Annotated in this window: 98 protein-coding genes and 1 pseudogene (1 of these 99 cut by a window edge); 30 read left to right on the top strand and 69 right to left on the bottom strand. The window is 63.1% G+C overall.

The window, feature by feature from the left end:
- The 27 genes and pseudogenes from LPW11_RS09810 to LPW11_RS09680 form a co-directional block, all read right to left on the bottom strand.
- A protein-coding gene (locus LPW11_RS09810) for a hypothetical protein (protein ID WP_230997941.1) crosses the window boundary here: on the bottom strand, positions 1-872 show its 5' end (the start). 949 nt of this gene lie to the left of the window's left edge; 872 of the gene's 1,821 nt are visible here — the first part of the coding sequence; it begins with the start codon at positions 870-872; its stop codon lies beyond the left edge, outside the window.
- A 725-nt stretch (positions 873-1,597) separates the two neighbouring features.
- Complete coding sequence (locus LPW11_RS09805; RefSeq protein ID WP_230997940.1) at positions 1,598-5,215, bottom strand: hypothetical protein; 3,618 nt, start codon at positions 5,213-5,215, stop codon at positions 1,598-1,600.
- Positions 5,216-5,614, bottom strand: coding sequence for a hypothetical protein (locus LPW11_RS09800; RefSeq protein WP_230997939.1), 399 nt, complete (start codon positions 5,612-5,614; stop codon positions 5,216-5,218).
- A gap of 346 nt (positions 5,615-5,960) precedes the next feature.
- Positions 5,961-6,905 (bottom strand): annotated as a pseudogene (locus tag LPW11_RS09795) (RecQ family ATP-dependent DNA helicase); the annotation flags it as partial.
- Positions 6,906-7,069: 164 nt separating this feature from the next.
- On the bottom strand, positions 7,070-7,732 hold the full coding sequence (locus LPW11_RS09790; RefSeq protein WP_230997938.1) for a TIGR04282 family arsenosugar biosynthesis glycosyltransferase: 663 nt from the start codon (positions 7,730-7,732) through the stop codon (positions 7,070-7,072).
- A 63-nt stretch (positions 7,733-7,795) separates the two neighbouring features.
- The gene (folE2, locus tag LPW11_RS09785) at positions 7,796-8,668 is read right to left on the bottom strand and encodes a GTP cyclohydrolase FolE2 (protein ID WP_230997937.1); all 873 of its coding nucleotides are present in this window, start codon (positions 8,666-8,668) and stop codon (positions 7,796-7,798) included.
- 3 nt (positions 8,669-8,671) lie between these two features.
- Positions 8,672-9,358 (bottom strand): 7-cyano-7-deazaguanine synthase QueC, encoded by a 687-nt coding sequence (queC, locus tag LPW11_RS09780; protein WP_230997936.1) that lies wholly within the window; start codon positions 9,356-9,358, stop codon positions 8,672-8,674.
- Positions 9,359-9,479: 121 nt separating this feature from the next.
- Positions 9,480-11,204, bottom strand: coding sequence for an RNA polymerase sigma factor RpoD (gene rpoD, locus LPW11_RS09775; RefSeq protein ID WP_230997935.1), 1,725 nt, complete (start codon positions 11,202-11,204; stop codon positions 9,480-9,482).
- A 49-nt stretch (positions 11,205-11,253) separates the two neighbouring features.
- On the bottom strand, positions 11,254-13,017 hold the full coding sequence (dnaG, locus tag LPW11_RS09770) for a DNA primase (protein ID WP_230997934.1): 1,764 nt from the start codon (positions 13,015-13,017) through the stop codon (positions 11,254-11,256).
- A 12-nt stretch (positions 13,018-13,029) separates the two neighbouring features.
- Complete coding sequence (locus LPW11_RS09765) at positions 13,030-13,539, bottom strand: CvpA family protein (RefSeq protein ID WP_230997933.1); 510 nt, start codon at positions 13,537-13,539, stop codon at positions 13,030-13,032.
- 122 nt (positions 13,540-13,661) lie between these two features.
- A complete protein-coding gene (locus LPW11_RS09760; RefSeq protein ID WP_230997932.1) occupies positions 13,662-14,105 on the bottom strand; it encodes a GatB/YqeY domain-containing protein in 444 nt (147 codons plus the stop codon).
- Positions 14,106-14,113: 8 nt separating this feature from the next.
- Positions 14,114-14,311, bottom strand: a complete 198-nt coding sequence (gene rpsU, locus LPW11_RS09755) for a 30S ribosomal protein S21 (RefSeq protein WP_183349251.1) — start codon at positions 14,309-14,311, stop codon at positions 14,114-14,116.
- A gap of 142 nt (positions 14,312-14,453) precedes the next feature.
- Positions 14,454-14,780 (bottom strand): phosphoribosyl-ATP diphosphatase, encoded by a 327-nt coding sequence (locus LPW11_RS09750; RefSeq protein ID WP_230997931.1) that lies wholly within the window; start codon positions 14,778-14,780, stop codon positions 14,454-14,456.
- 9 nt (positions 14,781-14,789) lie between these two features.
- Positions 14,790-15,548, bottom strand: a complete 759-nt coding sequence (gene hisF / locus LPW11_RS09745; RefSeq protein WP_230997930.1) for an imidazole glycerol phosphate synthase subunit HisF — start codon at positions 15,546-15,548, stop codon at positions 14,790-14,792.
- 266 nt (positions 15,549-15,814) lie between these two features.
- On the bottom strand, positions 15,815-16,546 hold the full coding sequence (gene hisA / locus LPW11_RS09740) for a 1-(5-phosphoribosyl)-5-[(5-phosphoribosylamino)methylideneamino]imidazole-4-carboxamide isomerase (protein WP_230997929.1): 732 nt from the start codon (positions 16,544-16,546) through the stop codon (positions 15,815-15,817).
- Positions 16,547-16,592: 46 nt separating this feature from the next.
- A complete protein-coding gene (gene hisH, locus LPW11_RS09735) occupies positions 16,593-17,216 on the bottom strand; it encodes an imidazole glycerol phosphate synthase subunit HisH (protein ID WP_230997928.1) in 624 nt (207 codons plus the stop codon).
- 164 nt (positions 17,217-17,380) lie between these two features.
- A complete protein-coding gene (hisB, locus tag LPW11_RS09730) occupies positions 17,381-17,968 on the bottom strand; it encodes an imidazoleglycerol-phosphate dehydratase HisB (RefSeq protein ID WP_230997927.1) in 588 nt (195 codons plus the stop codon).
- 90 nt (positions 17,969-18,058) lie between these two features.
- A complete protein-coding gene (gene hisD, locus LPW11_RS09725) occupies positions 18,059-19,348 on the bottom strand; it encodes a histidinol dehydrogenase (protein WP_230997926.1) in 1,290 nt (429 codons plus the stop codon).
- 133 nt (positions 19,349-19,481) lie between these two features.
- On the bottom strand, positions 19,482-20,120 hold the full coding sequence (gene hisG / locus LPW11_RS09720; RefSeq protein ID WP_230997925.1) for an ATP phosphoribosyltransferase: 639 nt from the start codon (positions 20,118-20,120) through the stop codon (positions 19,482-19,484).
- Between the two features lie 12 nt (positions 20,121-20,132).
- Positions 20,133-21,392, bottom strand: coding sequence for a UDP-N-acetylglucosamine 1-carboxyvinyltransferase (gene murA, locus LPW11_RS09715; protein ID WP_230997924.1), 1,260 nt, complete (start codon positions 21,390-21,392; stop codon positions 20,133-20,135).
- Between the two features lie 112 nt (positions 21,393-21,504).
- Complete coding sequence (prmC, locus tag LPW11_RS09710; protein ID WP_230997923.1) at positions 21,505-22,359, bottom strand: peptide chain release factor N(5)-glutamine methyltransferase; 855 nt, start codon at positions 22,357-22,359, stop codon at positions 21,505-21,507.
- A 122-nt stretch (positions 22,360-22,481) separates the two neighbouring features.
- Positions 22,482-23,552: a peptide chain release factor 1 gene (gene prfA / locus LPW11_RS09705; protein ID WP_230997922.1), complete on the bottom strand. Its 1,071-nt coding sequence runs from the start codon at positions 23,550-23,552 to the stop codon at positions 22,482-22,484.
- A gap of 115 nt (positions 23,553-23,667) precedes the next feature.
- Positions 23,668-24,573, bottom strand: a complete 906-nt coding sequence (locus LPW11_RS09700) for a DUF1385 domain-containing protein (RefSeq protein ID WP_230997921.1) — start codon at positions 24,571-24,573, stop codon at positions 23,668-23,670.
- Positions 24,574-24,691: 118 nt separating this feature from the next.
- On the bottom strand, positions 24,692-25,390 hold the full coding sequence (gene thyX, locus LPW11_RS09695) for an FAD-dependent thymidylate synthase (protein ID WP_230997920.1): 699 nt from the start codon (positions 25,388-25,390) through the stop codon (positions 24,692-24,694).
- A gap of 97 nt (positions 25,391-25,487) precedes the next feature.
- On the bottom strand, positions 25,488-25,691 hold the full coding sequence (gene rpmE / locus LPW11_RS09690) for a 50S ribosomal protein L31 (protein ID WP_230997919.1): 204 nt from the start codon (positions 25,689-25,691) through the stop codon (positions 25,488-25,490).
- A gap of 101 nt (positions 25,692-25,792) precedes the next feature.
- Positions 25,793-27,040, bottom strand: a complete 1,248-nt coding sequence (gene rho / locus LPW11_RS09685; RefSeq protein ID WP_230997918.1) for a transcription termination factor Rho — start codon at positions 27,038-27,040, stop codon at positions 25,793-25,795.
- Between the two features lie 462 nt (positions 27,041-27,502).
- Positions 27,503-27,898: a peptide chain release factor family protein gene (locus tag LPW11_RS09680; RefSeq protein WP_230997917.1), complete on the bottom strand. Its 396-nt coding sequence runs from the start codon at positions 27,896-27,898 to the stop codon at positions 27,503-27,505.
- Positions 27,899-28,085: 187 nt separating this feature from the next.
- Here LPW11_RS09680 and LPW11_RS09675 point away from each other — a divergent pair, with 187 nt between their 5' ends.
- Complete coding sequence (locus LPW11_RS09675) at positions 28,086-28,973, top strand: metallophosphoesterase (RefSeq protein WP_230997916.1); 888 nt, start codon at positions 28,086-28,088, stop codon at positions 28,971-28,973.
- Here LPW11_RS09675 and LPW11_RS09670 read toward each other — a convergent pair.
- Positions 28,970-29,461 (bottom strand): hypothetical protein, encoded by a 492-nt coding sequence (locus tag LPW11_RS09670; RefSeq protein WP_230997915.1) that lies wholly within the window; start codon positions 29,459-29,461, stop codon positions 28,970-28,972. The genes LPW11_RS09675 and LPW11_RS09670 overlap by 4 nt on opposite strands.
- Positions 29,462-29,484: 23 nt before the next feature.
- On the bottom strand, positions 29,485-30,177 hold the full coding sequence (locus tag LPW11_RS09665) for a cytidylate kinase-like family protein (protein ID WP_230997914.1): 693 nt from the start codon (positions 30,175-30,177) through the stop codon (positions 29,485-29,487).
- 658 nt (positions 30,178-30,835) lie between these two features.
- On the opposite strand from LPW11_RS09665, the gene LPW11_RS09660 reads away from it, so the two are divergent.
- From LPW11_RS09660 to LPW11_RS09565, 20 genes are all read left to right on the top strand, one after another.
- Positions 30,836-31,702 carry a DMT family transporter gene (locus LPW11_RS09660; protein ID WP_230997913.1) on the top strand — a complete coding sequence of 289 codons (867 nt, stop codon included), beginning with the start codon at positions 30,836-30,838 and terminating at the stop codon, positions 31,700-31,702.
- Between the two features lie 307 nt (positions 31,703-32,009).
- Positions 32,010-33,701, top strand: coding sequence for a tetratricopeptide repeat protein (locus LPW11_RS09655; protein ID WP_230997912.1), 1,692 nt, complete (start codon positions 32,010-32,012; stop codon positions 33,699-33,701).
- Between the two features lie 267 nt (positions 33,702-33,968).
- Positions 33,969-35,144, top strand: coding sequence for a tetratricopeptide repeat protein (locus LPW11_RS09650; RefSeq protein WP_230997911.1), 1,176 nt, complete (start codon positions 33,969-33,971; stop codon positions 35,142-35,144).
- 407 nt (positions 35,145-35,551) lie between these two features.
- Positions 35,552-36,073, top strand: coding sequence for an adenylyl-sulfate kinase (locus LPW11_RS09645; RefSeq protein ID WP_230997910.1), 522 nt, complete (start codon positions 35,552-35,554; stop codon positions 36,071-36,073).
- Positions 36,070-36,846, top strand: a complete 777-nt coding sequence (locus tag LPW11_RS09640) for a class I SAM-dependent methyltransferase (protein ID WP_230997909.1) — start codon at positions 36,070-36,072, stop codon at positions 36,844-36,846. Before LPW11_RS09645 ends, LPW11_RS09640 begins: the two co-directional genes overlap by 4 nt.
- Positions 36,847-36,850: 4 nt before the next feature.
- Positions 36,851-39,196 (top strand): PEP/pyruvate-binding domain-containing protein, encoded by a 2,346-nt coding sequence (locus LPW11_RS09635; RefSeq protein ID WP_230997908.1) that lies wholly within the window; start codon positions 36,851-36,853, stop codon positions 39,194-39,196.
- Complete coding sequence (locus tag LPW11_RS09630) at positions 39,193-39,834, top strand: gamma-glutamyl-gamma-aminobutyrate hydrolase family protein (RefSeq protein ID WP_230997907.1); 642 nt, start codon at positions 39,193-39,195, stop codon at positions 39,832-39,834. The genes LPW11_RS09635 and LPW11_RS09630 overlap by 4 nt, the downstream gene beginning before the upstream one ends.
- A complete protein-coding gene (locus tag LPW11_RS09625; RefSeq protein ID WP_269145403.1) occupies positions 39,835-40,569 on the top strand; it encodes a phosphocholine cytidylyltransferase family protein in 735 nt (244 codons plus the stop codon).
- A complete protein-coding gene (locus LPW11_RS09620; protein ID WP_230997906.1) occupies positions 40,557-41,615 on the top strand; it encodes a CDP-glycerol glycerophosphotransferase family protein in 1,059 nt (352 codons plus the stop codon). Before LPW11_RS09625 ends, LPW11_RS09620 begins: the two co-directional genes overlap by 13 nt.
- A 12-nt stretch (positions 41,616-41,627) precedes the next feature.
- The gene (locus tag LPW11_RS09615; protein ID WP_230997905.1) at positions 41,628-42,695 is read left to right on the top strand and encodes a Gfo/Idh/MocA family protein; all 1,068 of its coding nucleotides are present in this window, start codon (positions 41,628-41,630) and stop codon (positions 42,693-42,695) included.
- A 147-nt stretch (positions 42,696-42,842) separates the two neighbouring features.
- Positions 42,843-43,313, top strand: a complete 471-nt coding sequence (locus LPW11_RS09610; protein ID WP_230997904.1) for an acyltransferase — start codon at positions 42,843-42,845, stop codon at positions 43,311-43,313.
- A complete protein-coding gene (locus tag LPW11_RS09605) occupies positions 43,310-44,413 on the top strand; it encodes a DegT/DnrJ/EryC1/StrS family aminotransferase (RefSeq protein WP_230997903.1) in 1,104 nt (367 codons plus the stop codon). The genes LPW11_RS09610 and LPW11_RS09605 overlap by 4 nt, the downstream gene beginning before the upstream one ends.
- Positions 44,413-46,113 carry an asparagine synthase (glutamine-hydrolyzing) gene (gene asnB, locus LPW11_RS09600; protein ID WP_230997902.1) on the top strand — a complete coding sequence of 567 codons (1,701 nt, stop codon included), beginning with the start codon at positions 44,413-44,415 and terminating at the stop codon, positions 46,111-46,113. The genes LPW11_RS09605 and asnB overlap by 1 nt, the downstream gene beginning before the upstream one ends.
- 11 nt (positions 46,114-46,124) lie before the next feature.
- Complete coding sequence (locus LPW11_RS09595) at positions 46,125-48,020, top strand: glycosyltransferase family protein (RefSeq protein ID WP_230997901.1); 1,896 nt, start codon at positions 46,125-46,127, stop codon at positions 48,018-48,020.
- Positions 48,021-48,419: 399 nt separating this feature from the next.
- Entirely contained in the window at positions 48,420-49,157 is a 738-nt protein-coding gene (locus tag LPW11_RS09590) for a class I SAM-dependent methyltransferase (RefSeq protein ID WP_230997900.1), read from the top strand.
- A complete protein-coding gene (locus LPW11_RS09585; RefSeq protein WP_230997899.1) occupies positions 49,157-50,245 on the top strand; it encodes an NAD-dependent epimerase/dehydratase family protein in 1,089 nt (362 codons plus the stop codon). Before LPW11_RS09590 ends, LPW11_RS09585 begins: the two co-directional genes overlap by 1 nt.
- A 34-nt stretch (positions 50,246-50,279) precedes the next feature.
- Positions 50,280-52,097: a glycosyltransferase gene (locus LPW11_RS09580; protein ID WP_331001611.1), complete on the top strand. Its 1,818-nt coding sequence runs from the start codon at positions 50,280-50,282 to the stop codon at positions 52,095-52,097.
- The gene (locus LPW11_RS09575; RefSeq protein WP_230997898.1) at positions 52,097-56,740 is read left to right on the top strand and encodes a glycosyltransferase; all 4,644 of its coding nucleotides are present in this window, start codon (positions 52,097-52,099) and stop codon (positions 56,738-56,740) included. The genes LPW11_RS09580 and LPW11_RS09575 overlap by 1 nt, the downstream gene beginning before the upstream one ends.
- Positions 56,737-60,087: a tetratricopeptide repeat protein gene (locus tag LPW11_RS09570; protein ID WP_230997897.1), complete on the top strand. Its 3,351-nt coding sequence runs from the start codon at positions 56,737-56,739 to the stop codon at positions 60,085-60,087. Before LPW11_RS09575 ends, LPW11_RS09570 begins: the two co-directional genes overlap by 4 nt.
- Position 60,088: 1 nt before the next feature.
- The gene (locus LPW11_RS09565) at positions 60,089-61,906 is read left to right on the top strand and encodes an O-linked N-acetylglucosamine transferase, SPINDLY family protein (RefSeq protein ID WP_230997896.1); all 1,818 of its coding nucleotides are present in this window, start codon (positions 60,089-60,091) and stop codon (positions 61,904-61,906) included.
- Here LPW11_RS09565 and LPW11_RS09560 read toward each other — a convergent pair.
- From LPW11_RS09560 to flhA, 27 genes are all read right to left on the bottom strand, one after another.
- Positions 61,888-62,610, bottom strand: coding sequence for a hypothetical protein (locus tag LPW11_RS09560; protein WP_230997895.1), 723 nt, complete (start codon positions 62,608-62,610; stop codon positions 61,888-61,890). The genes LPW11_RS09565 and LPW11_RS09560 overlap by 19 nt on opposite strands.
- Positions 62,611-62,930: 320 nt before the next feature.
- Positions 62,931-63,308, bottom strand: a complete 378-nt coding sequence (gene flaF / locus LPW11_RS09555; protein WP_230997894.1) for a flagellar biosynthesis regulator FlaF — start codon at positions 63,306-63,308, stop codon at positions 62,931-62,933.
- On the bottom strand, positions 63,295-63,687 hold the full coding sequence (locus tag LPW11_RS09550) for a flagellar biosynthesis repressor FlbT (protein WP_230997893.1): 393 nt from the start codon (positions 63,685-63,687) through the stop codon (positions 63,295-63,297). Before LPW11_RS09550 ends, flaF begins: the two co-directional genes overlap by 14 nt.
- A gap of 3 nt (positions 63,688-63,690) precedes the next feature.
- A complete protein-coding gene (locus LPW11_RS09545; protein ID WP_230997892.1) occupies positions 63,691-64,395 on the bottom strand; it encodes a hypothetical protein in 705 nt (234 codons plus the stop codon).
- Positions 64,396-64,478: 83 nt separating this feature from the next.
- Positions 64,479-65,297, bottom strand: a complete 819-nt coding sequence (locus LPW11_RS09540) for a flagellin N-terminal helical domain-containing protein (protein ID WP_230997891.1) — start codon at positions 65,295-65,297, stop codon at positions 64,479-64,481.
- 383 nt (positions 65,298-65,680) lie between these two features.
- On the bottom strand, positions 65,681-66,499 hold the full coding sequence (locus LPW11_RS09535; RefSeq protein ID WP_230997890.1) for a flagellin N-terminal helical domain-containing protein: 819 nt from the start codon (positions 66,497-66,499) through the stop codon (positions 65,681-65,683).
- A gap of 445 nt (positions 66,500-66,944) precedes the next feature.
- Entirely contained in the window at positions 66,945-67,763 is an 819-nt protein-coding gene (locus LPW11_RS09530) for a flagellin N-terminal helical domain-containing protein (protein ID WP_230997889.1), read from the bottom strand.
- A gap of 204 nt (positions 67,764-67,967) precedes the next feature.
- Positions 67,968-70,922, bottom strand: a complete 2,955-nt coding sequence (locus LPW11_RS09525) for a tetratricopeptide repeat protein (protein WP_230997888.1) — start codon at positions 70,920-70,922, stop codon at positions 67,968-67,970.
- Between the two features lie 2 nt (positions 70,923-70,924).
- Positions 70,925-75,319: a tetratricopeptide repeat protein gene (locus LPW11_RS09520; protein ID WP_230997887.1), complete on the bottom strand. Its 4,395-nt coding sequence runs from the start codon at positions 75,317-75,319 to the stop codon at positions 70,925-70,927.
- 2 nt (positions 75,320-75,321) lie between these two features.
- Complete coding sequence (locus LPW11_RS09515) at positions 75,322-76,374, bottom strand: glycosyltransferase family 4 protein (RefSeq protein ID WP_230997886.1); 1,053 nt, start codon at positions 76,372-76,374, stop codon at positions 75,322-75,324.
- 254 nt (positions 76,375-76,628) lie between these two features.
- Positions 76,629-77,453, bottom strand: a complete 825-nt coding sequence (locus tag LPW11_RS09510; protein ID WP_230997885.1) for an OmpA/MotB family protein — start codon at positions 77,451-77,453, stop codon at positions 76,629-76,631.
- Positions 77,454-78,224, bottom strand: coding sequence for a flagellar motor protein (locus LPW11_RS09505; protein WP_230997884.1), 771 nt, complete (start codon positions 78,222-78,224; stop codon positions 77,454-77,456).
- Between the two features lie 39 nt (positions 78,225-78,263).
- On the bottom strand, positions 78,264-78,521 hold the full coding sequence (locus tag LPW11_RS09500) for a flagellar FlbD family protein (protein ID WP_230997883.1): 258 nt from the start codon (positions 78,519-78,521) through the stop codon (positions 78,264-78,266).
- A 193-nt stretch (positions 78,522-78,714) separates the two neighbouring features.
- Complete coding sequence (locus tag LPW11_RS09495) at positions 78,715-79,635, bottom strand: flagellin N-terminal helical domain-containing protein (RefSeq protein ID WP_230997882.1); 921 nt, start codon at positions 79,633-79,635, stop codon at positions 78,715-78,717.
- Positions 79,636-79,647: 12 nt separating this feature from the next.
- Complete coding sequence (gene flgK, locus LPW11_RS09490) at positions 79,648-81,096, bottom strand: flagellar hook-associated protein FlgK (protein ID WP_230997881.1); 1,449 nt, start codon at positions 81,094-81,096, stop codon at positions 79,648-79,650.
- Position 81,097: 1 nt separating this feature from the next.
- Positions 81,098-81,595, bottom strand: a complete 498-nt coding sequence (locus tag LPW11_RS09485) for a flagellar protein FlgN (RefSeq protein WP_230997880.1) — start codon at positions 81,593-81,595, stop codon at positions 81,098-81,100.
- Positions 81,592-81,885 (bottom strand): flagellar biosynthesis anti-sigma factor FlgM, encoded by a 294-nt coding sequence (flgM, locus tag LPW11_RS09480; protein ID WP_230997879.1) that lies wholly within the window; start codon positions 81,883-81,885, stop codon positions 81,592-81,594. Before flgM ends, LPW11_RS09485 begins: the two co-directional genes overlap by 4 nt.
- Positions 81,872-82,231: a rod-binding protein gene (locus tag LPW11_RS09475; RefSeq protein ID WP_230997878.1), complete on the bottom strand. Its 360-nt coding sequence runs from the start codon at positions 82,229-82,231 to the stop codon at positions 81,872-81,874. Before LPW11_RS09475 ends, flgM begins: the two co-directional genes overlap by 14 nt.
- 112 nt (positions 82,232-82,343) lie before the next feature.
- Positions 82,344-83,435, bottom strand: a complete 1,092-nt coding sequence (locus LPW11_RS09470) for a flagellar basal body P-ring protein FlgI (protein WP_230997877.1) — start codon at positions 83,433-83,435, stop codon at positions 82,344-82,346.
- A 47-nt stretch (positions 83,436-83,482) separates the two neighbouring features.
- Positions 83,483-84,142, bottom strand: a complete 660-nt coding sequence (locus LPW11_RS09465; RefSeq protein ID WP_230998269.1) for a flagellar basal body L-ring protein FlgH — start codon at positions 84,140-84,142, stop codon at positions 83,483-83,485.
- Positions 84,143-84,177: 35 nt separating this feature from the next.
- Positions 84,178-84,882, bottom strand: a complete 705-nt coding sequence (flgA, locus tag LPW11_RS09460; RefSeq protein ID WP_230997876.1) for a flagellar basal body P-ring formation chaperone FlgA — start codon at positions 84,880-84,882, stop codon at positions 84,178-84,180.
- 5 nt (positions 84,883-84,887) lie between these two features.
- Entirely contained in the window at positions 84,888-85,676 is a 789-nt protein-coding gene (gene flgG / locus LPW11_RS09455) for a flagellar basal-body rod protein FlgG (RefSeq protein ID WP_230997875.1), read from the bottom strand.
- Positions 85,677-85,734: 58 nt separating this feature from the next.
- Complete coding sequence (gene flgF, locus LPW11_RS09450; protein WP_230997874.1) at positions 85,735-86,457, bottom strand: flagellar basal-body rod protein FlgF; 723 nt, start codon at positions 86,455-86,457, stop codon at positions 85,735-85,737.
- A gap of 11 nt (positions 86,458-86,468) precedes the next feature.
- The gene (locus LPW11_RS09445) at positions 86,469-87,221 is read right to left on the bottom strand and encodes a FliA/WhiG family RNA polymerase sigma factor (protein ID WP_230997873.1); all 753 of its coding nucleotides are present in this window, start codon (positions 87,219-87,221) and stop codon (positions 86,469-86,471) included.
- Positions 87,205-88,098 (bottom strand): AAA family ATPase, encoded by an 894-nt coding sequence (locus tag LPW11_RS09440; RefSeq protein WP_230997872.1) that lies wholly within the window; start codon positions 88,096-88,098, stop codon positions 87,205-87,207. Before LPW11_RS09440 ends, LPW11_RS09445 begins: the two co-directional genes overlap by 17 nt.
- Positions 88,098-90,062, bottom strand: coding sequence for a hypothetical protein (locus LPW11_RS09435; RefSeq protein WP_230997871.1), 1,965 nt, complete (start codon positions 90,060-90,062; stop codon positions 88,098-88,100). The genes LPW11_RS09440 and LPW11_RS09435 overlap by 1 nt, the downstream gene beginning before the upstream one ends.
- Positions 90,052-92,130 carry a flagellar biosynthesis protein FlhA gene (gene flhA / locus LPW11_RS09430; RefSeq protein WP_230997870.1) on the bottom strand — a complete coding sequence of 693 codons (2,079 nt, stop codon included), beginning with the start codon at positions 92,128-92,130 and terminating at the stop codon, positions 90,052-90,054. The genes LPW11_RS09435 and flhA overlap by 11 nt, the downstream gene beginning before the upstream one ends.
- Positions 92,131-92,555: 425 nt before the next feature.
- Here flhA and LPW11_RS09425 point away from each other — a divergent pair, with 425 nt between their 5' ends.
- Both LPW11_RS09425 and LPW11_RS09420 read left to right on the top strand, forming a co-directional pair.
- A complete protein-coding gene (locus LPW11_RS09425; protein ID WP_230997869.1) occupies positions 92,556-93,956 on the top strand; it encodes a sigma-54-dependent transcriptional regulator in 1,401 nt (466 codons plus the stop codon).
- Positions 93,957-94,084: 128 nt separating this feature from the next.
- Entirely contained in the window at positions 94,085-95,323 is a 1,239-nt protein-coding gene (locus LPW11_RS09420; RefSeq protein WP_230997868.1) for a BamA/TamA family outer membrane protein, read from the top strand.
- A 152-nt stretch (positions 95,324-95,475) separates the two neighbouring features.
- Here LPW11_RS09420 and LPW11_RS09415 read toward each other — a convergent pair whose 3' ends face one another.
- Complete coding sequence (locus tag LPW11_RS09415; protein WP_230997867.1) at positions 95,476-96,396, bottom strand: TIGR01212 family radical SAM protein; 921 nt, start codon at positions 96,394-96,396, stop codon at positions 95,476-95,478.
- Positions 96,397-96,497: 101 nt separating this feature from the next.
- On the opposite strand from LPW11_RS09415, the gene LPW11_RS09410 reads away from it, so the two are divergent.
- Positions 96,498-99,017: a helicase C-terminal domain-containing protein gene (locus LPW11_RS09410; RefSeq protein WP_230997866.1), complete on the top strand. Its 2,520-nt coding sequence runs from the start codon at positions 96,498-96,500 to the stop codon at positions 99,015-99,017.
- A gap of 406 nt (positions 99,018-99,423) precedes the next feature.
- Here the strand turns inward: LPW11_RS09410 and LPW11_RS09405 are convergent, their stop codons facing one another.
- From LPW11_RS09405 to proB, 9 genes are all read right to left on the bottom strand, one after another.
- The gene (locus LPW11_RS09405; RefSeq protein WP_230997865.1) at positions 99,424-100,146 is read right to left on the bottom strand and encodes a ComF family protein; all 723 of its coding nucleotides are present in this window, start codon (positions 100,144-100,146) and stop codon (positions 99,424-99,426) included.
- A 242-nt stretch (positions 100,147-100,388) separates the two neighbouring features.
- Positions 100,389-101,042 (bottom strand): lactate utilization protein, encoded by a 654-nt coding sequence (locus tag LPW11_RS09400; protein ID WP_230997864.1) that lies wholly within the window; start codon positions 101,040-101,042, stop codon positions 100,389-100,391.
- 86 nt (positions 101,043-101,128) lie between these two features.
- On the bottom strand, positions 101,129-101,791 hold the full coding sequence (locus LPW11_RS09395; protein WP_230997863.1) for a flavodoxin family protein: 663 nt from the start codon (positions 101,789-101,791) through the stop codon (positions 101,129-101,131).
- A gap of 48 nt (positions 101,792-101,839) precedes the next feature.
- On the bottom strand, positions 101,840-103,381 hold the full coding sequence (gpmI, locus tag LPW11_RS09390) for a 2,3-bisphosphoglycerate-independent phosphoglycerate mutase (RefSeq protein ID WP_230997862.1): 1,542 nt from the start codon (positions 103,379-103,381) through the stop codon (positions 101,840-101,842).
- Positions 103,382-103,491: 110 nt separating this feature from the next.
- Positions 103,492-103,953, bottom strand: coding sequence for a 23S rRNA (pseudouridine(1915)-N(3))-methyltransferase RlmH (locus tag LPW11_RS09385; protein WP_230997861.1), 462 nt, complete (start codon positions 103,951-103,953; stop codon positions 103,492-103,494).
- A gap of 3 nt (positions 103,954-103,956) precedes the next feature.
- Positions 103,957-104,337, bottom strand: a complete 381-nt coding sequence (gene rsfS / locus LPW11_RS09380) for a ribosome silencing factor (protein ID WP_230997860.1) — start codon at positions 104,335-104,337, stop codon at positions 103,957-103,959.
- Positions 104,327-104,977 carry a nicotinate-nucleotide adenylyltransferase gene (gene nadD, locus LPW11_RS09375; RefSeq protein ID WP_230997859.1) on the bottom strand — a complete coding sequence of 217 codons (651 nt, stop codon included), beginning with the start codon at positions 104,975-104,977 and terminating at the stop codon, positions 104,327-104,329. Before nadD ends, rsfS begins: the two co-directional genes overlap by 11 nt.
- A gap of 31 nt (positions 104,978-105,008) precedes the next feature.
- Positions 105,009-106,265, bottom strand: a complete 1,257-nt coding sequence (locus tag LPW11_RS09370; RefSeq protein WP_230997858.1) for a glutamate-5-semialdehyde dehydrogenase — start codon at positions 106,263-106,265, stop codon at positions 105,009-105,011.
- Positions 106,266-106,289: 24 nt separating this feature from the next.
- Positions 106,290-107,414, bottom strand: coding sequence for a glutamate 5-kinase (gene proB / locus LPW11_RS09365; protein WP_230997857.1), 1,125 nt, complete (start codon positions 107,412-107,414; stop codon positions 106,290-106,292).
- 152 nt (positions 107,415-107,566) lie between these two features.
- Here proB and LPW11_RS09360 point away from each other — a divergent pair, with 152 nt between their 5' ends.
- On the top strand, positions 107,567-108,049 hold the full coding sequence (locus LPW11_RS09360; protein ID WP_230997856.1) for a DUF2062 domain-containing protein: 483 nt from the start codon (positions 107,567-107,569) through the stop codon (positions 108,047-108,049).
- 262 nt (positions 108,050-108,311) lie between these two features.
- Here the strand turns inward: LPW11_RS09360 and LPW11_RS09355 are convergent, their stop codons facing one another.
- Together LPW11_RS09355 and LPW11_RS09350 are read right to left on the bottom strand one after the other, a co-directional pair.
- Entirely contained in the window at positions 108,312-109,313 is a 1,002-nt protein-coding gene (locus LPW11_RS09355; RefSeq protein WP_230997855.1) for an inorganic phosphate transporter, read from the bottom strand.
- Positions 109,306-109,923, bottom strand: a complete 618-nt coding sequence (locus LPW11_RS09350; RefSeq protein WP_230997854.1) for a DUF47 domain-containing protein — start codon at positions 109,921-109,923, stop codon at positions 109,306-109,308. Before LPW11_RS09350 ends, LPW11_RS09355 begins: the two co-directional genes overlap by 8 nt.
- A 274-nt stretch (positions 109,924-110,197) precedes the next feature.
- Here LPW11_RS09350 and LPW11_RS09345 point away from each other — a divergent pair, with 274 nt between their 5' ends.
- The 4 genes from LPW11_RS09345 (at position 110,198) to LPW11_RS09330 (ending at position 112,798) form a co-directional block, all read left to right on the top strand.
- A complete protein-coding gene (locus tag LPW11_RS09345; protein WP_230997853.1) occupies positions 110,198-110,962 on the top strand; it encodes an undecaprenyl-diphosphate phosphatase in 765 nt (254 codons plus the stop codon).
- 132 nt (positions 110,963-111,094) lie between these two features.
- Positions 111,095-111,787: a RadC family protein gene (gene radC, locus LPW11_RS09340; protein WP_230997852.1), complete on the top strand. Its 693-nt coding sequence runs from the start codon at positions 111,095-111,097 to the stop codon at positions 111,785-111,787.
- A gap of 37 nt (positions 111,788-111,824) precedes the next feature.
- Entirely contained in the window at positions 111,825-112,370 is a 546-nt protein-coding gene (locus LPW11_RS09335) for a cysteine hydrolase family protein (RefSeq protein WP_230997851.1), read from the top strand.
- Between the two features lie 47 nt (positions 112,371-112,417).
- Positions 112,418-112,798 (top strand): hypothetical protein, encoded by a 381-nt coding sequence (locus tag LPW11_RS09330; protein WP_230997850.1) that lies wholly within the window; start codon positions 112,418-112,420, stop codon positions 112,796-112,798.
- A gap of 122 nt (positions 112,799-112,920) precedes the next feature.
- Here LPW11_RS09330 and LPW11_RS09325 read toward each other — a convergent pair whose 3' ends face one another.
- The gene (locus tag LPW11_RS09325; RefSeq protein WP_230997849.1) at positions 112,921-114,198 is read right to left on the bottom strand and encodes an HDOD domain-containing protein; all 1,278 of its coding nucleotides are present in this window, start codon (positions 114,196-114,198) and stop codon (positions 112,921-112,923) included.
- 288 nt (positions 114,199-114,486) lie between these two features.
- Between LPW11_RS09325 and LPW11_RS09320 the strand changes: the two genes are divergently transcribed.
- Complete coding sequence (locus LPW11_RS09320; protein WP_230997848.1) at positions 114,487-115,161, top strand: CheR family methyltransferase; 675 nt, start codon at positions 114,487-114,489, stop codon at positions 115,159-115,161.
- The last annotated feature ends 182 nt before the right edge of the window (positions 115,162-115,343 follow it).

Below are 115,343 nucleotides of genomic sequence, written 5' to 3'. Positions count from 1 at the left end.
TCGATCACTTGCTCAAAGGACTCTTTCGCAATGATTGCTGCGGCCAGAGGATCAGCCCCCATGACCGTCGTTTGGGCTAGACAAGAAGCAGGTTTTGCCGAGGTGAACTTGGAGGGAGCATCCTTTAACTCAGCCTGCGCCATGAAGACGAAATCGCCAAAGCGGCCGAGTTTGACCAGATTTTTACTTCCCGTCAGCCGGAGGGTCACCTGGTACTCTACCGGGGCCTCAGACAACTTCCTCATCATGAAAGAAAGGTTCTCCTCAAAGGTATGAATTTCTCGGTTCTCCGCCTTCAGGAAGTTGTCATGCCAAGTGAAAAGGGATTCGATAGGCCACCCCCTGTCTACCAAGTCGGCTATGGCATGTGACGTTACTATCCGCATTGTGTCCTTGTTACCTGTCGCAACAACATGAGGCAGCGAGGAGGAGAGGAGTCGCCAGTAGTCCTTCTCCAAGGCAGCGTGAAGGTCATTCACGACGAACACGAATTCCTTTGTCCGCAACGCTGTCGCTTTTTGCTTCCTCTCATCAGGTTTCATTGCTTTGATGGGCACATGAGCCTGCAAAACCGGCTCTAACAATGTCCAGTGGCGCTCGAAGTGGGTGGCAATAACGGGGTCACAGCTCAGGCAACTAATAGTCTCGGCCGCCACGTCAGAAGCCTCACTGGGGTTTAGCCGACCGATAGCTAGTTCTTCCGCCCACTCACGGATCAGCATCCGGCTGTTCATGCACTTGACCCGGTATGAGTCCAGAGACTCTTGGTGCGTCATGCTGTACCACAACTCTACGAAAAACAGCTCGTTTGCGCCTAGAGGGTTGGTTCCCTCGATTGCCTCTGCTAACTGTTCCGGTTTAAAGATACGCATTGCATTTCCTATTCATTAGCTTGAATTACGTGCTTGCATTGCAGTTGCCATAATTATTTGTTTGACATTTAATGGCAGAATGGTTTACTAAAAAGAGGTAGCAGATGTGCCTGAAACGAAATAACGGGAGTTAAGGGCTGCGGGTAGAAACCGTGTGTTCCTCGCACCAAACACTCCCACCTTATAGCCAGGGCGGCAGTCACCAAGACTGCCGCCTTTTGTTTTACCCCTGCCCCAGCGCCCCCGATATGTCAGTAGGAAAACCCTTCCCCGCCGCTTTCTCGTGTGCGACTCTCGGTTATACACCAGAAGTTGCCAAATTCAAAGAAACTTAGACACCGTTCGGCATTGTCGACGTTTCGGTTTCTGGCTCTTCGGAGCCGTCACCGGATATCGATTCAGGCTGGTAACCTAGTGAAGGGATAGGGGAGGACAGGCGAGCGAGTAGGTGTGTGTGGAGCGGCAAACGTGGGTACGTCCCAGGCTGGGTAAGCAGGGTTGTAGCCTATGCCCCGTTACGGCATCTTTCGGATCTCAGGCTCGCGAGCATTCTGTGCGTGTATACCTACGGGAGGGGTAATGGAGGGATACCGATGTCTCGATTTTACCCCGCTGCTGTGCTACAAGCGCTCATGCGCCAAGTAGAGGAGATCCAGGTTGCGATAAGCGGAAGCGGCTATCACCTATCCTGGACCGTTGCCTTACGCGCAACACGACCATGTATTTTAGTACAGCTTAAGGAAGTGCACCATTCCTGCAAAATCACCTGCGACAAGAATTCCGTCGGGCAATGTCAAGAGAGTCATAATCATCGCATCTGACTTAAACTGTGCCAGTTGCTGACCACTGCGTAAGTCCCACACCCGCGCAGTATCGTCACTACCACCCGAAGCTATACGGCCGCCCGGTAGTACAGCAAGGCATTGTACCGAGCCCCTGTGCCCCTCCAACAGCATGGCATCTTGAATCCCTTGGGGGTCCCACACCCACAAGGTGCCGTCCTCACCGCCGGTGGCGATACGACCGTCCGGTAGCGCAGCAAAGCAGCAAACCGTGCTCGTATGCCTTTCGAACACCGTCGGTTCCTTGTTCCCCCAAGGATCCCAAACCCGCACTGTCTTGTCCTCGCTACCTGAGGAGGCGATCCGTCCATCAGGAAGCACGGCTAAAGAATCTATCAGATATGTATGCCCTTCAAACACCATTGTGTCCTGAATGCCTTCGGGGTCGAACACCCGCACGGTGTTGCCATCTGCCGAGGCGATTCGCCCATCTGCTAGCACGGCCAAGCATCCGACCGAGAATGAATGCCCCTCGCACAGCACCTGTTCCTGAATGCCCAGGGAATCCCAAATCCGCAAAGTCCTATCCAAGCCACCCGACACAATTCGTCCATCCGGAAACACGGCGAGGGAGGTTATCCACTCAGTGTGCCCCTCAAGGATTAACGACTCCTGAACGCCCTTGGGGTCCCACACTAGCGCAGTATTGTCGTTCGCACTTGAGGCGATTCGCCCATCCGGTAGCACTGTGTGGGACGACCCCAAACTAGTGTGACCCACAAATAGTGACGACTCTTTGTTTTCTTGGGGGTCCCACACCCGCACAGTGCCGTCATCGCTACCCGAGGCTACCCGCCCATCCGGAAGTCTGCCGAGGAATCTGATCGCCCTCGTGTGGCCTTCGCACACCAACGGCGCCTCGCCTCCTTGAGGGTCCCATACCCTCACCGTCTTGTCCCAACTGCCGGAGGCGAGCCGCCCATCCGGAAGTAGGGCTAGACAATTGACCACGTGCGTGTGCCCCTCCAATAGAAACGATTCCTGAATACCTTGGGGGTCCCACACCCGCAGACTCCCGTTGCAACAAGTAGAGATAACCCGCCCGTCGGGAAGAACAGCCATGTAGTAACCATCCCCCTCGAACAGTAGCGGCTCTTGAATTCCTCGAGGGTCCCACACCCGCACAGTCGTGTCCAAACTGCTCGAGACTAAACGCCCATCCGGAAGCACGGCAAGAGACGTCACAGGGGCCGTGTGCCCCTCGAACAGCAACGGTTCCTCAATTGCCTCGAAGTCCCACACCCGCACAGAGTTGTCGCGCCTCACCGCCGTGGCAAACCGTCCATCCGGAAGCACGACGAGCGATGTTACGTCGGCTTCCAGGAATTCCATGGACTCGCTGGTATGGGGATCCCACACCCGCCTGCCGGTAACAACCCGCCCGTCCGGAAGCACTGCCATATATCCATACTCCCCATCACCATCAAACACTAGCGGCGCCTGAATTCCTCGGGGGTCCCACACCCGCACAGCCCCGTCCAGACAAAACGAGGCGATCCTCCCATCAGGAAGCGACAGAGATTTCACCTCGTCCGTGTGCCCCTCGAACAGCAACGGCTCCTGAATACCTTGAGGATCCCACACCTGCACCACATTGTCCCAACCAAGCGAGGCGATTCGCCCATCCGGAAGTACGGCAAGACGTTCTGTATGCCCCTCAAACAGCAGCGGATCTTCAATTCCTTGGGGGTCCCACACCCGCACAGTGTAGTCGTCACCGCTAGAGGCAATTCGCCCGTCCCGAAGCACGGCTACACAGTTAACTGCACGCTCGTGCCCGGAAAAAGCAGCGAGACAATTCGTTGAAAATCTCAGGCTGCCACCGGTCGGAACAAGCAAGGAGGAAGTCGTCAAATCGGGCGGATGCTCAACCCAGTACTCTGTACTTTTTATCAGGGCAGCAATTGAATCCGACGGTTGCAGTAATGAACGTAATCGCCCAAGCACTTGCGCCGGAAGTTGCTCCGGCACCCTTCGTAAAACATGCATACTGCAGCGGAGCACCGCACGGAGCATCTTTGCATCGCTGCTCTCTCCCAATTGATCGCAATCCGCGATCAAGGTGTGTATGCCGGTCAAGCGGAGCCGAGCGGCAAGCCACTCAAAACTGGATAGCATCAAGTGAGTGAACACCCTTCGGCATTCTGCACCGTCCGGAACGTGCGAGGAGAGATGGCGCACCAAATATGCACTTTCATGTGCCGCCCCTTTCTTGACCGTCCTCAAAGCCCATTTGCGGAAGTGCTCGTTTGAGACACCGATATTGACCGAGTAATCACCGGCTCTTGCGAAGCCATCTTCAGTCGTGCCTGTCAGCCATTCGGAGAGAGAGAAGTGATCGAAAGCCCAGGCGCCGGCACGTAGCTTGATGAAGTCCGGCAAGCACCTGCGCACCGATAAGATTTCCTGTTCAGGCCTAGCAAGGATTTCAGCCAACACAGACGAGGGAAGCGGTTCTTTGGCAACTGCGAGCAGGCCAAGCACATCACGTGCGTCACTGTAATCGCGTCCTACGCGGGCAAAACGACGGTCGAAGGAATCAAGATAAAAGCTGTCCATTCCGGGAGGCAGGGAGGCGAGTTCAGCCAGCCCAATGCGGGCATCTTCGAGCTGGTCAAGGGCCCGGACGGCATAAAGGAACTTCCCGAGGCTTTTCTGCAGAAGCAGAGCAGCTGCAGACTCGCAGGAACAATGCTCCCTTCTCAGGTGTGACTCCAGCGGCTGCCGTGAGAGTCGCTGAAGGATAAAGGCGCGAAGGTCGGCCTCGTTGGAGACATTTTCCGCATTGACGTCCTTGATTCCGAATTTTCCGAGACGTCCGACAACATCAGGGTTATTGCGCGAGGTAACTATAATCCGCAGCCAGCGGGGAAAACGCATGGCCTTGTTAGCAAGTAGCTGGACAATGGTTCCATGACGACGCATTTCTGCACCGTCCAATTCTAGCCCTTCATCTAGAGCATCGATTAGGACGAGACGGGGTCCATCGGGTGCCTCGATGCGGGCAAGGGGGTTTATAACCGCCGACTCGAAGGCGCTGGCCGGGTCTTCCGCGGTTTTCTCCAGACGTCTCTGCAGAGAGTCATCCGAATCTATCAACGCACCAAATGCAGGGAGTGTGGTCTTAAACTGCGCGGCGAGGCTATTGACGAGGGTCGTAGGTTTCAGAGTTTCCTGTGTATCGTGCTGGCAGAAATGCCATCCTATGACGGCATCGGTCTTTCGAGCGATCAACTCGGCCAAAAAGGCCGACTTTCCGACACCGAAATCGCCACGGAGAAGGAGAGTCCTCGGTGTCGGCTGGGCAAGCCAATCATCAATTTCCTTAAAGAGCCAGTCTCGGCCAGTGAAGTTCTGCCTCTTTTCAGAGATAAAGGCTGAGAAATCCCATGCATCCGGCCAATGAAAGCAGGTCGAACGTTGCCCATGGTCATGAAAGTGGACCCCTCCCTCGATGTGGGCGTGATCTCCAACTATCCCCACCTGCCGCGGATGGTTCATTTATTTCGTTTCCCGAAAATGGATTCCGCCTTGGACTCTTGCATTATCGCCAATTACACCGACTTGTGCTCCCTTTGCATCTATGAGGAATTTGGCGACGACCTTGCGCCCTTCCTCCGTTTCCTTAATCGTTTCGATCAGTTTTCCTGCATATTCCTGAATCTCGGAATCCTCGACGGCTTTTTCCTTTGTCATCGTTTCAGCCAGCACCATCCGGCGACCCTCCGATTCAGGGTTGTCTTCTAGGGCTGCAATTGCTTCGGAGATGTCATTTTCTTGGCCTAGCTTTGCACTTATCAAAGCCTTCAGGTTTTCGTACGCATCTGCAATAGCTTTTTTTCCAACATCCGTAATACCAGCAGAAATTGCTCCAATTAGAGCAGTTGATATCGAATCCATCTGGACCCCCTCCTTTTTCGCAAGGTTTAGAATATTATATGGCTCGTCGTCAATAGCAAAAACGATGTATCCGCAGAAAACTGTGCGCCTACACGCGAGCTTGACTATCGGCGAAAAATCCTGAAGAAGTAGATCTAGATTATAATAGACGCCTTGGGACCAGCAGAGCCTGCTGCAGGGAGGCCAGGAAGGACCAGAGGACTGCCAGGAGCATGATTAGGTGCCAGAGCTCTCAACGGCTCTTGTCGCTGTGAAGCGGGTGTTAGTGATGGGGGGAGGAGGACGTACGACGTGTCCATACCCTGGACTATGACCGTTGCGCGTCCATACTATGCAACTCGCAGTTGTCCTGATAGTAGCTCTCGATGCTCTTCGGCATGTCGTAGTGCACCACGAAGCGCACGTTGGACTTGTCGATCCCCATGCCGAACGCGACAGTCGCCACTACCACCTTGATATCATCCCGAAGAAACGCCTCCTGGACCCGGTGCCGCTCCGTATCCGGAAGCCCCGCGTGGTAGGGCGCGGCATTCACCCCGTTGGCACAGAGCTTTTCCGCCACCTCGTCCACCCTCTTTCTGGACAGGGCATAGACTATCCCCGCCTCCTCCCGGCGCCCGGCGAGGAAGTCGGTGAGCTGCTTGAAGGGACGGTGCTTCTCCACGACGCTGTAGCGGATATTGGGGCGATCGAAGCCCGCGACGAAGCAGGTCGCCTCGGCAAGCCCGAGCCTGTGCATGATGTCGCCGCGCGTCTGGTGGTCCGCGGTCGCGGTGAGCGCGATCATCGGTATCTCCGGGAAGAGCTGCCGGAGCTTACCGAGCTGCGCGTACTCGGGGCGGAAGTCGTGCCCCCACTGCGATACGCAGTGAGCTTCATCGATGGCGAAGAGGGAAATGGGGAGGGTCCGGATGCGCTCGAGAAAGTTGTCGCTCAGGAGGCGCTCCGGCGCGACGTAGAGGAGCTTCAGGTCGCCGCCGTGGAGTTCCGCTAGGGTCCTCCTGGCCTGCTGCTCGGTAAGGGAGGAGTTGTAGCAGGAAGCGGCGACGCCATTCTCCCGCAGTGCGTCGACCTGGTCCTTCATAAGGGAGATGAGGGGAGAGACGACGAGCGCGGTGCCGGGAAGGCAGAGGGCCGGGATCTGGTAGCAGAGGGATTTCCCCCCGCCCGTCGGCATCAGTACGAAGGCGTCCTGCCCGGAGAGGACCGTCTCCACGATCTCGCGCTGCGCGGGGCGAAACGTCTTGAAGCCGAATACCTCGGTGAGAATGTGCGAGGGATCTGCTGCCATCTGGGACCTTTTCGTGAGAGGGGCCAGCTAAAAATCAATCATGGGTGCGGCGTCTGTCAAGTAGCAGGGGTCGGCAGTCGCGCCACGAGGTTTACCGGTGGAGCGGGTGAGACATGCCCGGTGCCGCCGGGAACGCTGCGCTTATCCCGGCCTACATCCACGCCCTACGCCCCTTCGCGTGGCACTATCCCGTGTTGCGTGAGAAAGGTCCTGGTAAGGGGAGCCTTGTTGTGTATGTCCAGAAGCCCGGGGCGCAGGAGGTCCTCGTAGCTGTCCACGTCGTACCAGAGAGGGAGCAGTCCGGCCTTCAGCGCCGCGGACTCCGCCCTCTTGAGGCTTTCGGCGAGGACACTGCTGGTGGACCAGCGGATTCCCTGGAAAATGGCCCGCTCCACCCTTTTGAGTCCCACCAGGTAGTACCCTCCATCGGCGGCAGGGCCGAAGACGACATCCGCGCCGGACTTCAAGAGGCGCACCCCTTCTTCAAGATAACTGAGCGGCAGGTCCGGAACGTCCGTCCCGATGACCATGCTCGCGCCATATCCGAGAGCCAGAGTGGACTCCACGGCCGCAGCCATCCTCTCCCCCAGCCCCGCCTCGACCTGTGGCAGGAGAGGGATCCCGGGACAGGCGCCCTCGAAAAAGGCGCGCTCTCCTTCATAGAAGATGAACGGATCCCATGGGAGGAGCGACACCCTCTGCACGGTGTCCAGGAGCATGCAGCGGTAGAGTTCGGCGCTCTCGCTGCTGGTCAGCTGCGGAGAGAGCCGCGTCTTCACCGCGCCCGGTACGGGAGCCTTTGCAAATACGGCGAGTGCGACTTTCATTAGAGGAGAGCGTCTTAAGAGGGTTAAATGAACGGGGTAAATTCAGGGTTGTCCACAGCTTTGCTACTTTTCAACAGAGTTATCCACAGTCAAAGGATTGACCGCACCACCAGCCGGCACCCTTTTGTCCCGCTCTATTGCCGCATATGCGGAGTGCTTGTGGATCGACTCAAAGTTCTCCGCCTCGACGGAAAACCAGGTGACGTTGTCCATCCCGAGCAGCCGCTGGGTCGCCTCGCGGACCATGTCCTCCACGAAACGCGGATTCTCGTAAGCGCGCTCCGTGACGTACTTTTCGTCCTCGCGCTTCAGAAGCGAGTAGACGGGGGAGGAGCCGCACTCCTCCATCACCTGCACCAGGTCCTCGATCCAGATGAACTCGTTGTAGCGCACCTGCACCGTCATCACGGAGCGCTGGTTGTGGGCGCCGTAGACGGAGAGCTCGCGGCTGCAGGGGCAAAGGGAGGTCACCGGCACCTTGACCGCAAGGATGAAGTCGAAGGTCTCTGCAAAGGAGGCGATGAAGGTGCAGTTGTACTCCATGAGGCTCTTCGCGCCGGAGACCGGTGCCGTCTTCTCGATGAAGTAGGGGAACTCGATCTCCACGTGGGCGTTGCTGGCGCCGAGCTTCTCCTTCATCTGCCCCAGCATCTCCTCCATCTTGTCGAGCGCGATCTTCTCCCGGTAGCTGTTCAGGATCTCCACGAAACGGCTCATGTGGGTCCCCTTGAAGTGGTGCGGCAGGTCGACGTACATGTTGATGCGCGCCACGGTGCTCTGGAACCCCTTGTTCTTGTCCATCACCACGATGGGGTAGGAGATGTCCTTCACCCCTACCTTGCCGATGGCGATATTGCGGGTGTCGCGGGAGAGCTGCACGTCGGAGAGGGGCGTCTTGCAGCTGCCACTATGGTGTTTCTCAGTGCCTTTTGACATTGGTTACCTTTGCACGGTGGCGTAGCGGACCGGATCGACAGCGCCCGCCTCGGCGAACCCCTTGAGCCTCAGCCGGCAGGAATCGCACAGGCCGCAGGCGGTGCCGTCTTCGGCGGGATCGTAGCAGGAGTGGGTGAGACCGTAGTCCACACCGAGCGAGAGCCCTTTCTGGATGATCTGCGCCTTCGTGAGAGAGATAAGGGGGGTGTGGATCTTCAGACGTCCCGCCCCTTCCACACCGGCCTTGGTGGCCAGGTTGGCCATCGCCTCGAAGGCTGCTATGAACTCGGGGCGGCAGTCGGGGTACCCCGAGTAGTCGAGGGCGTTCACGCCGATGAAGATATCGAAGGCGCCGAGGGTCTCGGCCCATCCGAGAGCGAAGGAGAGGAAGATGGTGTTGCGCGCGGGGACGTAGGTGACCGGGATCTCGTCGCCGACCCCTTCCTTCGGGACGTCGATGTCGGCGGTGAGGGCGCTCCCCCCCATCTTCCTGAGGTCGAAGTCCACGACGAGGTGATCGACCGCCCCGATCTCTCCGGCGTGACGCTTTGCGAGCTCCAGTTCAATGCTGTGCCTCTGGCCGTAGCTGAAGCTCATGGCGTAGGGGAGGAATCCTTCTGCCTTCGCGATCGCGAGACAGGTGGTGGAATCGAGCCCGCCGCTATAGAGAATCACCGCTTTCTTCTGCATCTCGTGGCACCTCTTTTCTCAAGTCCTGGGTGGACTTTGCTCCTTTGCGTCTTTGCGGTTCAACCGATTGCTTCTGCCTTTGAAAAAGGCCGCCCCGATTTGCATCAGGGCGGCCTCATGGCTACTCCACGAAACTCTTCAGCTTTTTCGCCCGGCTCGGGTGGCGCAGTTTCCTGAGCGCCTTCGCCTCGATCTGCCGGATACGCTCGCGGGTGACTTCGAAGTCCTGCCCGACCTCCTCGAGGGTGTGGTCGCTCTTCTCGCCGATGCCGAAGCGCATCCGCAGCACCTTCTCCTCGCGGGCGGTGAGGGTGGAAAGGACGCGCGAGGTCTGCTCGGAGAGGTTCGCCTTGATGACCGCCTCCAGCGGCGACACCACCCCTTTGTCCTCGATGAAGTCCCCAAGGTGCGAATCTTCCTCCTCCCCGATCGGGGTCTCGAGAGAGATCGGCTCCTTGGCGATCTTCAGGACCTTGCGCACCTTGTCCAGCGGGAGCTGCATGCGCTCCGCGATCTCTTCCGGGGAGGGCTCGCGCCCGATCTCCTGCACGAGCTGGCGGCTGGTGCGGATCAGCTTGTTGATCGTCTCGATCATGTGCACCGGGATGCGGATGGTGCGGGCCTGGTCCGCGATGGCGCGGGTGATCGCCTGGCGGATCCACCAGGTGGCGTAGGTGGAGAACTTGTAGCCGCGCTGGTATTCGAACTTGTCCACCGCCTTCATGAGGCCGATGTTCCCTTCCTGGATCAGGTCGAGGAACTGCAGGCCGCGGTTGGTGTATTTCTTGGCGATGGAAACGACGAGGCGCAGGTTCGCCTCCACCAGCTCGCTCTTGGCAAGCTTCGCCTTCCGCTCGCCGTGCTCGATCGCCTCCAGAGCGCTTGCCAGGTCGCGTGCGCGGAAGCCGGACTCGTGCTCGATCTTTCCGAGGTTCTTTTCCAGCGCGCGGTAGCGGATTTCCAGCTGCTGCGCTTCCTCAGCGGTCCGCCCGAGCACCTTCATGAACTCCTCGTCAGAGGCACCGTGGAGTTTCTCGAAGGCGGTGATGAACGGCTCGAGCTTCGTCTCGGTCTCGTTCTCCACGGCGGCGATCTCGCGCAGCACGGAGTCGACCTTCGTGGAGAGCTCCTTCAGCCGCTGGGCGATCTTCTCGATGTGCCGGTCCTTCAGGCGCAGGCTGCGCAGGAGCTCCGCCATCTTCGCCTTCAGCTCCTGCTGCTCGTCGCTGCCGGTGTCCCCCGCATTGCGCAACTCCTCCATGCGGCTGTAGAGCGCCTGGATTTCGTCGATGATGTTGAGAAGGCGCATAGCCTGGAGATCTTCCTCACCTTCCTCCAGTACCTCCTCCTCGACATCCTTGCTGATCTCTATCGCGGCGATCTGGAGCTTCCTGAGACGCTCCCCCAGGGAGATGACCTCCTTCACCGTGATCGGGGTGTTGAGGATGACGCTTGCCACGTCACGCTCGCCGACCTCGATGCGCTTGGCGATCTCCACCTCCCCTTCACGGGTGAGGAGCGATACGGAGCCCATCTCGCGCAGGTACATGCGGACCGGGTCGCTGGTGCGCCCGAGGGTTCCCGGCTCGAACTCGACTTCTTCCTGCTCCCCTTCGTGCTCGTCCTCCTCCTCGAGATCCATCTTTATCTTGGGGATCTTCACCTTCTGAGCGGAGTCCACGATCTCGATGTCCATGTCACCGAACATGCTCATGACGTCGTCGATCTGGGCGGAGTCCACGATATCGGGAGGAAGCAGGTCATTAACCTCCTCGTAGGTGAGGAAACCCTTTTCCTTCCCGAGGTCGATCAGCTGTTTCACTTCATCCATGCTTTTTTTGGCCATTTTTACGACACTCCGTTACAGCTACCCAAGCAGCAGCCAACCAACTGATCTATGGTAATTTTGATTTCTTGTTACGTAACAGGTCGATCTGGGCCAGAAGCTCCGCGTAGCGCGGCGACTCCGGCTCCACTGTCGCCAGTTCCCTGGCGAGCTCCTTCACCCCTTTCAGCGCGCCGCGCTGGAGAGCGAGACGGCACTCCTCAAAGGCCTTCAAGGGGTTGATCCCCTCCAGATGGGCATCCGCCACAAAAAGGGAGAAAAGCCGCGCCCGCTCCTGCGGGTTCGCGACCTTTTCCACCACCTGTGCCACGTCGATGCTCTCGTGGCCTCGTTGTGCAACGATGTCGCCGGCAAGCTCGGCATACGCGGGTGAAAAGAGGGTCTCCACACCCTGCTGCGCCACCCTCTCGGCGACCTCGGGGAACTTCACCATGAGGGAGAGGAGTGTCTCCTCGATCCCGCCCCCCGGCTTCTCCCGCACCGGCCGCGGTGCCGGCCTCACTGGCGCCCGCACCGGCTCCGGGGTCACCCCCATCCGCTTGTGCAGGGTGCGCAGGTCGATGCCGACTGCGCGACAGACCTCTTTCTCGTACAGGGAGCGCTCCACCGGGTTCGCCATCTTCATGAGCCGCGGCGCCACCTCGTCGATGAAGGCGACCTTCCCCTCCACCGTTTTTGCGTCGACCCTTTTCAGGAGGTCCCGGTAGTAGAACTCGAAGATCGGGAGCGCCCCGTCGAGAAGCTCGCCGAAGGCGTCGGCCCCGCGTTCCTTCACGAAGTCGTCGGGATCGTCCCCGTCCGGCACCTGCACCACCTTTGCCGGCATCCCGTCCTCCAGGAAGAGCTCCATGGAGCGAAAGGTCGCCTTGCGCCCGGCCTCGTCGCCGTCAAAGAGGGTGTACACCTTTTCGGCGTAGCGGCGCAGAACCTTCAGGTGCGGCGTGGTGAGGGCGGTGCCGCAGGTGGCGACCACGTTGGTGTATCCTGCCCTGTACAGCGCCAGGTGATCGAAGTACCCCTCGACGATGATCACGCTCCCCGTCTCCCGCACCCCCTTCTTGGCGAGGTCGAGTCCGAAGAGGACCTCGCTCTTGTGGTAGATCGGCGACTCCGGGGAGTTTATGTACTTGGGGAGGGAGTCGTCCATGACCCTTCCGCCAAAACCTATCGGGCGCCCGTGCAGGTCGGCGATGGTGAAAAGGAGGCGGTTTCGAAAGGTGTCGTAGTACTTCCCGCCGTCACTCTTGCGCACCAGCCCGAGTTTCTCCGCAAGGGGGAGCGCCACACCCTTGCGCTCCAGGAACTTCGTCAGCCCGTCCCACCCTGCGGGGGCGAACCCCATGCGATACGCTGCTGCGGTCTCCTTGTCCACCCCGCGACGCTCCAGGTAGCGTCTTCCCGCTTCCCCCGCCTCGTCGCTTTCCAGCACCCGCCGATAGAAGTGCGCCGCCATCTCGCTGATGCCGTAGAGGAGCTCCAGCTCGTCGACCTGGCGCTTCTCCTCCCGCGTCAGGGGGCGCTCCGGGATATCTACGCCGACCCTCTTTGCCAGGAAGCGGACCGCGCCGGGGAAGCTCATCCCCTCCATGCGCATGACGAAGCTGATAACGTTTCCACCGACGCCGCAGCCAAAGCAGTGGAAGATGCCGCGTGCCGGATTCACGTTGAAAGACGGGGTCTTCTCTCCGTGAAAGGGGCACAGCCCCTGGTAGTTGGCACCGGACTTCCTGAGGCTCATGTACTCGGAGATCACCTCAAGGATCGGCGCCCGTTCCCGCACCTCCCTGACTTTTTCTTCCGGTATCATCGACAACTTGAGCCGTCCTTATCGCTTTGCCGCACCGACCGGCTTCTGTCCCCTCGCCGCCTCCCACCCGGCGGCGATGCTCGCCCCGGTGCCGATGAAGGCCTGCGCCGTCCTCGAGCGCGAGAGCGCTCCCTTCACCTTTTCCGGCATCGGCCCCAGCGTCCCCACGTAGAGGAGCATGCAGAGCAGGAACCCCCCCTCCAGAAAACCGAAGGCGATCCCGCCGATCCGGTTGATACCCCCCAACAGCATGATCTTGAACACAACGGTAAGCAGATGGCCGAGGAAGTAGAAGAGGATGCCGAGCGTGAGGAAAATGAGGAGAAACGAGAGCGGCTGAGCGACCCCCTGGGGGAGCCGGATGAACACCCGCAGCGTGTCGGCCAGATGGGAATAGTATCTGAAGGCGGCCCAGCCGCCTGAAACGAGCCCGAGGAGTGAACATGCCTCCCTTACCAACCCTTTGCTGAAACCTTTTGCTACGAAGAAAAGGAGTACCGCCCAGATAAGGATATCAAGAAGGATCATGCATTACACCTTGCGGCAGCTACAAAGTAAAAGTAGGGGGAATCGCTAGATTCGCCCCCACTCGTGTCACGAAAGGTATTCGGCTGACCCCGGGAGGGTCGCTCCCGGGGCAAAAAAAAAGATCAGCCTAGTCTTTCCTTTACAACTTCGCTAACCAGCTTACCGTCTGCACGGCCGGAAACGGAGGGCATGAGGGCTTTCATTACCTTGCCCATGTCCTTCCCCCCCGCTGCGGATGTCTCCGCGATGGCCTTGTCTACCAGGGCCACCAATTCTTCCCGGCTCAACTGCTGAGGCAGGAATTCCAGAAGGACGGCGAGTTCCGCCTCCTCCTTATCCACCAGCTCCTGTCTGCCTGCTTCCTTAAAGAGCCGGATAGATTCCCTGCGTTGCTTGCACAGTGTGGAAAAGGTATCTGTGATCTCGGAGTCGCTGAGCTCGTGCTTTGCATCGATCTCGCGATTCTTTACCGAGGAAAGGGCCATGCGGATAGTAGAAAGCCGCAATGCATCGCGGCTTTTCATGGCTTGCTTCATCTCTGCAACCAATCTGTCACGCAACTGCATATGGCCTCTTAGTCCACCATCTTGCGCTGTTTTTTGAGTGCACGCTTGCGCGCTGCAATGGCCTTTTTCTTCTTCTTGATGCTCGGCTTTTCGTAGTGCTCTCTTTTGCGCACTTCGGAAAGGATCCCAGCTTTCTCGCACTGCTTCTTGAACTTCTTCAGTGCCAGCTCAAACGGCTCAGTTTCTTTTACCTTTACTCCCGGCATTCATATTCCCCCCCCTTCTGTATCTGGAATTTACTACTTTGTGGGTTTGTCGGGCCGGCAGACATTTTTCAAGGAAAAAGCATCATAACATGGGGGTAAGAAATGTCAACATGTTTGTCAGGTGCTTTACACTCCGACACTCCTAGGCGCCCCGCGATTCCTTCTCCTCGATCCCGGAGAGCCCGAAGCGGCGCCGCAGCTCCGCGTACACCTCTTCCGGGTCGATGTCGTAGTACCCGAGAAGGACCAGGTTGTGAAAGATGAGGTCGGCTGTCTCGTACACGATCTCTTCGCGCGACCCTCCCTTTCCGGCGATGACGACCTCCGTCGCCTCTTCCCCTACCTTCTTGAGGATCTTGTCGATCCCCTTCGCCATGAGGCTTGCGGTATACGACTTCTCCGTCGGGTTTGCCTTCCGCTCCTGGATGACGCGGTACACCGCGCTGATGATCTCGCTCGAATCGCTCACGCCGCCCTCCTAGAGCCGCACCGCGACGCCGCGGTCGCGCAGGTAGCTCTTCGCCTCTTCGATGGTGTGCTCCCGGTAGTGGAAGATGGAGGCCGCGAGGCACGCACTGGCCCCGCCGTCGGTGAAGCCGTCGTAGAGGTGGGAGAGGTTACCCACGCCGCCGGAGGCTATCACCGGGATGTTCACCGCATCGACCACCGCGCGGGTCAGGGGCAGATCGTAGCCGTCCTTCGTGCCGTCCCGGTCCATGCTGGTAAGAAGGATCTCTCCCGCGCCGAGTTGCTCCATGCGCACTGCCCACTCAACTGCGTCGAGGCCGGTCGGGTTGCGCCCGCCGTGGGTGTACACCTCCCAGCCACCCCCTGCCCTGCTCCTCGCGTCGATGGCGACGACGGTGCACTGCGACCCGAACTTCTCCGCCGCCTCGTTCACGAACTCCGGGCGATGCACCGCCGCGGTGTTGATCGAGACCTTGTCGGCGCCGGCGTTCAGAAGTCGCCGGATGTCCTCCACCACGCGCACGCCGCCACCGACCGTGAGCGGCATGAAGACGCGCTCGGCGGTGCGGCGCACCACGTCGATGATGATGTCCCGGGCATCGGAGGAAGCGGTGATGTCGAGGAAGGTGAGCTCGTCTGCGCCCTGGGCGTCGTACAGCTCGGCAATCTCTACCGGGTCACCGGCGTCCCTCAGCCCGAGGAACTGGACCCCTTTCACCACGCGCCCACCCTTCACATCGAGGCAGGGAATAATCCTTTTGGTCAGCATCTGCTACTCTCCTGTTGCTTCAATCTACGTTCTTCCCGCGAAACCATTCCGTTGCCACCACCGGTCCCCAGCTTCAACCCCATCCCCACCCTGTCCCTCCCCTTGAAAGGGAGGGGACGCAGGGGAAAATGTAGGCCGGGATAAGCCGCCAGGCGTTCCCGGCGGTCCACCACAGACGCAGCCGCAACCAGCAAATGCCGGAAACGCTTGCGCTTATTCCGGCCTACATGCCAGCGCGACTGAAGAATGGGGATGCCGTCTCCGTGCTACTTCTGCCCCTTCGTCAGCGCGATCGCCTCGGCGAGCTTGATGGCGCCGCTGTAGATCGCCTTTCCGGTGATGACGCCGGTGACGCCGTACTGCTCGATCGACATGAGGTTCTCGATGTCCTTCAGCGAGGAGAGGCCGCCGGAGGCGATGACCGGGATGCTGATCGCTTCCGCGAGCGCCCGCGTCGCCTGCAGGTTCGGCCCCTGCATCATGCCGTCGCGGCTGATGTCTGTATAGATGATGGCGCTCACGCCGTAACCCTCCAGCTGGCGCGCCAGATCGACGGCGGTAGTCCCGGTGACCTCGGCCCAACCCTGCACCGCGACCATGCCGTTCTTTGCGTCGATCCCCACCACGATCTGCCCCGGGAAGCGCTCGCACGCCTCCTTCACGAACTCGGGGTTTCTCTGTGCCGCCGTCCCGATGATGACCCGACTGATCCCGAGAGAGAGGTATGCCTCCACCGTGGCGATGTCCCTGATCCCGCCGCCGAGCTGGGTGGGAATGGTGACGGAGCTCACGATCGACTCGATGGCGCTGCGGTTGCGCGGCTCCCCTGCGAAGGCGCCGTCGAGGTCGACGATGTGCAGGAGCTCCCCCCCCTGACGCTGCCACTCGGCGGCCTGCGCGCCGGGGTTGTCGTTAAAGACGGTGTCCTTCTCCATGAGCCCCTGCTCCAGCCGGACGCACTGGCCACCCTTCAGATCTATTGCGGGAATTACGATCATGTCATCTCCACTTCTAAAAATTCGGCGCGACCTGTCGGGCCGGGTCCTACTTCATCTGGGCAAAATTCCTCAGCATCGCCAGACCCATCTCCTGCGACTTCTCCGGGTGGAACTGTGTGGCCATGACGTTGTCGCGCCAGATGGCGGAGCAAAACTCGACGCCATAGGTGGTCGTCGCCGCCACCACATTCTCGTCCTCAGGCTTCACGTAGTAGGAGTGCACGAAATACACGTTCGTACCATCGCCGATCCCCTGGAATACCGGAGCCTCGCGCTTCACCGCCAGCTGGTTCCACCCCATGTGCGGCACCTTGAGCTGCTCGCCGCCCTCTTCCATCCCGTCCTCGAAACGCACGACCTTCCCGGGAATAACGTCGAGCCCCTTGTGGGTGCCGAACTCCTCGCTCTCGGTGAAGAGGAGCTGCAGGCCGAGGCAGATCCCGAGGAAGGGGCGTCCCTCCTTGATCACCCTGAGGATCGGCTCCACGAACCCCGCCTGCTCAAGGTTGTTCATGCAGTCGCGGAACGCCCCCACGCCGGGGAGCACCACCCGCTCCGCCTCCAGAAGGGTCTTCGGATCGGAGGTGACGACCGCTTCATAGCCGACCTTTTCAAAACCCTTCTGCACCGACCGCAGATTGCCCATGCCGTAATCGATTATTGCTATCATATGAGACCTTCCAGAGCAGCACGTGAGAGTGCGCGTTTGTTCTGTGGAACGTGTGGACTGACCCCATCCCCACCCTGTCCCTCCCCTTGAAAGGGAGGGGACGCGAGGGCTCCTGCCGGGGATGAATGCGGGCAGCGAGGCGTGAGCCTGCTGCGCTTTGCGCCTTACAGCTTCCCCTTGGTGGACATGACCCCTTCGATGCGGGGGTCCATCTGGGTTGCCTGGTCGAGCGCGCGGGCGAAGGCCTTGAAGCAGGCCTCCACGATGTGATGCACGTTGTCGCCGTACATGACGTTCACGTGGACGTTGGCGCCGCAGCTGTTGACGAACCCCTGCATGAACTCGCGCACCAGCTCGACGTCGAAGTCGCCGATCTTCACCTTCGGAAGCTGTGCATTGTAGACGAGGTACGGCCTGCCGGAGAGGTCGACCGTCACGCTTGCCAGCGTCTCGTCCATGGGAACCACCGCGTGCCCGTAGCGACGGATGCCGCACTTGTCGCCGACCGCCTCCTTCATCGCCGAGCCGAGAACGATCCCCACATCCTCGGTCACATGATGGAAGTCGATCTCGATGTCGCCGCTCGCCTCCACGTTGAGATCGAAAAGGCCGTGACGCGCGAAGAGATCGAGCATGTGGTCCAGGAACGGGACGGAAGTGCAGATGCGCGTCTCCCCCTTCCCGTCGATGGAGAGACAGAGCTTGATCTGGGTCTCCTTGGTGACCCGCTCGATAACGGCTTTTCTGGACATGGCTTCCTCCTCTGAAAAATCGAAATCCCACCGGCTTCGCCGCGACGCAGGTGGTGAATAGGTGATCCTCTCCTCCCGGAGGAGGATAGGTTACTCGCCGAGCCGGATGCTTACCGACTTCGCGTGCGCCTCAAGCCCCTCGAGATCCGCGATCCTCACGATCTCGCGCCCGAGCCTGTTGAGCCCCTCTTTAGAGAAGTGGATGATGGAGCTCTTCTTCACGAAGTCGTCAACGGAGAGCGGAGAGAAGAACCGGGCGGTGCCGCCGGTGGGCAGGGTGTGATTGGGGCCGGCGAGGTAGTCTCCCGATGCCTCCGGGGTGTAATGCCCGAGGAAGATGGCGCCCGCATTGGTGATGGAAGGAAGAAGGTCGAAAGGGTGATCGACCGCGAGTTCCAGGTGCTCCGGGGCAAGGCGGTTGGAGAAGGCGACGGCCTCCCCGATCGTCCCGGCAACGACAATGACCCCGAACGACTCCCACGATTTGCGCGCGATTGCCTGGCGTGATAGAACCTGCAGCTGGCGCTCCACTTCCTCCGCCACCCGCTCGCCGAACGCGCGATCGGTGGTGATGAGGACCGAAGAGGCAAGCTCGTCGTGCTCCGCCTGGGAGAGGAGGTCCGCCGCGATGTGGGCCGGGTTGCCGCTCCCGTCGTTTATGACGAGGATCTCGCTTGGGCCCGCGATCATGTCGATGCCGACGCGCCCGAATACGAGCTTCTTCGCGGTAGCGACGTAGATGTTCCCCGGGCCGGTGATCTTGTCCACCTGCGGGATGGTGGCCGTCCCGTACGCGAGCGCGGCAACGGCCTGCGCGCCGCCGATGCGGAAGACGCGGTCGACGCCGGAAAGCTTCGCCGCCACCAGGACGTGCGGATTGACCTCGCCGCCGGGTGTGGGTGCCACCATGATGATCTCTTTTACCCCCGCCACCTTCGCGGGGACGGCGTTCATGATGACGCTGGAGGGGTAGCTTGCCTTTCCGCCGGGGACGTAGATGCCGACGCGGGTAAGAGGGGTGACCTTCTGCCCCAGCATGATGTCCGGCTCCTCCGTGGAGAGCCAGCTCTGCTGTTTCTGCTTTTCGTGGAAGGCGGCAACCCGCTGCGCCGCGAGCTTCAGCGCCGCGATCTCCGCCGGATCGACCGCGGCGAAGGCCGCGTCGATCTCGGCAGCGCTCACCTCCAGAGAAGCGGCAGAGCACTCCAGCCGGTCGAAGCGCCGGGTGTACTCCAGTACCGCCTCGTCGCCGCGGGCGCGGACGTCGTTGATGATGGAGAGAACGACACCCTCGACCTCGCGGTCCACCTCTTCGCCGCGGGCCACGATGGCGTCGAATCTCTCCTGAAAATCCGGCTCCCTTATATCAAGAAATTGCATCACATCACCTCACACAGGTTTTGGGGCACTTCCCGACTACCGCCCCCCCTCTTCTCACCCTCAGAGTGCAGGTGCCCAGACGTCCCCTCCCTTTCAAGGGGAGGGACAGGGTGGGGATGGGGTCCTTGGTTCGCTAGATATACTTCTCCAGCCCTTCGATGATCCGGGTGATCCGCTCGTGCTTTGTCTTCATGCTGGCGCGGTTCACGATGAGGCGGCAGGTGATCTCGGCTATCGTCTCCACCTCCACCAGCCCGTTCTGCTTCAGCGTCTCCCCGGTGGAGACGAGGTCGACGATGCGCTCGGAGAGTCCGACCAGCGGGGCGAGCTCGATCGAACCGTACAGCTTGATGAGCTCCACCTGCACCCCTTTCGCCGCAAAATACCGCTCCGTGATATTGGGGTATTTCGTGGCGATGCGGATGTTCGTCCAGACGGAAGGATCGTCGTCATTGGAGAGTTCCGCTGGCTCCGCCACCATAAGGCGGCAGTAGCCGAATTTAAGATCGAGCGGCTCGTACAGATCCTTCCCCTGCTCGAGGAGCGTGTCCTTCCCCACGATGCCGAGATCGGCGCAGCCGTACTCGACGTAGGTCGGGACGTCCGTGGCGCGCACGATCATGTAGCGCATCTTCTGCTCCTGGTTCTCGAAGATGAGCTTTCTGGTATCGCACAGAAGCTCCTCGCAGTCGATGCCGATCTTTTTGAAGAGCGCCACAGAGTCCTGCAGGATCCGCCCTTTCGGGATAGCTATGGTGATGAAATCAGTCATTGCAGAGCCTTTCTAGTTTTCCTCTTTCACGCGTACGACGTCCGCCCCGAGTGCGGCGAGCTTCTTCTCGATCGACTCGTAGCCGCGGTCCAGGTGGTAGATGCGCGAGATCTCGCTGGTGTTGTCAGCGGCAAGCGCCGCGAGGATGAGGGAAGCCGATGCGCGCAGATCCGTCGCCATCACCGGTGCGCCCGAAAGCTTCTTCACCCCTTTCACCGTCGCGCTGTTCCCTTCACAGAGGATGTCGGCACCGAAGCGCAGAAGCTCGGAGACGTGCATGAAGCGGTTCTCGAAGATGTTCTCGGAGACGACGCTGGCGCCGTCGGCAAGGCACATGAGCGCCATGAACTGGGCCTGCATGTCGGTGGGGAACCCGGGGTACGGCCTCGTCTTTATGTTCACCGGCTTGATCTTCTTCGGGCCTTTCACGCGGACGACGCCGTCCTTGTTGGTGATCTCCACCCCGGCATCCTGCAGCTTGAAGGAGAGGGCGTCCAGGTGCTCAAGGCGCATGTTGTGGATCTTCACATCCCCGCCGGTAATCGCGGAAGCGATCATGAAGGTGCCCGCCTCGATGCGGTCCGGCATCACGGAGTGATTCGCCGGCTTGAGCTCCTCCACACCCTGGATCTTGATGGTATCGGTGCCGGCCCCCTCGATCTTCGCCCCCATCTTGATGAGGATCTCAGCCAGATCGACGATCTCCGGCTCGCGCGCCGCGTTTTCCAGGATCGTCTCCCCCTTCGCCATCGCCGCCGCCATAAGGAGCTGCTCTGTCCCCCCCACGGTGGAGATGTCGAAGTTGATGCGCGCACCCTTCAGGCGCTTCGCCTTTGCCTCGACATAGCCGTGCTCCAGGGTGATCTCCGCGCCGAGCGCGGCAAGCCCCTTCAGATGGAGGTTGATGGGGCGGGCGCCGATAGCGCAGCCGCCGGGGAGGGAGACGCGGGCCTGGCCGAAGCGGGCGAGGAGAGGCCCAAGCACCAGCACCGATGCGCGCATCGTGCGCACGAGGTCGTAGGTCGCCTCGAAGCTGTTTAGGTCGGCCGTGTCGATGCGCACCACGTTGCCGCGCCCCTCCACCCGCGCACCCAGGTGCTCCAGCACCTTCACCGTCGTGTTGATGTCCCGGAGGAAGGGGACGTTGCTGATCTCATGGCACCCCGGCGCCAGGATGGTCGATATGAAGATGGGAAGCGCAGCATTCTTGGAGCCGCTCACCGAGACCTCACCCGAGAGCCTCTTGCCGCCTTTGATTACCAGTTTGTCCAATTTTTACCTCTTGTAGAGAACCCGCCCATGGCGGTCTGCTTTTTCAGTGTGATCGGTGTCTGAGATCCCCCCACCGTTGCCGGGAAGGGAGAAAATTATGTCTGCGGCCTTGCTACCCCAGCCGTCCGCCGACTACCCGTTCGATCCCCGCCGGATCCTTCGCGGTGAAGGTTTCACCCGCGAGCCCCCCCTGCTGCAGGAGCGCGAGCACCTGGGGCGCCTGCCCTGCTCCGACCTCGAGAATGAGCCACCCCTTCTCCTCGAGATGCTCAGGCGCGAGCCTGACGATGCGGCGGTAGAAATCGAGCCCGTCCCCCCCGCCGTCGAGAGCGCCCTGCGGCTCGAAGCGGACCTCCTGCTGCAGCGCGGCGAGCTCCCCCTGCGGGATGTACGGCGGGTTGGAGAGAATCATGTCGAAGCGCTCCCCCGCGACCGGCTCGAAGAGGGAGCCGTGATGGAAGCGGATTGCAGCGCCGTGACGCTCTGCGTTCCCTTTGGCCACCGCCAGCGCCTCGGCGGAGCAATCGACCGCCGAGACTTCGGCCTTGGGGAGGGCCTTTGCCACGGAGACCGCGATGCAGCCGCTGCCGGTCCCGATGTCCAGCACTCGCCTCGCCCCTTTCCCTCTCTCCACAGCCTGCTCGACGAGCACCTCGGTGTCGTGGCGGGGGATCAGCACCGCCGGGGTCACCTGGAACTCGAGTCCCATGAACTCCTGGCTGCCGAGGATGTACTGCAACGGCTCGCGACGACCTCGGCGCACGACGAGCGCGCGGAAGGAGGCGAGCTCAACTTCCTGCAGCGGCTTGTCAAAGTTGAGATAGAGCCCCACCCGGTCGAGCGAGAGCGCTTCACACAGAAGCCACTCCGCCTCCAGCCGGGGGTTTTCCACCCCTTTCTCGGCGAGATACCCCTTGGTCCAGTTGAGGACCTTCAGTACGTCCCATTTTTCCTTAGGGTTTGCCATCCGGTACGTCCGTGGTGGTGCTGCTGGATATCGTGATCTTAGGAGCCTGAACCCCATCCCCACCCTGTCCCTCCCCTTGAAAGGGAGGGGACGTCGGGGGAAGTGAAGAGGCGTAGCCGCTTCTACATTTCGCTCTGCGCCTGGAGGGCTTCCATCTGGTAGTGGGTGCGCAGGGTGTCGGTGATCTCGGCGATGTCACCGGCCATGATGGAGTCGAGCCGGTACAGGGTGAGCCCGATCCTGTGGTCGGTCATGCGCCCCTGCGGGAAGTTGTAGGTGCGGATCCTCTCGCTCCTGTCGCCGCTGCCGACCTGGCTTTTGCGGTCGGCGGCGAGTCTCGCGTTCTGCTCCATGACCATGGAGTCGAGGATGCGCGACTTCAGGACCTTCATCGCCTTGGCGCGGTTCTTTATCTGACTGCGCTCTTCCTGGCAGGCGACGACCACGCCGGTGGGGATGTGGGTGATGCGGACCGCGGAGTCGGTGGTGTTGACGTGCTGGCCGCCGGCGCCGGAGGAGCGGTACACGTCGACCTTCAGATCAGCGGGGTTGATGTCGATGTCGATGTCCTCGGCTTCAGGGAGCACCGCGACGGTACAGGCGCTGGTGTGGATGCGCCCCTGCGCCTCGGTTTCCGGCACCCTCTGCACGCGGTGCGTTCCCGACTCATACTTTAGCTTTGCGTAGGCGCCGATCCCTTCCACAAGGGCCACGACCTCCTTGAAGCCCCCCTTTTCCGACTCGGAAGCGGAGATGATCTCCACGCGCCAGCGGTTGGTCTCGGCGTAGCGGGTGTACATGCGGAAGAGGTCGCCGGCAAAGAGCGCGGACTCGTCGCCGCCGGTTCCGGCACGGATCTCCAGGATGACGTTCTTGTCGTCGTTGGGGTCCTTCGGAAGAAGGAGGACCTTGATCTCCGCCTCCAGCGCGGTGCGGCGCTCCTCGAGCGACTCGAGCTCCGCCTCCGCCATCTCGCGCATCTCCTGATCCGGCTCCTTCAGGAGCTCCTTGTTCCCCTCGATGTCCGCAAGGACCTTCTTGTACTCGCGGTAGGCGGCGATGAGCTCGGCAAGCCCGGAGTGTTCCCGGGAGAGCTTGCGAAACTCGGCCTGGTTCGCCAGCACTTCGGGGTCGGACATCAGCGACTCGAGCTCCTCGAAGCGCCTTTCCAGTTCGGCTATCTTTTCAAACATATCCATTCCTCAAGAAAATCTTTTGATGCTTTCTTTCGGGGCGAACCCCATCCCCACCCAGTCCCCACCCTTGAAAGGGAGGGACGCTACGTGCGCGTTCAAGCGCGGGGGGGGGTTACACCACCAGGCGGTCGTCCTTGTGGCCGCCGTTTAGCTCCAGCGCCTCGTTCATGGAGCGGATCGCCACCTCTATCTGGCTGTCGTCCGGCTCACGCGTCGTCAGACGCTGCAGGGCGAGCCCCGGCGCGATGGCAAGCTTCACCAGGGGATGGCCGTCGTGCTTCGCCGTCCACTTGAGCACCTCGTAGGAGACCCCCGCGATGATCGGGAGAAGGAGCACGCGCACCCCCCCTTTCATGTAGAAAGGCCACAGCTTCGGGATCAGGGAGAAGATGAGGATACTCACCAGCATGACGATGAGCAGGAAGCTGGTGCCGCAGCGGGGGTGCAGGCAGCTGTACTTGCGCACGTTCTCCACCACCAGATCCTCGCCCGCCTCGAAGGTGAAGATGCACTTGTGCTCGGCGCCGTGGTACTGGAAGACGCGCTGGATGTCCGACATGCGCGAGATGCCGATTATGTAGAGGAGGAAAACCGCGACCCTGATCGCGCCGTCGACGAGGTTGAACATGAGGTTCGAGCTGCCGATGACGGGAACGAGGAGCTTTGTGAGATAGAGGGGGAAGATGAAAAAGAGCAGGATGCCGAAACCGAAGGCGCCGGCCATGGTGCCTCCCATGGCCCAGGAGGAGATCTCCTCCTTTTTCTCCCCTTCTGCGAGAGCCTCGTTGGCGGAAAAGTTCAGTGCCTTGATGCCGGTGACGAGCGAGGAAAAGAGAGCGACCGCGCCGCGCACGATCGGCAGTTTTACCACGGGGAAGCGCTCGGAAAGGGGAACCACCACCTCGCTCTTCACGGAGATGTCGCCGTCAGGTCTACGAACGGCGATCGCGAGAGAGCGGGGGGCGCGCATCATCACCCCTTCCAGAACAGCCTGCCCACCTATATTGATCTTTGCCATGCTTACCTCAAAGGTTGTGTGACAAGAGTACGGCGTATCGCCTGTCGAGGGACGGGAGGTGCCGCACCCGTCGGCACGCGCAGGAAGGGAAGGGCATCGAGCTGTCCCGGCAGCCGGGTTACTCCGCGGCCAGTCCCTGGAAAAACGCCCTGACCTCCGCGGTCTTGCCGCAGCACATCGCCCCTTCGGGACAGGGGCCGGTGAGACAACCGGGGCCGCAATCCTTGAAGACCGTGGGGGCCACCGGCTGCACGACTTTCAGCATCTCCAGCGCCATCTCCCGGATTTCCCACTGGGCGCGCTCGCAGCAGCGAATGGCGAAGAAGTGCCGCAGCTCCCGGGCGTTCATGGTCACTATGATCTTCGTTTCCGTGGCGTTAGGCAAGAGATACCGCGCGTCCTCCGCAAGGACTCCGGCCTCTACCAGGGTCGCGTACGCCTTGTGCAGCGCCGCCACCTGCTCCTCGAAGAGGGCCTTCGATGCGGGGTCCTTCGCTATGGATGGCGGGACCACCACCGCAAAGGACTCTTTGTGCGAGACATAGCGCTGGGACTGCTGGGAAAAGGAGGCGACCCGGTGCCGCACCAGTTGGTGGCTGGTGACACGGGAGATCCCCTCGATCCCGAAGGTGAAGGAGGCGTGTTCGAGCACCGAGTGATGCCCGAGGGACATGATCTTGTCGAGGAACTTCTTGATGTCGGCGCGGGAGATCTTCTCTTGGAGCGCCTCTATATCCACGTGGGAATAACAGAGCCGCGCGGCGAGCGCAACGGTCTGCTCGGGCTCAGGGGTGTGCTGAAGCAGGGCTACCTTCATCAATGTACCTTAACGCCAAAAAAGTGGGGTAAAACGAAACAAGGGGATTTCGCCATAGACAAAATCCCCCCGGATGGATCCGCGAATGCGAGAAGTACTACCCCTGGATGTTGTATCTCTTCTTGAAGCGCTCCACGCGGCCGGCGGTGTCGATCAGCTTCTGCTTGCCGGTGTAGAACGGGTGGCACTGCGAGCAGATCTCGGTGGAGATCTCCTTCGCGGTGGAGCGGGTCTGGAATGCGTTGCCACAGAGGCACTTCACGGTGATCTCGTTGTATTTGGGGTGAATCCCTTCCTTCATATCTTCCTCCTCGCGGGGTAACGACCCCGGTAACTTTCAATATTTTACGCCGTAAAGAAGCTACTCATAGCATCTGCGCGGCAATTTATCAACACTTTTTTCTACTTGCTCATGGAGTCGAGGAACGCCTGGTTGTCCTTCGTCCCCCCCAGCTTGGAGAGGAGGAACTCCATCGAATCGACCACGTTCATCGGATGCAGCACCTTGCGGAGGATCCAGATGCGGTTCAGCGCGCTCTTGTCGACGAGGAGCTCTTCCTTGCGGGTGCCCGACTTGTTGATGTCGATCGCCGGGAAGGTCCTCTTCTCCACGAGCTTCCTGTCGAGGTGGAGTTCCATGTTGCCGGTGCCCTTGAACTCCTCGAAGATGACCTCATCCATCTTGGAGCCGGTATCGACGAGCGCGGTGGCGATGATGGTAAGGGAGCCACCTTCCTCGATATTGCGGGCGGCGCCGAAGAAGCGCTTCGGCTTGTGCAGCGCGTTGGAGTCCACACCACCGGAGAGGATCTTCCCGGAAGGGGGGATCACGGTGTTGTAGGCGCGGGCCAGTCGGGTGATGGAGTCGAGGAGGATGACCACGTCGCGCTTGTGCTCCACGAGGCGCTTTGCCTTCTCGATGACCATCTCCGCCACCTGGATGTGACGGGAAGCCGGCTCGTCAAAGGTGGAGGAAATCACCTCCCCCTTCACGGAGCGCTGCATGTCGGTAACCTCTTCCGGTCGCTCGTCGATGAGGAGAACGATGAGGAAGACCTCCGGATGGTTCATCGCGATGGAGTTGGCGATGTTCTGGATCAGCATCGTCTTCCCGGTGCGCGGCGGAGCGACGATGAGACCGCGCTGCCCCTTCCCTATCGGCGCGACCAGTTCCATGACGCGGCTGGACATGTTGTCCGGGGTGGTCTCCAGCTTGAGCTTCTCTTCCGGATAAAGCGGGGTGAGGTTGTCGAAGAGGATCTTGTCGCGTGCGACCTCGGGGGACTCGTGGTTTACCGTCTCTACCTTCAGAAGGGCGAAGTAGCGCTCACCTTCCTTCGGCGGCCTGATCTGACCCGCCACCGTGTCGCCGGTGTGCAGGTTGAAGCGGCGGATCTGCGACGGAGAGACGTAGATGTCGTCCGGCCCCGGGAGGTAGTTGTAATCGGGCGCCCTCAGGAAGCCGAACCCGTCAGGGAGGGTCTCGAGCACCCCTTCACCGAAGATCATGCCGTTCTTCTCGGTCTGGGCGTTGAGGATGGCAAAGATCAGATCCTGCTTGCGCAGACTGGATGCCCCCTCGATGTTGAGCCCCTTGGCAATAGCCGTGAGGTCGCTAATCTTTTTCTCTTTCAGTTCCTGTAGGTTCATCGGTTCTCCTGGTGTGGGCGCAAATGCAGGTCGTATCGGCAGGGCCTTGATGCGGACCAAGGTGCTTGTGACGGAATGGTGACGGGTTGCACGCGTGAGATGCCCAAATATGTGTAGTGGTGTTTTGTAAGGTGTCGGATTCTGAGTTGTTCTGAAATCGTGCCTGGAAGTGACGGTATGGTTGAGGTGGAGCGGCTTGGGGTATCTTGCTTTAGGTCTTATTGAGGATGAATAGAATATATACCCTTGGCTGCACGACGTTGTCAATACATTTTATACCACGAAAAGCCCCTTCTGCAGCACTTCCAGCGGTATACAAGCGCATGTCAAAAAACCGTCCACCTCTCTTGCTGCGACGCGTTGCGGCACGGAACTGCAAAAACGAAGCCAGAGAAATCTTTCAAATGTGGGCCGGGATAAGCCGCAGGCGTTCCCGGCATGGTTCGCGCACAACTGCCGCCGTCACGCCTCTTCCCCGGTGCCCCCCTCCGACTCTGCCGCGGCAGCGGCATACTTCGTGGAGCTTCGCCGCTTGCGCCTCGCCTTTTGCCGCCTGAGCTTCTCCTCCTTCGCGCTCTTTTTCGACGGCACCCCCGCGGCTTCCTCCATCTTTTCCAGCAGGTAGCGCCGCGCGAGGAAGCGGTTCAGCGACTGGCTGCGGTCCTCCATGCATTTGACCTCTATCCCCGTCGGCAGGTGCTTGAGGTAGACGCAGGAGGAGCTCTTGTTCACGTGCTGCCCCCCCTTGCCCGAGGCGTGGATGAAGCGCTCCTCGAGATCCTCCTCCTTCACCCCCAGCAGCGCCATGCGCTCCTTGAGCCAGCGATTTTTCTCCGGACTCACCGCAAAATCCGCCATCGTCCCCTCCCGGAATTAGTGGGCGCATGATACCGCGAGAGGTTCCCGGAGTCAAAGGGGGCGCGAAGGCGCGAATAAAACGAGCAGACACCGGGCGCGGCACGGAGCCGAAATCCCGCCACGCACGCCTCACCCCTGACGCCGTCCCCGAGACTGATATACTTCTTTAGTTTGGGAGGGAATCGCCATGACCCCTATCTCTCGACGCCTCTTTGTTTTCGGCGGAGCGCCCCTTTTCCCCTACCTCTACCTCGAAAGACTCGCGGTCGCGATAAAGAGATATCAAATCCCGGTAGTGAGCCTTCCTGCGGAGTTCGACGGCTTCACCATCCTGCACCTCACCGATCTGCACGACAAGGAATTCGGCCGCGACGGCTCCGAGCTCCTCGCCCTTCTCGACACCGAGCAGTTCGACGTCGTCGCGCTCACCGGCGACCTCGTGGTGAGCGCCACCTCCCTTCTCACCCCCGCACTTCGCCTGGTGGAGGGGCTGAAGTCGCGCCCCGTTTTCGCGGTGAGCGGAAATCACGAATGGAATTCGGAAAGGGGGGAGGAAATCTGTGAGAAGCTGCGGCAGGCAGGGGCAGAGGTCCTTTCAAATACTTCGCACACCTTCAGAAAAGGCGCCGGCCGCCTGAGCATCGTGGGGGTGGACGACCCGGTAACGGGGAGGGCGAGTCTCAGGAAGGCCCTGTCGACGGCGACGGGGGAGGGGCCGCGCCTGCTGCTGGCCCATTCCCCCCAGATATACGAGGAAGCTGTACAGGAAAAGGTCGACGTAGTGCTTGCGGGGCATACTCACGGGGGGCAGCTGCGCCTTCCGGTTTTCGGCGCCCCTTACGTCCCCTCCATGGGGATCTTCCCCCCGTACGACTACGGCGTGTACAGCTCGGGGAAGACGAGCATGATCGTTAATGCAGGTCTCGGGGAGAGCCTCCTTCCGGTACGATTCAACATCAGGCCGGAGGTCGTCCTCGTTTCTATCTTCCGTGCCACGACTCCCCACCCCCACCCGGTGCCGCTCGCTCCGCGGGCAGAGGAGGAGATGACGCAGAGGGCATATTCCTTCCGCTAATCCCCCTTGAAGAGGAAGCGGCTGAGGAACCCGCGACGCTGCTCCGAGCCGACGGCGAATCCGTCCATCTCGTCGTCCGATTCAGGGAGGGGATCCTTCGGCCGCTGCGCTCCGCGGTCATGGAGCACGACCGCCACCGTTTCGCCGTGCTCCACCGTTGTCACTGGTGACTGCGGCATCGTCTCCTTCTTCTCCGGCGCGGCGTGTGAAGGCTCGGGGTGAAGGGATATCTCGTTTGCCCTCGCCTCACATTCCCCCATGAGGGTACAGTAGATATCCTTCAGGGTGGCAGGATCATAGCCAAACTTGATCTCGTCGACGTTACAGACCTTCGCCAGCTGGTGCACCATCATCCGCACTGCCGCATCCTGCTCGGCGCCGATCCCTTCCCGCGCCGCCTCATCGGAAGCCTCCACCAGCGACCTCGCGATCGCCCGCACGTTGCGCGCACCTTGCATGATTCCCAGGGCATCCTTATGCCGCTTCATGGCTTCCCTCCTCAGTGGGGGAGCTACCCCACGTATCCGGCGATTATCTCCGCGATCCTGTCAGCGCTGTTTCTGGCATTGTTGAAGATCAGGTGGTACAGAGTCGGGTCCCCAAGGTCCCGTCCCAGGAAATCCCGTATGAAGGCATCGCGCCGCCGCTGCTTTGTCTCGATCATTTCGTACGCCTCCTCGGTCGAGACGTCGCACCTCCTGGTAATGGACTTCACCTTGAAGGCCATCGGGGCGACAATTCGGAAATGGTAGCAGTTTTCCATGTTTTGGGTAAGGATGGCGGCGCCGCGCCCGACAAGGATCACGTTCCCCTTTTGGGCCAGGAGAGTTATCTGGCGGCAAAGGAGCCTGTAGTAATCCTTGTCGCTCTTCCAGCGCGGCGAAAAGGTGGAGAACATGTCGTCTAAAAAACGGTTCTTGCTGCTGATATTGCTCAGGAGCTCCTCATTGAGGTCGTGGTTGCGGGCCACCGCCTCCAGGAGGGCCTTGTCCATCACCGCCCAAGGCATCCCCGTCTTTGCTTCGAGAAGAGCCTGCACCTTCTCCGCGACAGGATACCCTTCACAGCCGAACTCCCTGGTGAGGGTAATGGCCGGGTGCATGAAGTCCTGCTTCGCGTCGTACTCCCTCAGGGTTCTGCGCCGTCCCTCAAGGATAGCCTCCAGTCTCTTCTCGATGGACGGGATCAATACTCTCCCAGCCATAGCGCCCCCCCTTCCGCACATGAGTACCCCTGTCGCAAATACAAATTAGGCCCCCTTTCACCCCACCCGTCAACCCCCGCACCGCTCTAAAAAAAGCCTCACCGTCCCCTTTTACGAAAGTTCAATCGGAAATTCGGGGGGGAGCGTCGGTACATTGCCACGAGCAGAAGGCGTAACGTTCCCCCCTTTGCGAAGGGGGGGCAGGGGGGATTTGATCTTCAAGTCTCCTCAGCCTGCTTAACAGTACATCTCGGTCGTCGAACCGCAGTGCTGCGGAAGTCTAAAGATCAACGACATAGGCCCCACCACTTTTTTGCAAATTGCCCTGACACAACAGTTGCGCGGTTTCAGGACGGTCCTCGCTAGTCAAATCCCCCCTGTCCCCCTTCGCAAAGGGGGGGACGCGAGGCCTCGTGCGCCCTTCATTGGAAACGATTACGACTTCCCCGAATTCTCGGATGAGCCTTCGCGAAGGGGGGCCAGGGCGGGATTTGCTCTTTGTGACGTCACAGTGGCCTCTGCCAACCGATGAAAGGGGACGAACCCTTCCGCCGTTCCCTTTGCGTCCTTTGCGTCTTTGCGGTTCGCAAACTGCCTTTCGCCTCTGACTTTGCCAGTGGGCGTGGCCGCGCTCGGCTCTGTGCGTTATCATGGGGCAATGAACCTGCTATGGCTGCCACTTACACTCCTCTCCGCCCTTTTCCTCGCCACCAGTGACGCGCTGACGAAGAAAGCGCTGGCGCGGCACAACGACTATCTTGTCATGTGGCTGCGGCTGCTGCCGACGGTCGCCCTCGCCCTCCCCCTCTTTTTCGGCGAGCGCCCGTACCTTTCCCGCGACTTCATCACCTGCGTCGGACTCGCGCTCCCCCTGGAGGCGGTTGCCTTCGTCCTCTACATAAAGGCGCTGAAGCTCTCACCGCTCAACCTCACCCTCCCCTTCCTCTCTCTCACTCCGGTCTTTCTCCTTGTCGTCCCGGCGATCGTACTGAAGGAGCGCATCTCCTTCATCGGGGGAGCCGGGGTCCTTCTCGTCGCGGCGGGAAGCTATCTCCTCAACCTGCAAAAAGGGAGGCACGGCGTGCTCGCCCCCTTGAAGGCGATCAGGGAGGAAAAGGGCTCCCTTTTCATGATCGCCGTCGCCGTCATCTATACCTTCACCTCCACCCTCGGCAAGCGCGCCATCGCCCTCTCCTCCCCCCTTACCTTCACGGAAATCTACCTTCCCGCCCTCGCTCTCCTCATCACCCCCCTGGCCCTTTACAAAGGGAGAAGGGAACTTTCCGCCATCACCAAAGATGGCGCCATAAGGGCCGCCGCCCTCCCCGCACTCTGCTATGCCCTGCAGGCCATCAGCCACTCCTACGCCATCGACATCGCAAACGTCGCCTATATGATCGCCGTGAAGCGGACCAGCCTCCTCTTCGGCGTGCTGTACGGCAGGGTGCTCTTTCGCGAGGAGGGGCGCCTTTTCTCCACCATCCTCATGCTGATCGGGGTCTTCCTGATCGTTATCGGCGGATGACAAGCCCTGTCGGCGATTTGACAACACCCTGCGCCCACGCCCTTCAATTAATTGACTCACCCCCGTCACGTTCATGAAGGAGGCGAGAGGTGCACCGGGCACCGGGGGGAAGTGGCAAGGGAGCCGCGCGCTGAAGCTGCCGGAAAGGCAGCGATTTTGCGATGTCGCACGCCCCTTCGGTTCCTGCCGCGCTGATCGAGGCCTCCATCAGCGGCCAGGCAGCTCTTCCCCGATGGCACGTCCCTTGCTGTGGAGACGTCGTCGCAGCGCGCCGCGGCGCACTTTCACAAATACACGGAGAATCACCATGAGCCAGCTCGTTTGCCGCCCCACTGGCGGAGCAGTCGACCATGCCGCACAAATGCCGAAGATCACCGTCCTCGTCGCAGTAAGGAACGAAGAGGCGCACCTGAGGGAGTGCCTTACTGGGCTCATGGAGCAGAGTATCTCCGACGCCGTCGAGGTCATCGTGATCGACCGGGCGTCCCAGCAGTCGGAATGGGCCATCGTCGCGGAGATGCAGAGACGCTACGACAACATAACCGCCGTACGGACCGGCCGGATCGGGGTCTGCGCCGCCTGGAACCTGGGGGCGAAGATCGCTTCCGGCCGCTACCTCATGGTGCTCGAAGCAACGGACCGGCTCAAGTGCGACGCACTGGAGCTGCTGGCCGCCGCGCTCGACGAGAACGCCGACGCCATGCTCGCCTACGGTGACACCTGCTTTACCACCATCCCCCACGAGAGCTTCGAGCGGCACACCAGCTTCGGCAAGATGATCTGGCCGGACTACACGGTGCAGCAGCTCAGCCAGATATCCCTTGTCGCCCCGCACCCCATGTGGCGCCGCGACGTGCACGACACGATCGGCTGGTTCAAGTCCGAAGACGAAGATGCGCCGCTGCGTAACCTCATGCTGCAGGTCGTTCGCCGCTTCCGCATGCTGCATGTCGACCGTTTCACCGGGCTGAAGCTCGTCGCTTCCGACAGCAGACTCAGCCCCGTCGCTGAAAGCACATCGATCCCCCTCCCGGAAACGCAACCTTCTCAGCCGGTGCAGGCACCCGCTGCCGAAGCCACGCCGGAGGAGGCATATGCCTCCATAGAGAAGGCGCTCCAGGAAGGGAACGAGGAGGGGGCGCTGCAGGGGCTGCGCCGTCTGGTGGCACGCTATCCTGACCACGCCACCGCCCACAATGACCTCGCCGCCCTCAGCTACGGGATGGGGAATGTTGCCGACGCGGTGGAGCATTACGAAGCCGCCGTGCGACTCGCCCCGCAGGAGAGCGTCTTCCAGAAAAACCTGGCCGATATCTACTTTGTGGAAGCTGGCAGGACCGACGAGGCGATCGCGATCTACCTCAAGCTCCTGCAGGACTCCCCCCGCGACGTGGAGACGCTTCTCAACCTCGGCATCATCAGCGAGGCGATCAGCCACCCCGCAGAGGCGGAAAGTTTCTACCAGAGGGGGCTGGAGATCGAGCCGTGGAACCAGGTGCTGCGCGAGCGCGTCACGGCGCTGCGGACGCTCGAACCGAAGGTCGAGCAGAGCGCAGAGGAGCGCTACGCGGCGGCACAGGTGCTGGTCGCCGATGGCGCCTTCGCAGAGGCGCATGACGCCCTGGAAAATCTCGTTGCGGTATTTCCCGACTTCGCCCTCGCCCACAACGATCTCGCGGTACTGAGCTACCAGAGCGGCGAGAAGGAGAAGGCGCTGGCCCACTACAGAAAGGCTGCTGAGCTTGCCCCGGAAAACAGCGTTTTCCAGAAAAACCTCGCCGACTTCTACTTCGTGGAGGGGGACAACCCGGACGGAGCCATCGCCATCTATCTCGCGGAGCTGCGCAAGGAGCCGAGGAACGTCGAGACGCTCATGAGCCTCGGCAAGATCTGCGAAATGCTGCAAAGGGAAGAAGAAGCCCGCTGCTTCTACGACAGGGTTCTGCAACTGGAGCCGTGGAACATGGAGGCTCGGGAGAGCCTGAAGCTGGTGGCGTAAGGGCGACGGCACAAGACGCGTTACAGAGAGGCCCCCGCGCCAACGGCACGGGGGCCTTTCATGTAGGCCGGAATAAGCGGAGCGTTTCCGGCATGTTAAATCCCCCCTGTCCCCCCTTCGCAAAGGGGGGAACGTGAGGTCACTTGCAGTGGCACGGGCAACGTTTTCCTGGCTCGTCGAAATTTCCGTGAACCAAGAAAAAACCGCTAAAGTTTTCCTCGACGCCTGCCGATACAGGCGGCATCCGAGAGAAAGGTAGAAAAAGTCATGGCTTACGATGCATTTTCCACAACGGACGGTCTTTTCTCCTCTATCATCACCTCGCCCGACCAGCAGGCGCAGTTGGCGAACAGCGCCGCCACCAGCGGCCTGAACTATTACAAGGACAAGAAGTACGACCGTGCCGTCACTGCATTTCAGCGCGCCATCGCGCTCGATCCGCAGTCGACGCAGTCGTACAACTTCCTGGCCAACACCTACCTCGCGCAGAAGAAGACGACCGAGGCCATCAAGACCTACAAGACCTCCCTCGCCATCGATCCGAGCCAGGACAAGACCCACGTCAACCTGGCAAACATCTACTTGCAGAACAAGCAGTACAAAGAGGCGGAGAAGGAGTTCAAGGAGGCGATCAAGCTGAACCCGACCGACACGGTCGCGCCCTACACCCTCGGCCAGGCCTACCAGCAGCAGGGAAAATATGCAGAGGCGGAGGCGCAGTTCAAGAAGGTCATCAAGATGGCGCCGAACGACCCGAACCCCTACTACGCCCTCGGCATGACGCTTAACAAGGAGAAGAAGTACGAGGAGGCCGTAAAGCAGCTCACCCAGGCCATCAGGATCCGTCCGAAGATGGCGTCGGCCCACCTCGAGCTCGGCACAGCGTACGCTGCGCTCGGCGACACCACCAAGGCGAACAAGGAGGTCGATATCCTCACAGGGATCGACCCCGCGCAGGGGTATCTCCTCAAGAAATCGATCGCGCAGCCGAGGATGCTGGTCACCGGCAGCGAGATCGACTGGGCCAGCGGCCTCGGCCCCAACACCCAGCTCTATGCGCTCGACCCAACCCTCATCACGCCGGGAAAGTCCGCAGAATTCACCATGACCTTCTACTTCGACAGCAAGATGGACCAGGCCTCCGTGCAGGACCCGAACAACTGGACCATGAACAAGGCGTCGGGAGGGGTGGCGGGGTACTACAACAACACGCTGGCCATCGCACCGACCGAAGCCTACATCCCTCAGAACCCCACCCGGGTGGTGTACGACCCCACGGGTCAACAGGCGACGGTGACCTTCATGATCAGCCAGAACGCCGAAGGCAACGCCACCATCGACCCGTCCCACATGGTCTTCAAGTTCTCCGGAAAGGACATCAAAGGAAGGAGCATGGATCCCACCGGGGACGAGTACGACGGCTACGCGCAGGCGTTCTTCTAAACCGGGAAATCATCAGCAAGTTATCCAAGGGGTCAGGCTCAACAGCCTGCCCCCTTTTTTTCTTTTCTGGCGAGCGAGTAGAATTTCCCATGAACCGCTAAAGGCGCCCTCGCGTTCCCCCCTTTGCGAAGGGGGGACAGGGGGGATTTGCTCTTTGCCTTTCCCCCGCACCCCTTCAAACTTTTGACACCAGCCGCACCATCCCGCCCTAAACTACCGTCACGCCAGCACTTTCAGATGCGGCACACCCCTTGCAGCCTCCCCGGCATTCGCAGCTCCCTACAGGTCGCAGTGTCAAAACCTCCCACCTCCGTGGACGCGCACCGAACAATGATGGAGCTTCAGGAAAATGCGGGCGCGGCCCCACCCCCTGATTCCCTTTTAACCGGCAAAGGAAGAAAGGCAGCATGCAGAGCGGAACCCTCTACTGGATCACCGGCCTCTCCGGAGCCGGGAAAACCACCATCGGCAAAGCGCTGTACCAGGAGTTGAAAACCACGAGGCAGCATGTGGTCTTCCTCGACGGCGACGTGCTGCGCACCGTCTTTGGCGACCTGCACGGGCACACGGTGGAGGACAGGAAAAAGCTCGCCCACAGCTACGCGAACCTCTGCAAGATGCTGACGGAGCAGGGGATCGACGTCGTCTGCTCCACCATCTCCCTCTTCAGGGAGGTGCACGAGTTCAACCGCGCGAACATCGGGAAGTACCTGGAGATCTTCGTCGACTGCGACTTCGACGAGTTGGTCAGAAGGGACCAGAAGGGGATCTACTCGAGGGCGCTGCGGGGAGAGCTGAAGGACATCATCGGCATCGACCTGCCATACGACAGGCCCGCCAACTGCGATCTCGTCATCGACAACACCCTCCGCGACAATCTCGCCCGGAAAATAGAGGCCATATTAAACCTAAAGGAAAGGCAACCATGAAAGATCTCGTCGAAAAGCACTGGGACTACTCCCTCCACGCGAAGTACTACGAATACCGCCCCAACTACAACCCGAGAGCGATCGACCTGCTGGCCCAGTACGTCGGCAGCACCGGCTCCGCCGACTTTGTCGTGGCGGACCTCGGAGCCGGCACCGGGAACCTCACGATCATGCTCCTGGAGCGCGGCGTTTCCGTGGTCGCAGTGGAGCCGAACGACCAGATGCGCGGCTTCGGGATCGAGCGCACCGCGGAGTCGAGCCAGGTGAAGTGGGTGAAGGCGAACGGCACCGAGACGGGGATCGCCGACGCCACCGCCAACTGGGTCACCTTCGGCAGCAGCTTCAACGTCATGGACCGCACCCTGGCGCTCAAGGAGGCGCACCGCATCCTCAAGCCCGGCGGCTACTTCTCCTGCATGTGGAACCACAGGAACCTGCACGACCCGATCCAGGAGCAGGCGGAAAACATCATCGTGAGCTTCGTCCCCGACTACGACCGCGGCGTGCGCCGCGAGGACCAGCGCCCGGTACTGGAGGAGCACGAGCACCTCTTCGGCGAGATACTCTACCTCGAGTCGGACTTCGTGGTCCCGCGCACCATCGACCAGTACATCAGCGCCTGGAGAAGCGTGAAGAACAAGTACTGGGACTTCGCTACCGAGGAGGGCGCCGCGCTTTTCGGGAAGATCACCGAAGCGATGCGCAAGGAGCTCCCGGCCGAGTTCACCATCCGCTACACCACCAGGGCTTGGACCGCGCAGCGGGTGGGGTAAGAAGATGGCGGCGCTGTCTCTGAGCACGAAGGGAAAGACCCTCGAAGACCTGGCCCTCCTGGTCCGCAGCTGGCGGGCCCTGCCGGTATTGCGCCTTACGGTGGCGGAGGTCAGAAACGACCTTTCCGCCGCGGTGGAGCGCATCCAGCGGCAGATGGCGGAGTCGCACCTCGTGGTGCGCTCCTCGGCGAGCGCCGAGGATAACCTCGCCACCTCCAACGCCGGTCACTTCCGCTCCGTCCTCGACGTCCCCCGTGACGACGGCGACGCCATCGCCCGGGCGCTGCATGCGGTCATCGAGTCGTACGGCGAGTGCTCCGAAAGCGAGGAGCTCTTCGTGCAGCCGATGCTGCGCCAGGTTTCCATGTCGGGGGTGGTCTTCACCGCCGACGTGGACACCCTCGCTCCCTACTACGCCATCAACTACGACGAGAGCGGCAGGACCGACTCCGTCACCGGCGGCGACACGACGTGCAGGAGCTACATCCACTTCAAGGGGGCACCGCTCCCGCCGGAGGACCCGGCGCTGCGCGCGGTGACCCTTGCCTGCTCGGAGATCGAGGCGCTGTGCGGCAACACGGCGCTCGACATCGAATTCGCCATCAGCGCAGGCGAGCTGTACATCCTGCAGGTGCGCCCCATCACCCGGCACGGCAAGGACGACCTCTCGGCCCTCGATCTCAAGGACTCCCTCAACAAGATGCACCGCAAGATCGAGAAGCTCTCCGCCCCCCACCCGAACCTGCTCGGAGAGAAGACGATCTTCGGAGTCATGCCCGACTGGAATCCGGCGGAGATCATCGGGCTGCGCCCCCGGCAGCTCGCGCTCTCCCTCTACAAGGAGCTCGTCACCGACAGCGTCTGGGCCTACCAGCGGGACAACTACGGCTACCGCAACCTGCGCAGCCACCCGCTCCTCGTCTCCTTCCTGGGGATGCCGTACATCGACGTCAGGGTCGACTTCAACTCCTTCATCCCCAAGGAGCTGGACGAGCAGATCGCCCGCAAGCTCGCGGACTACTACCTGAACAAGCTCGACCTCTGCCCCGAGTTGCACGACAAGGTGGAGTTCGAGATCGTGCACTCCTGCTACTACCTGAACCTTCCGGAAAAACTCCAGGAGCTGGAGAGCCACGGCTTCAACCGCAACGAGATCCGCCGCATCGAGTTCGCCCTCCTCGATCTCACCAACGGCGTCCTCGACGCGAGCCAGGGGCTGTACAAGGCGGACCTCGCGAAGATCGAGGAGCTGAAGAAGCACCACGCCGCGATCCACACCTCGGACCTCACCCCCATCGAGAAGATCTACTGGCTGGTGGAGTACTGCAAGAGATACGGCACCCTCCCCTTTGCCGGCGTCGCCCGGGCAGCCTTTATAGCGGTCCAGTTCCTCGGCTCCTTCGTGGAGGCCGGGGTCATGACGAAGGAAGAGCGGGGAAGCTTCCTCGCCTCCCTCAATACCGTCTCCAAGCAGCTGCAGACCGCCCTTTGCCGCCTCTCCGCCGGGACCCTCACCAGGGAGGAGTTTTTCCGGGAGTTCGGCCACCTGCGCCCGGGGACGTACGACATCCTCTCCCCGAGCTACCGCGAAAACTTCGACCAGTATTTCTCCAGGATGAGCGAGTCCGGCTGCCCCCACGGTGCCTACAGCTTCACGGAGGAGCAGAAGGGGCAGATCTCCCAGCTCCTGAGGGAAAACGGGATCCGCGCCGACGCCGACGGACTCCTCTCCTTTATGGTGCAGGCGATCGAGGGGAGGGAGTACGCGAAGCTCACCTTTACCCGTACCCTCAACGACATCCTCGGCCTCATCGGCGAGCTTGGTACGAGCTACGGCGTGAGCCGCGACGACCTCTCGTACCTCGACGTCAGGACGGTCCTCTCCCTTTACTCAGCGCTCGACCACAGGGACCTGAAGGAGATACTCCTCGCCGACATCGCGGTGAACCGCAAGCTCTACGGCTACACCCGGGCCATCAAGCTCCCCGCGGTGATCAGGAAGGCATCGGACGTCTACGGCTTCCACGTGGAGGCGGAGACGCCGAACTACATCACCCTCGGCAGGGTCATCGCCGAGTCGGCCCGCGAGTCGGAGATAAACGGCGCGGAGATCTCCGGCAAGGTCGTCTTCATCCGCTCTGCGGACCCCGGCTACGACTTCCTCTTCTCCAGAAAGATCGCCGGGCTGGTGACACAGTTCGGGGGGGCGAACTCCCACATGGCCATCCGCTGCGCCGAGCTCGGCATCCCCGCTGTGATCGGCGCCGGAGAAAAGAATTTCACCGACTGGTCCCGCGCCGGGACGCTGGAGATCGACTGCGCCGGAAGACAGGTGAGGCTCATCGCATGAAAAAGATCGCCCTGACCCAGCGGCTGGTGGAGGTAGCGGAATATCCTGAGACGCGCGACGCCCTCGACCTGCGCTGGGGGCCGCTCTGCCACGAGCTCGGAGTCCTGCCGGTAATACTTCCCACCGGGTACGACTTCCTCCCCTACTTCGAGAAGATCGGCATAGACGGCGTGGTGCTTACCGGAGGAAACGACCTCTCCTGCTGCTCCGGGTCGCCCCTCTCCGCCCGCAGGGACGATTTCGAGAAGAGGCTCCTCGCCTGCGCCATCGAGCGCGGCGTCCCCGTCGTGGGGATCTGCCGCGGCATGCAGCTCATCGGGGACTACTTCGGAGCCTCGCTCCAGCGGGTGGCAGGCCATACCGGCGGCGCCCGCCACGGCCTCACGGTGGATGAAGAGTCGCGCTACGGGGGTCTCCTGCGAGAGCTCGGCCCGGTCAACTCGTACCACTCGTACGCGCTTACCGACGTGCCGGAGCCGCTCCTTGTGGTGGCAAGGAGCGAGGACGGGGTAGTGGAGGCGGTTCAGCACCGCGAGCTGCCGGTTTTTGGACAGATGTGGCACAGCGAAAGGGAGGGGGCGGCCCAACCCGCCGAACTCGCCCTACTCACCGCAGCCCTCAGGCTGGAAGGAGTGTAAATGAAGGGAATCATCCTCGCTGCCGGAAGGGGCAGCAGAATGCGGGAGCTCACCAACGACCGCCCCAAGGGAATGGTGGAGGTCGCGGGAAAGACCCTGCTGCAATGGCAGATGGCTGCCCTGAAAGGCGCCGGGATCAACGAGATCTACATCGTGAGGGGTTACCTGGGCGACGCCATCCCCTACTCCGAGCCGACCTACCTGGAGAATCCCCGCTGGGAGAGCACCAACATGGTCTCCTCCCTCCTTGCCGCCTCCGAGCTCCTCTCCGCCGACGACTGCGTGGTGAGCTACGCCGACATCATCTACCCCGCGGAGACGGTGCAGCGCCTCATGGGGGGCCGCGGCGACATCAGGATCACCTACGACACGCAGTGGCTGGAGCTCTGGCAGAAGCGCTTCGCAGACCCCATCGACGACGCGGAGACCTTCCGCCTGAACGCCAACGGCACGCTCGCGGAGATCGGCCAGAAGGCGCGCACCGTCGCCGAGATAGAGGGGCAGTACATGGGGCTTCTGTACTTCTCGCCGCAGGGGTGGCGCCGGGTCGTGCAGACCCTGCAGCAGCTCCATGAGGAGAGGGTCGATCGCCTCGACATGACCACCATGCTGCGCACCGTCATGGCGCACACGCCGGTGCACGCCGTCCCGGTCGATGGCGGCTGGTTCGAGTTCGACGGCGCCTCCGACATCGACGTCTTCAACGAGATGGGCGGGTACGCGTGGACAAGATAGCGTTCATCATCCACACGAAGGAGATGTACCACCACTACGCCAACGTGTTCCGGATGCTGAACCCCAACGAGCTCGACGTGGTCCTCTTCGACCACCTCCTCGGCGACGCCGAGTTCATGGGGAAGCTCTCCGGGATCAACACGGTCCCCCTCTCCTCGGTGCACGGCGCCTACAAGTACCGTTACCTCGTCTCCAACCACTATATGGACATGAACGGCGGCACGAGCCTCATCAAGCGGATCGGCGAGTGCAACATCAGGTTCATGTACGGCCTTGGCGACGCGAAGTGGAACTACGCCGACTGGAACGCGCTGTACGACTACATCCTCTGCTTCGGCCCCTACCAGGCGGAGCGGCTCGACTTCACCGGCGGGGTGAAGCTCCAGATGGGATACCCCCGCTACGACGCCTACTTTCAGGAAAAACCGGAGAGGGAGCCGCTGCAGCGAAAGTTCGGCTGCAACCCCGGGAAGAAGACGATCGTGTGGCTCCCCACGCGGGGGAAGCTCTCCTCCGTCCCGATCTACCTCTCAGCCATGAGCGCGCTTACGGACCGCTTCAACATAGTCCTGAAGCCCCACCCGCTCGACCTGGAAGAAGGGAGCGGGATCGCGGCGTCCCTCCGGGGCGCCGGGCTCACCCACCTCATCGACTACATGGTGGACAACACGGAGCTGTACCAGGCCGCCGACTACATCCTTGCCGACTACGGCGGGATCATCTTCTCCGCACTGTACCTGGACAAGAACCTGCTCCTCCTGAACGTACCCGGCGCGGAAAGCGACCCCAACATCGGGGGGAGCAACTCCGAGGACATCGTCATCAGGGGATTCCTGCGCAGCGTCGACCCCGGCGAGCGGGACCGGATTGGTGAGATCCTCTCCGACGAGAGGGAGTGGCAGATGCAGAAGATAAAGCGCGGCAGCCTACGCAAGATCTTTTTCGCCTCCTACGACGGCTGCTCCGCGGCGGTGGCGGCGTCCACCCTGAACGCCATCAGGCAGATCGAAAACAAGAAAGGGCTGTTTGCGCGTAGCAACGGCTGACGTGGAGGAATCATGACCAAGCTCAACTTTGCCCTGCTCGGCTGCGGCCGGATCGCCAGAAAACATGCGGAGATCCTCTCCCGGGAGCTCCCCGGCGCGCAACTCGCCGCGGTGTGCGACATAAAGATCGACCGGGCGCGTGAGTACGGCGAGCGCTACGGAGTCCCCTGGTTCACCGACCTGCACGTCATGATGCAGACGATGGGGGACCGCCTCGACGTCGTCAATATCCTGACCGAGAGCGGCAACCACGCCCGCCACACCCTCGAGCTCGCCCCGTACGGGAAGCACCTCGTGGTGGAGAAGCCGATGGCGCTCACCCTGCACGACGCCGACGCCATGATCCGCGCCTGCGACCGCGCCGGTATCAAGCTCTTCGTGGTGAAGCAGAACCGCTACAACGCACCGGTGCTGAAGGTGCGGGAGGCGCTGGAGAAGGGGCGCTTCGGAAGGCTCGTGATGGGGACGGTGCGGGTGCGCTGGTGCCGCCCGCAGGCCTACTACGACCAGGACGCCTGGCGCGGCACCTGGAAGATGGACGGCGGGGTCTTCACCAACCAGGCGAGCCACCACATCGACCTCCTGGAGTGGATGCTCGGCGAGCCGGAGTCGGTCTTCGCGAAGTCGACCACGGCGCTCGTGGATATCGAGACCGAGGACACCGGCGTCGCCATCATCCGCTTCACCAGCGGGGCCCTCGGGATTGTGGAGGCGACGACCGCCGCCCGCCCGAAGGACCTGGAGGGGTCCTTGTCCCTTCTCGGGGAGCGCGGCACCGTGGAGATCGGCGGGTTCGCCGTGAACGAGATGAAGGTGTGGAACTTTGCCGACGCTACCGAGGAGGATGCGGCGGTGCTGGACTGCAGGCAGGCTCCCCCGAACGTGTACGGCTTTGGCCACCTGCCGTATCTCGCCTCCGTGGTGAGCTCGATCAAGGGGGAGGCCCCCGCGCTGGTGGACGGCCTCGAGGGGCGCAAGTCGCTGGAGCTGATCATGGCGATCTACGAGTCTATCGAGACGGGGCGGGAGGTATTTCTCCGCTTCCGCGCGGAGAAGTGCAGGCTGGGGAGAGCGGCGTAAGGAAAGAACCTCGCTTCATGCCAAACCGCCTCCCCCACGTCCCCTCCCTTTCAAGGGGAGGGACAGGGTGGGGATGGGGTTCATCCAGCGCCGGAAAAGAAAGTGCGGAGGCAGGTTCAGCGCCCCCCCTCGAGACAAGGAGCGTCAATGGCTGATCCGATCATAAAAACCGCAGGCATCGTCGACGTAGAGTTCGGCGAGGGGGTCACCGTCGTGCAGCCCGTCAACCTGTACGGCTGCAGCATCGGCGCCGGGAGCTTCATCGGCCCCTTCGTGGAAATCCAGCGCGGAGTCGTCATCGGCCAGCGCTGCAAGGTCCAGTCGCACGCCTTCATCTGCGAGCTCGTGGAGATCGGTGATGATTGCTTCATCTCCCACGGCGCCATGTTCATAAACGACACCTTTGCCACCGGCGGCCCGGCCCGCGGCGACCGCACCCTCTGGAAAGGGACCCGTATCGGTAACCGTGTCTCCATCGGGACCAACGCCACGGTCCTCCCGGTATCCATTGCCGACGACGTCGTCATCGGCGCGGGAGCGGTAGTCACCCGCGACATCGACGCCCCGGGGATCTACGCGGGAAACCCGGCCCGCCTCATTAGGGAAATAACGCCATGAAAGTCCCCTTTCTCGACCTGCACCGGCAGTACCTCTCCATAGCAGCCGATATAGATGCCGCGATCCGCTCCGTCATCGCCGAATCCGCCTACATCGGCGGCAAGCACGTCAAGTCCTTCGAAGACTCCTTCGCAGGGTACCTCGAGGCCGACCACTGCATCGGGGTCGGCAACGGCACCGACGCACTGGAGATCGCGCTGGCAGCCCTCGAGCTTCCCGACGACGCCGAGGTCATCGTGCCGGCCAACAGCTTTATCGCCACCAGCGAGGCGGTGACCCGCGCCGGATACCGCGTCGTCTTCTGCGACGCCCTACCCGGTTCACATACACTCGACCTCGCCGACGCCGAGCGCCGCGTCACCGAAAAGACCCTCGCCATCATCCCGGTGCACCTCTACGGCCGCCCCTGCGATATGGACGGCGTCATGGCGCTTGCCCGGCGGCACGGCCTGAGCGTCATCGAGGACTGCGCCCAGGCCCACGGCGCGCTCTACCGCGGGCGCCGCGTCGGCACCTTCGGCGACTTCGGCTGCTTCAGCTTCTACCCCGGGAAGAACCTCGGCGCCTACGGCGACGCCGGCGCCATCGTCACCAACGACGAGGAACTGGCCACCGCGAGCCGCATGATCGCCAACCACGGCAGGATCGCCAAGTACGACCACCGTTTCGAGGGGCGCAACTCCCGGCTCGACGGGATGCAGGCGGCGATCCTCTCCGTGAAGCTCACGCACCTCGAAAAGTGGACCGAGCTGCGGCGCGCAAACGCCGAGACCTACCGCACCCTCCTCGCAGGCGCCGACATCCTCCTCCCCCAGGAAGAGCCTGAGGCGCGCCACGTCTACCACCTCTTCGTGATAGAGAGCGGGCGCCGGGAAGCGCTGAAGGAAGGGCTGCACAGGGAGGGGATCGAGACGGGTATCCACTACCCCATCCCCCTCCCCCTCCTGCAGGCATATGCCGACCGCTTCGACTCGGCGGGGTATCCTGCCGCGAGCGCCGCAGCGGGACGAATCCTCTCGCTGCCGATGTCGGCTGAGCTCACGCAGGAGCAGGTCTGCCACGTCGCCTCCACCCTCCTTCGGCTCCAGGGAGGCGCCTGATGTGCGGCATCGCAGGGATCTATAGCTTCCGGGGCACCGTGGAGCGCCGCGACATCGACGCCCTCACCGATGCCCTCGCGCACCGCGGCCCGGACGGCCGGGGGATCCACCTGGAGCCGCAGCTCGCCCTCGGGCACCGGCGCCTCGCCATCCTCGACCCGCGCGAGGTCGGCGCCTGCCCCATGCGCTACCGCACCCCGGACGGCCGCGAGCTCTTCATCACCTTCAACGGCGAGGTATACAACTTCCTGGAAATCCGCGCCGAGCTGGAGGCGCAGGGATACCGCTTCGCCACCGAGACCGACACGGAGGTCATCGTCGCCGCCTACGCCCGCTGGGGGGAGGAGTGCCTCACCCGCTTCAACGGCATGTGGGCCTTTGCCGTATGGGAATCGGCGAGGAAAACCCTTTTTCTCGCCCGCGACCGCTTCTCGGTAAAGCCCCTCTACTACGCGGTGCACGACAACGCCCTCATCTTCGCCTCAGAGATGAAGGCCTTCAGCGCCCTTCCCGGCTTCCCCGCGCAGCTCGACGTCAACGTCGTCCCCGATCTCCTCGCCAATTCCTACGCGCTGGAAGGGACCCGCGAGGAGACCCTGATGGCGGGGGTGAAGCGCCTTCTGGGGGGCCACTGCCTCACCGTCAACGGCGACGGGAGCGCCACCATGCGCCGCTGGTGGGACTCTTCCGCGCATCTGCCGCAGGTAGCAGCGACCTACCGGGAGCAGGTGGAGGAATTCCGCGAGCTCTTTTTCGACGCGCTGCGGATCAGGATGCGCTCCGACGTGCCGCTCGGCACCTGCCTGAGCGGCGGGATCGACTCCAGCGCCGTCGCCTCCGGCATGGCGTGGCTGAAAGGGAACGACGCCGCGTCCCTCAAGAGATGCCCCGAAGACTGGCAGCGCTCCTTCATCGCCACCTTCCCCGGCACCATGCTCGACGAGCGGCAGTACGCGGACGAGGTCGTCGGCCACACCGGCGCCGTCCCCCGCTACTGGGTCTTCGACCCGGAGGAGGCGGTTTCCCACGTGGTCGACTCGGTGTGGGCCATGGAGGAAGTCTACGGCGGGCTCGCCGTACCTGTGTGGTGCATCTACCGCGAGCTGCGCCGCGACGGCGTCTATGTCTCCCTCGACGGCCACGGCGGCGACGAGCTCCTCGGCGGCTACACCTGGTACCTCGACTGGCCGATGGAGCGGGTGAACGAGAACCTGTACAACGACGTGCACTACACCCTCCTGCCGGCGATCCTCAGAAACTACGACCGCTGCTCCATGGCGCACGGCATCGAGGTGCGCATGCCCCTTCTGGACTGGCGCCTGGTAACGTACGCCCTGGCGCTCCCCCCTTCCGCGAAGATGGGGGGAGGGTACACGAAGAGGGTGCTGCGCGACGCGCTGGAGGGGATCATGCCGGATCGGGTGCGCCAGCGACAGTCGAAGATCGGCTTCAACTCCCCCATGATCGAGTGGTTCAACGGCGGGATGGCGCCGCTCATCGACAAGGTCACCTCCCACAAGCTCTGGCTCGACTCCCCCTTCTGGGAGGGGCGGGCCATGCGCGAGCACATCATGGCGAAGACCCGCGCCCGGGGTTGGAGCCGCGCCGACTGGGGGGAATCGCTCCGGGTGTGGACGCTCATGAACCTGGTCCTCTGGCAGATGCTCTTCGTCGAGAAGACCGACCCACGCAACCTGTAAAAGGGACCGTCATGAAATTCCTGCAGATCGTCAATTTCTACTCCTCCTACCTCGATGACTTCTACGCGCAGCGCCCGGGGCTCGCCGGAGAAGCGTACCAGAAGCAGCTCTCGGCTCTGGTGGCGGACGGCTTCGGGGGCTCGCACCTTTTCGCTCCCTACCTCGGGGAGTTCGGCTACGACGCGAACCTGGTGATCGCCAACTGCGAGCCGCTGCAGCGCCGCTGGCTGGCGGAAAACGCGCCGCTGCAGGGGTGCGGCGACATCATGCAGGTCCTGCTGATGCAGGTGGAGATGCTAAGGCCGGAGATCATCTACATCTCCGACCCGATCTGCTTCGACAGCCGCTTTGTCCGCGCCCTTTCGTACCGTCCGCGGCTCGTACTGGGGTGGCGCGCGGCGAGCGTCCCTGCGCAAACCGACTGGTCCGACTTCGATCTCATCCTTTCCAACTTCAAGTTCGGGCTGGAGCTCGCGGTGAAGCACGGCGCGCGGGGGCGGGAATTCTTCATGCCCGGTTTTCCCCCTCACATCGCGCAGACCGTAGCATCGGAGGAGAAGAGGCACGACGTCGTCTTCACCGGGCAGGTCACCGGCGAGCACGGCGCGCGACGCGAGGTGCTGAACCACGCCTCCAAGGCGCTTCTTACCGACGACCGCTCCTTTTCCCTCGCCTACTTCATCCCCGGGTCGATGGACCGGCTGGAAGCAGGGATCGCCATGCGCAACCATGGCGGTGTGTGGGGGATGGATATGTACCGCACCCTGCGCCGGGGGCGCATCGCTCTCAACGTGCAGATCGACATCGGCGAGGACCAGGCAGGCAACATGCGCCTCTTCGAAGCGACCGGGAGCGGGAGCTTCCTCCTCACCGACTACCACCCCAACATCAGCCGCTACTTCGAGCCGGGACGCGAGCTGGAGACGTACGCCTCGCCGGGGGAGCTGATCGAGAAGGTGCACCACTATCTCGCCCATTCTGAAGAGCGGGAGGCGATCGCCAGGAGGGGACAGGAGCGCTGCCTGCGGGAGTACTCCATGCAGAAGCGCGCGGCGGAGCTCGATGCCATCATCCGGAAGTACCTTCCGGCTTCAGTGACCGCGCCGTCTGCTGCGGCAGCCGCACCGGCAGAGGGCGCCATGGCGCGCTTCGAGGCGCTGCAGAGGCAGAAAGAGGAAGCGCTGCAGAGGCGCCTTACCTCATCAGTGGCAAAGGGCCCTGAAGTTCCCGCGGCACCGGCGCCCCCGACCGATGATCTTGCGGCGGCGTTCCCCGAGGTGTCGTTCGGGACGCTGGTCCAGGTGCTCGGCATGAGGAATATCTCCATCGGCGAGGGGAGCTGCATCGGGGACTGCAGCTGGCTGAATGTGTGCGTGCGGGACGAGCACGTCCGGCTGCGCATCGGACGCTGCGTCCTCGTCGGCCGGCAGGGGATGATCTCCACCGGAGGGACGCTGGAGATCGGCGACTACTGCGTCTTTGCGCCGCGCGTGTACATCTCCGACGCCGACCATATCTACACCGACATCATGCAGCCGGTCATCCAGCAGGGCGCGACCCTGAACCGCAGGGTTGTCGTCGAGGAAAACTGCTGGCTCGGCATCAACACGGTCATATCCGGGAATCTCACCGTCGGACGCGGGAGCGTCATAGGCGCCAACGCCGTGGTGACAAGGGACATCCCTCCGTTCTCCGTCGCGGTGGGGAATCCCGCGCAGATCGTGAAGATGTACTCCCCGCGCACGGGAGGGTGGGAGAGGACGCGCACCGCAGAGGATATCGAGAGGATTGTGGAGGAAAGGCGTCAGGTAGGGATACCGTCTCGCGAAGAATACCGGGAAATCCTGCGCCGCAACGCGCTGGTCACCCGGCTCGACCCGATCCTCACGGGGCGCGGGAACCTTTAGGTACGTGGCGGCCCAGCCGCCATAGACTACGCGGCTCGCGCCGCGGCTACAGGCTGGAAGCCTGTGCTCCAGCGCGGCTTCAGCCTTGTCCGCCGCGGGGAACGATGTTGCCGGATTGTGGCGGGTGCCATTCACACTGGAGCGCAGGCATCTTGCCTGCGATGGCGGCCCCAGCCGCCACAAGTCGTTCAAAGTTTTGACTGCCACCGCAGACTCTGAACCGCTGCAATACCAAGCAGTTATAGCAGCCACCAGATGGCACGCCCGTTGCAGCCACTGCAAGACCTCCGACGACCTTATAATTCAAGACCTGACCCCGGGGTCAGGTCTTGAATTGTGACTTTATTTTCCTACTCAAACGCACTTGCCAAAGAAGCAGCCGAACCAAAAGGAGCAGGGATGTTACAGAGCATTTTCGACCACGGCGCCAACCACTACGGCCCCGTAATCCTCACCCCCACGACCCTCGCCAGGATCGCCACCAGCGAACAGACCTGGGGGGAGATCCTCTCCTTTCACGGGGAGCTCGCCAGTGACGAGTACGTCCGCTACGTCGACGCCTTCTACCGGGAGAGCCGCGCCCGCTTCGGCAAGGAGTGGCATTACCTCGACATCGTAAACGTCCTCTACGCCATCGCCAAAACGATCAAGCCCCGCACCTACATGGAGATCGGCGTGCGGCGCGGCAGGTCGGCGTGCGCCGTCGCACACGGCTCCCCCTCCACGGTCATGGTCGCCTTCGATATGTGGCAGCAGAACTACGCGGGGATGGAGAATCCCGGGCCGGAGTTCGTGAAGAGCGAGCTGGCAAAGCATGGCCATACCGGGGAGCTCTACTTTGTGAACGGCAACAGCCACGAGACGGTTCCCGCCTTCTTCCAGAATAACCCGCTGCTGAGCCTCGACCTCATCACGGTGGACGGCGACCACACCGAGGACGGCGCCTTCGACGACCTCAAAAACGTGATCCCGCGCCTCTCCGTCGGCGGGGTACTCGTCTTCGACGATATCTGCCACCCCGCCCATACCTACCTCCTGAAGGTTTGGCAGCGCGCCATGGCGGAGTTTCCCTTCCTCACCCACTACGAGTACACCGAATCGGGGTACGGCGTGGCCTTCGCCATACGGACCCGCTGATGACGGTCGAACGCGTCCTCGTTACCGGGGCGGGCGGGTTCCTCGGCTCGCACATCGCCCGCTATTTCGGCGAGGCAGGGCACGCCGTCGCTGCGGTCGGACGCTTCAACGCGACGCCGGCGGCCTCCCTTGCATACCCGAACCTGTGGAAGTTCTGCGGCATGACCCTCCCGGACGAGACGTTCCACGCACTGATCAAGGAGTTTCGCCCCACCCTCCTCGTGCACTGCGCCGGGACGGCGTCGGTGGTCGATTCGGTGCGCGATCCGTACGCCGATTTCCGAAAGACGGTGGAGGTACTCGCCTTCACCCTCGAATCGGTGCGCGTCCACGCCCCCGACTGCCGCTTCGTCCTCCTTTCCAGCGCGTCGGTGTACGGTAACCCCGATACCCTGCCGATCCCGGAGCACGCGCCGCAAAAGCCGGTTTCTCCCTACGGCTACCACAAGGTCATGAACGAGACGCTGGCCAAAGAGTACGCCACGCTGCACGGCCTGAAGGTGGCGGTGCTGCGCATCTTCTCCGCCTACGGGGAGAGGCTGGAAAAGCAGGTCGTGTACGACATCTGCCGCAAGTTCTCGGACCCCTCCACGAGCGAGGTGGAACTCTTTGGTACCGGAAGGGAGAGCCGCGACTTCGTTCACGCAAGCGACGTGGCCCGGGGGGTGGAGTGCCTGCACAGGGCGGACGCCTCCGGCATCTACAACATGGCAGCGGGGGTGCAGACGACGATGGCTGAGCTCGCCGCCATCATCGGGGGACACTTCGGCAACCGCAAGAGGATCGTTTTCAACGGAAAGGTCCGCCAGGGGGATCCGCTGAACTGGCAGGCTTCCATCGCCAAGATCGCCGCCCTCGGCTTCGCCCCGCAGGTCGGTCTCGATGAGGGACTGGCCCGCTACGTCGACTGGTTCAACTGGACGGAAAAAGAGAGGTTTGCATCAAATGACTCAAAGACTGCGAGTGGGAATCCCCATCATCGGGGGGACGGCATGGCTCGGCGGCGTGTGCTACATCGAGCACCTGGTGAAGGCGCTATCCTCCCTGCCGGAGCCGGAACGTCCCGAACTGTACCTGATACTGAATGAGTTCAGCCTCCCGCACCTGAAGGTGCACGAGGGGATGCTGCCGCACTTCAAGGCGACGATCTTCGTCGGTGACTTCCAGAAGGACCACCCGGAGTTCTACTACACCACCTCCCATGAAGAGCTCCTGCACTTCATCGACTTCTACTTCCCGCTGATGAACGGAAGCTGGCCGACCGCCCGGGTCGCCTCCTGGATCCCCGATTTCCAGCACCACTATCTCCCCCACTTCTTCAACGAGGAGGAGCGGGAGTCGCGCACCAAAAACTTCGCCGCCATGGGGAAAGAGGCGCAGATCCTCGTCTTTAGCTCCAACTCCGCCCTCGACGACTTCAACCGCTTCTATCCAGGCTCCCCCGCGCTCACCCGCGTCCTCCCCTTTTACGCACTCCCGCAGGAGAAGTGGTACAGCACGGAGTTCCTCGCGGTGCAGGAGCGCTACGGGCTGCCGGACCGCTTCCTGATCTGCAGCAACCAGTTCTGGGCCCACAAGAACCATCCGGTCCTCTTCGAGGCGATCGCGAAGCTGCACCGCACGGGGCACGACATGCACCTCGCCTGCACCGGCTACACGGTGGACTACCGCGCCCCCGGCTATTTCGAAGCTCTGCAGGACCAGCTGCGCCAACTGGGGATCGAGCACCTGGTCCACATCCTCGGCAACATCCCGCGCCAGGACCAGATCCAGCTCGTGCGCAGGGCGCTCGCCGTGGTGCAGCCCTCCCTCTTCGAGGGGTGGAGCACCGTGGTGGAGGATTGCCGCGTCCTCGGAAAGACCATGATCCTCTCCGACCTCCCGGTGCACCAGGAGCAGGCGCCGCGCCACGGCGTCTACTTCGAGCGCCACAGCTCCGACTCCCTTGCCGCCACCGTGAGGAATCTCCTGCCCCGCCTCGCGCCGGGGCCGGACCGTGTGCGCGAGCGGGAAGCCGCGGAGGAGGCGAAGGATCTCGTGGTGGCCTACGGGCGCCGCTTCTGCGCCATCGTACGGGACGCCCAGGCGCTGGAGAGGGGTGAAAAGCTCGCCCCCGCCGAGCCGAGCCGCGAGGTCACCCCTGCGGCAGCGTCCCTCCTCCCGACCATCCGGGTCAAAACGGCGGCGCCCCGCATCTCCCTCGTCACCCCGTCGTACAACTACGGGGAGTACCTGGAGGCGTGCCTCGATTCGATACTCTCCCAGAACTACCCGAACCTCGAGTACATCGTCATGGACGGCGGCTCCACCGACAATACGGTGCAGATCCTCAAGAAGTACGAGCGGCACTTCACCTACTGGCAGAGCCGCCCGGACGGCGGGCAGTACCGCGCCATCGACGACGGCCTGCGCCGCACAACCGGGGAGATCATGACCTGGCTGAACGCGGACGACATGTTCCACCCCGGCGCCTTCGAAACCGCCGCGGAGATCTTCGGCGCGGACGCGGCGGTGGAGTGGATCATGGGGCGCCCCAACTCCTTCGACCAGGCCGGCCGCCAGAAGGGGGTCCTCCCCTACCTCCCCCTCAACTCCCGCGCCAGGTACCTCGCCGACGAGGATTTCATCCAGCAGGAAGGAATCTTCTGGAAGCGCTCCCTCTGGGAGCGCGCCGGCGCACATATCAGGACGGACATGAAGCTCGCCGCCGACCTGGAGCTGTGGGCGCGCTTTTTCCGCCACGCGCCGCTGTACGCGGTGGACACGCTGCTGGCGGGGTTCCGCGACCACCCGCTGCAAAAATCGAAGGACAAGGCGGGCTACACCGCCGAAGCAAACATCGTCCTGGCCCGCGAGCGGGAGATCTTTGCGGCGGAACGGCCGCAGTACAACCCGCTCCCTCCCCTCCCGATCCTCGTGTCGCAGAAGGTTGCCGCCTGATGAAGAGAAGCCGCGCACCGTATCTCGTCTCCGCCATCGTTTCCACCTACAACGCCGAGCGTTTCCTCCCCGGAAAGCTCGCGGACCTGGAAGCGCAGACGATCTCCGACCGCCTGGAGATCATCGTCATCGACAGCGCCTCGCCGCAGAACGAGCGCGCCGTGGTGGAGGATTTCCAGAAACGGTACGACAACATCCGGTATATCCGGACGGAGCGGCGCGAGACGGTGTACCAGGCATGGAACCGCGGCATCCGCATGGCCACCGGCACCTTCGTGGCAAACGCCAACACGGACGACCGGCTGCGGGTAGACGCTTTCGAGACGCTGGTGGGCGCCCTCGAGGCGCGGCCGGAGTCTGTCCTTGCCTACGGCGACATGCGCATCACCGAGAAGGAAAACGAGACCTTCGCCGGGCACGCACCGCACGGCTTCAAGCGCTGGCCGGAGTTCGACCGCATGGGGCTTCTGGAGCTCTGCTGCGTCGGCCCCTTCCCGCTGTGGCGCAGGTCGCTGCACGACGAGATCGGCTACTTCGACGAGCGCTTCAAGAGCGCGGCGGACTACGAGTTCTGGCTGCGCGCCGCCCTCAGGCACTCGTTTGTCCACGTCCCGGAGTTCGTCGGCCTGTACTGGCTGAGCCCGGAGACGGTCTCCCGCAAGGGGGACCTGCCGACCCTTGAGTACCTCGAGGTGCAGAGGATCTACCACGAGAAGTACCTCCCCCTCGCTCCTCCCCCCGTCACCCTTCCCCCCGCCGCGCTGGAGGAGTACCGGCGTGTCGCCGCCGGTAAGAGTGACGCCGACACCGCCGAGATCATCCCCCTGCTGGAGCGTTTCGTGGAGCGCCACGACGCGTGGGCCCCAGGCCACCGGGATCTTGCGGAAAGGTACTACCGCAGCGGGATGATCGGCCACGCGAAGAAGCATTTCGAGAAGGCGGTCCTCCTGGACCCTACCGACCCGGCCTACGCCGCGCAGCTGAAGAGCTTCATGAAGCTCGAACTGCAGCAGTCCCTGCAGTACTACACCCGCGCCGCAACGGAGAATCCGGAGGACCTGGAGACCCAGCTTACCCTCGGCATGATCTGCCAGCTCATGGAGCGCCCCGAGGCGGCGCAGGCGCACTACCTGCGCGCGCTGGAGCTCGATCCCCACAGCGCGCTCGCCCTCGGCAACCTCGCCGTACTCTCGGGATCTGAGGCCGCAGCCGAGGAGCCATGCGCATCCGGAGCAGATGCGGGAAGCGGGGACATCTGCTACTTTTCCCGCACCCGCCCCGAGGTCCAGGAGCTGGTGAGCCGCAAGGCGCGCACGGTCCTCGACGTGGGGTGCGCCGCCGGGGGGCTCGGCGCGGCATTGAAGAAACGGCAGGATGCGGAGATCTGGGGGATCGAGCCGGCAGCGGAGGCTTCCGCGCAGGCGGCGGTCGTGCTCGACCGCGTCTTCGCGTCACCGGTCGAGGAGGTCGTCGCACAACTCCCGGAGCGCTACTTCGACGCCATCGTTTGCGCAGATGTGCTCGAGCACCTCGCCGACCCGGGAACGATCCTGACCGCGCTGGAGGGGAAAATCGCTCCCGGCGGAGAGCTCGTGGCGAGCGTGCCGAACGTGCGGCACTGGTCCGTGGTAAGGGGGCTTCTGGAGGGTGACTGGAGCTACCAGGACGCGGGGATCCTCGACAGGGGTCACCTGCGCTTCTTCACCAGGAAAAGCGCGCTCGCCCTCCTCGAAGGTGCGGGTTTCACCGTGACCGATCTAGGCACCACCCGCTTCAACGACGACCCCGGCATCCCCGCCCCGGTAGTAGCGGCGCTTGCCGGCGCCGGAGTCGACACCGGCACGCTCCAGGAGGAGAGCCTCGACTACCAGTATCTCCTGCGCGCGGTCCCGCTTCGGCGCCCCCAGGTTTCCATCATCATCGTCACCTACAACGAGATCGAGTGCACCAGGGGGTGCATCGAGAGCATCCGGCGCCACACCCCGGAGTCCCACGAGATCATCCTGGTGGACAACGGCTCCACGGACGGAACGGTCGAGTGGCTGAGGGAGCTCTGCCTGGAAGAAAGCAGCTGCCGGCTCTTTGAAAACGGCGAGAACCTCGGCTTCGCCGGAGGGTGCACTGTGGGGATGGCGGCGGCTGCCGGGGAATACCTTCTGCTTCTCAACAACGACACCCTGGTGACGCCGGAGTGGCTTTCCGGGATGCTGCGGCACTTCGACCACGACCCCGCGCTGGGGCTGGTGGGACCGATGACGAACGAGATCGCGGGGCTCCAGCGGGTAAACACAGCACGCTACGAATCCGTCGAGGAGCTGGAGAAATACGCCGCCTCCTTCAGGGAAGCGCATCTCAACCGGCGCATCGAGACAGACCGGCTGGTGGGATACTGCCTCCTCATGCCGCGCTCCCTCGTTGCAGAGATCGGCGGACTCGACACCACCTTTCTCACCGGCAACTTCGAGGACGACGACCTCTGCCTGCGAGCCGCCCTTGCCGGCTACCGCCTCGCCATCGCCGGGGACGTCTTCATCCATCACTACGGCAGCCGCTCCTTCATCGCCAACGGCATCGACTACCAGGGAACGATCACCCGGAACCGTGCGGTCTTTGACGCGAAGTGGCACCTTCCCTCCCTGGACGAGCCGGTGGCCAAAAAGCTCGCCACCTGGAACGCGTCCCAGAAGGGAAGAAAGCTGAGCGATCAGGGACGGGTGCAGGATGCGGTGGAGATCCTCCTGAACGAGGGGATCAGGTTCTCCCCTGAGTTGCCTGCGCCGTACCTTCTCCTCTGCGAGATCCTCATGGAGAGCGGCCGCTATCAGGATGCGCTCGGGGTCGTCGGGCGGATCCCCGCAGGGGAGGAAGCGCTGCAGGAGGCTATAGCCGGGCGTTGCCACCTGAATCTCGGCGATGTCGCGAGAGCAGGGGCTCACGCGGAGCGCGCCCTCTCCCTTGCCGCAACGGGCGCGACCCTCTGCCTTGCAGGGGAGGTGGCGGCCGCCCGCGGCGAGAGCGGCAAGGGAGCGCTTCTTCTGGCGGAGGCGCTGAGGCTCGATCCCGGCTTCGGCGCTCCCCACACGGCCCTCGCCCGTCTCCTGGAGGAGCAGGGGAGAGCAGACGAGGCGCTCTATCACGCAGAGCTCGGCTTCGTGCTGGCACCCCACGACCTGAAGGCGCTCGCCCTGTACCACACCGTCGCCTCCCGCGCCGGCAGACTCGCGGAGGAGGAGATCCGCATCCGCGAGGCGAGGGAGCTCTACCCGCAGCACCGCGCCCTGCACTTCGCCCTGATCGATCTCCTTCTCACCTCGGGGAATCGGGAAGGCGCCATGGCGGAGATCGAGGGTGCCGCGGCCGCCTTCGGGATGGACGACGCCATGATCACTGCCGCCCTCTCGGTGCGCCGGGGGGTGGGGCCGCTGGAGCCGGTCCGGGTTCCCGGCCGTCCGCTCCTCTCGCTGTGCATGATCGTAAAGGACGAGCGGAAGCACCTGCCGCGCTGCCTCGCCAGTGTAAAGGGTCTCGTCGACGAGATCGTGGTCGTCGACACCGGCTCCACGGACCGCACCCCAGAAATTGCCGCCATTTTCGGCGCCCGGGTCTACTCCTACCCCTGGACCGGGAGCTTCTCCGATGCGCGAAACGTCTCCCTGTCGCAGGCGACGGGGGACTGGATCCTCGTGCTGGATGGGGACGAGGTGCTCGCGCGGCGCGACCTGGAGGGGGTACGCACGCTCCTCTCCGGTGAAGCTGACGCATATCTCATGACCACGCGCAACTACACCGACAGCGTCTCCCGCAAGAACTGGCAGGGAAACAGCGGCGAGTACCCCGGCGAAGAAGGGGGCTCGGGGTGGACGCCGAGCGTGAAGGTAAGGCTCTTCCGCAACGATGCGCGGATCCGCTTCGAGGGGGAGGTTCACGAGCTCGTGGAGGATTCGCTCCTGAGGGTGGAAGCCGCCATCGCGGCGTGCCCCGTGCCGGTACACCACTACGGGAAGCTCGACACGGAGAAATGCCGGGAGAAGCAGGAAAGGTACTTCGAGCTCGGCATGCTGAAGCTTGCCCGGGACAGCAGGGACGTCAAAGCCTTGACAGAGCTCGCCGTGCAGGCGACTGAGCTCGGCCGCTTTGACGAAGCGGTGAGCCTCTGGGAACGGGTGCTCGCCGTGGAGCCCGAGAATTGCGAAGCGCTCTTCAACCTGGGATACGTGCACCTCTGCACCGCAGACTACGAAATAGCCCTGCGCCACTCGCAGAAAGCGCTCAGCGTCGCTCCAGATCTGAAAGAAGCCGCCTTCAACGCCGCCAAGGCAGAGCTCTTCCTTGGTCGCGCCCGCGACGCCCTGGCACGGGTTCGAGTCCTGCTGGCAAGCCATGCCGACTACCCCCCTGCGCTCGCTCTCTCCTCCGCGGCGCAGCTCATCCTGGGGGAGAGCGAGGGGCGGGAGCTCATGCAAAAGCTCTCCCGGATGCGCTACGACTGCGGCGATTACCTGCGCGACCTGGCAAGGGGTCTTATGCAGGGAGGGTCGACGAATTACGCCACAATCCTGCTGCGGCACGCTCTAGAGTTCAACCCGGTGGACCGGGAGAGCCAGGAGCTGCTAGCTGCCTGCGCCGTTGCGAGGGTCGCGTGACCCTTTCGGCAGCCACACTCTTCGCCGAAGGAAACACCTTCTTCAGGGAAGGGAAGTTTCAAGAAGCCGTCGACCGCTACCGTGCGGCGCTGGAGCGGGAGCCCCTCTTTGCGGAGGCGCATTTCAACCTGGGGTGCGCGCTCGACCGGGGGGGCGACCCTGCATCCGCCCTCCCCCACTTCATGCAGGCGGTCTCGCTGCGGCGCGACTGGGGGGAGGCACGCTTCAACCTCGGCTGCACCCTCGCCCGCCTCGGCAAGGTGCAGGAAGCCCTTCCCCAGTTGCAGGCCGCCGCCGCGATCTCGCCGGCAAATCCGGGGATCCGCAACAACCTGGGGCTCACCCTGTCGCTCCTCGGGAGAAACGAAGAGGCCGAAGCCGCTTTCCTTGAGGCACTGCGCCTCGATCCGCGGTACGCCCAGGCGCACAACAACCTCTCGGTGCTCTACGAGCGCTTCGGCAGGACAAGCGAGGCGATCACCGCCGCCGAGGGCGCGCTGCGGCTGAACCCCGCCTTTCCCGAGGCGCTGAACAGCCTGGCGAACGCCCTGAAGGCGCAGGGGCGAGCCCAGGATGCCCTCCCGCTGTACCGCGAGGCGTTGAGGATCAACCCGCAGTTTCTGAAGGCGCACAGCTCACTCCTTTTTGCCCTCAACTACCCGGCGGGTATCCCCGGGGAGGCGATACTTGCCGAGCACCGCGCCTTCGGCGACGCCTGCACCCGACCTTTCCAGCCGCACAGCAACGACCCCGATCCGCAGCGCAAGATCCGCCTCGGCTACCTCTCGGCCGACTTCCGGGATCACGCGGTCGCACGCTTCATCGAACCTGTGCTGAAAAACCACGACCGCAGCGCCTTCCAGCTCTTCTGCTACGCCAATGTCTGCGCCCCCGACCGGCACACCGAATACCTCTCCCGCCTGTCGGAGCACTGGCGCGACATCTCGCACCTTTCCGACACCGAAACGGAGCGGCTGATCCGCGACGATGGCATCGACATCCTGGTCGACCTCTCCGGGCACACAGCCGGGAACCGGCTCCCCCTCTTCGGCCGCAAGCCCGCGCCGGTGCAGGTCACCTGGATCGGCTACCCCCAGACGACGGGGCTTTCCGCCATCGACTACCGCATCACCGACGAGATCTGCGACCCCATCGGTCTGACGGACCGTCTGCACACCGAAAGGCTGCTGCGCCTGCCGGGCGCCTTCACCTGCTTCGAGCCCGTGCCCGACGCCCCGGAGGTCGGCCCCCTCCCGGCGCTGAAGACAGGAACCGTTACCTTCGGCTCCTTCAACAACCCGGCGAAGATCACACCGGAGACGGTCGCCCTCTGGTGCACGGTGCTGCGCGCCATCCCCACCTCCCGGATCGTCGTGAAAGGGTATTCCCTCGCCGACGCCGGGACGAGGCGGAGGCTGGTGGAGCTCTTTGCCTGCGAAGGGATCTCCTCTTCGCGCCTCATCCTCATGGGGAACACCCCCACCTACGCGGAGCACCTCGCCCTCTACCGCACGGTGGACATCGCCCTCGACAGCTACCCCTACAACGGCACCACCACGACGTGCGAAGCGCTCTGGATGGGGGTGCCGGTCGTTTCGCTCTGCGGCGGTGAGCATCGCTCGCGGGTAGGGGCGACGCTGCTTTCGGCGGTCGGGCTCCCCTTTCTGGTGGCAGGTTCGGCGGAGGAATTCAGAGACGCCGCGGTCTCGCTCGGTGGAAACCTGGAGCAACTCGGCGAGCTGCGCGCTTCGCTTCGGGAAATGATGGCGGCCTCCCCCCTCCTCGACGCCCCCACCTTCGCACGAAAGGTGGAGAAGGCATTCCGCGGGATCTGGGAAGAGTGGTGCGGGAGGGGGAAGGTCATGCAGACGACCCCAGCGCCGCTCCCCCCCCGCGATCTTGTAACAGCCGGGGAGGGTTATCTCGCGCAAGGCCTGCTCGACGAGGCGCTGCGCTCCTTCCTGGTGGCTCTCGAAGACCCGCTCACGGGATCGCGGGCGCTCCCGTGGCTGGAAAAGACTTTCAACGCAGTGAGGGAAGAGGAACTTGCCGAGGAGTTGGACCGTTGCGCCGCTGCGGTCGGGGGGGAACGCACCCCCCCGAACCGCTGCACGATCGCCTCCGACACCTTGCTGCGCATCGCACGGGCACTTCTCCAGCGCGGCCTTATTACCTCTGCAGATCTCCTGTGCCGCCACCTCCTGGAACGGGACGGGGAGTCGGCCCCCCTGCACCGTGCCGTCGGGGATGTGGCACGGGAGCTCGGTGAAGACGGGTACGCTGCAAGGCACTACGGGAAAGCGGTCGAGCTCGGCGATGGCAGCACCGGCACCGCCATCGCCCTTCTGAAGGCGCGCGAGGCAGAGCGCTGCAAGGGGGGGCGCTCCGCGCAGAACGGCTTTCTCCTCATCAAGGCGTGGGGGTACGGGTTCTGGTCCGACGTGAGCCACCTCCTCGGCGCCCTCCTCCTGGCGGAGATCACCGGCCGGACCCCCGTCGTGCACTGGGGAGGCAACAGTCTTTTCAGCGACGTCCCGGCAGGAAACGCCTTCGAAACCTTTTTTGCACCGCTCTCCCCGGTGTCGCTCCACGACCTCTCCCGCAGCGCCCGCTCCTTTTTTCCTGGAAAGTGGCATGCGGGGAACCTGGCTCAGGAAGGGGTGAACGTCTGGAGCGGGGCGGGCTCGCGCCTCTCCGCGCTGCACGCCCTCGGCCGGCGCGAGGAGGTGGTGGTAAGCGACTTCCACTTCTCGGTGAACGACCTGGTGCCGTGGATTCCCCCCGGCCACCGGCTCTACGGCAACGATCCCGACTCGCTGTGCCGCGATCTCTTCCAGCGCTACCTCACGGTGCGGCCGGAGATCGCCGCGGAGGTGGAGGATTTCCACCGGCGCCGCATGGCGGGGCTCACCCTGCTGGCGGTCCACGCGCGCGGCGGGGACAAGGGTGGGGAAGACCCCAATCTGGAGCGGCTGAACGCGCTCTACCCCCCCTACATAGACCGCTTCCTCGCCTCCCACCCCGAGGCACGCCTATTCCTCATTACGGACGACGACACCCTATTGGCCCGCTTTTCGGGGAGATACGGGGAGAGAATCATCCACGGCGACGCGGTGAGGACGGCGAACGGCCAGGGGGTGCACTACCAGCACGGAACGAGCCGCTATCGCCTCGGGAAGGAGGTCCTGGTGGACGTCCTCCTGGCGCTGCGCTGCGACGCCTTTATCGGGAACGGCCTCTCGAACGTGTCGTGCGCGGTCGCGCAGCTCAAGGATTGGCAGGGAAGATCGACACTGCTCGGCGCGCGCCTGGACCGGCTGCGCGCCTTCACGATGTACGGGAGTTAGCATGATTACCGAGGCAGGACAGGGTCAGGCGGCGGTAAAATTCGCCGAGCTTTTGCTGAAGAAGGGGATGCCTGAGGAGGCAGTGCGCTACCTGAAGGATGCGCTGCAGAAGGATCCCGGTTGCGCGGACGCACACTACACCCTCGCCGCCATCAAGGCGGGGATCGGGAAGTTCACCATCGCCGAGGAGCATTTCCGCAAGGCGCTGCGCCTCGCGCCGGAGTCCCACAAGGCTCACAACGGCTTAGGCGTTGTGCTGCAGCAGCAGGGGCTTCTCGAAGAGGCCTTGATCCACTACCGCGAGGCGGCAGGCCTGCACCCCTGGTACCAGGACGCCCAGGTGAACCTGGCGATGCTCCTGAAGAGCCTCGGCAGGCCGGGGGAGGCGGGGGAGCGGCTCAAGGAGGCGATAAAGGTGCAGCCCGACGTCGCCCGCCTCTGGTATAACCTCGCGAACATTCTCATGGCGAGCGGGCAGAGCGAGGAGGCGGTGCACGCCTACCGGGAGACGCTGCGCCTCGAGCCGGAACACCTGGACGCGCACCAGAATCTTCTTTTCGCCCTGCACTACTCGCCGTGCTTCTCCCCCCGACAGATCTTCGAGGAGCATCTCTCCTTCGCGGCCCGTCATGCGGAGCCGCTGCGCCCGCGCATGGACCGCGCACCGCTCGCACGGGAGGAGCGCCGCATCAGGCTCGGCTATCTCTCCCCTGACTTCCGGGAGCACTCGGTCGCCTACTTCATCGAGCCGATCCTGCGCCATCACGACAGGAGCCGCTTCGAGATCTTCTGCTACGCGAACGTCGCGAGCCCCTGCCGCGTGACGGAGCGCCTGCAGGGGCTGTGCGACCGCTGGATCAACATCTGCGGCGTCGGCGACGAAGCCGCTGCTCGCCAGATCGCGAGCCACGGCATCGACATACTCGTCGATCTCGCCGGCCACACCGGCGGAAGCCGCCCCCTTCTCCTGGCGCGGAAGCCGGCCCCGATACAGGTGACCTGGATCGGCTACCCGAACACCAGCGCCCTGCCGACCGTCGACTACCGCCTCACCGACACCCTCGTCGACCCCCCCGGTGAGAGTGACGAGCTCCACACCGAGGCGCTTATCAGGCTGCCGCGGATCTTCTCCTGCTACGGGGCGCCGAACCCTTCCCCGCCGGTGGCGCCCCCCCCCTTCCGCAGGAACGGGTATCTCACCTTCGGCTCCTTCAACAACCTGGCGAAGGTGACCCCTGAGGTGCTCGGGCTCTGGGCGCAGGTCCTCCTGGCGCTCCCGACCTCGCGGCTCCTGGTGAAGGCGAAGGCGCTCTCCGGGCGATGCGTGGCGGCGCGGATACGGGAGACCCTCGGGTGGCTCGGGGTGGATCCGGAGCGGATCGATCTGGAAGGGGGAAATGTGGGGACGTACGAGCACCTGGAACAGTACGGCAGAGTCGACATGGCGCTCGACACCTTCCCGTACAACGGCACCACCACGACGTGCGAGGCTCTCTGGATGGGGGTCCCGGTGCTGACCCTGGCGGGAAAAAGCCATGCGGGGCGCACCGGAGTCACCATACTCACCAACTGCGGGCTGTCCGAGCTTATTGCCGAGCACAAGGCGGAGTATGTCGCGACGGCGGTGAGGCTTGCCGGGGATCCCGATCACCTGGCGGAGCTGCGCCAGGGGCTGAGGAAAAGGGTGCAGCGCTCCCCTGTCATGGACGCTGCGGGGGTGACGGCCGAGGTGGAGCGGGTTTTCACCGACTTCTTCCGTGCCGGCGCACCTGACGCCGTGGCACGGGAGCTTGCAGAGCTCTACCGCGCCACCGCCTGAAAGGAGAGGGAGTAGAGGAGCGCCTTCAAGACGGAGGCGCTGTGGCCGAGCTGCCGGTACGCCTCCTCGCGCGTCAGCGGCCTCTGCTCCTTCGTCAGTACCCTGGCAAGGCGTCGGCTCTCGTTTGCCACCCTCGCCACCTCCCGTGCCAGATCGGTCTCCAGGTCCGCCGGGTCGATCACCACGTCGTACATTCTCTTCCGTATCTCATCAACGTTCTCCAGCGCTTCCGCCTCGATGATCCCGTCGCAGTACTTGTGCCACTTGATGTTGAACTCGTCGTACACCACGTTGTGCAGAGGCTGCGACAGGTCGGCGAGATAATGTGCGACGTAGGCCAGGTGATACTCCGAGTACTTCCCCGGATCGGTCTGTCTCGCCTTCCGGTACTCCCGCACGGCACCGATGATGGCACCGTACAGGTGCCCCATGGCGTCCTTCGGGTCGTTGTACAGGGATGCCTGAGCGAGGACCATGTCGGGGGTGACCGTCTTCTCCAGCGGCAGGTCGCAGTAGTGGTTGTACTGCTCCCGGTAGCCGGCCTTCTCCTTCGCGATGTCGGGGGCGACGGCGTTGTACCACTTCTGGAAGCGCGCCGCCTTCGCTACCGCAAGGTGCGTCTCGTCGTGCCAGCCGAAAGCGCTGCTGCCGGCAAGAAGGGTGGCGATGATGCAGAGGAGGGAAAGGTATCTCTTGGAAGGCATCGCTGTATCTCCTGGAAGTGCGTACGCCGCAGGCGAGGCGGCACACTGACAGTATATACAGGCACAGAGGGGAAAGGTCGAGCTGCGAGAATGTTGGCGGGAGACGTGGCCACGTAGGCCGGGATAAGCCGCAGGCGTTCCCGGCGTCGGCGCCAGCCGAAAATGCCGCGCAGGATTGCCGGAAACGCTCCGCTTATTCCGGCCTACATTGACATTACATCTGGTGACTACGAAGAAAAACGGCCGGGGGGACTTTCCCGTCTGGAGAGAGAGGGAAAACCCGCCCCGGCTCATATCTCTTCGAAAAATCGAACGGGGGATTACGGGTTCGAGCGCAGGCCGGCGGCGATGTTGAAGTTGATGTCGATCACCGCAGTCAGCTTCTCGCGATCGGGGTAGGCCATGACCTCGAAGAACCTCTTGTCGATGAAGATGCTCAGGTTGAGCAGGTCCTCCCTCAGCTTTTTCGGCAGGGGGTTCGTCGGCTCGGTGAGCTCGGCCTGGAAGAAGCTCCACACCTTCTGGTTGTACTTGATCGCATCCATCAGTTTCGCTTCACGATCGGGGGCATCCCAGTTCTCCTGACATGCCTTCAGCATGAGCCCGCCCTTCGTCAATACCGAAGCCTCCAGCTCACGTCCGGACATGCTCTCTTTCTGGATCCCGACATACTCTCTGATCGCGTTATTGGTTTGCATTTTTCAGTAACTCCTCTTCGTAATCAATGAGATTGCGTGCCAACTTCAACGCATGATAGTAGTTTCCGGCCATCACGCGCTCCCCTACCTGCTCGATGTAGGAGGAGGTGCTGGGGGCTGCGGTGAGAATGTTTTTCACCAGTTCGGCGTACACGCCGTGATACTGCGGCACGTTCGCTTCGTCGATGTACATGAGCTGAATGGTGAAGTAGAGCTGCCGGCAGGGAGTGGAAGCATCCTTCTCTCCAAGGATGTCCTTCTCGCGCAGGATCGGAACCGTGTTCTCGATGTAGAGGACGGTGCCCTTGCCGCCGTTCTTCACAACAGCTCCCCCGACGATTAACCGCTCGTTGCTCTTCAAGGTAATTTTTAGGGACATGGCTTAACCCATAGACTTCAGGAAAGGGGAATTGGAGGGCGATACCCCCCGCGCTGTCTCTATTGCAAATTGCTGACCAACTTCGGCACTTTTCTGCACCGCTGCAGATTCGTCGCGCGCGGTGGCGGAAAGACCGGAAAAACCACCCCCTCCGGCGCGAAAAAGCACAGCGCTGGCGCTGTTTTCGGCGAGAAGGGGGACTCTGGAGGCGATGGAGCCGCGTAACTGGCCGAAGGCAGCGCCTGCGGAGTCAAGATCGTTCAGGTGGTCATGAATTTGACGGTCGGTAACGGCAGGGGGAGGGGGAGGCAAGGAGGGGGCGGGGCGGGGCACGGTTAGAGCGTCTATCTCCTTCCGGAGCCCGGCGTACTGCTTCAGGAACTCGACCCGTTCCTTGTCCTCAGGGGAAAAGGGGGGGTACTGCTTCACGATCGCCTGCAGCGGCTCCTTGAGCGAGCCAATCTTTTGACTCAGCTTCTCGAGGGCCTGGTCCTTTTCCCTGAGATCGGCGGCAGCGGCGCCATAATCCTCTTTCTGGCGCAAAAAATCGCTGTAGCGTCCCTGGGGGAGCTCGGTAAGGGTAACTGCGGCGGCCGGGGCGCGGCCGGAATCGCCGGCGCTCGGGAGTGGGGAACTCTGCAGGGGAGGTTCTTGCTGGTCCGGGCGGAGAACCTTCACGGCGTCAATCTTTACTGGATCAATTGACATGAGGTATCACCGATATCTGAAGCGAAAAATGGGCGGCAGGGATTTCTTCCCCACCGCCCCGATAAACAAGGGTAACTCCGCTACTAGAAGAGCCTGAGTACGGACTGAGCTGCCTGGGAGGACATGCTCAGGGAGGAGGTGCTCAGCTGCTGGCGGGTCTGCAGTGCCAGCATGTTTGCGCCTTCCTGGTTCATGTCGGCCAGCGTCAGGTTGTCGGCGCCCTGCTGCAGGGTGTTGATCATGCTGTCGGTGAAGGTCTGACGGGTGGTGATGATGTTCAGGTTCGCCGCCAGGGTCTGCGTGTTGGAACGCAGGGTGCTGAGCGCGGTATCAAGCTTTGCGGCATCGGTGGTGATGTCGCTGGCCGCCTGCCATGCGTTCGAAGCGGCAGTGAGGCTGAGACCGCTGGAGCTGCCGAGGAAGCCGACCACGTTCAGCTTCGAGGTGTTGTTCTCGTTGAAGTTGACGGTCAGGGTGTTGGTGGAGCTCAGCAGGTTCAGGCCGCGGTAGCCGGAGTCGGAAGAGAGGTTGTCGATCTGGCTGCGCACCGTGTTGTACTGCACCGAAAGCTTCGACTGGGTCACCGTGTCGCTGGTGGAGAGCGCCGACTGGGCGAGACCTTTCGCAGCGGAGACGAGGCCGGTGATGGCGGTGATGCCGGCGTTCGCCGCCTGAACGGTCTGCACCGCTTCGCTCATGTTGTCCTTCTTGTCGGACAGGTCGTTGGCGCGCTGGTTGGCGCTCTGCGCTGCGAAGTAGTTGGTCGGGTTGTCGAGCGCGCTGTTGACCTGCTTGCCGGAAGCAAGGCGGGTCTGGGTCCTGGTGGTGAGCTTGCTGGTTTCCTGGAGCTGGAGGAGGTTGCTCCTCATACCGGAGGTAATGGAAATATCGCTTACGGACATGGTGTTTCTCCTTTTCTGGATTTTTCCGGCATTCTTGCCGGAGTTGTGGTTAGGGTTGCCGTTTCTTGGTCACTTGCCTAATAAACACGCCTCAGATCAGTTCCTCCTTTCAGATGGAGTCATCACTGGTTAGGAGACATATCGTCGCCGCCACGCGCAACTTTAGAGCAAAAACAGCAGGTTACAGTTATTTAATGTATTCGGCGCGAGGGTGCGGACCGACGACGAGATAGTGCCGAGGAGAACGGGGCGAAGAGCCAGCGGTTACGGGGTACGAAACGTTGACGACAGCAAAAAAGGGAGAGTGGGAGGGGGTAGGCGAGAGCTTACGGATAAAAAAAGGCGGTAGGGAATTCTTCCCCACCGCCCCGGTATACCAGCTCCTAGAAGAGCCTGAGGACCGACTGAGCTGCCTGGGAGGACATGCTCAGGGAGGAGGTGCTCAGCTGCTGGCGGGTCTGCAGTGCCAGCATGTTGGCGCCTTCCTGGTTCATGTCGGCCAGGGTCAGGTTGTCGGCACCCTGCTGCAGGGTGTTGATCATGCTGTCGGTGAAGTCCTGACGGGTGGTGATGATGTTCAGGTTCGCCGCCAGGGTCTGCGTGTTGGAACGCAGGGTGCTGAGCGCCGTGTCGAGCTTAGCGGCATCGGTGGTGATGTCGCTGGCCGCCTGCCAGGCGTTGGAGGCCGCGGAGAGGCTGAGGCCGCCGGAGTTGGCGAGGAAGCCGACCACGTTCAACTTCGAGGTGTTGTTCTCGTTGAAGTTGACGGTCAGGGTGTTGGTGGAGCTCAGCAGGTTGAGGCCGCGGTAGCCGGAGTCGGAAGAGAGGTTGTCGATCTGGCTGCGCACCGTGTTGTACTGCACCGAAAGCTTCGACTGGGTCACCGTGTCGCTGGTGGAGAGTGCCGACTGTGCGAGACCTTTCGCTGCGGAGACCAGGCCGGTGATGGCGGTGATGCCGGCGTTGGCTGCCTGAACGGTCTGCACCGCCTCGCTCATGTTGTCCTTCTTGTCGGACAGGTCGTTGGCGCGCTGGTTGGCGCTCTGCGCCGCGAAGTAGTTGGTCGGGTTGTCGAGCGCGCTGTTGACCTGCTTGCCGGAAGCAAGGCGGGTCTGGGTCCTCGTCGTGAGCTTGCTGGTCTCCTGAAGCTGGAGGAGGTTGCTCCTCATACCGGAAGTGATGGAAATATCGCTGACTGCCATGGTGTTTCTCCTTTTCTGGATTTTTCCGGCATTCTTGCCGGAGTTGTGGTTAGGGGTTGCCGTTTCTTGGTCACTTGCCTAAAAAACTCGCCTCAGATCAATTCCCTCCTTTTTCAGATGGAGTGTCTTCACCGGTTTACGAGACGTATCGTCGAACGGTCGGCGAACTTTAGAAATAAAATCAAGGAATTATATTGTAATTTTTTAATCAGGTAGAGCGGCAGGCAGGGGGGCAAGAGAGAAAGGCGGGTGGCGGTCGGCAGCCTCGAAGGGGATTATTTCGGCAAGCAGGAGCCCAAAAGTCCCCTCCCTTTCAAGGGGAGGGTCAGGGTGGGGATGGGGTAGAAGCGGGCGCCCCGCCCCCCGGATCTCGGCCAGGGGCGAAAAAAAAGGCGGCGGAGGATATTCCCCCGCCGCCGGATGAAGCGTGCTGCTGGACGTGCTACTAGAAGAGCTTGAGGACGGACTGTGCTGCCTGAGAAGACATGCTCAGAGACTGGGTGCTCAGCTGCTGGCGGGTCTGCAGTGCCAGCATGTTGGCCCCTTCCTGGTTCATGTCGGCCAGCGTCAGGTTGTCGGCGCCGGTCTGCAGGGTGTTGATCATGCTATCGGTGAAGGTCTGACGGTTGGTGATGATGTTCAGGTTCGCCGCCAGGGTCTGCGTGTTGGAACGCAGGGTGCTGAGCGCGGTGTCAAGCTTTGCGGCATCGGTGGTGATGTCGCTGGCCGCCTGCCAGGCGTTGGAGGCAGCGGAGAGGCTGAGACCGCCGGAGTTGGCGAGGAAGCCGACCACGTTCAACTTCGAGCTGTTGTTCTCGTTGAAGTTGACGGTCAGGGTGTTGTTGGAGCTCAGCAGGTTCAGGCCGCGGTAGCCGGAGTCGGAAGAGAGGTTGTCGATCTGGCTGCGCACCGTGTTGTACTGCACCGAAAGCTTCGACTGGGTCACCGTGTCGCTGGTGGAGAGTGCCGACTGCGCGAGACCTTTCGCTGCGGAGACGAGGCCGGTGATGGCGGTGATGCCGGCGTTGGCGGCCTGAACGGTCTGCACCGCCTCGCTCATGTTGTCCTTCTTGTCGCTGAGGTCGGTGGCGCGCTGGTTGGCGCTCTGCGCCGCGAAGTAGTTCGTCGGGTTGTCGAGCGCGCTGTTTACTTCCTTGCCGGAGGCAAGGCGGGTCTGGGTCCTGGTGGTGAGCTTGCTGGTCTCCTGGAGCTGGAGGAGGTTGCTCCTCATGCCGGCGGTGATGGAAATGTCGCTTACTGCCATGAAAAAACTCTCCTTTGTACTGGGTTTCGGCCTTCAGGCCGGTGCTGGGTTGATGTTGCGGTTACGTTCGTTCTATGAAAAGCGGGCCCTTCTGAGCCCGGTCCTGATACGGCTCGACTTTCATCAGCGCCTGCGACTAGGTGCGAAGCAGCCTTTTGCAAGGACGTTGCCAACCGGAAGTGTCAAAGCGCGGTCAATTATTTGTCACACCCCCGGCCGCTCGCGCAGCGCCTCGCAGACCCGCCTGATCACGCCGTCCCAGTCCCCGCCCCTTTCCTGCCGGAAGAGGCGCATGGCGGGATACCAGGGGGAGTCGTCGCGCCCCATGAGCCAGCGCCAGTCCGCCACCCGCGGCAGCAGGGTCCAGACCGGCACCCCCATCCCCCCCGCGAGGTGTGCCACAGCGGTGTCGACGGAGATGACGAGGTCGAGATTGGCGATAATTGCGGCGGTGTCACCGAAATCGCTGATCTCCCCGGAGAGGTCCGTCACCGGCAGCACACCTGCAACGGGCGCCTCGCCAAGCTGGAGGCTGTAGAAGCTCACCCCCCGCACGGCGGCAAGGGGTGCGAAAGCCGGGAAGGGGCAGGCGCGGTTTTTGGGGAGCGGCCCCCCCTTCCACACCAGCCCGACCCGAAACGACCCGTCCCCGGCGAGCCTCTGGCGCCAGAGCGCCTCCCGCGCCGGGTCGGCCGTAAGGTACCTTCCGGTGGGGACCGTGTCGAGGGTCGTGCCGAAGATGTGCGGGAGGCTCAAAAGGGGCGCATAGCGGCGCACCGGGGGGAGCTCCTCCCCGCGGGCGACGACCCCGCACACTCCGGGGAGGCGGGCCAGGAGTGGTTTTAGCGACGCGGACTGGCACTCCAGCACCACCCGTCCGCCGCGCTGCGCCACGAGCTCTACATAGCGGGCAAAGTGGAAGGTATCTCCGAATCCCTGCTCGCAGCGCAGAAGGATCATCTCCCCGGCAAGCGCCTCACCACGCCAGGAAGGGGGTGTGAGCTGCGCGTCCGCCCCCTTGAGGCGCCACTCGTACTCGCGCCACCCCTGCTCGTACTCTCCGGTCATGAGTAGGTTGAGCGCCAGATTCCAGTGAGCCTCCGGGGAATCGGGGTACAGGGAGAGCGCCTCGCGGCAGCTCTCTATCGCCCGCTGCGGCTCCCCCAGGTCCTGCCAGGCGGTGCTGAGGTTCATGCGCGGCTCCAGCGCGTCCGGCCTCAGCGCGATCGCCCGCAGGTACAGGGGGAGCGCCTCCTGGGGACGCTCGAGGAACTGCAGCACCCCGCCGAGATTGAGATACGGGGGGAGGTAGTCGGGCGCGAGTGCGATGGCGCGCTCGAAGGAGAGCGCCGCCTCCTCCTTCTCCCCCAGGGCGCTCAGCACCGTCCCGAGATTGTTTTCCGCGTCAACGAGCCCGGGGCGAAGCGCGAGTGCTGCCCGGTAGCTCCCCATCGCCTCCCGGAGAAGCCCCAGGTCCTGCAGCGCGAGGCCGAGGTTGTTGTACGCTTCCGCACAGGAGGGCTCCAGGTCCAGCACCCTCCGGTACGCCCCGAACGCATCGTGGTATTTCCCTGCAGAAGCGAGACTGTTCCCCTTCTTGAAGAGTCGGGACGCGTTGCTGCTCTCCTTTTTCAGGTCGGCGCGGACGCGGGCCACGACGGAGCTCCACTCCCCGACGCGATCCTGACGGTACAGGCGCATGGTCGGGTACCAGGGAGAATCGTCCCGCTCGCGCAGCCAGCGCCAGTCGTTCCCCTTCGGGATCAGGACCCATACCGGCTTGCCGAGCGCCCCGCACAGGTGCGCCACAGCGGTGTCGACGGCGACCACAAGGTCCAGATTGGCAATTATGGCGGCCGTGTCGGAAAAATGGCGGATCTCCGGAGAGAGGTCCACCGCGCGCAGCACCGGGGAAGATCCCTGCACCGCTCGGGCTGCTTCCCCTATCTGCAGGCTGTAGAGCTCCACGTCCGGCAGCTCGCCCAAGGGGGAGAGGTGCCGGGCTTCAAGGGACCTGTTCCGGTCGTTCTTGTAACCGGCGCTCCCCGCCCATACCACGCCGACCTTCAGCGCGTGCCCCTCCCCCAGGCGCTCCCGCCAGGAGGCGCAGAGCCCGGGGTCGGGGGTGAGATACGGCACCCCGGCCGGGATGGAGGAAAGCTCCGTCCCCAGGAGGCGCGGCAGACTTAAGAGATAGGTAAAGGTGTCAAAGTCAGGGAGGGAAGCTCCCCCCTGAACCACAACCGCTACCCCCGCCTGCCTCGAGAAGAGCGTCACAAGCTCGCGGCGGCACTCCACCACCACCCGGGCTCCCGCGCAGGCAAGGAGGGGGACGTAGCGGATGAACTGGATCGCATCCCCGAACCCCTGCTCGCAGACCACGAGGATGGTGCGCCCGGCGAGCGGGGACCCGTCCCACAGCGGCTTCCCAGCGCGCTCGCGCGGGAAGGTGCGCGCGTCGGCGAGACGCCACTCGTACTCCCTCCACCCCGCCAGGAATTCCCCCTCGGAGAGGAGGGCAAGCGCCAGGTTCCAGTGAGCGTCCGGACTTTCCGGGGAGAGGCGCACGGCGCGCCGCCCGGCGTGGATCGCCGCGTCTCCGCGCCCCAGCGCCATGTGGGAGCCGCAAAGGTTCACCCACCCCCACAGATGAGCGGGATCGAGCGCCAGAAGGTGATGGTAGGCCTCGACCGCCTCCTCCCACTCCCCCTCCGCACGCAGCGCGTTACCGAGGTTGTAGTAAAACTCCGGGTTGTCCGGCGCACAGGCGATCGCCTCCCGGTAGCCGAGGACCGCTTCCACCGACCTGCCGAGGGCCCTCAGGGCGTTGGCGCGGTTGGAGAGCGCCTCGCCGTAGCGGGGGGCGAGGCGAAGGGCCTCGTCGTAGCAGGAGAGCGCCTCTACATTCTCCCCCAGGTCGTGCCGGAGCACCCCGAGGTTGTTGTGCAGCTCCGGCACCCCCGGCTGCAGGACGACCGCGCGCCGGAAAAACTCGTGCGCCTGGAAAAGGTCCCCTCTCTCCCGGGCCAGCGCCCCTGCAAGGGAGAGGAACTTCACGTCCTGCGGCGCCTCCCGCAGAAGCTCGTCGAGGATCAGCGCGCCTTCCTGGTGCCTCTTTTGCCGCAACGCCTCGTTCAGCCTTGTCACCGCCTGTTCCATAGTCAAACCACCTTTTTCCGAGCGGACGCGCCCCCTGCGATCTCTTCCAGCGCGCAGGCCACCCGGTCGAGCACCCCGCCCCAGTCCCCCGCCTCCCGCTGCCTGAAGAGGCGCGCGGTCGGGTACCACGGCGAATCCTCCCTCTCGGTGAGCCAGCGCCAGTCGCAGGCGTACGGCACCAGCACCCACACCGCCTTTCCGAGCGCCCCGGCGAGGTGCGCCACCGCGGTGTCCGCCGAAATGACCAGGTCAAGGGTTGAGATGAAGGCGGCGGTATCGGCAAAGTCCCGTATCCCGCCGGTAAGGTCATGTACCTTCAGCCCCGGCGGCGGATCGGCAGCCTGCTCGGCGCCGTCCCCCATCTGGAGCATGTAGAAGGAGGCACCGGCAACTCTCGCCAGCGGCGCGAAGAGAGAGAGGGAGAGGGAGCGCTTCTTGTCGTCCTTGTAGGTCTTGCGCCCGGCCCAGACGAGTCCCACCCTCACCCCCCCCTCCGATACCTTCCCGCGCCAGAGCGCCTCCCGGCAGGGATCGACGCTGAGGTACGGCACCGCTGCGGGGATCGTCTCCAGCGTTGTGCCGCACAGGTGAGGCAGGCTCATGAGCGGTGCGTGCATGTCGAAGCGCGGCAGGATCTCGCCGCGGGCAATGACGCCGGAGACGCCGGGGACGGTGGAGAGAAGCGGCTTCAACGCCGGCACCTGGCACTCCAGATAGACCTTCCCCCCCATGGCGGCGACGACCGAGGCGTAGCGCGCGAACTGGATCGTGTCGCCGAACCCCTGCTCGGAATGAAGGAGGATGGTGCGCCCGGCGGGAGAGGATCCGTCCCAGCGCGGTTGCGGCACCTCCTTTGTAGCGATCGGCTCCACCTTCAGGAAGCGCCACTCGTACAGGCGCCACCCCTCGCGGAACTCGCCGAGGTGCAGGAGAACGAGAGAGAGGTTCCAGTGAGCATCGGCATAGTCAGGATCGACCGCCATCCCCCTGCGGTAGCAGGAGACCGCCTCCTGGAGACGGCCGAGGGAGCGGAGCGCCGCGCCGAGGTTGTTCAGGGCGTGCAGGTAGTCCGGCTTCACCGCCAGGGCGCGCTGGTAGCAGGAGACTGCCTCCTGCGGGCGCCCCGCCGTCTGCAGCGTGATCCCCAGCGCGTTCAGGGACGGGAGGTAAGAGGGATCGAGCTCCAGCACCCGCCGGAACGCCTCCTCGGCACCGGGGAGATCGCCGCCGTCGTGCAACAGCTCCCCGAGGCTGTGCCCCGCTGCCAGATAGCGCGGTTCGACCGTGAGGGCGGTCTCCAGAGCGGCGCGCGCCTCCTCCGGTTTCCCCGCGCAGCGCAGGGCGAGCGCCAGGTTGTGCCACCCCTGCACGAGCCCCGGCTCCAGTTCCAGCGCGCGCCGGTAGCACTCTATCGCCTGCGGAATGTGGCCGATCGTCTTCAGCGTATTGCCGAGGTTGTAGTGCGGCGCCACGAAGGTGTCGTTCAGTGCAATGGCCTTCTGGTAGCGCGCCACCGCCTCCTGGAGCTTCCCCTGGCTGTCGAGAGCGGAGCCGAGGTTGTTGTACGACTCAGGGTCGAGCGGGTTCATGACGAGCGCTGCCTCGAACGCCTCGGCAGCCTCGGCGTGCCTCCCTTCTTCCGCGAGGATCATGCCGCGCATCTTGTGCCGGTGGGCGGTGCGCTCCCGGTCGAGGTGAGCGGCGAGGGCCTCCCGCACCCGCTGCAGCACCTCCCCCCAGTCGCCGAGCTTTTTCTGGCGGAAGAGGCGCAGCGTTGGGTACCAGGGGGAGTCCTCCCTGTCGAGGAGCCAGCGCCAGTCCGGCACGAGCGGGATGAGAACCCAGGTCGGCACCCCGAGGGCGCCGCAGAGGTGCGCAACGCAGGTGTCGACGGTGATGACCAGATCGAGGTTTGTCACGAGCGCCGCGGTATCGGAGAAATCCCCTATCTGCGAGGTGAGATCATGGAGGGGGAAGGGAGCGTCGAGCTGTGCCGCGCCGTCCCCGAGCTGCACGGAGTGGAAGGAAACGGCTGCGGTCCCGGCGAGGGGAGCGAAGGCTGCCAGGGAAAGGGAGCGGTTCGCGTCGTTTTCGTGACGGGAGCTCCCCTTCCACACGAGCCCGACCCGGAAGGTGCCGCCGCCGGGAAGACGCTGGCGCCAGATCTCCTTAAGCTCTTCGTCGGCGGCCAGATAGGGCGCGGCGGGGATCGTTTCGAGGGTCGTCCCGAAGATCGCGGGGAGGTCCATGAGGGAGGCGCGGGCCTGGAACTCAGGGAGCGGCTCGCCGGCCGCCACAACTCCCGCCACCCCGGGGAGTCCTTCCAGGAGGGGGAGCAGCGATGCGGCCTGCACCTCCAGGATGACACGCCCGCCGCGCGCGGCCACCAGCGGCGCGTAGCGCACGAACTGCACCGTGTCGCCGAGCCCCTGCTCGGCGTGCAGGAGGATGGTGCGCCCCTGCAACGGCGAGCCGTCCCAGCGGGGGGTGTCCGGGTGGCGCTCCGGCGCGGCCGAGCTCTTCCTGAAGCGCCAGCGAAACTCCCCCCAGCCGCGGGTGAGGTCGCCGTGCATCAGGAGGAGAACGGCGCGGTTCCATCGGGCATCGGCGTGACCGGGAGAACGCTCCGCCACCCGTTCGAAAAAGTGCAGCGCCTCGGCCAGTTGTCCCAGTTCGCGGCAGGCGGTGCCCAGGTTGTAGAGGGAGCGCAGGCTCAAGGGATCGAGCTCCAGCGCCCGGCGGTACGAGGCGCAGGCCGCGGGGAGATCCCCCCCCATCTGCAGCACCACGCCGAGGACTTCGTGCAGGAGGGGGACGCCGGAGTCTGCCGCGATCCCGTCCGCAAAAGCCTCCTGCGCCTGAGGGATGAGTCCCATGCGCTGCAGCGCCACCCCGAGGCTGTAGTGCGCCTGCCAGCGCTTCGGCTCCAGGAAGGCCGCCTTCATGAACCTGGCGCACGCCTCGCGCACCCGCCCCTCTTCGGCGAGGAAGGTGCCGCAGGCGTAGGCCCGGTCGGCGTTCATCGGCTCCCGCGCGCTCCCCCTTTCCAGATGGCTCCACACCGCGTCCTTCAGCGCGGCCGCGATTTCCCGCACCACCTCGCGCCACTCCCCCTGCTCCTTCTGGCGGAAGAGTCGCATGGTCGGGTACCACGGGGAATCGTCGCGGTCGCGCAGCCAGCGCCAGTCGCATGCCTTGGGGAGCATGAGAAAGACCGGTTTCCCCAGCGCCCCGGCAAGATGCGCCACGGAGGTGTCGACGGAGATCACGAGGTCGAGGAGGGAGACGAGGGCGGCAGTGTCGGCGAAGTCCCTGATCGCGCCGGTGTGGTCGGCAAGGGGAAGCGCTCCTTCCGTGCCACGCCCCTCTGCGCCAAGTTGCAGCGAGTAGAAGCTCGTCTCCGGAATCGCCGCCAGAGGGGCGAGATCCGAGAGCTCGCAGGAGCGGAAAGGATCGGGAACAGCTTTTCCCGCCCATGCGACCCCGATCTTGAATCCCGCGTCCTTCCCGATCCGCTCGCGCCAGGCGCTGACCCGCTGCGGATCGGGGGAGAGGTAGGGGACCTGTGCCGGAATCGTCTCCATAGCAGTGCCAAAGAGGCGCGGCAGGGAAAGGAGGGGGATCTGCAGGTCGAAGGGGGGGAGGCCCTCCCCCAGCACGGAGACGGAGGAGACCCCGGGGATCCTCTCCAGGAGCGGCTTCAGCGACCGGCTCTGGCACTCCACCAGCACGGTCCCCCCGGCAGAGGCGACCAAGGGTGCGTAGCGGATGAAGTGAATGGTGTCGCCGAGCCCCTGCTCGCCGTGCAGGAGGATGCGGCGCCCCCAGAGGGGGGAGCCGTCCCAGAGGGGCTCGGTGAAGCTCCGGGTGAGGGAGGTGAAGGAAGGCTTCTGCCAGCGCCACTCGTACTCGCGCCACCCCTCGCAAAAGTCGCCGTCGCTAAGGAGGGCGAGGGAGAGGTACCAGTGCGCCTCGGCATCGGACGGATCCTCTGCTGTCGCCTCCCGAAAGGTCCGCAGCGCCCCCGCGAGGTCCCCCGCCGCCTGCAGCGCCGCGCCGAGCGCGAGGCGCGCCTCCCGGCAGCCGGGGGCACTGAGGAGGGCGCTGCGAAAGCGCTCCACCGCCTCGGCGTGACGCCCGAGCTTCATGAGGGCATTTCCCAGATTGTAGTGGGCGAGGGGGTGAGCAGGGGAGAGCGCCAGCGCCTCGCGGTAGCAGGCGACGGCCTCCGCTGTCTCGCCGGTCTCGTCAAGCGCGGCGCCTAAGTTTACCAGGGCGTCGAGGGCGACGTGGGTACCGGCGAGCGAGCGGTAGCAGGCGATACTCTGGGGGAGCATCCCCCGGCGGTGCAGGGCGATCCCTTCGGCGAGCCTTTCTTCTGCGGATACGGGAATCATCGCTAGCGGCGGGCCTTCTTGAGCTCCCGCTCGTTGGCGAGGCGGGTGGCGACGTAGTGGAACTGGCGCGCGGCTGCGCCCCAGTCGAGGCGCTCCATGGAGGCGGCGGCACGCGCACCTTTGGCGGAAAGCTCGTGGCGGCGCTGGTACGCCGTCTCCAGAAGCTCCACGATCTCGTCCAGCTCCGGCTCCTCCCACACGGAGGTGGCAGCCCCGCCGGTGCCGGTTACCACCATCGGACGGTAGCGGGTGAGCGGATAGGCGTTGTCGGGGGTGATGACGTCGGCATGGCCGCTGCCGTCGGAGGCTATCACCGTCCTGCCGCACGCCATGTACTCGCACATGACCATGTTGTTCCCCCCCTCGCAGCGGTTGGGGAAGAGGCCGATGTGCGTCCCGGCGAAAGCGTGCGCCACCTCGTGGTTGGGGATCAGCGGGTGAGCGATGACGCGCCGCGGGTCGAGCCCGTTGGCGACGGCGGTGCGGGCCGGGAGCGTGAGGAAATCGTTTTCGTCGTGCTGGTAGCGGATGTAGGGGGACATCCCCATGGTGGCGAGGGAGAAGGGCCACTGGTTCGCCCAGATGCAGGAGAGCCACGCATCGTGATGACGCTCCATGAAGACGCGCATGGCGGCGATCACCAGGTCCTGCCCTTTGCGAAACTCGAACTTCCCGCCGGAAAAGACCACGAAGCGGTCGTCGGGAGGGAGAGGGTGCGGGCGGAAGTTCGCGGGGTCCACCCCCTGCAGGATGGTGCAACAGTTCTTCACCCCGCCGATCCTCAGCTGGTACTCGCACCACTTCGATCCGGCGACGATGTAGTCCCAGCGCCTCCCGGCCATCCGGGTGTAGTTGAGGATCTCGATGCTGTCCTCGAAGAAACAGTAGCCGATGTTTATTTCATCCCAGACGGAGGTCTGCAGCGGGGCCAGGGTAGGCAACATGCAGTGCAGCGTGACACCGGGGATGGGGGGGAGCTTGGCGATCTCCCGGGAGAGGTACGTCCCGGCTATTCCCCAGCCGTGGGCGGCCCCTTGCGGCATTGATACTTTCATCGAAACCTCTGCAAGTGTAGATAGGTGCGCAAGGCATAGCAGCAACTACCGTACCAGAGGCGTCAATGGCTCATGAATTAAGGTATTTCCTCATTCACATGGGAGAGGGGAAGGGGGAAAGTCAAGGTATTGACGGCCCTTGTCAGAAAAGAGCGGTGGGGGTGCAGAGGGTGGAACTTCGCGAGGGTGGAGAGGGTATTTCGTCCCGGGCCTCTCCTCCCGGCAAGGGGAGGGAGACCCGGGTTCGATGGCGACTATTTCACTGCGTCAGCTGTTCCTTCTCCGCCGCTGCGGGCAGCGACGGAGGGGGTGTATGTTTCCGGCTCGGCGCGGGCGGTCTGCTCGGAGAGGAGGACGATGTCCACCCTGCGGTTCCTCCCCCTCCCCTCTGCGCTGCCGTTGTCCGCGACGGGGCGGAATTCGCCGTAGCCGGTGGCGGAGATCTTCTGCGGCTCGAAGTCGTACTGCTGCACCAGGTACTGCAGGACGGTGATGGCGCGGCTGCTGGAGAGCTCCCAGTTGGAGCGGTACTCGGCGGAGCTGATCGGGATGTTGTCCGTGTGCCCCTCTACCCGTATGGAGTTCGAATAGGTGGAGAGGGACTGCGCCACGTCGTTCAGGAGGGCGAGGGAGCCGGGGCGTAGCGCGGCGCTCCCGGAGGGGAAGAATCCCGCCTCCTTCAGGCTCACCACCAGTCCCCTGCTGTTAATGTTGACGCTCACCTTCTGCTGGTTCCCCGTCTTCATGAGGTACGCCTCGATGGCGGTCTTCGTCGACTTGAAGTCCTTTTCCTCGCCGTGGCTCCTCCCCCTCTTCGCGACGAGGGTGGCGGTCTTCAGGGTAGGGATCAGGTTCAGGTTCCCCGACTCGATGACGCTCCCCTTCGAGGGGAGGGAGCTCTGGGTGTAGCCGAAGGAGTCGCGCATGGAGTTCAGGACCTGCTCGACCTTCTTCTTGTCGGTCTGCCCCATGGCGTAGAGGGTCACGAAGACGGCGAAGAGGAGCGTTATGAAGTCGGCATAGGATACCAGCCACCGCTCGTGGTTTGGTTCCTTCTCATGCTCTTCCTTTTTCGCCATTTATTTCCCCTTTTTCTCCGCAGGGGCGGAGTCGTGCAGGTATGCCCGCAGCTTCTGCTCGATGAAGTGGGGGTTCTCGCCGTTCTGGATGGCGATGAGCCCCTCGATGACCATCTCCTTCTGCAGGAGCTCTTCCTTCAGGCGGTGCTTGAGCTTCGTGCCGAAGGGGAGACAGATGATGTTGGCGGTCATGAGGCCGTAGATCGTGGCCACGAAGGCGACCGCGATACCGCCGCCGAGCTTCGAGGGGTCGGAGAGGTTTCCCATGACGTGGATGAGGCCGAGAACGGCGCCGATGATCCCGATGGTCGGGGCGAAGCCGCCCGCCGCCTCGAAGACCTCCGCGCTCCCCTTGCCGTGCTCCTTTATGGAGGCGAGCTCGATCTCCATCGTTTCCCTCAGTTTCTGCGGGTCGATGCCGTCGACGACGAGCGAGATCCCCTTCTTGGTGAAGGGGTCCTTCACGGTCTGCGCTTCCTGCTCCAGCGAGATGAGGCCGTTGCGCCGCGCCTTCGCCGCGTAGTTGATGATGTTCTTGATGACCCCTTCCGGGTCTTCCTTCGGGGGGAGGATAACCTTCTTCAGGTCCTTCAGGGCGGACATGAGGGTGGACATCGGGAAGGCGACGCAAACCGTCGCCAGCGTCCCCCCCTCCACGATGATGAAGGCGGTGGGCTGTATGAGGGCGCCGATGTGAAGCCCCTCGAGGATGGCGCCGCCGAAGACGGCGCCGAAGCCGAGGATGAGGCCGATTATGCTTGCTATATCCATAGTTTCACTCGCAGCAGTGTAGTTGCAGGGTCATGCGTTTCATGTCCCGCCTTGCGGACGGTAGTCCTTTGCCCCGCTCCTGGCGAGGTACTTCGGGCCGCTTTTCGGTCTCCCCGCCTGCAGGATCCTCCCCCTGAAGCTGATGATGCGCCCGATAACCACCCGCGCCGGCTCCACGATGAGGTAGCGCTTGCCGTTGACGAGAGTGATCAGGGTGTCGGGGGTCTCGCTGATGATCTCGATGTGATCGGGGTTCAGGAAGATTTCGGTGCCGTCGAGTGTCGTTACCCGTATCATACATTCACCATGAGTTTCGAAGATGGGCCGGGGCGGGCCGTTACTTACGTATTCGGTCCAGCAGCGGAAACCTTTAGCTTTTACGGAAAGCGGGCTCAAAAAAAGGCCGCTGGTGCGGCCTTCCTTTGTCGGTGCGGGGAGGGACCGTTTCCGGCGCCCCTTATGGCGTTGGCGGAGGGATACGGCTCCGCAGCTATCTCAGGTAGTCGAGCAGGGAGAGCTGCCCGATCTTCGCCACGGTGGAGAGCGCGGCGTTGAAGGCGGTCGTCTGCTGGGAAAGCTGCACCGCTGCCTTCGCGTAGTCGACGTTCTGCATGTTCCCCATGACGTCTTTCAAGGTCGCCTGGCTGTTGCTGATCATGCTGGTCATGTTGTCGAGACGCACGAGGCGCCCCGCTATGTCCGTCTGCGCCGCGTTCATCTGGTCCTGGGCGGCGTGGATGTTCTTGAAGCCGTCGGAGATCCCCGTCGCGTTGTTGGCGGTGATGGCGGTCATGAGCGCATCGATGGAGCCGAGGACGTCGACGGGGGAGGTCCCGGCGGTGGCACCGCTTCCGACCGCTGCCGGCGGGTTGCCGCCGCGCAGGAGCGCCGACCCGGAGTAGTTCACTGCAACCTGGCTCCCCTTGTTGATGTCCACCATTATGGAGTCGTCGGTCCCTGAGAAGTTCCCGGTGGAGTCGAAGGGGGGGGCGCCTGCATAGCCGCCGAAGACGTACTGGCTGCCGTTCTGGCTGTTGGCGTAGTCGATGAGCTGCGCCTTCAGGTTCGCGAGGTTGTTCACGGCCTGGGTACGGTCGGCGGCATTGGTATTGCCGTTCGTCATGCTGGAGGCGACGCTTGCGACCTGGTTCATGACGTCGTTCATCCCGGTAAGGGCGACGTTCATCACGTTCAGCGACATCGTCGCCTTGGTGATGTTGGAGGAGTACTGCTCCCCCTGCGAGATCTGGTTCTGCATGTCGAGGATCTGGCGGGCGGAGAGGGGATTGTCGCTCGGCCGGTTGATCTGGAAGCCGGAGCCGATCTGCTCCTGCAGCGCGTCGATGGCGTTGCGCTGCTGCTGCAGGTTGTACACGGCGTTTTCGGCGCTCATCCCTGGTGTGATTCTCATCGTCTGCCTCCTTTATCTGACCATCCCGAGAAGGGTATCGACCATTTCGCTCCAGGTGTTCACGATCTTTGCGGCCCCCTGGAATGCCTGCTGGTATTGCATGAGATTGGTGAGCTCCTCGTCGAGGGAAACCCCCGACACGGAGGAGCGGAGCACCCCCAGCTGCTTCAGGAACCCCTCACCGTTGTTGGTGGCGTTCTGGGCGCTCTGCACGTCGATCCCCACCTGGCTCACCTGCGTCTCGTAGAAGCCGGCGAAGGTGTCGCTCCCGGTGGAGAAGGCGTAGGTGGTGTCGGCGATTCCGGCGATGGCGCGGGCGTTCACGTTGTTCGCCACCCCGCCCCCCGCCAGCGTCGGGTTGGTGTCGGCGGCGGCGATCCTGTTGCCGGTCAGTCCCGCGGCAAGGGAGATCGTGGCGGCGGTCGTCCCGGCGGGGTTGAAGAAGTTGATCCCGGTGTTGCCGTTCACGTCGAAACCTGCGGCGTGCGCGGTGTTTACCGAGGACACGAGGGACGATGCCATCTCGTCGAGCTTTGCCATGTATCCGGGGACGATGCTGTCGCGCACCTGCAGGGTGCCGCCGATCTTCCCCATGGAGTTGTTCGCCCCGCCGACCGTGGCGGTGACATTTGTGTCCGCCAGCGGGTTGTTGGAGGGGGGAGGCGCGCCGATGGCTGTGACGTACAGGTCGTTTGTCGGCGGCACGGCGGCGTTTTGCTGCGCGTAGAGGGTGGCGTACTTGTTGCCGCTCACGATCTGCTGCCCGCCGGAGAGCGCCACGGTGACCGTCCCGTCTGTCTGGATCGTGGAGGAGATCCCCACCTTCTCCGCCATCTGCTGCAGGAGGAGGTCCCGCTGGTCGTACAGCGTGTTGGGAGTCCCCCCCGCGGCGACAGTGGAGATGATCTGGGCGTTCAGCACCGCGATGTTCTTCGCGTTGTCGGTGACCTCGGAGGAAATGCCTACGAGACTCTGGTCCGCAACGGTGGCCACCCCGGTGAGGCTTTTTGCCACGTTGTGGAAGTTGTCCACCAGGATCTGCGACTTGGAAAGGAGCGCCTGGCGCTCGGCGCTCCCCTGGGCGTTGGCGGAGAGGTCCTGCCAGGCCTGGAAGAAGCTCGTGAGCGACGCCCCGAGCCCGTTCGAATTGAGCTCGTTGAAGGACGGCTGGATCTGGGTCAGCGCGTTCTGCCGGGTCAGGTTCTGCTGGTAGGTGCTCTTCCCGTTCACCAGCTGCTGCTGCAGCATGTTGTCGTAGGAGCGGTACACCGCCGTGACCTCGACGCCGGTCCCTATGTCGATCCCGGAGGGGGCGATGGAGAAGCGGGTCGCAAGGTTCACCTGCTGCTTCGAGTACCCCTCGGTGTTGACGTTGGAGATGTTCTCGCCGGTCACCTCCATGGCGGTGCGCGCGGCAGCCATGCCCGCGTACCCTACGCGGTAGATATCGCCGATTCCCATCTTAGATCTCCTTGCAGACGAAGCGGCTGCCGCCGCGGCGGGCCACCAGCGACCCTGCGTTGCCGTAGGTATCGACCGGGTTGAAGAGCCGGTTGAAGAAGTTTACCGAGTAATTCACCATGCTGAGGGAGTCGTGCAGGAGCCCCCGGTGCAGTTCCAGAGCCCTGTTGAGCGCGCGCGACTCGGTGATGACCTCGTCCTGCGCCTTCTTAAGCGCCCCCTGCTCCGGCTGCGCCAGTCGTGCGATCACCGGGGAGAGGCTCGCCGGCTCGGAGATCCCGAGGGATGCTGCCAGGGAGGATATCTGGTTGCGGCAGCCGCGGGAGAGGAGCTCGAGCTTCTCCAGCGTCTCCGCCAGGGCCTGCTGGCTCTCCTCCATCGCCGGGAGGTCGAGTGCGGAAAGAGACGTCTGCTCCTGCTCGAGGAGGCTCCTCACTTCGCCGAGGACCGTTTTTTCTTCTTTCAAGGTTGCCGCCAAAAGCGCTATCTGCTGTTTCATAGGTCATCCCCCTGGAGAGGCTGTTCTTTCATCATCTTCTGCGCGACCAGCACCGGGTCGATCCGGTACGGCCCGTACTGCATCTGCTGCCTGGCAAGGGCGACGCGCTCGAGCCTCACGTCCGGAAGTTCCCCGAGCTCTTTCTTGAGCCTCGCGAGTTCCTTCCCCTGCTGCGAGATCTCCACCCGGTCAGCGGCACTCCCCTGCTGCCGCACCCCTTTCGGCCGCGCGGAAGCGACGCTCGAGAGGTCGACGACGTAGGGGGCGCGTATGCCGTTATCTATCCGCACGGTCTTTGTTCCTCGGGGTTACCAGCCCCTGGGCGAGTTGCTTCTCGATGGCGGCCGCAAGGCCGATCGTCCCGCTCTTCGCCGCTTGCGCCGCGTATTCCTCGTCGAGGAGCGAGCGGTACGTCTCCTCGCCGTGCCCTCCGCCGGTAAGCTTGTCCTCTCCCACCGTCTGGCGCATCGACTTCAGCATCATCGCCACGAACATCGACTCGAACTCGTGCGCCACCTTCTTCATGGCGGCTTTCTCCTTATCGGTCGGCTCCGGGGCCGACTTTAGGGTCTTCGGCACCTTCAGCTCGGCGACCGGGAGGGCGGAGGCGGGTATCGCTGCTGCTTTGATTTCCATTTAGAACTCCTGCAGGAGAGGGGCGCGTGCCCCCTCTTTCCATCGGATTGCGCCGGGAACGCCTTGGCTTATCCCGGCCTACATTTTACATCGTTAATGGCGCAGGACCAGACTAGATGACAGTGAGCTCTGCGTTCAGGGCGCCGGCGGCCTTTATCGCCTGCATGATCCCGATGAGATCCCTCGGGGTCACCCCCAAGGCGTTCAGGGCGCGCACCACGTCTCCGAGATTGGCACCTTCCCTGATGAGGGAGAGGCTCGCCCGCTCCTCCGTCACCTTCAGCGAGGTGTTGGGAACGACCTTCGTGGTGCCGGAGGAAAGCGCCGGCGGCTGCGATACCCGCGGGCTCTCCTTCACCACCACCGTCAGGTTCCCGTGCGACACGGCGACGGTGGAGATGCGCACGTTCTCACCCATAACGATGGTGCCGGTCCGCTCGTTCATGACCACCCGCGCCTCCACGTCCGGATTGACCTCCAGCCGCTCCAGCTCGGCCACGAACTCGACGGTGCGGCCGCGGTAGGCGTCCGGCAGGGTGATCTGCACGCTCCCCGGGTCGGTGAGGCTCGCCACTCCGCCGCGGAAATGCTCGTTAACGGCAGCGGCGACGCGGGAAGCGGTCGTGAAGTCGGACTGGCGCAGGTTGAGGCGCAGCGCGTTGTGATTGGCCAGCACGTTCGGAAGCTCCCGCTCCACCAGCGCCCCCCCGGGGACCGTCCCGGCGGTCGGGTGATTCTTCACGGCGCTCGCCGCCTGCCCCCCGTAGGAGAAGGAGTTGGTGAGAACAGCACCCTGGGCGACCGCATACACCTGCTGGTCGGCACCCTTAAGGGGCGCCATGAGGAGTGTGCCACCGGCAAGGCTTTTCGAGTCGCCGAGGGAGGAGACGAGGACGTCGAGGCGGTTCCCCTGCTTCGCGAAGGGGGGGAGGCTCGCAGTGACCATGACTGCGGCAATGTTCTTAACGGTGATCTCGTTGCGGTTGATGGTTATGCCGCTGCGCTCCAAGGCGCTCACCAGCGACTGCACCGGGAACTTCGTCTGGTCCGTGTCGCCGGTTCCGTTCAGTCCCACCACCAGGCCGTAGCCGATGAGCTGGTTGTCGCGCACCCCGTCGAAGGCGGCGATGTCCTTGATGCGCACCGCAAAAGCGGAGGTCGGGATCAGTACGAGGAGAAGTATGAGGGTGGAAAGCGCTTTCATTGTGGATCCTCTATAGCCGGTCAGGCGCAAGAGCCGGACCGTCCACCCTAGAAGGGCCAGACCTTGTCGAGGACGTTCATCAACCACCCAGGGCTCTGGCGGTCGCTGATGACACCCTTGCCGCTGTAGTTGATCCTGGCGTCGGCGATGAGGGCGGAACTGACGGTGTTGTCCGAGGAGATGTCACGGCTGCGCACGGTGCCGGTGAGGACGATGATCTGGTCCTCGTTGTTGACCTTCACGTTGCGCGTCCCCTCGATGAGGAGGTTGCCGTTCGGCGCCACGTCGACCACCTTCGCGGAGATCGTCGCCCGCAGGTCTTCCTGTCGGGAAGTTGACCCGGAGCCGTCAAATTTCGAACTGGTGCTCGCGCTGATCATGTTGGCGAGATCCATCCATGTCTTGATCGGGGTCTTCTCGAGGCCGAGGAGTTTCGGAATCCCGGCGCTCATGCTGCTGTCCCGCCCCGTGCCGGTGCTCGCCTGCTTGCTGGCGCTCGCCTGCTCGGAGATCACCACCGTGATGATGTCGCCGCGCCGGCGCGCCTTCAGGTCCTCGGCGAGCCCCACGGAGGATGCCTGCCAGATGGAGCCGGAGGCGTAGTTCACCTGCGGCTTCGGGATCTGCTCGTCGAAGGCGGGGGTTCTCACCTGCGCCTGCTCGTGGGCGCACCCCGCCAGGAGGAGGGTGAGCGCCAGAAGCGCCAGGGATACCGGCGCGTTGTGCCATTTTTGCTTTGTCACTAGAAATCCACCTTGACGGTCGTCGAGTTGATGACCCGCGCCGGAAATTCTTTCAGGGAGGTCGGGTTCTGCACCGTGATGAGCTCACCGAGGCCGCCGGAGAGCTTCGCCCGGCCGCTGGTGGTGACCTTGATCGCCTCGTTCTCCACGAGGACCGTGACGAGCTGCCCGCTCTTCACCAGGGGGACAAGCTCGAGGTAGTCGCCGCGCACCGGGGTGTTCGCCCGTATCGCCGTTTTCACCCGTTTCCCGACCGCCTCGTCCACGTCGCGGCAGAAGCGCCCGGCGACCTTCGCGAGGTCACGCTTTGCTATCGTGAGGTCCGCCTCGGTGACCGTCTCCCCGCGCTCGAGGGTGCGGGTGGCGACGAGCATGTCCACCAGCGCCTCCACCTCCACCCGTACGATGAGGTTCTTTTTCACCTGGCCGTCGACCCGCACGATCAGGGCAAGGGAAGCGCTCCCCCACCCCTCCCACGACTCCGGCGCGATGACTTCGTACGTTACCGCGCCGGCGGGGAGCTGCAGGTCGCCGCTGTAGCCGACCTTCTTCACGGTCGTCTGGGCCGGAAGATTCGCCGTCTTTTGCGCGAGGAAGTCGGTGACGACCTTGCGCACCTCCCCCTCCTTCACCACGTTGCCGCTGTCGGCGAAGGAGACGGTCGGCACGAAAAGGAGGAAGAGGGCCGCGAGGAAAAGGCGCATCGCCGTTACCTTCTCAGGTTCCCGGCTTGCTGCAGCATCTCGTCCGCCGCCTGCACAGCCTTGGAGTTGATCTCGTAGGCACGCTGCCCGACGATCATGTTGACCATCTCCTCCATGACGCTCACGTTACTCATCTCCAGGTACCCCTGCCCGAGCGTCCCGAGCCCGTTCTGGCCGGCGGTGCCGGTGGTGGCGGTCCCGGAGGAGTCGGTCGGGAGGTAGAGGTTCCTTCCTATGGCGTTGAGGCCGGAGGGGTTGGAGAAGGCGGCGAGCTGGATCGTGCCGACGGTCGTCGGCGCGTTCTGCCCCGCCTGCAGGACGGAGACGGTCCCGTCGTTCCCGATCGTCACCTTCGTGGCGTTCGCCGGGATGAGGACTTCCGGGGTCAGCGGGCTGCCGTCCGTGGTGACGAGGCGCCCCTGCCCGTCCTTCTTGAAGGCGCCGGCGCGGGTGTAGGCGATGGTGCCGTCGGAGGTTTGCACCTGGAAGAAGCCGTCCCCTTCGATGGCCACGTCGAGGTCGTTCCCGGTCTGGCTGATGTTCCCGGTGGAGAAAATCTTCGTCACCGATCCGGGGCGCGTCCCGAGGCCGACCTGGATCCCGCTCGGGATGGTGGTGGCGTTGGTGGAGGGGGCACCGGTGCTCTTCAGGTTCTGGTACATAAGGTCCTGGAAGTCCGCGCGGCTCTTCTTGAATCCCGCGGTGTTCACGTTGGCCAGGTTGTTAGCCACCACGTCGATGTTGAGCTGCTGTGCCTGCATACCTGATGCGGCTGTCCAAAGGGCCCTGATCATTTTGAAATTCTCCTTGTGATGTGTTCTTTCATTCCCGGCTCGGCCTATGAAGCCGCGCCTACACCCTGCCGAGGTCGTTTGCAGCCTTGCTGGCGACGTCGTCGTAGCTCTTCACGAGCTTCGTGCACTGCTCGAAGTAGCGGCTCGCCTCGATCATGCGCGCCATCTCCACGACGACCTGCACGTTGGAGCTCTCCAGAAACCCCTGCTTCACCTCCGCGTTGGAGGGGGTCGGGGGGGGAGCGGTCTGCGGGTCTGCCGGTACGAAGAGGCCGCCGCCGATCTTTTTCAGCGCGTACGGCTTCGGGAAATCGACCACGTTCACGGTTCCCCCGGCCGCGCCGTCGTTGGTGACGGTGCCGTTGCCGCTGATCTCGATCTGCGAGCCGCCGACGGTGATCGCGGCGCCGTTCTTTCCCTGCACCTCGTACCCTTCCGGGGTGAGGAGCTTGCCGTCCGTGCCGCGGTGGAAATTCCCCTGCCGGGTATAGGCGGGGCCGTTCGGGGTGTTCACCACGAAAAAGCCGCTCCCGTCGAGGGCAAGGTCGAGGGTGTTGCCGCTCTTTTGCAGCGATCCCTGGCTGTAGTCGGTGCTGAACTGCTCCGACGCAAAGACCGGTGACTCCGACGAACTTTTGACACCGGCGAGCACGCTTTCGAAGTTCAGCTGGTCCGCCTTGTAGGCGGGGGTGTTGGCGTTGGCGAGGTTGTTGGAGAGGACCTCCAGCCGGCGCATGGCCGAGAGGTTTCCGGATATCGCCGCGTACATGCCGCTATTCATCTTCTCTCCCCCTAGCCGAGCCGGCGCATCTTGCCGCGCAGCCTGACGATCGCCTGGCTGTGCAGCTGCGAGATGCGGCTCTCGGTGAGATCGAGGACCGCCCCGATCTCCTTCAGGTTCAGCTCCTCGTAGTAGTAAAGGGTGATGACGATGCGCTCCTTCTCCGGCAGTGCGTCGATCGCCTCGGCGAGCCGCTCCACCGTCTGGCGCGCGATCATCTGGTTCTGCGGGCTTTCCGTCCCCTTGTCCTCCAGGACATCCAGGAGGCCAAAGGGGGCGCCGTCCTCGTCGTGCCAGGCGTCGTCGAGGCTGACGAAGGAGAGGAGGTGGATCTCCTCCAGGAGCCGGAAGTAGTCCTTCAGCTCCAGCCCCATGGCGAGCGCCACTTCGTCGCTGGAGGGGTTGCGCCCCAGCCGCTGCTCCAGCTGCGAGAACTCCTTCTCCAGTCTCTTGAACTTGTCCCTGAGGCTGCGGGTGAGCCAGTCCTGCGCCCTCAGTTCGTCCATGATGGTGCCGCGGATCCGCTGTTCCGCGAAGGTCTTGAACTGCACCCCCCGGCTGGGGTCGAATCGTTCGGCTGCGGAGATGAGGCCGATGACGGCGGCGCTCCTTAAGTCGTCACGGTCCAGATGCGGTGGAAGGGACGACGCGATCCGGTCCACGATGAATTTGACCAGCGGCAGGTGGGTCACCACCAGCTCGTCCCTGCTGGGAGGCACTGCGCGCTGCGCCTCCTGTTCATACGCCTTAAGAAGACAATTCATGGTTTCTCCACTCCTTAGCCTGCGGCTCCAGCGGCACGGGGGCGCCAACGATCCCCCCTTCTGCCGTAATCTTTTGCGCCAATCGTGCGAATTCCAATGCGGGGGGTGTATCGGGGAAGAGGCGGCAGAGCGCTTTCCGGTGCCGCGCCGCCTCGGCAAAACTTTCATCTGTGAGAAGGCACCCGAAATATTCGACGGAAACCTCCAGGAACCGGCCGGTTATGGTGGTGAGCTTGCGGAAGAGGGCATCCCCCTCCTCGACGCTCTTGCACTTGTTCACCACAATCCTGAAGGCCATGGAGCCGTTGCGCGCGGAGAGTGTCTTCAGGAGCGCGTACGCGTCGGTCAGGGAGGAGAGTTCCGGCGTCAGCACGAGGAGGATCTCCTGGTGGTGCACCGCAAAGCTCGTCACGTTCGCCGAGATCCCCGCTCCGGTGTCGATGAGGAAGAAGTCGTACCCCGCACTGACCTCCTTCATCGCCGCCACCACTCTTCCCCTGTCGTGCGGGGCGAGGGCCGCGTACTGCTGTACCCCCATCCCTGCCGGGAGGATGTCGATTCCCGGGGCGTCCTGCACGACGATCTCGCGCGGCCGCCGTTCCCCGCCGAGGACGTGGTACAGGTTGTGCGCGGGACGCTTCCCGAGGAGGGTGCACGCATTATCCGCATCGACCACCAGCACCCGCCCCCCCTCCCTGGCCAGTACCGCCGCCAGGTTTATCACCACCGAGCTCTTCCCGACGCCGGCGTTGCCGCTGGTCACCGTGATGATCCGCGGCCCTTTTCCTGTGCGCTCCAGGGGGAGCGGCTCCCCCAGAATTCCGAAGAGGGGGCGCAACCCTTCGATTTCAGCGCTCTTTTCCGAACATGCTAACACTATGCCGACTCCTTCATGATAAGCTGCGCCAGTTTCCTCGGAGTGGCGACCTCGATATCCTCGGGAACCTTCTGACCGGTGGTGAACCAGGAGAGGGGAAGACCGTGGCGCCGGTTGGCGTTGATGATGGTGCCGAAACTCGCGCTCTCGTCGATCTTCGTGAAGAGGAGCTTCGATATGGGGAGGACCCCGAAGTTCGCCACGATGTCGTCGATCTCCTTCCCCCGTGTGGTGGCGGCGACGCAGAGGTAGATCTCCACCCCGGTGTGCGCCTCCAGGTACCCCTTCAGCTCGTCGAGGCGGTCGCTGTCCTTTTGGCTGCGCCCGGCGGTGTCGATGAGGATGAGATCCTTGTCGGCGTGCTTGTCGATGGCGCGGCCGAGCTCCTCGGAAGTCACCACGACCTCCAGCGGGAGGTCCATGATCTTCGCGTACGTCTTCAGCTGCTCGATGGCGCCGACACGGAAGTTGTCGGTGGTGATGAGGGCGACCTTCGCGCCGCGGGAGAGGGCGTGCATGGCCGCGAGTTTCGCTATCGTCGTCGTCTTCCCGACACCGGTCGGGCCGACCATCGCCATGACGCGGGCGCATTCCTTGTTCATGCGCAGGCTTCCGGCGCACTGCACCGTCTTCCCGAACGCCTCCTGCAGGAGCGCCTTCAGCTCCTCGAGAGTCGCCCCCTCCTGTGCCGCGGGGCGCAGGTGCTCCATGAGGGCCGCGACACTCTCCTCGTTCACCTCGTCCGACATGAGCTGCTCGGCGAGGAACTCGAGGACCGGGTGCCCCCCGGTACCGCGGGCGCTGTATTTCGCCGCCTGCGCCGCCACCATCTCCGCCTGCTGCTGCGCCAGCTCCCCGGAGAGGAGCTCCGCCTGCTGGATCGCCTTGCGCGCCACGGCGAGCTGCGCGTTCAGCTCCGCCTCCTGCTGCGCCTGGAGCTCCGCCGCGCGCTGGGCCACCTCCTCGGCGTGGCGCTGGGCCGCAGCCGCCGCTTCACGGGCGGTCGCGAGCTCGCTCTCCAGCCGTGCCGCGTGCGCTTCCTGCTGCGCCGCCCGCTCTTTCGCCGCCTGGGCCTCCTCGCGCGCCGAGAGCGCCTCTTCCTGGGAGGCCAGTGCCCGCTCCGCGAGCTCGGTCTTTTCCGCCGCAAGCTGCGCCTGCTCCCTGGCGATCCGCTCCGCCGCCTGCCGTGCGTTGATCGCCGCCTGCAGCTCCTTCGCGAGCTCGTCGTTTTTCTGCACCAGGAGCTCAGCCTGCTGGGCCGCGAGCTTCTCGGCCTGCTGCATGCCGCGCTTTGCCGCCGCGAGCTCCGCGTCGAATTCCACCCTGAGCTCCGACTGGGCCTTGCCGCGCTCCGCGGCGAGCTTCGCCTGCTGGGCCGCAAGCTGCGAGAGCTGCTCCTGCTGCCGGGTGGCGGGACCCGAGAGGGGGGAAGCCTCCTCCTTCACCGGCACGGCGTTCGCCTGCGGGAAGACGACCGGCTTCGGCGCTCCCTTCTCCTTCTCGGCGACCGCGGTCATGAGGAGCTTCTTGATCTCCTCGAGCTCGTCTTTCGCGTACCCCTTCTCCTCGACGGCGGCGGTGATCGCCCCCTTCAGCGCCGGCGGAGCGGGCGCGGCCGCCTGGGCCTGGGCCTGCTCCTCCTTTTTGGAGAGGGCCTCGATACGGCTCCGAAGCTCCTTCACCTCGCGCGCCAGCGGTACGAGCATGGAGTTCTGGAACTCCTCCTTCGTGGAGAGCTCGCGCTGCGGCTCCTCACGCACCGGCTCCCGGTACGGGGCGGGGCGCGGGGTGACTCTCGGCTCCACCGCGGCGGTAACCTCGAAGTACGGCTTGGAGAAGAGCCCCATAACCCCTTTTTTCTTCTCCTTCTTGGAGGAGAGGATCATGGCGTCCAGCCCCATTTCGGCCTTCACCATCCTCAGCGCTTCCGACATCTCGCTTGCTTGAAAGGTTTTAACCAGCATTTAGTCCCACCGCCCCTAAAGATTGGATTTTTATGTTGGGCGGGATCTCGTTGTGGGAGATAACCGCCAAATTCGGCATGAAACGTTCCGTCAGCTTTTTGACATGACGCCTGATCGCAGGGGAGGAAATCAGCACCGGGAGTGCCCCCATCTGGTCGAAGCGTTCCGCATTCCTTCTGATGGCAGCGAGGATCCGCTGCGCGGTGTTCGGGTCGATGGCGAGGTAGCTCCCCTGCTCGGAGAGCTGCACCGCATCGGCGATGATCTCCTCCACCTCCCGGTCTATGGAGAGGACGCACAGGGTGTCGTCATCCCGCTTGTACTGTTCCACGATGTAGCGCCCCACCGCCTGCCGCACGAACTCGGTGAGCATCTCCGGGTCCTTCGTGATGGTGCCGTAGTCCGCCAGCGTCTCCAGGATGGAGCGCAGGTCGCGGATGGAGACGTTTTCCTTCAGGAGCGACTTCACCACGCGCAGCACGGTACCGAGCGACAGGAGGTTCGGCACCAGCTCCTCCACGACCTTCGGAAGGGTCCCGGCGACGCCGTCCAGCAGCGCCTGCAGCTCCTGGCGCCCCATGAGCTCGTGTGCGTGCTTCTTGATGATCTCGCTGATGTGGGTGGCGAGGATCGTGGTGTTGTCCACCACGGTGTAGCCGGAGATCTGCGCCTGCTCCCGGTCCTTCCCCTTGATCCAGATGGCGGGTAGCCCGAAGACCGGCTCGGTCGTTTTGACACCCTCCAGCATCCCTGCGGCCCCGCCGGCATCCATGGCGAGGTACTGCCCGGCGAGCTCGCCGCCGCCGACCTTCGCGCCGTTGATGAGGATGTTGTACTCGTACGCCTTCAGCTGCAGGTTGTCGTGGATATGAATCGGAGGAACGATGAAGCCCATCCGCTCCGCCACCTGCTTCCTGATGGAGCGGATGCGATCCAGAAGCTCTCCCTGCTGGCTCGCGTCGACCATGGGGACAAGCCCGTAGCCGACCTCCAGCTCCAGGACGTCCAGTGGGCGGATGGAGGTGATCTGGTCGGAATCCTCCTCCGTCGCCGCCACCGGCGCCTCCTCTTCACCCTCCACCGTCTTCTCCTTGGCGAGGCGGCTGATGAAGTAGGAAACCCCTGAGAGGAGGAAGAAGGGGATGTGGGGAAGCCCCGGGATCAGGGCGAAGAGGAAGAGGACCCCGGCGGAGACCTGGAAGGCCCTCGGGAATTGGAGGAGCTGACCTGCGATCTCGTGGCCGAAATTGTTCTCGTCGGCGGAGCGGGTGACGATGATACCGGCGGCTGTGGAGATGATGAGCGCCGGCACCTGGGCCACCAGCCCCTCCCCGATGGTCAGCAGCGTGTAGTTTGCCAGCGCCTGGTCGAGCGGCATCCCCATCTGCCACACCCCGATCACGAAGCCGCCGATGATGTTCACCAGCATGATCATGATCCCGGCGACCGCATCCCCGCGCACGAACTTGGAGGCACCGTCCATGGAGCCGTAGAAGTCCGCCTCGCGAGCCACCTTCTTGCGCCGTGCCTTCGCTTCCTTGTCGTTTATGAGGCCGCCGGAGAGGTCGGAGTCGATCGCCATCTGCTTCCCGGGCATGGCGTCCAGGGTAAAGCGGGCTGCGACCTCTGCGACGCGGCCGGCACCCTTGGTGATGACCGTGAAGTTGATGATGATGAGGATGAGGAAGATGACCGCCCCCACCACGTAGTTCCCCCCGACCACGAACTGCCCGAACGCCTTGATGACGTGCCCGGCCGCCTCCGTCCCCTCGTTGCCGTGCAGGAGGATGAGCCTCGTGGAGGCGATGTTCAGGGCGAGCCGGAAGAGGGTGGTGACGAGGAGGATGGAGGGGAAGACAGAGAAGTCGAGGGGCTGCACCGTGTAGAGCCCAACCAGGAGGATGACGAGTGCGATGGTGATATTGGCGGCGAGAAAGACGTCCAGGATTATCGCCGGGAGGGGGATGATCATGAGCGCAAGGATGCCGATCAGGGCAACCGCCATGTAGATATCGCTATTTTTGTTGGCAGAGGGGACCGGCAAGGCGTCCGCTGCTTGATTGACCATACCCGTTTTTCCTTTTAACGACCGGGAGTTAGCTCCGGCACGACAAGATGTGCAACCGCTGTGCCATCCCGATCGGCCTCTCGCGGCGTCACGCCGGCCGCCGCGGATGCCCGGGAAAAGCGGGAATCGCCGGGAAATGCGCGCCGCCACGGCAGCCGGAAGAAGGGGCGGCAGTCAACATTCTGACTGAACTTCTCCCCTCCCCGTCGCGCCCCTTCTTTCCCCGCCGCGGAGGGGAATCGCTGCCGCACGGAAAGGGGGATGACCGGCGAAGGAGCGCCCAGAGCGCCACCGGAGGCGGGGGGAGGTGGAGATGGGGCTCCGGAGAGGAGGGCGATGACCTGAAAGTCATTTTATTGGCACCCGAAGGTGCACCTGGGGTATAGTGGTCTGCGGATAGAGTGCATCGATCTGCGGGGGATATGATGGAAGCACGCACCATGGTCATCGTCGACGACGACAGAAAGACTCTCGATTTTCTCGCCGCGTTCCTGCAGTACAGGGACTTCCGGGTCCTGCAGTTTTCGGACCCGTCCGAGGCGCTGCGGCAGGTGGCGAAGGAAGAGGTGATCCTCGTCCTGGCGGACGTGAGGATGCCGAGGATGAGCGGCACCGGCTTCGTGAAGGAACTGAAGTCTCTCCACCCGGACGCCGCCATCATCGCCTACAGCAGCTACTCGGAGGAGCCGTTCGTGGCCCAGCTGCTGCAGGCGGGGGCCCTCTTTTTCCTGGAGAAGCCGTTCGATCTGAAGAAGCTGGAGAAATGCATCGCGCAGGCGCTGGAGCACCACGAGCTGCAGGCCGACCTCTTCCACAAAAAACCGGCCCCGAAGAACCGCTCGCTCCTTGGCAACATCGTCGGGGAGAGCGACAAGATGCTCTCCATGTTCGAGATGCTGGAGAAGGTCGCCGCGAGCGACTCCACCGTCCTCATCCAGGGGGAGTCGGGGACCGGGAAGGAGCTGGTGGCCCATGCCATCCACGACCTCAGCAACCGCCGCCCTGCCCGCTTCGTGGCGGTGAACTGCGCCGCCATTCCGGACGACCTCCTGGAGAGCGAGCTCTTCGGCCACGTGAAGGGGTCTTTTACCGGCGCGGTGGCGACGCGGATGGGAAAATTCGAGGCCGCCGACAAGGGGACGCTCTTTCTCGACGAGATCGGGGATATGAAGCCGAACCTGCAGGTGAAGTTGCTGCGGGTCTTGCAGAACCGGGAGGTGGAGCCTGTCGGGGCGCCGCGCCCGAAGAAGGTGGACGTGCGCATCATCGCGGCGACGAACCAGAACCTCGAGCAGCTGACCGCGGCGAAGGCGTTCCGGGAAGATCTCTTCTACCGCCTCTCGGTGATACCGATCCGTCTCCCCTCCCTCAGGGAGCGCGGCAGCGACGTCGAGCTCCTCATGAACAGCTTCCTGCAGAAGTTCAACATGCTGAACCAGAAGAAGGTGACCGGCTTCGACCAGGAGGCGACCCGCATCCTCACCAGCTACCCGTGGCCGGGGAACGTGCGCGAGCTGGAAAACCTGGTGGAGCGGCTGGTGATCGTGGTGGGGGAAGGATTGATAACCCCGCGCGACCTGCCGGAGCGCTACCGCAGCACCACATCGGTCTTCACCTCGCCGCAGCCCGCACTCCCCGCCGGCCCGTTCTCCCTGCACAGCGCGGTGGAGGACTTCGAGACGAACCTCATCCTGCAGGCGCTGGAAAAAAGCGGCGGGAACAAGAAGGAGGCGGCGCGCCTGCTGAACGTGAAGCGAACCACGCTGATCGAGAAGCTGAAAAAAAGAAACCTGATGGGAGCCCACCCCGACTCCGACGCCGCCTGAGCCCCCTCCACGGCCGCTCCCTCCTCGAACGGGGGAGCGCCGCAGCATCTCCATTACGACATTTTCTGTTGAAAAAGCCGCGGGAAACCGCTATCTTTTTCCGATTTTTCTGCAGGAAAAGGATAGCCATGCGTCGTCTCTGTCTACTGCTCGCCATCATCCTGTGCACCTCGCTGCAGGGGTGCACCTCGTATCGCCCCGCCAAGAGCTTCCCGATTCCCGTCTCGAAGGGAGACGAGGTGAAGGTCGTCACGGTCCCTCTCCCGGTGATAGCTTCCAGCCCGAATGAAGGTATCACCTACGGGGCGCTGACGGCGTTCCTCCTGCACAACGAGAAGGACGAGGTGAGCACCCTCGTCGCCCCGCAGCTAAACTACAACCAGAATTTCGGCGTCACCGCCTCGCTGTACGGCGCCTACTACCCCAATTCCTACCGCAGCTTCGAGGGGAACCTCTCCAAGTCGACCCGCATCAACGAGGACTATGAGTTAAGGGTCCGGGACAAGAGTTTCCTCGACGGGAAGCTCGACCTGAACGCCTTCGTCTATGCCTTCAGCGACGGCTCTGCCCGCTTCTTCGGCTTCCAGTCGACCAGCTCGAAGGACAACGAATCGAACTATGCAGACAAGGAGCTCGGCTTCACCCTCTCCGCAGGCTATTCCCTCTCCGATAAATGGCAGGTCGTGGTGGGGCAGCGTTTCCGCAAGGTCGACATCGAGCCGGGAGCGATACACAACATCCCCTTCATCGGCGACGTCGACTACCCCGGCGGGGATATCCCCGGGGTGGACGGATTCAACACGCACGCCCAGATGCTCTCCCTGGTGTACAACACTCTCGATTCGCAGACCATGCCGACGACCGGGATACGGCTGCGCGGGTCGATCGAGATGAGCCTGAAGGGGCTGGGGAGCAGCGAGACCTACAACCATTACGAGGCGGAGGCGAAAGGATATTACCCACTCGACGACGCCCGCTACATCAGCGTGGCGCGCCTTGCGTACAGCCAGACCCTGGGGAACACCGTTCCCTTCCTGGAGCGCAGCATCCTCGGCGGCGAGAACACCCTCAGGGGGTACGGCAGGAACCGCTTCATCGACAGCAGCTATCTCCTTTTGAACCTGGAGGAGCGGATCAGGCTGTTCCGCTGGGAGATCTTCGGCGTCCGCGCCGACTGGGAGCTCGCCCCTTTCATCGATCTCGGGTCGGTAATGGAGAATCTCGCCGAGGCGACGCCGGGGAGCTTCGAGTTCAACCCCGGTGTAGGCTTCCGCGCGGTCATCCGCCCGAATATAGTGGGACGCGTCGATTTCGGCATAGGAAAGGAAGGTCCCTCCGTTTTCGTGGGGCTCGGGTATCCCTTCTAGGAAGATGAGCGTTCCGCCTCTAGGGATGGAGGCACAGAAAAAAAGAAGCAGAGAACGGAGGACACGTGTCCCTCCTCTTTCTCTGCTTCTTCTTTTGTAGGCCGGAATACGCGAAGCGTTTCCGGCAGGTGCCGCTGGCGTGACTGATTACATCACCTCTGCGGAGATGGGCACTTACTCCCCTGGGTACTCCCGCGCCTCTCCAGCTCATTGTCGATGCAGTTGAGCACTTCCCACTTCTTCAGCGACCACAGCGGCGCGACGAGCTCCGCGCGGTTTCCGTCGCCGGTCAGCCTCTGCACCACGATCCCCGGGTCGAGCCGCTCCAGATAGTCACACACAAGCCCCACATATTCATCCCGCTCCAGCAGAGGCACCCTCCCCTCCCGATAGAGCTCAGCCAGCCTCGTCCCTTCCATCACGTGCAAGAGATGGAGCTTCACCCCCTCCACTTGCAGTTCGTTCAGGAGATCAGCTCCCGATAGAATCGCTTCCCTGGACTCGCCGGGGAGACCGATGATCATGTGGGCGCAGACGCGGATACCGCGCTCCTTGCAGCGGCGGACGGCATCGGTGAAGGAGGCGAGGTCGTGTCCCCTGCCGATGGCGGAGAGGGTGGCGTCAAGGGGTGACTGCAGGCCGAGCTCCAGCCAGAAGTAGGAGCGCCGTGCATAGACGGCGAGAAGATCGAGGGTCTCGTCCGGGAGGCAGTCGGGGCGGGTGCCGACGATGAGCCCCACGACCCCGGGGACTGCAAGCGCCTCGTCATAGAGCGCCGCCAGCCGCTCGACCGGGGCGTAGGTGTTGGAATACGACTGGAAGTAGGCGATGAAGGCGTGCGCCTTGTATTTGCGGACCATCACTTCCTTGGCGTGTTCCAGCTGCTCCGCCACACCGCCGCCGCGCAGGATGCCGAAGGAGCCGGAGCCCCTCCCTCCGCAAAAGATGCATCCTTCCACACCGACGCTTCCGTCGCGGTTGGGACAGGTGAAACCGGCGTCGACGGAGAGGCGCTGGACGCGGCAGCCAAAGACCCGCTTCAGTTCATCAGAAAAAGAATTGTACCGGTGCATAACTCCCTTTGTGACCGGGGTGTACGACTTCCCGGACCGTCCATTTCTACCACAATCCTTTTCTGTTGCGCACCAAAATCAAAGCCTGTATTTTGACTGCCATGCAAAAATCGTTTTCCCAACAGGCGGTACAGCAGTTGCGTGCCGCCATCAGCGAGGCCGAGGGGAACGAAGTCTTCTTCCTCGGCCGCACCGACGAGCAGTGCCTGGTAGTCGAGGTAGAACCGCTGGCCCGCGGCAACCGCGACGCCGTCCCCGCCATCATGATCGCCGCCTCCTTCGGCGATGTCGTCATCCACAACCACCCCTCCGGGAACCTCACACCTTCTGACGCCGACGTGGAGATCGCCTCCATCATGGGAAACCAGGGGGTGGGCTTCTACATCGTGGACAACCTTGCGGAGCGGGTCAGGCAGGTCGTCAACCCTTTCCAGCGCAAGAGGGTCGAGCGTCTCTCCTATCCGGAGATCGAGCGCTTCTACGCCCCTGACGGCGTCCTCGCGCAGAATCTCCCAGGCTACGAGCAGCGCCCGGAGCAGGTAAGGATGGCGCTTGCCCTCTCCGAGGCCTTCAATGACGACAAGGTCGCCATCGTCGAGGCCGGGACCGGCACCGGAAAGTCACTCGCCTACCTCCTTCCTGCAGCACTCTGGGCGGTGAGGAACAAGGAGAGGGTGGTGGTTTCCACCAACACCATCAATCTGCAGGAGCAGCTGATACGGAAGGATATCCCCTTCCTGCAGCAGCACGCCGAGATCAAGTTTCGCGCCGTCCTCGTGAAGGGGCGCGGAAACTACCTCTGCCTCAGAAAGCTGCACACCAATGCCGCCGACAGCACCCTTTTCAAGGATGACAACCAGCGGGAACTTGACGCAATCGCCGCGTGGAGCAAGCAGACCGAGGACGGCTGCCGCAGCGACCTGAGCTTTATCCCGAAAGACGAGATCTGGGAGGAACTCTGCTGCGAGGCGGACCAGTGCAGCAGGGTGAAGTGCTCCTATTACCCGCGCTGCTTCTTCTACAAGGCCAGACGCGAGGCGGCCGGCGCCGACGTGCTGGTGGTGAACCATGCGCTTCTTATGGCGGACCTTGCGGTGCGTCAGGAAACCGGTTACGACGCCACCGCCATCCTCCCCCCCTTTGCCCGGCTGGTATTCGACGAGGGGCACCACCTTGAGGACGTGGCGACGAACTTCCTCTCCAGCCAGGTCTCCAAACTCGGCCTTGCCAAGCTCATGGGGAAGCTGCAGCACCCGAGGAAGGCGCACCGCGGCGTCCTCCCCCAGCTCTCGACGCAGCTCTCCGCCGCCGTTCCGGAGGAGATGGACGACCTCTACCAGGAGATCGCCATGATCCTCGAGGGGCGGCTCATACCGAAGAGGGCCGCCGTCTCCGACGCGGCCGCCAAGGGTATGGACGGCATCGCGGAAGCCCTCATCAAGAAGCTGCAGAAGGAGAATCAGGAGCAAAAGCTCAGGGTGACTCCGTCGGTGTACCAGTCCCCCCTCTGGGTGGTCGTCGTGGAGAAAGTGCACGCCATGTGTGAGGAGCTCTCCGATTACACCGCCACCATGCAATCGTTCCTGAAGCAGTGCGAGAGGCTGCCGGACAAGGTCCTGGAGAAGCTCTCCGGTCCCCTCACCGATCTGCGGGGGGTGAAGGGGCGGCTCGAGGCGGTGGTGGAGGCGCTCCATTTCTTCATCTCGCGCGAAGAGGAGCACTGCCGCTGGTTCGAGCTCAAGAAGGGACCGGCCGTGAAGCTCTGCGCGTCCCCGCTGGAGGTTGCGGACTCCATAAAGAAGGCGATACTGGACCGGTTCAAGACGGTGGTGGTGACTTCCGCCACCCTGGCGGTGGGGGAGAAATTCGACTTCCTGAAGAAAAGAAGCGGCATCGACCTCCTGGTACGCGAACGGGTCACGGAGCTTCTGCTCCCGTCCCCCTTCGATTACGCGAACCAGGCCTTTGTCGGGGTCCCCTCCGACATGCCGGAGCCCAATTCGGGGAACTTCGAGACGCGGCTTTGCAACCACCTCCTCAGGGTCCTGCAGATCTCCCAGGGGCGCGCTTTCGTGCTCTTTACCTCCTATGATCTCCTGAGCCGGGTGTACAACAGGATCTCGGACCAGCTCCGGAGCGCCGGGCTCACCACCATGAGGCAGGGGGAGACGAACCGGCACATGCTCCTTTCCCGCTTCAGGACGTCGCACAACCCGGTCCTCTTCGGCACCGACTCCTTCTGGGAGGGGGTCGACGTGCAGGGGAAGGCGCTGGAACTCGTGGTGATAACGAGGCTCCCTTTCCGCGTCCCCACCGAGCCGATTCTGGAGGCGCGCAGCGAGCACATAAGCCACCTTGGCGGAGATCCCTTCATGGGGTACACGGTGCCGCAGGCGGTCATCAAGTTCAAGCAGGGGTTCGGCAGGCTGATCAGAAGCAAGGAAGACCGCGGCGGCGTCCTCATCCTGGACAGCAGGGTCCTCACCAAGAACTACGGGAAGATCTTCCTGACCGCGCTGCACGGCGTGCGGGTGGTGAAAGGTGAGGAAAAGGCTATCTGGACGGAGATGGAATCGTTTTTTGCGGAAGGGGCCAAAAAGGCCGGTGTAGCAGAATCGTAGGGCTCCGGCCCGAAAGGGGACTGGCTCCGAAGGTGCCTGTCCCCCTGCTCCTGGGCCCGTCGCCGAATACCGAGGCAAGGCAAATCCCCCCTGTCCCTGTCCCCCCTTCGCAAAGGTTCATCCGGCAATTCCGGGAATTCAGCCCGGTCGCTTCCGTTGACGTGAGGGGACACTAGTAGCGCCGCGCTGGAGCACAGGCTTCCCAGCCTGTACCGCGGCGCCAGCCGCGCGGTCTGTGGCGGCTGCGCCGCCATCGCAGGCAAGATGCCTACGCTCCAGCGTGGGGGCACCCGGATTCTTTGTAGCGCGTTCCCCAGAATTCCCGGATGAACCTTCGCAAAGGGGGGAACGCGTATTCTCGTGCATTGGGTTGGCGGGAAAGCACTCGGATTCGTTAGGACTCTAACTAGGAGGGAACTCCTCTTGCGACGGTCGCCACGCAGACGGATGCGGCCCTCGCACCCTTGAGCGCAGCCGCGCACGCCCTCACGGTGCTCCCGGTGGTCAACACGTCGTCTACCAGGAGCACCCGCTTTCCTTCCAGGCGCTCCGCATATCTCACCTCGAAAGCCCCGCGCACATTAACCTTCCGTTCCGCCGCCGGAAGGGAAGTCTGCGGCTCTGTCCAGCGCACCCGTCGCAGGTTCCCCACGCTTACCGGCACCTTCCACCTCTTTCCCACTTCTTCCGCTATCAATTGCGACTGGTTGTAACCACGCTGCCGAAGCCTCCTGCGGTGCAGCGGGACCGGAACGATGAGCTCCGGCCCGACCTGCGCCCTCAGCGGCTCCAGTGCGTGCACCATGAGAAGTCCCAGCGGAAGCGCAAGATGGACCTTCCCGTCGTACTTCAGCCTGTGAACCAGGTCGCGCACCGGCCCCTCGTAGAGTGTGGCCGAGCGGCAGGAGTCGAAGGGGGGCGCATGGAGGAGGCATGGACCGCAGAGGTGGCTGTCGTCGAGGGGGGATGTGAAGGGAATACCGCAGACAGGGCAGAAGCGCTCGGTGATGAAGGAGATTTTGCCGAGACAGTCGGCGCAGATGTGGAGGTCCCCTGCGTGCTGAATGAAGGCCTTGCACAGGTGACAAAGGGGGGGGAAGAGGATGTCCAGCAACGCGCGAAACGGCATGCGGATACCTCCAGAGTCCGAAGCGTCAGACGAAGAGGGCGCAGGTAACGGAACGGCAGTGCGCAAAGCTGTCGCGGGCGGCTCCACCGCCAGCGCCCAACGTTCCCTCCCCCCTTGCGGGGGAGGGTCAGGGTGGGGGGGAAGGCGCCACCGCTTCACCCCATGGCAGCTTCACCCACCCCCTGTCCCCCTCCCGTCAAGGGAGGGGGGACCTCAGGCATCGGCACGGAAAGGAATCACCCTTACAGCCCCATATCCTCATTCACCACCAGCACCCGGATGTCGGCGGCGCGGGGCTTGCGGTCTATGATGGTGGTGACGCGGCAGATACGCTGGGGGGAATCGCAGTCGGAGCAGAAGCCGGTGACGGCGCACGGCGTTGCCAGCTGCAGTCTCTTCGCATTGGCGGGCGCAGCATACTCCCTGATGCGCTTCAGCGCCTCGTCTGTGCCCCCTGCCACCAGCTTGTTTCTTCCGGCGACGATGATCACCTTCTTCGGGCCGAAAAACATTGCCGCGGCACGATTGCCGTGGCCATCGATGTTCACCAGCGTTCCGGAGAGGGTGAGGGCGTTCGTGCTGGTGAGAAAGAGATCACAGCTCGGCTCCCGATAGGTGATCTCCAGCCTCTCCTCGGGGGTCAGCCCCGGCGCACCGTGATTGAGGATTTCCTTTCCCATGCTTTTCAGCTTGTCCGTGAGCTTCAGGTCGGCAATCGAGAGGGACCCGCCGAATCCGACGCTGTGGGCGCCTTCCGCCTCGTTCACTATGTAGTGAAAGGCCTCCTCGCTGCTCCGGCAGTACACCGCGGTGAACCCGTTTTTGGTCAGGGCGTCGACCGCCTTCTGGCATTTCTGCCCGTGTGCCCAGTCGTTCAGTTCTTCAGTCTTGCTCATAGCTCTCCCTCTGCTGTTTCCTGTGACAGATGTAGGCCGGGATAAGCCGCAGGCGTTCCCGGCATTACTCGCGGCGGCCTAACCCCCTACTTCTTCCCCCACTGCGCCCGCTCATACGGCCACTCCTCCCCCATGTAGGAGACGAGACGCTGCATCCTCTCGCGGAAGGCGTGCAGGAATGCCTGCTGCTCCGGGGACCCTTTCTTTTCCCGCACGCTCGCGCACAGTTCCCGCCCAAGCTCGCGCGCCCGCGCAAAGAGGTTCTCTTCATCCGGAAAGGTCCGCGCGCCTGCGGCTGGCGAGCCGACCCCGCCGACGGAGAGGGCGCCGAGCATATTGACGAAGCGTTCCATGGCGTCGAGGACTTCTTCATCTTCACCGGAGCCGGACGATTCCACCAGCGCCGCGTACTTCCCTTCCAGCGACATGCAGTGGATCATGCCGCAGCACCGGTCCATGAACGCCTTCATCTGCGCGGTGACACTGAAGATGTAGTTGGGGCTCGCGAGTATGAAGCCGTCGCAGGCGAGGAGCTTCTCCTTCACCTCCTCGAAGCTGTCCTTCAGAAGGCAGGTCCCGGTCCTGTGGCAGTTGTCGCACGCAAGGCACGGCCTGATCTTTTCCTGCGCGAGGTTGACGACCTCGATTTCGGCACCCGCCTCCCGTGCGCCTGCGATGACCTCCTCGAGGAGCCTTCCGGTGTTCCCCTCCATCCCGCGGGGGCTTCCGTTTATGGCGATGATCTTCATGGGGCTCTCCTCTCTTGCGATGCCAGATCTCCCCAACCGACGTCGGGGCTACGACTCGATGATGCTCTTTCCGGTCATCTCCCGCGGCTGCGGCACCCCGAGGATGCCGAGCATGGTGGGTGCGATGTCGGCAAGAATACCATCCTTGCGCAGCTTTGCGTTCCTGTACGCCTCTCCCACCACCACAAAGGGGACTATGTCGCAGGTATGCGCCGTGTGGGGACCACCCTGCTCGTCCTGCATGATCTCCGCGTTGCCGTGGTCGGAGGTGATGAGCGTGGTGCCGCCAAGGGAGAGAACCTTCTCCACCAGCCGCCCCACGCACGAATCGACCGCCTCTACAGCCTTCACGGCCGCCTCCATGATGCCGGTGTGCCCCACCATGTCGGCATTGGCAAAGTTCAGCATGATGACGTCGTACTTGTCCTCGTCGAGCCTCTTCAGGAGTTCGTCGGTCACGAGGTACGCGCTCATCTCCGGCTTCAGGTCGTAGGTCGCCACTTCCTTCGGGGAAGGGACGAGGACACGATCCTCACCGGGGAAAGGTACTTCATTTCCGCCGTTGAAAAAGAAGGTCACGTGGGCGTACTTCTCCGTCTCGGCTATGCGCAGCTGGGTGAGGCCTGCGTTTCCCAGCACCTCGGCGAGGATGTTCTTCAGATCCTCCGAGGAAAAGGCGACGGGGAGGCCGAAGGTCTCGTCGTAGCTCGTCAGGCAGACGTACGAGGAAAGCTGCGGCCACGGCTTCCTGTCGAAGCCGGTGAAAGCGGGATCGGTAAAGGCGCGGGTGATCTCGCGGGCCCGGTCGGAGCGGAAGTTGAAGAAGATGAAGCCGTCGCCGTCGCACAGGCGCCCCACCGGCACGCCGTTTTTGAGTATCACGCTCGGCTCCACGAACTCGTCGGTGGCGCCTGCCTGGTAGCTCGCGGCGATCGCCTCCGCCGAGCTCGCGTAGGCGTTCCCTTCTCCCTTCACGATCGCGGCGTACGCCCGTTCCACCCTTTCCCACCGGTTGTCGCGGTCCATGGCGTAGTAGCGGCCGATGACGGTGGCGATCGTTCCGGCCCCGATGCGCTTTATCTCCTCCTCGAGCCGGTTCAGGTACTCCGCCCCGCTTTGCGGCGGCGTGTCGCGCCCGTCCATGAGGCAGTGCACGAAGATGTCGCGCACCCCCTGACGCTTGGCGAGCTCGATGAGGGCGTAGAGATGCGTCTCGTGGGAGTGTACGCCGCCGTCGGACAAGAGCCCGGAAAGGTGCAGCCGCCCGCTCCCTTTTTTCACCTTCTCCATGCACTCCAGAAGGACCGGATTCTCGAAGAAGTCGCCGTCCTCGATCGACTTGCTGATCCGGGTGAGATCCTGGTACACCACGCGCCCCGCGCCGATGTTCATGTGCCCGACCTCGGAGTTCCCCATCTGCCCGCGCGGGAGCCCGACGGAGAGGCCGGATCCTTCGATCTGCGTGTACGGGTAGTCGGCACAAAGCCGCGTCATGTTCGGAGTCGCCGCCTTGGCAACCGCGTTGTGCTCCTCGCTCGGGTTTATCCCCCAGCCGTCCAGGATCATTAAGAGAAGAGGTTTCTTGGGCATGGTTTTCTCCGGGTGATAATGAAAAAGGTGAAGAGAGGACTTCACCTTTTGTGTTGATGGCTATTTATCGGGCTTCTGAACCGGCCGCTCTCGAAAAGTCCAGAGAGCGGTCAGTGGTGGTACGGTTCGCCGTTCATGATGGTGAACCCGCGGTAGAGCTGCTCCAGCAAAAAGACCCGCGCCATCTGGTGCGTCAGGGTCATCTTCGAGAGGGATACCGTCTTGTACGCCTGGCTGCGAAAGGAATCGGTGAAGCCGTAGGCGCCGCCGATGGCGAAGACGAGGTCGCCGATCCCCTGCTCCCTGCTCCTCTCCAGGAAGGAGGCGAGGTCGGGTGAGGAGAGGGAATCGCCCCGCTCGTCCAGGAGCACCAGCTTTCCCCCCTTGGGGATCAGCTTTGAGAGCCTCTCGCACTCCCGCTCCCGCATGGCGGGCGCCGCCGCCCCCTTCTCATCCCGTGCCTCGAGGAGCTCGAGAGGCATGTAGCGCCGGATCCTCCCGGCGTACTCCTCGATACCTGCCCTGACCCATGCTTCCTGGGTCTTTCCGACCCACAGGACCTTCAGCTTCACGTCTTACTCTTTCTCCCAGAGGTACTCTTCCGGGACCTCGACCCGCGGGGCACGCTGCCACAGCTCGTCGAGATTGTAGATGGCGCGCACCTCCTCCTGGAAAACGTGGACGATGATGTCGCCGTAATCGATCACCACCCAGCGCCCTTCGTCGAAGCCCTCCATGTCGATGGGGCGGTCGATAGGCTTCAGCCCCATCTTCACGCTGTCTGCGATCGCCTGCACCTGCTTGTCGGAGCGGCCGCTGGCAAAGACGAGATAGTCGGCGATGCTGGAGATCTTTTCTATCTGGAGGATTTTTACGTTCAGCGCCTTCTTGTCCAGTGCGAAGTAGGCACATTTCAGGGCGCGCTCTCTTGCCGCCATGATTTCCTTATCTGACATCGATGTATAACCTCTGTTCCTGTATGTAGCGCTCGACTGCCTCAGGCACGAGATACCTGATCGAGCGGCCGCTTTTGACAAGCGATCTGATTTGACTGGACGAGATGTCCAAAAGCACCCCGTCGACCGCCAGGAGGCGGAAGCCGGAGGCGTGAGTGAGTGTGTCGGGGGTGTCGACGTGGGTGAACTGATCCGCTATCGCCGTCGGCAACCCCGTGGCAAGGCTCTCGAAAGTGGAGCCGGGGCGCTGCACCGCCACGATGTTGCAGCAGGCAAAGATTTCGCTGTACCTGTACCAGGTGGCGATCTCCGCAAAGGAGTCGCCACCGATGATGAAGAAGAATTCGTCGTCCGGGAAGTCCTGGCGCAGCTGCCGCAGCGTATCGATGCTGTAGGAGCGCCCCCCCCTTTCCTGCTCCATGGCCGAGGCGGTGAAGTGCGGGTTGTCCTGGATCGCCAGCCGCACCATCTCGAAGCGGTCCGCGTAGGAGAGCTCCCCGATCTGCGGCTTGTGCGGCGGTGTCGCGGCCGGGATGAACATGATCCGGTCCAGGCCGAGGCGGTCGCGCGACTCCTCGGCGATCCTCAGGTGCGCCATGTGGATCGGGTTGAACGTCCCGCCGAGGATGCCGACTCTCATCGCGCCGCCCCTGTCAGCGCCCCCCGCTTCATCAGGGGCGCACCTGCCCTTCGCCGTACACGATGAACTTCGTGGTGGTCAGGTCCTCGAGCCCCATGGGGCCGAAGGAGTGGAGCTTCGTCGTGGAGATGCCGATCTCCGCCCCGAGTCCGAGCTGGTTGCCGTCGGAGAAGCGGGTGGAGGCGTTCACCATCACCACCCCGGAGTTCACCTGCCGCACGAACTGCTGCGCGTTGGCGTAGTTCCCGGTGATGATCGACTCGGTGTGCAGGGAGCCGTAGCGGTTGATGTGATCGATCGCCGCGTCCATGTCGTCCACCACCCGCGCGGCGAGGATCAGGTCGAGGTACTCCGCGTACCAGTCCTCTTCCTTCGCCTTTTTCGCCTCCGGCGCGAACTGCCTGAAGGTGGCGTCGCCGCGCAGCTCCACCTTCATGGCTGCGAGGGTCTCGTAGATGAAGGGGACGAAGGTCTCGGCGACGTCCTTGTGGATGAGGAGGGTCTCCAGCGCGTTGCACACCCCCGGCCTCTGGGTCTTTGCGTTGACGATGATCTTTCTGGCCATCTCGAAATCGGCGCTCGCATCGACGAAGATGTGGCAGACCCCCTTGTAGTGCTTGATGACCGGTATCTTGGAGTTCTCCACCACGAAGCGGATCAGGCTCTCGCCGCCGCGCGGGATGATCACGTCGATGAATTCCTCCTGCTTGAGCATCTCGGTGACCCCTTCACGCTCCACGAACGGCACGATGGAGAGCGCCGCAGCGGGAATCCCCTTCTTCTCGAGCTCCGCAGAGAGGACCGAAGCCACCGCCATATTGGAGTGAAACGCCTCCGACCCCCCCCTGAGGACGACGGCGTTGCCGCTCTTCAGGCAGAGCGCCGCGGCGTCGGAAGTGACGTTCGGGCGGGACTCGTAGATGATGCCGATCACCCCGAGCGGGATGCGCATCTTCCCCACCATGAGGTCGTTCGGCCTCTTCCACATCTTCGTGACCTCGCCGACGGGGTCCGGGAGTGCGGCGACCTCGCGCACGGCGGCGGCCATCCCCTCGACGCGCGCGGCGTCGAGCATGAGGCGGTCGAGCATGGCGCTCGAGAGCCCCTTTTTCTCTCCCGCTTCGAGGTCCTTGCGGTTCTCCTCGATGATGGTCCCGGCGTTATCCACCAGCGCCTGCGCCATGGCGAGGAGGAGTTCGTTTTTCGCCACCGAAGAGAGCCGCGCCATGGCAAAGGACGCCCTGCGTGCCTCGGAAGCTATACTCTTTATCTTTTCAGCAACACTCATTACTTCCCTCCAAATGTGAAACCGCTACACCAGCAGCACCAGGTTATCCCGATGGATGACATCGTCCCCGTAGCGGAAGCCGAGGATCTGCTCGATCTCCGAACTCTTCGCGCCGCGGATCTTTTCTATCTCCTGGCTGGAATAGTCCACAATGCCGCGGGCGAATTCGACGCCGTCGGGAGCCCTCAGTCTCACGCAGGCGCCACGGTGAAAACGCCCCTCCACACCGGATATGCCGGATGGCAGGAGGCTCTTCCCTTTTCGCGCCACGAACTCGGCGGCGCCGGCATCGACGATAAGGGAGCCGGCCGGGCGCAGCGTGAAGGCTATCCAGTGCTTGCGGCGGTTCAGGCACTCTCCGCACGGCAGGAAGAGGGTGCCGACCTCCTCGCCCTGCATGGCGCGCAGCACGTTTCCGCTCTTCTTGCCGTTGAAGATGATGGCGGCGACGCCGGACTTCACCACCTTCTTGGCGGCGGCGACCTTCGTGGCCATCCCCCCGGTCCCGACACTCGTACCGGTACCACCTGCGCACCGCTCCAGGTCGCGGGTGATGGAGGCGACTTCGTGGATGAGGAGGGCATCGGGGTTCTTGCGGGGATCGGCTGTGTAGAGCCCGTCGGTATCGGTAAGTATCAGGAGGAGCTGCGCCTCTACCAGGTTTGTCACCAGGGCGGACAGGTTGTCGTTGTCGCCGAACTTGATCTCCTCCACCGCCACGGTATCGTTTTCATTGATTATGGGGACGATGCCGTTGGCGAGAAGGGTATCGAGAGTGGCGCGGGCGTTCTGGAAGCGGAGCCGGTTGGCGAGGTCGTCGCGGGTCAGGAGGATCTGCGCCACCATAAGCCCGAACGCCGAGAATGCTTCCTCGTACGCGCGCATGAGCCTCGACTGCCCCACCGCTGCCGCAGCCTGCTTCTGGGGTATGGTCTTCGGGCGCTCGGTGAGCCCCATCGCCTGTCGCCCGGCGGCAACGGCGCCGGAGGAGACGATGACCACCTCGAGCCCCTTCTGGCGCAGCTTCGAAACGTCGGCGGCGAGCCCCGCCAGGAAGGAGGGATCGACGCCGTTTTCCTCATTGGTGAGGACGCCGCTCCCTATTTTCACCACGATCCGTTTAGCTTTTCTGAGTAAGTCCTTCCGCATTGCCTCATTATGAACATCATGATAGTTTTTTAAAACGTTTGATCGTATCACGTTTGGCTTTACTTGGCAAATCCTTGATAGGAAGGGAGTCTTAATGGATTGACAAAAAAATGGCGGGACCTTAGACTACCGGAAATTTTCGAGGTGACGTTTTGCTGAACAAAAAGGTGTGGAAGAAGCGCCTATACACAATCCTTTCGCTCGACAGCCACCCCGGTCACATCGCCGCCGGGTTCGCCGTCGGCGTCTTCATCAGTTTCACCCCTTTCTTCGGACTGCACACCCCCATCGCCATTGCCGCTGCATTTCTGCTCAGGTTGAACAAGGTGACCTGCATCACCGGCGCGTGGGTCAACACGCCACTCACCATGGTGCCGGTTTTGGGGCTCAGTTACAAGCTCGGAAAGATGCTGCGCGGCGGGCCCGTCCAGGAACTGCAGTTCCAGGGACTCGAGTGGCGTTACCTGGAAAAGCACGCGTCATCGCTTTTGATCGGCTCCTCCATCTTAGGCTTTTTGGCCGCCGTCATCGCCTACTTCGCCTGCTACTACCTTGTCGTCCGCTTCCGCGCAAAGGATGCGCTCCTAGCCGAAAGGGTAAAGGAGATGGAGCAGGTGGGAGAGGAACTGGAGTAGTCAGCGCGGCCGGCGCGACAAAGGCAAATCCCCCCTGTCCCCCTTCGCAAAGGGGGGAACGTTAGGCCTTCAGCAGTGCTTCGTGGCAATGTACCCACGCTCCCCCGGAATTCCCGGATGAATCTTTGCGAAGGGGGGGACGCGAGTTGTCGTGCAGTGCTGAGTGGCAATACTCCACGCTTCACGGAATGAACAAAAAAAGGCGCCGGAGGAGCTGATCGTCTCGCTCTTCCGGCACCTTTTTATTCTTTGTGCAGCGGCTCTATCTGCCCAGATAGGGAGAGAGAACGGTGTAGGTCAGGAAGGCGACGATCGCCGAGGCCGGAATGGTAATTACCCAGGCGCAGACGATGCGATAGGCGACGGCCCAGTTCACCGCAGACATCCTCTTGGAGAGTCCGACTCCCAGGATTGAGGAGGTGATCACGTGAGTGGTACTGGTCGGAAGTCCCATCGCGGCCGCGCCGAGGATGACGCCGGCAGAGGCCGTCTCGACGCAGAAGCCGTGCACCGGCTGGAGCTTCACGAAGTCGTGCCCCACCGTCTTGATGATCCTCCACCCGCCAGCAGCCGTTCCGAGCGCCATGGCGATGGCGCAGGCGATCTTCACCCAGGTCGGCACGTCAAAGGTGGTGATGGTGCCGTAGCTGACCAGTGCCATGGTGATGACCCCCATAGACTTCTGCGCATCGGCGGTGCCGTGGGAGAAGGCCATGACGGCGGCCGAAAGCACCTGCAGCTTCCGGAACCCCTTGTTCAGACCGTACGGCGCGCTGTTCCGGAAGATCCACATCATGATGACCATGAAGAGGAAGCCGAAGAAGGCACCGACCAGCGGGGAGACGATGAGGACCGTGATGATCTTCTTCAGCCCCGCCCAGTGCAGCGCCTTAACCCCCGCATGGGCGATGACCGATCCCACCAGTCCGCCTATGATGGCGTGCGACGACGAGGAAGGAAGCCCGTAGTACCAGGTGATGAGGTTCCAGACGATGGCGCCGATGACACCGGCGAGGACCACCATCTGCGTCACGGTGGAGGCGTCGACGATCCCCTTCCCGATGGTGGCGGCCACCTTCGTGGAAATCATGGCACCGACGAAATTGAGCCCTGCCGCCATGATTATGGCGCTGCGCACCGAAAGAGCGCGGGTGGATACGCAAGTTGCAATAGCATTTGCAGTATCGTGGAAGCCGTTTATGTAGTCGAATGCCAGCGCTGCCACGATCACTGCGATCATCAGGACGAGCGTCGACTCAGGCATTTTTTACCACCACGCTTTCCAGGATGTTGGCGGCGTCCTCGCACTTGTCCGTCGCCGTCTCCAGCGTCTCGTAGATTTCCTTCCACTTGATGAGCTGGATCGGGTCTTTCTCCTCGTGGAAGAGACGGCTGATCGCCTCGCGGCAGACGCGGTCCGCCTCGTTCTCCAGTGCGTTCACCTCGATGCAGTAGGCGCTGATCGGCTCCAGCTTCCCGCCGAGGACCGCCACGGTCTTGTCGATGGTCTGGCACCCTTTGAGGATGAGGAACCCGAGCTCTCGCGATTCCGGCGTGGTGCGCTCCACGTTGTACATGACGAGCCTGGTTGCCGAGGCGTCGATCAGGTCGAGGACGTCATCGAGGGCGGAGGAAAGAGCGTAGATATCCTCGCGGTCAAAGGGGGTGATGAAACTCTTGTTAAGCTTCTTGATGATCTCGTGGGTGATGGTGTCACCCTTGTGTTCGATTTCCTTGATCTTCCGCTGGCTGGCCACCGGATCACTGAAGTTGTCGAGCATCTCCTTGAGGAGCTCCGCCCCGACGACGATGTTGTGCGACATCTCCCGGAACATGGCAAAAAATTTCTCGTCCTTCGGAATCATCCCAAACATGCTGTTTTCCCTCCGATTTATGGGGCACGGACCCCTGCTTCCTGCAAACCGATGGAATGTAGCACAATTGTCGCGGAGTATACCAGTAGTAATTCAGCAATGAGTGTAGACACAATTTATCCTCATTGTTTCGGCTTGCTTTTGCCCAAGCCTTACCTTATCGTGAAGGGATTGACCGCCACCCCTGAAGCCGCGAGCAGAAGGGTCCGGCGCCAGGGGTGCAGGGGATACAGAAAGTATAGGCGTTGCAGTAAAAGCCGCAAAGGAGGAGCAGGTGACGGGACTCGAGGCGATCATACTTGGCATTGTTGAAGGGCTGAGCGAATTTCTGCCCATCTCCTCGACGGGGCACCTCATCCTCGCCTCCACTCTCATGAAGATCACGCAGACCGACTTTCACAAGGTCTTTGAGGTCACCATCCAGCTTGGGGCGATGCTGGCGGTCCTCTATCTGTACCGCAAGCAGCTCGTCACCCGCTCCGGTCTCTACCTGAAGCTTGCTGTCGCCTTCCTTCCCACCGGGATCTTCGGTTTCACCCTGTACAAATTCGTGAAGTCGATGTTCCAGCCCTCCGTGGTGAGCTACATGCTCATAGCGGGCGGGATCGCCTTCCTGGTCGTGGAGTGGTACCTGAGGGACCACCGCCCCGACGTCCCCAACATCGAGGCGCTGACCTACAAGCAGGCATTTCTGATCGGGCTGGTGCAGAGCCTCTCCATGGTCCCGGGGGTCTCCCGCTCCGGGGCGACCATTCTCGGCGGGCTCTTTGTGGGGATGGACCGGAAGAATGCGGCCGAGTTCTCCTTTCTTCTGGCACTTCCCACCATGTTTGCGGCCACGAGCTACGACATCTACAAGAACATCGCCGTCTTCCACAAGGCGGAGTGGGACACCATCGCCATCGGCTTCGCAACCTCCTTCATCTTCGGGGTCATCAGCATAAAGTGGCTGGTCAAGTTCATCTCCCACCACACCTTCGTGCCGTTCGGCATCTACCGCATCATCGCCGGAGTCCTTTTCCTGCTGCTGGTCCCGTGACCTCGCCGCACCCCCATTCCCCCTGCTACCCCTGGATGAGAGTCCAGCTACAAGAGGTGCAACGCGCCTTGCGTGGGGTAATATGTAGCTTTGGCCATCACTCGTGCGGGAGGAGCTTGCGGAGGGAGCGCTATGAGCGGCGGAATCAAGAACTGGCCCGAGTCGGAGAAACCGCGGGAAAAGATGATGCAGCACGGGGCAGATGTCCTCTCGGAGGCGGAACTCCTCGCCCTCATCATCGGCACAGGGGACTCGGCGACCGGCAGGAGCGCGCTCGACCTCGGACGCGATCTGCTGGAGCGATTCCGTTCCCTGCGTGAGCTTGCCGAGGCGAGCTGCAGAGAGCTCTGCACCGTGAAGGGGATGGGCCCGGCGAAGTCCACCAGCGTGAAGGCTGCGCTCCAGCTCGCCAAGAGGTTCAAGGACAAGCCGCTGGAGAGCTTCGAAAGGTTCACGGGCGCGCAGCAGGTCTTCGAGCACATGCACCACCAGTTCAGGGACCGCAAGAAGGAGTACTTCCTGGCGCTTCTCCTTGACGGCAAGAACCGGATCATCAGGAGGGTGCAGATCTCGGTCGGATCCCTGAACCAGAGCATCGTCCATCCGCGCGAGGTCTTCAACGTGGCGGTGCGGGAGTCGGCAGCAGCGATGATCCTCATGCACAACCACCCGACCGGCGACCCGACCCCCAGCCGCGAGGATCAGGAAATCACCCGCAGGTTGTGCGAAGCCGGAGATCTCATGGGTATCAAGGTCATCGACCACATCATCATCGGGGACGGTGAAAAGGCATACTACAGCTTCACCGAAAATGGCGCCATGTAGGCGCATGTGCGTCCCGGACGCAGAGGAGGGTTCTACCGTGAAAACAGCTTTGCTCCTGATCGACATCCAGAACGACTACTTTCCCGGCGGCAGGATGGAGCTTTCCGGCGCCGAAGAGGCCGGAGCGCGCGCCGGTGAAGCGCTGGCGCACTTTCGCAGCCAGCGGCTTCCTGTGGTTCACATCCAGCATATCTCCAACCGCCCCGGCGCCACCTTCTTCCTTCCCGACACCGACGGAGCCGGCATCCACAGTTGCGTTGCACCCCTTCCGGGGGAAGCGGTGCTGCAGAAGCACTTCCCGAACAGCTTTCGTGAGACCGCCCTCCTCGAGCACCTGCGCCAGCTCGGAGTCGAGCGCCTTGCCATCGCGGGGATGATGACCTCCATGTGTGTCGACGCCACCGCCAGGGCGGCGTTCGATCTCGGCTTCAAGAACGTCCTCCTGCACGACGCGATGGCGACTCGCGACCTCCTCTTCGGAGGGAGAGTCGTTCCCGCAGCCGATGTGCATGGTGCATTCCTGGCAGCGCTCGGCAGTGTGTACGGCGAACTGAAGGCGGTTGCGGAGTTTTTGGAGAAGTGAGAGGCGCCACTGTCTTGTGAAAATGGCGGATCAGGGAGGAGACACTGATGGCAAAAGGGTATCAGGCGACGAAGGAGCGGCAGGAGAGCATCGGCTTTCTCGGGAAAAACCTGGGGAAACGGGCGGGATTCAAATGCGAGTGGTGCGAAGGGAAGGAGGATCTGAAGCCCTGGGATTACCGTCCCGCGAGGGAGCCCGCGCTGGAGAACCTTGCCCTCCTCTGCGGCAACTGCCGTGAGCTGGCCGACGGCAGGAAGGGGTCGGTAGAGGAGCTGCGCCCGATCCGCAATGCCTTGTGGAGCGATGTCCCTGCGGTAGCGGAAGGCGCCGCACGCGTGCTGGCCCAGTGCAAGGAGGGATGGGTGCGCGAGGCGATAGAGGACAGCTTTATCGATGACGGCGTGAAGGCGGAAATCCTGAAGAGGTAAGGCAAAAGAGCGGGGAGGTGCCACAATTCCAGCAGGTGGCAGCTTCACCCACCCCCTGTCCCCCTCCCGTCGAGGGAGGGGGTACTTGAAGCAAAAGATTCGCTGGATATGCTCGGCCCCTGTCAAAACCCCTTCGTCTGCCTGAATGACTCCATTGCCTGCTGATACACCTCCCTGACATCCTCCGGCCAGAGCGAGAGCTCCGCCGACAGCTCCTGACACTCCTTCTCCTCCACCCCATGCTGGACCAAAAGATCCGCCAGCTGCACGACCCCGACCACCCTATCAATCTTCCCCGCATACCTGCAGTCGTGGTGGTGCAGGATGACGTCGCCGATGGAGTCCGGGTAGTGCCACTTCCGCGCTATCAGCGCACCGATCTCTCCATGCATCTCCGCCACCAGCTCCTCGAAAACCGGATCGTCGATCAGTGCTGCGGGGGCCAGGCTGAAGATCACCGTCTTCCCCAGATCATGCATGAGACCGCCGAGAAATGCTTCCTCCGGGTCGAGCCTTGCGCCCCGGGCGAGCCCGCTCGCCACAAAGGCGGTCTTTATGGCGTCATCCAGCACACCCTGCAGCTTCGCCTGCGGCGCGCCCGGCACCGACAGCGCGTTCATCTTGAAGGCGATGGCGATATTGAGGATCGAGCGCATACCCATGCGGGCCAGCGCGAGATGGATGGAGTCGATCCGCTCCCCCGCAGCATACAGGGGAGAATTGGCCACTTTCAGCACGCGGGATACCAGCACCTGATCGGTCATGATGGTGCGCACCATGTCGTTGAAGGTGGACTTCTCGTCCTCCACCACAGCGAGCAGGTGCATGATCATGTCCGGAAGGGCCGGGAGGTGAAAATCGCCTTTTCGTATCCTCTCCTTGATCTTTTCCAGCGACTTGCGCCTCTCATGGCGCTCCCGCTCGCGCTGCTCGAGCCGCTGGATGGAGGCAACATCGAGGTCTGCCTGGAGGCGTATCGGCCCTTCGACGACGGCATCGGGAACTGGATCGGTAACAGAGAAGAAGCCGGAGCGGTACTTGAAGACCTCCATGAGGATGAGGTCGGCAAGTTCAAAGAAAGCTGCGTGCAAAAGCCGGCACGACACGGCCCCGCTCTCGATGAGGTATTCGGTGAAGCGTTTCCCCGCTTTCCGGCTCTCCTCCAGCGCCGTTGCCGACTGCGACTCGGAGAGGAGCCCCGAACGCACCAGGAACTCACCGAAACGCAGCCCCTTCTTCTCCGAAGAGGCGAAGAAAATCTTGCCGCGGTCGAGGTAGAGGGAAGTCCCCACCCCTTCATTTATGATGCTGACGGTGCACGACTTCCGCTTCAGGTCTATATACTGAAGAAGATCGGGAACCGACATGTAGGCAATGTCGCCTTCGAGCACATCTTTCATATGCACCTCTAAAAGAACGTCTGTCATTGGCACGCCGGGAAGCGACGCCGCAGAGACGGATACTGCTGGCCCCTCTACTGTTCGGCAGAAAGTGCTACGGAATAAAGTTTTTGATGGGGTTGGGGGGTGCTGGTGGCACTTTTTCCCCTGCAGCCTGCGGAGGAGAGGGGGCATCATGAAGTTTGACGAATTCCTGCGGCACGCCGCTCAGCTGGAGGGGCTCGTCTGGCGCAAGTACAGGCGACCTCCTGCACGGCGCGCAGTGGAAGCCCGCATGGAAGTGCTCGGATGAAGGGGTTCGAGAACTATCTCGAATACCTGCGGCACCACCCGGCCGAAATGGCGGGGCTCGCCGATCTCATGCACATCACAATGACCCGTTTTTTCCGCGACGGCGACTGCTGGCGCACCCTCGCCGACACCTGGCTCCCTGCTCTTATCGCAGAGAAAGGAAAGGGGAGCGTCGTGCGCGCGTGGAGCGCCGGTTGCTGCGGCGGCGAGGAGCCGTACACATTGGCGATGATCTGGTTGGACAAGATGAGCAGCGAAGGTGGCATCGAAATAACGGCAAGCGACATCGACGAGGCGAGCCTGTCGAGGGCGAAGGAGGGGTGCTACGAGAAGGGGTCGCTGCGTGAAGTTCCGCCCGAGTATCTCGACCGCTTTTTCACAAAGCAGAAGACCCGCTTCTGCGTCAAAAAAGATGTCACCTCCCTCGTCAGATTTGAGAGGCGCAACATCATGACGGATCCGGGCCCTACCTCCATCGATCTCGTCTTCTGCCGCTACCTCGTCTTCACCTACTATCGCGGCGAGCGGCTACGCGCTGCAGCGCAGAGGCTCTCCACTGCTCTGCGGCCGGGGGGGCTGCTGATGATCGGGAAAAAGGAAGAATTGGCGGAGGAGGCTTTGGAGTACTTCTGCCCGGTGCCCGGGGAGCGGTTCCTGTTCCGCAAGCGGTGAAGTGAAGGCGGGGAGAAGAAGAGGGAGGAAAAAAAAGCGCCGTGGCGAAAGGAGGATAACCGCCACGGCGCAAAAGGTTTCTACTACTTAATGCGGCCTGTATCCCTTCATTCAATCGCCGTGCCAAGTCGAGCAAAATCACTGCAGCAGGCTAAGCACCTGAAAAGACAGCGGGACCGTGT

The sequence above is a fragment of the Geomonas sp. RF6 genome (assembly GCF_021044625.1).
Classification (GTDB): domain Bacteria; phylum Desulfobacterota; class Desulfuromonadia; order Geobacterales; family Geobacteraceae; genus RF6.
The sequence above is the reverse complement of the archived record's forward strand: the minus strand, read 5'-3'. Positions and strand labels throughout refer to the sequence as shown.

What these genes read in the sequence shown, in the direction of transcription:
- LPW11_RS09435 (WP_230997871.1), bottom strand. Translation starts at nt 90,062, where the DNA reads ATGCTGGTTAAAACCTTTCAAGCAAGCGAGATGTCGGAAGCGCTGAGG.
- LPW11_RS09545 (WP_230997892.1), bottom strand. Translation starts at nt 64,395, where the DNA reads ATGTCAATTGATCCAGTAAAGATTGACGCCGTGAAGGTTCTCCGCCCG.
- gpmI (WP_230997862.1), bottom strand. Translation starts at nt 103,381, where the DNA reads ATGCCCAAGAAACCTCTTCTCTTAATGATCCTGGACGGCTGGGGGATA.
- LPW11_RS09320 (WP_230997848.1), top strand. Translation starts at nt 114,487, where the DNA reads ATGAAGGGGTTCGAGAACTATCTCGAATACCTGCGGCACCACCCGGCC.
- LPW11_RS09350 (WP_230997854.1), bottom strand. Translation starts at nt 109,923, where the DNA reads ATGTTTGGGATGATTCCGAAGGACGAGAAATTTTTTGCCATGTTCCGG.
- rpmE (WP_230997919.1), bottom strand. Translation starts at nt 25,691, where the DNA reads ATGAAGGAAGGGATTCACCCCAAATACAACGAGATCACCGTGAAGTGC.
- LPW11_RS09475 (WP_230997878.1), bottom strand. Translation starts at nt 82,231, where the DNA reads ATGGAAATCAAAGCAGCAGCGATACCCGCCTCCGCCCTCCCGGTCGCC.
- LPW11_RS09485 (WP_230997880.1), bottom strand. Translation starts at nt 81,595, where the DNA reads ATGAAACAGCAGATAGCGCTTTTGGCGGCAACCTTGAAAGAAGAAAAA.
- LPW11_RS09680 (WP_230997917.1), bottom strand. Translation starts at nt 27,898, where the DNA reads ATGGCGGATTTTGCGGTGAGTCCGGAGAAAAATCGCTGGCTCAAGGAG.
- LPW11_RS09425 (WP_230997869.1), top strand. Translation starts at nt 92,556, where the DNA reads ATGGAAGCACGCACCATGGTCATCGTCGACGACGACAGAAAGACTCTC.
- LPW11_RS09800 (WP_230997939.1), bottom strand. Translation starts at nt 5,614, where the DNA reads ATGGATTCGATATCAACTGCTCTAATTGGAGCAATTTCTGCTGGTATT.
- LPW11_RS09805 (WP_230997940.1), bottom strand. Translation starts at nt 5,215, where the DNA reads ATGAACCATCCGCGGCAGGTGGGGATAGTTGGAGATCACGCCCACATC.
- rsfS (WP_230997860.1), bottom strand. Translation starts at nt 104,337, where the DNA reads ATGTCAGATAAGGAAATCATGGCGGCAAGAGAGCGCGCCCTGAAATGT.
- LPW11_RS09580 (WP_331001611.1), top strand. Translation starts at nt 50,280, where the DNA reads ATGCTGCCGCACTTCAAGGCGACGATCTTCGTCGGTGACTTCCAGAAG.
- LPW11_RS09520 (WP_230997887.1), bottom strand. Translation starts at nt 75,319, where the DNA reads ATGATTCCCGTATCCGCAGAAGAAAGGCTCGCCGAAGGGATCGCCCTG.
- LPW11_RS09420 (WP_230997868.1), top strand. Translation starts at nt 94,085, where the DNA reads ATGCGTCGTCTCTGTCTACTGCTCGCCATCATCCTGTGCACCTCGCTG.
- rpoD (WP_230997935.1), bottom strand. Translation starts at nt 11,204, where the DNA reads ATGGCCAAAAAAAGCATGGATGAAGTGAAACAGCTGATCGACCTCGGG.
- LPW11_RS09395 (WP_230997863.1), bottom strand. Translation starts at nt 101,791, where the DNA reads ATGAAGATCATCGCCATAAACGGAAGCCCCCGCGGGATGGAGGGGAAC.
- LPW11_RS09530 (WP_230997889.1), bottom strand. Translation starts at nt 67,763, where the DNA reads ATGGCAGTAAGCGACATTTCCATCACCGCCGGCATGAGGAGCAACCTC.
- hisA (WP_230997929.1), bottom strand. Translation starts at nt 16,546, where the DNA reads ATGATCGTAATTCCCGCAATAGATCTGAAGGGTGGCCAGTGCGTCCGG.
- hisD (WP_230997926.1), bottom strand. Translation starts at nt 19,348, where the DNA reads ATGCAATTTCTTGATATAAGGGAGCCGGATTTTCAGGAGAGATTCGAC.
- LPW11_RS09675 (WP_230997916.1), top strand. Translation starts at nt 28,086, where the DNA reads ATGACCCCTATCTCTCGACGCCTCTTTGTTTTCGGCGGAGCGCCCCTT.
- flgF (WP_230997874.1), bottom strand. Translation starts at nt 86,457, where the DNA reads ATGAATAGCGGCATGTACGCGGCGATATCCGGAAACCTCTCGGCCATG.
- LPW11_RS09355 (WP_230997855.1), bottom strand. Translation starts at nt 109,313, where the DNA reads ATGCCTGAGTCGACGCTCGTCCTGATGATCGCAGTGATCGTGGCAGCG.
- LPW11_RS09645 (WP_230997910.1), top strand. Translation starts at nt 35,552, where the DNA reads ATGCAGAGCGGAACCCTCTACTGGATCACCGGCCTCTCCGGAGCCGGG.
- LPW11_RS09500 (WP_230997883.1), bottom strand. Translation starts at nt 78,521, where the DNA reads ATGATACGGGTAACGACACTCGACGGCACCGAAATCTTCCTGAACCCC.
- LPW11_RS09515 (WP_230997886.1), bottom strand. Translation starts at nt 76,374, where the DNA reads ATGAAAGTATCAATGCCGCAAGGGGCCGCCCACGGCTGGGGAATAGCC.
- LPW11_RS09575 (WP_230997898.1), top strand. Translation starts at nt 52,097, where the DNA reads ATGAAGAGAAGCCGCGCACCGTATCTCGTCTCCGCCATCGTTTCCACC.
- hisG (WP_230997925.1), bottom strand. Translation starts at nt 20,120, where the DNA reads ATGACTGATTTCATCACCATAGCTATCCCGAAAGGGCGGATCCTGCAG.
- thyX (WP_230997920.1), bottom strand. Translation starts at nt 25,390, where the DNA reads ATGAAGGTAGCCCTGCTTCAGCACACCCCTGAGCCCGAGCAGACCGTT.
- rho (WP_230997918.1), bottom strand. Translation starts at nt 27,040, where the DNA reads ATGAACCTACAGGAACTGAAAGAGAAAAAGATTAGCGACCTCACGGCT.
- LPW11_RS09405 (WP_230997865.1), bottom strand. Translation starts at nt 100,146, where the DNA reads ATGCCGTTTCGCGCGTTGCTGGACATCCTCTTCCCCCCCCTTTGTCAC.
- hisB (WP_230997927.1), bottom strand. Translation starts at nt 17,968, where the DNA reads ATGTCCAGAAAAGCCGTTATCGAGCGGGTCACCAAGGAGACCCAGATC.
- LPW11_RS09635 (WP_230997908.1), top strand. Translation starts at nt 36,851, where the DNA reads ATGGCGGCGCTGTCTCTGAGCACGAAGGGAAAGACCCTCGAAGACCTG.
- flaF (WP_230997894.1), bottom strand. Translation starts at nt 63,308, where the DNA reads ATGCAAACCAATAACGCGATCAGAGAGTATGTCGGGATCCAGAAAGAG.
- LPW11_RS09790 (WP_230997938.1), bottom strand. Translation starts at nt 7,732, where the DNA reads ATGAAAGTCGCACTCGCCGTATTTGCAAAGGCTCCCGTACCGGGCGCG.
- rpsU (WP_183349251.1), bottom strand. Translation starts at nt 14,311, where the DNA reads ATGCCGGGAGTAAAGGTAAAAGAAACTGAGCCGTTTGAGCTGGCACTG.
- LPW11_RS09610 (WP_230997904.1), top strand. Translation starts at nt 42,843, where the DNA reads ATGGCTGATCCGATCATAAAAACCGCAGGCATCGTCGACGTAGAGTTC.
- prmC (WP_230997923.1), bottom strand. Translation starts at nt 22,359, where the DNA reads ATGGCAAACCCTAAGGAAAAATGGGACGTACTGAAGGTCCTCAACTGG.
- LPW11_RS09400 (WP_230997864.1), bottom strand. Translation starts at nt 101,042, where the DNA reads ATGAGCAAGACTGAAGAACTGAACGACTGGGCACACGGGCAGAAATGC.
- LPW11_RS09470 (WP_230997877.1), bottom strand. Translation starts at nt 83,435, where the DNA reads ATGAAAGCGCTTTCCACCCTCATACTTCTCCTCGTACTGATCCCGACC.
- LPW11_RS09595 (WP_230997901.1), top strand. Translation starts at nt 46,125, where the DNA reads ATGAAATTCCTGCAGATCGTCAATTTCTACTCCTCCTACCTCGATGAC.
- LPW11_RS09615 (WP_230997905.1), top strand. Translation starts at nt 41,628, where the DNA reads ATGACCAAGCTCAACTTTGCCCTGCTCGGCTGCGGCCGGATCGCCAGA.
- LPW11_RS09525 (WP_230997888.1), bottom strand. Translation starts at nt 70,922, where the DNA reads ATGGAACAGGCGGTGACAAGGCTGAACGAGGCGTTGCGGCAAAAGAGG.
- flgA (WP_230997876.1), bottom strand. Translation starts at nt 84,882, where the DNA reads ATGCGCCTTTTCCTCGCGGCCCTCTTCCTCCTTTTCGTGCCGACCGTC.
- nadD (WP_230997859.1), bottom strand. Translation starts at nt 104,977, where the DNA reads ATGAGAGTCGGCATCCTCGGCGGGACGTTCAACCCGATCCACATGGCG.
- LPW11_RS09495 (WP_230997882.1), bottom strand. Translation starts at nt 79,635, where the DNA reads ATGAGAATCACACCAGGGATGAGCGCCGAAAACGCCGTGTACAACCTG.
- LPW11_RS09585 (WP_230997899.1), top strand. Translation starts at nt 49,157, where the DNA reads ATGACGGTCGAACGCGTCCTCGTTACCGGGGCGGGCGGGTTCCTCGGC.
- folE2 (WP_230997937.1), bottom strand. Translation starts at nt 8,668, where the DNA reads ATGTCAAAAGGCACTGAGAAACACCATAGTGGCAGCTGCAAGACGCCC.
- hisF (WP_230997930.1), bottom strand. Translation starts at nt 15,548, where the DNA reads ATGCTGACCAAAAGGATTATTCCCTGCCTCGATGTGAAGGGTGGGCGC.
- LPW11_RS09590 (WP_230997900.1), top strand. Translation starts at nt 48,420, where the DNA reads ATGTTACAGAGCATTTTCGACCACGGCGCCAACCACTACGGCCCCGTA.
- LPW11_RS09760 (WP_230997932.1), bottom strand. Translation starts at nt 14,105, where the DNA reads ATGCAGTTGCGTGACAGATTGGTTGCAGAGATGAAGCAAGCCATGAAA.
- LPW11_RS09535 (WP_230997890.1), bottom strand. Translation starts at nt 66,499, where the DNA reads ATGGCAGTCAGCGATATTTCCATCACTTCCGGTATGAGGAGCAACCTC.
- flgG (WP_230997875.1), bottom strand. Translation starts at nt 85,676, where the DNA reads ATGATCAGGGCCCTTTGGACAGCCGCATCAGGTATGCAGGCACAGCAG.
- LPW11_RS09765 (WP_230997933.1), bottom strand. Translation starts at nt 13,539, where the DNA reads ATGATCCTTCTTGATATCCTTATCTGGGCGGTACTCCTTTTCTTCGTA.
- LPW11_RS09565 (WP_230997896.1), top strand. Translation starts at nt 60,089, where the DNA reads ATGATTACCGAGGCAGGACAGGGTCAGGCGGCGGTAAAATTCGCCGAG.
- LPW11_RS09415 (WP_230997867.1), bottom strand. Translation starts at nt 96,396, where the DNA reads ATGCACCGGTACAATTCTTTTTCTGATGAACTGAAGCGGGTCTTTGGC.
- LPW11_RS09370 (WP_230997858.1), bottom strand. Translation starts at nt 106,265, where the DNA reads ATGAGTGTTGCTGAAAAGATAAAGAGTATAGCTTCCGAGGCACGCAGG.
- LPW11_RS09605 (WP_230997903.1), top strand. Translation starts at nt 43,310, where the DNA reads ATGAAAGTCCCCTTTCTCGACCTGCACCGGCAGTACCTCTCCATAGCA.
- LPW11_RS09445 (WP_230997873.1), bottom strand. Translation starts at nt 87,221, where the DNA reads ATGAATTGTCTTCTTAAGGCGTATGAACAGGAGGCGCAGCGCGCAGTG.
- prfA (WP_230997922.1), bottom strand. Translation starts at nt 23,552, where the DNA reads ATGTTTGAAAAGATAGCCGAACTGGAAAGGCGCTTCGAGGAGCTCGAG.
- LPW11_RS09655 (WP_230997912.1), top strand. Translation starts at nt 32,010, where the DNA reads ATGAGCCAGCTCGTTTGCCGCCCCACTGGCGGAGCAGTCGACCATGCC.
- flgK (WP_230997881.1), bottom strand. Translation starts at nt 81,096, where the DNA reads ATGGGAATCGGCGATATCTACCGCGTAGGGTACGCGGGCATGGCTGCC.
- LPW11_RS09625 (WP_269145403.1), top strand. Translation starts at nt 39,835, where the DNA reads ATGAAGGGAATCATCCTCGCTGCCGGAAGGGGCAGCAGAATGCGGGAG.
- LPW11_RS09560 (WP_230997895.1), bottom strand. Translation starts at nt 62,610, where the DNA reads ATGCCTTCCAAGAGATACCTTTCCCTCCTCTGCATCATCGCCACCCTT.
- LPW11_RS09550 (WP_230997893.1), bottom strand. Translation starts at nt 63,687, where the DNA reads ATGTCCCTAAAAATTACCTTGAAGAGCAACGAGCGGTTAATCGTCGGG.
- queC (WP_230997936.1), bottom strand. Translation starts at nt 9,358, where the DNA reads ATGCAGAAGAAAGCGGTGATTCTCTATAGCGGCGGGCTCGATTCCACC.
- LPW11_RS09650 (WP_230997911.1), top strand. Translation starts at nt 33,969, where the DNA reads ATGGCTTACGATGCATTTTCCACAACGGACGGTCTTTTCTCCTCTATC.
- LPW11_RS09670 (WP_230997915.1), bottom strand. Translation starts at nt 29,461, where the DNA reads ATGAAGCGGCATAAGGATGCCCTGGGAATCATGCAAGGTGCGCGCAAC.
- LPW11_RS09505 (WP_230997884.1), bottom strand. Translation starts at nt 78,224, where the DNA reads ATGGATATAGCAAGCATAATCGGCCTCATCCTCGGCTTCGGCGCCGTC.
- LPW11_RS09630 (WP_230997907.1), top strand. Translation starts at nt 39,193, where the DNA reads ATGAAAAAGATCGCCCTGACCCAGCGGCTGGTGGAGGTAGCGGAATAT.
- asnB (WP_230997902.1), top strand. Translation starts at nt 44,413, where the DNA reads ATGTGCGGCATCGCAGGGATCTATAGCTTCCGGGGCACCGTGGAGCGC.
- LPW11_RS09700 (WP_230997921.1), bottom strand. Translation starts at nt 24,573, where the DNA reads ATGGCAAAGATCAATATAGGTGGGCAGGCTGTTCTGGAAGGGGTGATG.
- proB (WP_230997857.1), bottom strand. Translation starts at nt 107,414, where the DNA reads ATGCGGAAGGACTTACTCAGAAAAGCTAAACGGATCGTGGTGAAAATA.
- LPW11_RS09640 (WP_230997909.1), top strand. Translation starts at nt 36,070, where the DNA reads ATGAAAGATCTCGTCGAAAAGCACTGGGACTACTCCCTCCACGCGAAG.
- LPW11_RS09325 (WP_230997849.1), bottom strand. Translation starts at nt 114,198, where the DNA reads ATGAAAGATGTGCTCGAAGGCGACATTGCCTACATGTCGGTTCCCGAT.
- LPW11_RS09540 (WP_230997891.1), bottom strand. Translation starts at nt 65,297, where the DNA reads ATGTCCGTAAGCGATATTTCCATTACCTCCGGTATGAGGAGCAACCTC.
- LPW11_RS09665 (WP_230997914.1), bottom strand. Translation starts at nt 30,177, where the DNA reads ATGGCTGGGAGAGTATTGATCCCGTCCATCGAGAAGAGACTGGAGGCT.
- radC (WP_230997852.1), top strand. Translation starts at nt 111,095, where the DNA reads ATGAGCGGCGGAATCAAGAACTGGCCCGAGTCGGAGAAACCGCGGGAA.
- hisH (WP_230997928.1), bottom strand. Translation starts at nt 17,216, where the DNA reads ATGATAGCAATAATCGATTACGGCATGGGCAATCTGCGGTCGGTGCAG.
- LPW11_RS09410 (WP_230997866.1), top strand. Translation starts at nt 96,498, where the DNA reads ATGCAAAAATCGTTTTCCCAACAGGCGGTACAGCAGTTGCGTGCCGCC.
- LPW11_RS09660 (WP_230997913.1), top strand. Translation starts at nt 30,836, where the DNA reads ATGAACCTGCTATGGCTGCCACTTACACTCCTCTCCGCCCTTTTCCTC.
- LPW11_RS09510 (WP_230997885.1), bottom strand. Translation starts at nt 77,453, where the DNA reads ATGGCGAAAAAGGAAGAGCATGAGAAGGAACCAAACCACGAGCGGTGG.
- LPW11_RS09330 (WP_230997850.1), top strand. Translation starts at nt 112,418, where the DNA reads ATGGCAAAAGGGTATCAGGCGACGAAGGAGCGGCAGGAGAGCATCGGC.
- flhA (WP_230997870.1), bottom strand. Translation starts at nt 92,130, where the DNA reads ATGGTCAATCAAGCAGCGGACGCCTTGCCGGTCCCCTCTGCCAACAAA.